Source organism: Sulfurimonas sp. HSL3-7 (assembly GCF_039645985.1).
GTDB lineage: Bacteria > Campylobacterota > Campylobacteria > Campylobacterales > Sulfurimonadaceae > Sulfonitrofixus > Sulfonitrofixus jiaomeiensis.
The window spans coordinates 2,525,799-2,638,878 of the sequence record NZ_CP147919.1 but is presented as its reverse complement, the minus strand read 5'-3'; the positions used below and the strand labels follow the sequence as shown (position 1 = coordinate 2,638,878).

The window sequence follows — 113,080 nt, the reverse complement described above, 5'->3', positions numbered from 1 at the left end:
TGGAGCGTCGAACAGTCGCTCAAAAACCTCCAGCTTGAGACGATAGACGTCTTTTTTCTGCACAACCCCGAAATGCAGCTGGGCTACGTGGAGTACAAGACCCTGAAAAAGCGGATCAAAAAAGCGTTTGAACTCTTTGAAAAACTGGTCGAAGAGGGGAAGATCCGTCACTACGGCATCGCCAGCTGGAACGGCTTTCTGTACGACGAGAGCCATACGGAGTACCTGAGTCTGAAAGACATGGTCGCCATTGCCGAAGAGGTAGGCGGCAAAGGGCACCATTTCAAGTATATTCAGTCGCCGTACAACATCGCCAAGACGGAGGCCCGCAGCTACAGCAATCAAAAAGGGCCGGACGGCCGCTATTACACCCTGATGCAGGCGGCGCACGGCTACGGTCTGAAAATGATGGGGTCGTCATCGCTGCTGCAGACCAACATCTTTAAAAGCAGGTTTGATCCCAAAGTCGGAGAGTTGCTGGGGACAAGCGATTTGAACGACCTTGCGAGCGCCCTGCAGTTCGCGCGTATGGGCCACGTCGTGAGTGCCCTTTTCGGAGCAGTCGACCCGCAGCACGTCGAAGACAACCTGATGCTGGCCTATCTGCCGAATTCGAAACCTGATAATGTAGCAAAGCTGTTCGGGACCAATGATGCTGTATGACGTCATCGTCGTCGGCAGCGGCATCTCCGGGCTCTATGCGGCGCTCTATGCCAAAAAGGCGGGGTTCAACGTTGCTGTCCTGACCAAAAGCAACCCCTTCCGTTCCAATTCGGCGGTCGCTTCGGGGGGTATCAATGCGGTCATCAATATGGCCGAGTATGACTCTGTCGCACGCCATATCAGTGATACGGTCGGCGGTTCCGACGGTCTTTCCCATCGTCAGAACATCGAGAAGATGTGTCTGGAAGCGCCGAATATCGTCGCTGAACTGCGGAAGATGGGGGTCGGTTTTGACGAAGATGCCGAGGGCAATCTGCAGCAGCGTCCTTTCGGCGGTGCCAGTGCGAACCGTACCTGTTATATCGCCGACCGTACGGGGGCATCTATTGTGCAGACGCTTCTGATGGAATGCCGCAATGCCGGGGTACATATTCTTTCGAACCACATGTTCCTTAATATTGCCCAGTATGATGGGAAGCTATCCGGCGTGACGGTGCTGCGCCGGCGCGACACGCAGGTGATTGCTCTTGCCTGCAAGGCACTGGTCCTCGCCGGGGGTGGGTATGCCGGCATATTCCGCGGGCACAGCACGAACTCTCAGGAGAGTTCGGGTGACGTTGTTGCGGCGGCCCTGCGTGCGGGGATGCGGCTGAGCAATATGGAGTTTGTGCAGTTCCATCCGACCACCCTTGCGGGTACCGGCGCCCTGATCAGCGAGGCGGCGCGTGGGGAGGGGGCCTACCTGGTCGATGAGATGGGCAAACGTTTTACCGACGAGCTTCAGACCCGGGACAAGCTCTCCCGCGAGATCACCTCGCATATATTGAGAGGGCACAAGGTCTACCTCGATTTCCGTCATCTCGACGTCAAGACGATTGAGGAGAAACTTCCTTCCGCGCAAAAGATGGCACTGAACGCTGCCGGGGTAGACATCACAAAAGAGCTGCTGGAGATCACGCCATCGGCCCACTACTCCATCGGCGGCATCTGGACCAGAGAAGACACCTCGACCGATATCCCCTACATCTTCGCCTGCGGCGAATGTGCGGTGACCGGGGTGCACGGTGCCAACCGTCTCGGAGGAAACTCCCTGCTTGAGGGAGCCTATTTCGGGCGTCTTGCCGGCAGGGAAGCGGGCCGGGTGGCAGGCAAGCGAGATTTCCAGCCTATCGATTATGCCGACGTCGACCGTGAGATGCGTCGCGTCGAACTGATCATAGAGGGCGAAAGCCTCTTCAACATCAACGCGATGCGCAAAAATCTGGGGGAGTCGCTCTTTCGCAATGCGGGTGTCTACCGCAGCGAAGGCTCCCTCTCGACGGCGCTGGAATACATTCACTACCTGATGAAACGCAACTACGGCCTTCACTGCGTCAACAAGGAGCGTCATAACAATGTGGAGCTTCCCTCCATACTGGAGTTTCAGAATGCACTCTACATCGCCGAAGCGATGGTCGTGGCCGCGATGCAGCGCAAGGAGAGCAGGGGGGTCCATTTCCGCGAAGACTACCCGACGCGCGACGATAAGCTTTTTGATTCGGCGTCATATATCGAGCAGCTGCGGCACAACTACATGAAAGTGACCTTCGAAAACGCTTCGCCGATCAACATATGGCATAACGTCAAAAAAGCGTTGGGCATGGTATAGCGATGCGGTTGCGGCAAGTTTCAGCGCTACAGCGGCTTCGGGTTTCTTTAGCGTGTTCTGCCCCGAAAGGGGGGCAAGCTTCAGTGCCACAGCGGCCAGCGAAGCTAAAGGGGCTCTGCTCCTTTAGCGTGTTCTGCCCCGAAAGGGGCAAGCTTCAGTGCCACAGCGGCCAGCGAAGCTAAAGGGGCTCTGCTCCTTTAGCGTGTTCTGCCCCGAAAGGGGCAAGCTTCAGTGCCACAGCGGCCAGCGAAGCTAAAGGGGCTCTGCTCCTTTAGCGTGTTCTGCCCCGAAAGGGGCAAGCTTCAGTGCCACAGCGGCCAGCGAAGCTAAAGGGGCTCTGCTCCTTTAGCGTGTTCTGCCCCGAAAGGGGCAAGCTTCAGTGCCACAGCGGCCAGCGAAGCTAAAGGGGCTCTGCTCCTTTAGCGTGTTCTGCCCCGAAAGGGGCAAGCTTCAGTGCCACAGCGGCCAGCGAAGCTAAAGGGGCTCTGCTCCTTTAGCGTGTAAATAAATAAAAAAGGATAAACAATGGCAAAAGTAATGTTACGCGTGAATGACGAGGGTAAGACCCTTTTTTACATCGCAAAGAGAGATATGGAAGAGATCATTTCGGATCTTGAGTTCGACACGGATGAAAAGTGGGGCGGCAATGTGACCCTGACCAACGGAGATGTCTGGTTTATCGCCCCCGGTGCGAAGAAGCTTCCAAACGAGGTCAATGCGAAGATCATCAGCCGCGGTGACGACTAAAGGCCCTGCAGACCCGGATCCCATGCTCTGAAGCTGATGCCCGCGAATCGATACAAGATCCGTGTTCAACGCCGCTTCTTTATCGTTTTCATGATCTATACATAATCGAAATCCGGGTGTAAAACGGCGTGAAGTGAGAGCGGAAAATTGCTGTATTTTAGCGTCTTTACGGCTTTTAACTGTTTAGTTGTCGCAGAGGGCTTTCAATTAAAAGCACGCTCTGTTTTTAGCTCTGAACTGTGCTGCGGTCTAAACATGCAGCGGGGGAAGATATTCACGATCGAACCGGCGCGACGGCAGTGGGTCGCTAGAGTCCGTAGAAGAGTGCGGCAGGTCTCTCGTAATAGGCGAGAGGCGCACCCAGGGTGCAGCAGTGAAAATCCGCTTTCAGGTTTGTATCCGGTTTGGTGTAGTAAAAAAGTGACATGGTCTGCTCCTCTTGTTTTTCAAAGAGTGTGCAAACGTTGTTCTAGAGTTCGATATTGTACTTTCGTATCTTGTAGCCGATCTGGCGTGCCGTCATGCCGAGCTGGGCCGCCGCTTTGGTCTGGATGCCGCGGTTGTCGATCAGCGCCTGGATGATGGACTCTTTCTCCATCTCCTTGAGGCTGGCCTTGGTCATCATCGGGGCCGGTTGTTCGGCCGCCTGCGGTGCCGCGGGCGGCGGAGTCGGTTCGGCCGCTGCCGGTGCCTGAGGTGCCGCCTGCTGCGGCATGGACATCTTCTGATAATTGAACGGTAGGACATGGTTTAGCATCTCCGGCATGATCTCCCCTTCGGGACAGATCAGGACGATGCGCTCCATGGTGTTTTGCAGCTCACGGATATTTCCCGGCCAAGGGTAGTCAAGCAGCAGCTCCAAAGCCGGTTTGGAGAGGCTCATCTGTTTGCGGTGCTCTTTCATGAACTTGCGCAGGTAGTGTTCGACGAGCAGTTTGACATCTTCATAACGTTCGCGCAGCGGCGGAAGGTTGATAGGGATGACGTTGAGACGGTAGAAAAGATCCTCGCGGAACTCCCCTTTTTTGACCATCTCTTCGAGGTTGCGGTTGGTCGCGGCGACCAGGCGGACATTGGTCTTGATGGTCTTGGTCCCGCCGACGCGTTCGAACTCCTGCTCCTGTAGGATACGCAGCAGCTTGACCTGGAGAGCCGGTGTGATATCGCCGATCTCGTCGAGAAAGAGTGTTCCGCCGTCGGCGAGCTCAAACCGCCCCTTGCGGGTCTCTTTGGCATCGGTAAAGGCCCCTTTCTCGTGTCCGAAAAGCTCGCTTTCGAGCAGGGTCTCGCTGATGGCGGCACAGTTGAGCTTGATGAAGGGGCCGTTTTTGCGCTGGCTGAGGTTGTGGACCGCCGTCGCGATCAGCTCCTTACCGGTTCCGGTCTCTCCGCGAACAAGAATGGTCGCATCGCTCGGGGCGACGGTCTCGAGCATGCTGAAGACCTGCTGCATCTTGGTGCTTCTACCGATGATGTTCTCGAACTTGTGATCGCTGAGCAGTTCGTCGCGGTAGTAGGTCTTGAGCTCGGTCAGCTCCTCCTTCTCTTTGGCGAAACGGCGCTGGGTGGCCAGTGTGCCGGCAAAGAGGGAACCGACGATGGTCAGCATGCGGACGATATCGTCGAAATTGAGCGGCGCATTGGCCCCGATGTTGGCCGAGATGACCCCGATGACGCCGTCGTCCTGAAGCAGGGGTACCGCGATGTAGGAGACTGAGGTGGTGTTGATACTGCCCATTTTGTTCAGGTAGTTGATGTTGTTGTGGATATTCTCAATCACCACCGGTTCGGCGCTCTGCGCGGCGAGGCCCGTCGCCCCTTCCCCCAGTTTATAGACAGCCATCATCCGCTGCTGCTGGGAGAGGTCGATGGAAGCGAAAAGCTCCAGTGCGGTTTTGTCGTCGTTTAGAATGAAGAGGGCGCAGCGGTCAAGGTAACCGTGGCGTTTCAGCAGGCGCATCCCCTGTTCGATTGTCCCCTCGATGTCTGTCGTACTGGCCAGTTCCACTGCGATCTCATAAAGGAGTTCGATCTCTTTATAGGCAAAGGTGAGCGAGCAGGTTTGACACTCCGGATTGTCGGGAATATTGATTCTATTCATCATGCGGTCTCCCATTAATATCCTGAAAGTATATACCTGTGTGGTATATTTTGGCGCTGGAAAGTGTATAAAAAATAGCCAATATCACCCACACTGTCAGGTACGGTTTATGCATATCGGTATGTAAATATTATGATAACGAGGTAATTATGCAGATAACAGTACACGGAACGCCGACGCCCCTGTTGGGCAAAGAGGTGAAGATAGGTTCGGAGGCTCCGGCAGCACGTATTACAAAACTTGACGGTACAAAAAACGTGATCGGCATGATCGCGCCGACGACACAACTGTTGATCGCGATACCGTCGCTCAAGACAGAGGTCTGTTCCCTCGGGGCGAAAAAGTTTAATGATCTGGTCAAAAAGTATAAGAAACTTTCGACGGTGATGATCACGACGGACGATATCGACTTTGTCAAAGAGTACGCTGCGACCGAGGGAATTGACGGTGCGGAGTTGGTGGTGGATACGGACCGTAACTTTGCCAAAAAATACGGTCTTCTTATATCGGAAGGCAAACTCAAAGACAGGCTTGCCCGTGCGGTCTACGTTATCGACCGTGACGGTCTGGTAGCGTACAAAGAGCTGGTACCGGAGGTTGTTGATGAAGTCGATTACGAGGCGTGTATCGAGGTGGTTGACAAGCTTATCAGTGAAAAGAAGACTGGCCACACCCACGAAGAGTGGATGTCTGTTTAATAAGGAGTCTCTTATGGTTGACAGATCCAACAGTTGGTTGAAAGAGCGCGGTTTCGCGGTCGACGATATCGAATCGCGCGGTTTTAACGGCAATACCCCATTGCTGCAGGCGGCACTCGAGGGCGACGAAAAGATGGTTGCCCTCTTCATTGCCGCCGGCGTCGATCTCTATGCGGTCAACAACGATTACAATGGGGTACTGTTCAACGCCTGCTATGCGGACAACCCTGCTATTATCAGGATGCTTGTCGAGGCGGGCGCCGACATTGACGATGTCAATGAAGAGGGGGAGACGGCTCTGATGTATGCGGTCTCAGCCTCTAAGCTCAACAGCGTGAAAATGCTGATCGCCCTCGGTGCGAACAAAAGCCTAGAGAACGTCGACGGCTTCTCTGCCATCGATTATGCGGTCAACCGTACTGTCTTCAGACAGCTGCGGCATGCATGAGGCCTACGACGCCACGGCGCTGACGCCTATGCGGGTAGCACGCCTCAGCGGCTACATCGACTGGGCGTCCCAGCCCTCCGTTTTTAAACACTATCCCGAGTTTCTCTTCCGTTATCCTTTCGGTACCAATCCGGCGTTGCGCAGGGCGGAACTATCGCGCATGGTCACCTTTGAGGGTGTTGTCGGCAGCAAGCCTTATCTCCGGCTCAACACCCCCTCTGCCGGGAATCTCCATCCCGTTGAGCTCTATGTCCAGATTCGCGGTGTCAAAGGGGTTCTGAGCGGTATCTATCATGTCGATGCCGGTGCTAACGCCATGGTACTGATACGCGAGATCGAACGCGACGGTCTGGAACCGGCGCTCGGTATGCAGAAGAGGTTTGAGGGGATGCTCTTTGTCGTCAGTGTTGTCCCGTTTCGTTCGGAGTGGAAATACGGCGACCGGGCACTGCGTTACTGCTATATGGATGCCGGGCACCAGGTGGGTGCCGTCTGTGCCTCGGCAGCCGTCGGCGGACACACCGCGACAATATTGTCGGGTTTCGACGCCGATTGTCTTAACCGCACGATGGGGTTCGGCGGGCAGGAGTTTGCTGCCGCGGCGGTCGCGATCGGCCAAGAGACGGAGCGGGACGCCGAAGCGATGAAGGGGGGACTGATGGAGGTCGCCCCGACGGATTATTGCGATACGAAAGGGACGATAGCGCTGCAGATAGCAGAGGAACCTCCCTTTGCGAGCCGCAGTGACATCACGATGCCGGTCGTTGATGAAACGAGCATCATAAAGCGGCGTTCGGCCCGCCTTTTCTCACCGGAACCACTTGAAACAGCGCAGTTTGAACACTTTATGCATTGTCTGATGCAACCGCCAAAGCCGCTGGAGAGTTTCGCCGTCGTGCTGCAAAGCAAGAGCCTTAATAAAGGGGTCTACAAAGAGGGCGAATTGCTCAAAGAGGGCGATTTCGCCGATCGTGCGGCGGCACTGCTGGTCGATCAGCGTTTTGTCAAAGATGGCGCGGTCATCATGGTGTTTACGGCCGAAACCTTCGGCTCGGGCGAATTGATCTCTGCGGGGCTGTTCGCGCAGCGCCTCTATCTCGAGGCCGCCGCCATGGATGCCGGTTTTACCGGGATAGGGGCTTTTTACGACAAGAAGCTGCAGACCTTCCTGGGTACGCAGCAGGCTATTGTCTATGTGGGTGTATTAGGAGTCGAAAGAACATAAGGAGTTGTTTTCGTGAATGTTAAAATGAAAAAAGATGAGAATAAAGAGGCCCTGAAAATATTGAATATCTACCGTTTTTTTCAGAAAGACGGTAACCTTTATCTGGGTGATGATGTGGAGAGTCTCGACACGCTGTTCGATGCGGTGGTCGATGCGATCAACAATTGCGGTACGCTTAAGGCAGAACTGCCCTATAACGAGTTTGTCCGTCCGAGCCGGAAGGTCCTCGAGGGTGATGCCGGCTGGGTAGGCCATTTCGAAGAGCGGGACAACCGGAGGTTTTTCCTGAGCGATATTCATGACTACCTCCGTCTGATGTACGGGCGGAGAAGCTGATTCGTTACGACACTTGTGACGAACTATAAACTTTTACACAAAACAAGAGTACCGTTCCCGAAGGGATGTTTCTCTGAAAATTCTGAGTCGTAAAACTGATAACACTACTATCAAAAAACATTCAAAAGAAGTTGGTAACTTAGATATATTGTGACGACGATGTCAAAAGTCATGAGCTTTATCGACCATACTTTTTCTTTTTTTTTCCGCAAAAAAAGAAACAAAAAAGCTCTCGAAAAGGCTTTACCTGAGGGCATTTCCTTTGGTCACGGCCCGACAGGCTACCGGGTACCTTCCTTACACTCTCTTTTTCACTAAAAATCCCTAACTCGCTACGCTCAGACAAAGTGATTTTCTTAACGTGAAAAAGAGAGTTCCAGTCAGTTCTGCAGATTTTTCGAAAAAGAGCCAGGGGGTGACGCATCTATTTGAGACTAAAAGCTTACGCTTTTACAATTCGGCTACGCCTCATTGCACGTAACATCAGATTTTCTACACAATATAGAATGTCAGAGAAGTTGATGTTGTGATGCGTCAGAGCATTAATTCCGGCAGAAGTGACATAACCTCTATTCAAAAACATTCAAAAGAAGTTGGGCTAACAAAAGAATAAAACACTAAAGTGTAATGCAGGGCGGTACTTAAGTGCCAACAGCACAATACAGAGAGTCACCAAAATGAGTATAACGCTCAGCTTGCTGACATTTCTGTGAAAACAAGGGTACCGCTCGCATAGCGATGTTTCTCCGAAAATGACGAATCGTAAAAAGTGACATAACCTCTATTCAAAAACATTCAAAAAAAGTTGAACAGTCAAAATTACAAGTGAGCAAGGACTCTTTATCATCAAATATCGTAAAAATCATCCCCACAAGCATAAAAAACTGCTAATAGAACAAAAAATGCATTCATATCTGCATAACGAGGATGTCTTTAATGGTTACGGTTTTTTTAAAAAATGACAACATCAAGGTCAAAGTTCCTCTTGGGACAACCATGCGTCAGGTGGCACTGAAGTCCGGCGCAGCGATGGAGTTCGGATGCCGGGTCGGTGACTGCGGAACCTGCATCGCCCATGTGACATCGGGGATGGACAAATTGAATACGAAAAGCGATAAAGAGCTGCATATACTCGGGATTCTCGGCGGCAATGTCAGAGAGCTGCGCCTTATGTGCCAATGCGAAGTACGCTGCGAAGAGGGCGAGATCGAGATCTCGTACGGGCTATGAAGATAGGGGCTATTACGGAGATCGCACCCAGCGTCCATTTTATCGGGGCCTTCGATCCGAGGATCCGGACCTTTGATATCATCATGAAAACGGCCAACGGCAGCTCCTACAACGCCTATCTGGTCCGCGGCAGCGAAGGCGTCGCCGTGATGGATACCGTCAAAAAAGAGTTCTCCGAGGTGTTCTTCAAGCGGCTTGAACTGCTCTGCGACTATGAGGAGATCAAGTATATCGTGCTGCACCACCTCGAGCCGGACCATTCCGGCGCGCTGCTGGAGCTGATGGAACGCGCGCCGGAAGCGAAACTCATCATTTCGGGACGCGCGGTGATGATGCTCAAGGGTCTGATCAAAAAAGAGATCCCCTTTGAAGTGGCCAATACAGGCAGAACCATCTCGCTGGGTGACAGGACCATCGAGTTTTTAAGTACCCCGTTTTTACACTGGCCCGACACCATGAGCTCCTACCTGCACGAAGAGAAGATCCTGTTCAGCGGGGATGTCTTCGGCAGCCACTATTATGATGAGCGTCTTTTTGATGACAAGGTGGGCGATTTCAGCTACGCCTTCAAATACTATTACGACCATATCATGCGCCCTTTCAAGCAGTATGTCCTGCAGGCACTCAAGCTCTACCAGCAGTTTGATATTGCGACTATTGCACCGCTGCACGGCCCTGTTTTACGTACCAATCCGGAGTTCTACATCAATGAATATGCCCAGTGGAGCAGTGAAGCCAAGTTCAGAAAACATGAGTTCGGCAAAAAGATGCTCTCGGTCTTTTACATGTCCAGCTATGAGAATACCCACATGATGGCCGAGAAGATCATGGAGGGGGCGGACTCCATTGAGGGGATCGTCCCGAGCATGTATGATCTTGCCTCCCTGGACGAACAGAACATGATCGACCTGCTCGAAGAGTCCGACGCCGTCATGGTCGGCTCGCCCACCATCAACGGCGATGCGGTCAAACCGGCCTGGGACCTGCTTGCCTGTATGGCCTATCTTGAGAGCAGCGGCAAGGTGGGGGCGACATTCGGCTCCTACGGCTGGACAGGAGAGGCGCCGGAGATGCTGCATGACCGGATGCGCTGGCTGAAGTTCAGGCTGCCGGTCGAACCGTTGAAGATCAAACTGATCCCGACGGAGGAGGAGCTTAAAGCGTGTTATGCCTTCGGCGTGGAAGTCGCCGAGATCACAATGGGAAAAATGGTGGAGATGGAACTATGAAAAGAGAACATGAAATAATGTATGAAGATGTCAGGATGCTGCTTGCTTCGCATGCGGTCAACGGTTTTGCAGCGGTCGTACTGGCTCCGCTGGTGGCGCGCACCTCGCTTGAGATGAACCATCTCTACGAAGACCTCGGCTTTAAGAGCCGCACAGAGATGGGCCGTTTCATGAAGCGGAACTTTCCGGTTCTGGCGATGGAGAAACCGAAAGAAAAGCTCTGGAAGAAATACCTCTACGACTGTATCGGCGCTGTCGCGCCTGCCTGCGCAACCTGCGACGACCAGGCCACCTGTTTTAAATGCATCATGCAGGAGTTAAGCGCATGAGTCCGGCAGCCGCCGGCACAATACCATACCGGAGTTTTATGCTATGACCACACCCTCTATCTCGACAACCGAGCTCTACACTTATCTCGATACGCTGATCGACAGCGACACGCCTGTTTTTATCCACGGAAGTCCGGGTATCGGGAAATCGTACATCGTGGCGGATATCGCCGAAAAGAACAACCTGGAGCTGGTCGATGTCCGCCTTTCGCAGATGGACCCGGTCGATCTGCGCGGGGTCCCGTCCATCAAAGGTGAGCAGACCGTCTGGATGCCGCCGGTCTTTTTTCCGAAAGATCCCAACTCATCCGGGATACTCTTTCTCGATGAACTTAACTCGGCGCCCCCTTCCGTTCAGGCGGCCATCTACCAGCTGGTACTGAACCGGAAGATGGGGGAGTATGAGCTGCCGAAAAACTGGCGTATCCTCTGTGCCGGTAACCGTGTCAGCGACCGGGGCGTCGTCTTCAGGCTGCCGACCCCGCTGGCGAACCGTATGGTCCACCTGCATGTGCAGGCCCGTTTCGAGGACTTCAAGCTCTTTGCCATCAAAAGCGATCTGCATCCCTTTATCATCGGTTTTCTAGGGTTCAGGCCGGACCTTCTTTCGACCGAGCCGGTCGTCGAAGATGACGCCAATCCGGCTTTTGCGACGCCGAGAAGTTACCATATGCTCTCGAACATCCTTAAAAAGAGCCGCGACATCAACAAGATTGCCCCGATCATCTACGGTACGATCGGCTACAGTGCCGGTATCGAGTTCACTTCCTACGTCAAGGTCTATGAGGAGCTGCCGGATGTGGCGGCGATCTACGAAGGAAACTACCCGGTTATCGACAAGCAGCCGGCGCTTCTTTACGCGCTTGTCTCGGCACTGGTCGAGTATTTTAACGGTTCGGAGCTCCATAAAGAGCACCTCTTCGCCTTCAGCGAGACTCTGCCGACGGAGTTTGGTGTGATGCTTGTCAAAGATGTCATCGTCAAGGACGAATCGCTGGCAACGCACAGTGCGTTTGACGGCTGGCTGGAGAAGTATGGCGACTACATTATCTAACCGTCTCGAAAAGGTACGGGTCCAGTTCCTCTTTGATCATCCTTTTCTGAGCGTTCTCGCCCTCTCGCTGCCGATGCATTTTCAGGCAAACCCGCATGAGGCGTTCGAGACCGACGGTACGGCGATCTATGTAGATGAGACCATGGCCGCGACGCTCAATGAAGCCCATCTAAAATACAGTTACGCCCACATCCTGCTGCATATCCTGCTTAAGCACCCCTTCCGCATGGCCGGCCGCGACCGCAAGGTGTGGAACCGCAGCAGCGATATTGTTATCAACCTGCTGCTGAGCGATTTTGAACGCGTCGGCGAGCGTCCCGAAGAGGAGGTCATGCTCGAGAAGTTCCGGGACAAAAGTGTTGAAGAGGTCTACAATACGCTCTACCAGGAGAATAAGGAGGGCGAGGGGACCCCTGACGAGGAGAACCCGAAAGAGCAGAAACAGGACATCATCGAAAACGAGGGGGATACCGAAGCGGCACAGGAAGAGCTCGATACGCTGATCGTCCAGGCCCTGGGCGCGGCACAAAAACAGGGCAATGTTCCTGCCTCTTTTCTGGAGGTGATCCGCGAGGTGACCCGTCCTAAGATCGATCTTGAGACCCTGCTCCACACCTACCTCTCCGAGAGCTTTTTTGACAAGGTAAGCGACTTTTCTAACCCCAACCGCCGCTTCATACACCAGGGGCTCTACCTGCCCGGGTATAAACGCGAGCGGAACCGTCTCGATCTCTACATCGCACTGGACCGTTCCATGAGTATCAGCCCCGATGTCTTCTCCAAGTTCCTGGGCATCATAGACGGCGTACTGCGCATGAGCGGTGATTTCAGTGTCTGTGTCGTCCCTTTTGACGACAGGGTGGATGAGAGTGCCGTCGTGCGTTACGATGCCCAGGCCGCCAAGCCGCCGAAGATCGCATTCGCGAAAGGTAACGGCGGCACGGAGTTTGCGGCGGTCGATGCCTACCTGAGAGAGAAGAACACGCAGGAGAGTACCTTGATGGTGCTGAGCGACGGTTTTTTCAAGATCGATGGCCCGTGTGCGATGGAGACCCTCTTTCTGATCAGCGAAAAGAAAAACATGAAAAGGTTGGAAAGCTATGGAAACGTCTTTTACTTTGACCTATAAAGAGGAGATCGAAGCGCTGCAGGAGAAAGAAGAGGGCAATTTCGAAGCAAAAGGCGATGCACTCTACATGCATCATGAGGACGACGAAGCCCGTCTGGAGTGGGCATTTTACCGCCCATCGGGTTCACATCCCGACCAGGTATGCGACAAAAATGTCATGGTTGCCATCATGGCCTTTAACCATTCCCGTCTGGGTGCGCTGGAGCGTTTTACCCTGGTCAATGAAGAGGTGGTCAACAACGACAGGCTGCGCGTCAAGATACGTAACCGTAGCCGCATGCTGTTCCGTGCCATGGTCGATGACGATTTTAAAGAGCTTGTGGCGGTACTGGAGCTTTATCCCGTCTTTTTGGACCTTGCCTGCGATCAGATGATCAACGGGCGTATCTGGAACGAGACCTTTGCCGATCCCGTCGCGGCGTCGAAGTTTTTGGCGATTGTCGGCGAAGGGGCCGATGCCAAACTGCTCGAAGGGCTTGCACGCCGTCTGCAGCCTGTCAAGAACCTCAGTGTCGATGAGGCCAAGGCCTATCTGCAACAGCTGACCGATCAGGCACAGAACTTGCATTTATATGTAAAAGCACATTTTGTCAAGGCGTTTGAAAAATGGATGGAACGCACGAGTTTGCATCCGCTGCAGAAGATCGTCTGGCAGAAACAGATTAATGAACTCAAGGAGACAACATGAGTGTCACGCCGGCTATTATAAAAAGCGTTATGAAAGGTATCTACAACCTTTGCGACGAAGACAACTACAATGTCTATGATGCCTATGATCTTGCCGAATACCTCGGGCTTGAAATTTCGGTGATAGACGCAACGATAGAGACCCTTTCCGATGCGGGGTGCATCAGCGAGTGTATGAACCTCCATGATGACGGTATTCAGACCTACTGCCTGACAGACAAGGCGATCGATATGGTGGAGCTGGGATGAAGATCGTCATCTTCTACGAAAAACCGGGCTGCGCGACCAATGCAAAACAGAAAAAAAGTCTGCGCGACGCCGGCTGTATGGTGATAGAACGCAACCTGCTTGAGCACGGTCTGACGATGAATGAGCTCCATGCTTTTTTGCAGGAGAAGCCGCATACCCAGTGGTTTAATCAAAGCGCCCCCGATATCAAGAACGGCGTGATCGAACCGGCTCTGATGAGCCCGGCTGCCGCACTGCAGACGCTTATGCGAGATCCCATTCTTATTAAAAGACCTCTGATGGTTGTCGGCGGTAAAAAACTGTGCGGATTTGAACAGAAAAAGATCGAGGCACTGATAGAAAGGCCGTTGGATCAGAAAATCACGACCGCTTGTTCCGCCGAGCATACTCCCTGCGAAAGTATCAAATTCAAATTGTAAAGAAGGAGACAACATGAAAGCATTGATAAATTACTACAGAAGAAAGATCAACTTTATGGCGTTGATCTATGTCGTATTAATCGCTATTGCAGTTTACATGAAACAACAGTGACAGAAAAAAAGCACAACTAATATAGCTGAACTTCGCAGAAGAGTTGAAAAAAAGGTGTTTGTTTTTTATAAATGATATCTGCTGTTTAGGGCATACATCGCTTCGGATGACTTGTACGAAAATATATAGAAACAGTTTATTTTAAAAAAGTGTTGAAACGTTTTGTTTTAGGGGGTTTTTGATGGTGGTCCGTACAAGACTTGAACTTGTGACATCTACCTTGTCGAGGTAGCGCTCTACCAACTGAGCTAACGGACCGTTGAAAAGAGATGAGAATATTACACTACACTTGCTTAAACTGATTTTAGAAGTGCAGCAAATTCTCGAAAAAATGTTATTTTTCTTTGTCGGCCTTGCAAAACCTGGGTTTGAGGTTTAAAAACAGCAGCCAGGCAACCGCAAAATCGATCATCACATCGGCAAAGTTGAAGATCGCAAAATCAAATCCGCAGTGCCAAAAGATATAATCGACGACGCCGCCATGAATAAAACGGTCATAAATGTTTGAGAGCCCGGCACCGATCAGGATCCCGGACGGAAGCATATAACAGAGTTTTTTCAGGCTGATCACATAAGCCAAGACGCCGGAGATCAACAGGAGCTGCAGCCATTTCAGATACTCATCCAGAAAGGAGAGCATCGAAAAGGCGACCCCCTGGTTGAAGACGAGACGGAGATTGATACAAGTTGTCTCATAGATGTCCAGCGCACGTGGGTAGAGGGCTTCTTGCGGCAAGGCGTAGATATCTATGGCTTTAAGAATCATGTACTCTTTGATAGCCTGATCGGCAATAAAGATACCGACCAGTGCAAGAATCAGAACAAGAAGCGACTTAACCATTGAGCGCTTTCTTGAAAAAATCTATCAGATCATTCATGGCCTTTTCCATCGCCTTGGCATCTTTGCCTTCCAGCAGGACACGCAGTTTGTTCTCTGTTCCCGAGTAGCGTACAAGATGGCGGATGCGGGCTTTGTCCAGTGCCGCATATTTTTCAGATAAGCCCTCGATGCTTTCAAGCTTTTTTTTCTCATGCACATGGAGATTGACAAGTTTTTGCGGATAGAGGCTGAACGGACGGAGGGCTTTGCTGACCGGCTGGTCGCTGCTGAGAACCAGTGCGAGCGTCTGCAGTGCCGTGAGCAGTCCGTCGCCCGTCTTTGCATAATCCTGTACAATGACATGCCCGCTCTGTTCGCCGCCGAAGTTGATCCCCTCTTTGTTCATGATCTCCAAAACATGTTTGTCGCCGACGTTGGAGCGGTAAAGCTTGAGGCCGTGCTCATGTAAAAAATCTTCAAGCCCCTGGTTGCTCATGACGGTGGTGACGATACCGTCGCCTTTTAGTCGGCCGATCTGCTGGAGGTAAAGGCCTATCGCACCGATCAGCTGATCGCCGTCGACGACCTCGCCCTTCTCATCGATGACAACGATACGGTCAGCGTCACCGTCGAGGGCAAATCCGATGTCGGCACGGTACTCGATGACCGCTTTTTGGACATCTTTGGGATAGAGTGCGCCGCAATCTTCGTTGATGTTAAAGCCGTCGGGTTTATCATGCAGGACAATGACTTCGGCACCGAGCTCTTCGAGTACGGTCGGCCCGACCCGGTACCCTGCACCATTGGCCGTATCCAACACGATGCGCATTCCCTGAAGCGTATGCTCCTGGCAGAAAGAGTTTTTGAGCTGGACAATATAGCGCCCGATGACATCGTCGATACGTTTTGCCTTGCCGATGTTCTTGTTGGTGGCCGCTGCATCGTTCAGTTTTTCCTCATCCTGAACAAGTTTTTCGATCTCTGCTTCGATCTCTTCGGAAAGTTTGTCGCCGCGTGCATCAAAAAATTTGATACCGTTGTCGCCGAAATGGTTGTGGCTTGCAGAGATCATGATACCCGCATCACAGCGCATGTTCTCTGTCAAAAAAGCGATAGCGGGCGTGGGCATCGGTCCGATCTGTATGACATCGTAACCCACGGCAGTCAGCCCGCTGACGATCGCGTTTTCAATCATATAGCCGCTGCGTCGCGTGTCTTTCCCGACGAGAATCTTGTTCGTCTTTGCACTGTCTTTAAAGTAGACACCTGCCGCCATGGCAACTTTCATGGCGAGTGAAGCCGTTAAAAAACTTCCCGCCTCGCCACGTACGCCATCTGTTCCAAATAATTTCATCTGTACACCTTATTTACATTTCAACATAATGTTTAACTTAATTTTAATTATCTTTAAGGTAACATTCTACCTCAAATTATATTATGACAAGGATAATGCAATGGCAAACCATAAGTCAGCATTGAAGAGAATCCGCCAGACTGAAAAACGTACTGAGCGTAACAGATTCTATCGTACACGTTTAAAAAACATTGTTAAGGCAGTTCGTACTGCTATTGATGCAGGTAACAAAGAGGAAGCTGCTGAGTCATTGAAAGTTGCTAACAAGCAGATCCATAAATTTGTAAGCAAAGGTCTTTTGAAAAAAGAGACTGCTGCTCGTAAAGTAAGCCGCCTTCACCAAGCTGTTAACGCACTGTAAGGGTAAGTACTACCCCGAATGTTAGCAGATAAACTAACCCCATTTCTTGAACGCTACGACGAGTTGAGTGAGCTGCTTAGCTCACCCGATGTAGCCTCCGATATCAAACGTATGACGGCGCTATCAAAAGAGCAGTCAGGTTTGCTGCCGCTTGTAGAAAAGACCAAAGAGTACAAAACCCTTCTTGCCGATATTGACGATAACAAGTCGATGATCTATGATCCGGAACTTGGCGAACTTGCCAAAGAAGAGCTCAAAGAGCTTGAACCGAAAGTCGCTGTTATCGAAGATGAGATCAAGAAGCTTCTTATTCCCAAGGATCCGAATGATGATCGAAATATCATCGTGGAACTCCGGGCCGGTACCGGCGGGGATGAAGCAGCACTCTTTGTCGGCGACCTCTTTGCTGCCTATACCCGTTATGCGGAAGTCAAAGGGTGGAAGATAGAGCTGATGAGCACGAGCCCATCCGATGCAGGCGGGTATAAAGAGCTGATCGCCCTTATCAAAGGGGACCAGGTTTTCAGCCGTCTGAAATATGAGGGTGGTACCCATCGTGTCCAGCGTGTTCCGGCAACGGAATCCCAGGGACGTGTTCACACCTCTGCGATCACGGTCGCGGTGATGCCGGAAGTCGAAGACGTCGAAGTCGATATCGACCCGGGTGACCTGAAGATCGATGTGATGCGTGCTTCTGGCAACGGCGGCCAGTCGGTCAATACGACGGACTCCGCAGTCCGCATTACCCACCTTCCGACAGGGTTGGTTGTCACCAACCAGGATCAGAAGTCGCAGCACAAAAACAAAGACAAAGCGATGAAGGTACTCAAAGCGCGTCTTTATGACCTTGAGTTGCAGGAGGCACAGAAAAAAGACAGTGCCGCCCGTAACGAACAGGTCGGTACAGGTGACCGTAGCGGGCGTATCCGTACCTATAACTACCCGCAGAACCGTATTTCGGATCACCGTATCAACCTGACGTTGTACCGTCTTAACGAGATCATGACCGGCGGTCTGTTTGATGAGATCATCGATCCGTTGATCACGGACAGCCAAGTCAAAAGCATGGAAGCGGCCGGCCTCTCTTAAAAGTTCCAGCTGGGTCTGCCCCCTTGGGTATCGGCGCGATTTGCACCGGGGTTCACCTCTCAACGCACAGCAGCACGACTCACGATTTAGTCGTTCGCTGTAGTGAACTGTTGGTTCTTCTGCGCTTTCGGGTTCACACCCGGCACAACTCACACCAAAACAAGGGTACCGCTCGCGTAGCGATGTTTCCTCGAAATCTGAAACTTTATATAAATTTTTTGATTTTTCAAGTATGAGAGCTTCGGTGTCTTTTTTGACATCCAAAAATTTATTTGCAAGTTTAGATTGCTTTTAGATGAACAACGTCATCTTTCTTAGCACTTAGCACTTAGCACTTAGCACTTAGCACTTAGCACTTAGCACTTAGCACTTAGCAGGTTTTTACATCAATCCCCGCATCATCAGGTACCAATACATCGGTTTAAGCATGTAGAGGTCAAATGCCCACCAGATCCAGCGCGGTTTTCCGATGTCCAGAGGAAATGACGGTGCCGGACCGTCATAGTTGAACTCGGCCAGGATGATTTTGCCGTACTGTGTCTTCAGCGGGCAGACCGTGTAGCCGTCAAATTTCTCTTGTAACGCCTTGCTCTCCATCTGTGCGATCAGGTTGCCTACGACAACAGGCGCCTGGTGACGTGCGCTTCCCCCCGTTTTACCCAGTGGAATCCCGCAGATATCACCGATACCGAATACATTGGCATAACGACGGTGCTGGAGTGTTTCGCGATCAACCTCGAGCCACCCTTTTGCGCTCCCTTTCTGCCAACCCAGCGGTGAGTTTACCACAGCATCCGGTGCGCTCATCGGCGGGACGATGTGGATAAAGTCGTATTCCATCTCTACCAGCTCTTTTTTGGCGATCATTTCGTACTCTTCGAGATCTTCGTCATAGCTGCCCTGAACCTCATAGTTGTGTTCAAAGGTGGCAACCTTGTTCTGCACATCGATAGAGACCAGGTTGTGTTTGAATTTATTGGTGATATTTCCGTAACGCGGCTGCACTTCGTTATTGAGCGTTGCATCGACTGCCGGTACGGCACCGAAGAGCTTGCCGCCGTTCGTGGCAAAGGTGAAGTCGGCGGTGAGCCCGTCACGCTTTAGATAGTCATCACTCAGGTAGAGGATCTTCTGTGGTGCACCGCCGCACTTTATAGGGGTTCCGGGTTGCGTACAGATGACTTTCGGATTCCCGTCTTTGGCTGCTTCATGGAGATCTTTAAACCACTGGTGGGTGATACTGCCGCCCTCTGCGGTACCTTTCTCAAGGTTGTTCAGATAGACGCTGGAGATACCGTTTTTACCGATATCGTCAACGCTGAGACCTTGAATCCATTCGTAGTGGTACTGAAGACCCGTGGCAACAATCAGGTAATCATAATCGATCGTCTCGCCGCCGCGTGTTATGACCTTGTTGTTGTCCGGATCAAAGGTTTTGACTTCGTCCTTGATCCAGGTGACACCATCCGGCACAAGGTCTGCATTGTCTTTGGAGATATCGTCAAAAGTGTATTCACCTGCGGCCATAAAGATTTGGCCCGGTTGATAAAGATGGACCTCATTGGGTGCGATGAGGGTGATGTCCGGGTTGGAGAGCGCTCTGTTCAGACGTGCAGCCGCCATAATACCGCCGGCACCGGCACCGACGATAACGACTTTGCCTGTTGCATCTGATGCTTCAGCCGATGCGATGGAGCTGGATGATGTTGAGGCGAGAACGCCTGCCGCAATCGGTGAAATTCCCATCAGTTTCAATGCATCGCGGCGCGAAAGCATCTCAGCGTTTTTACTCTTTTTTAGGAGAGATTTAAGATCTTTTGTATCCATGATTGTTTACCTTCTATTGATGATTGTTCCTATTTTAGCGCATGTCTATTAAAAATGGTGATTAAAGTGTATGAATTATGCGCGTGTTTGCCGATAACCTGATGAGATCGCCCGATAAAACTGAGATAGAGCGGTGAAAAAGGTCTTTGCGCTCTTCTTTCAATCTAAACAAGGCGACTTTTAGCTAAAATCACGCAAATAAAATATCTTCAAGATGCTCTGCCTATTGTTGTGGTGGGCTCTTTGAAAGAGGATGAACAATTATGAGCGCAATTGCGATTAAACACAACGACGAAGTTATCGACCTGCTGACAGCGCAAGCGAACGGAATTACAGGTGAAGAGATCGAGCTTGACAACTCCCCGGAAGCCCTGGAAGTTCTCCGCCACTCAACGGCACACCTGATGGCACAGGCGATCAAATCGCTTTACCCGGATGCCGAGTTTTTTGTCGGACCGGTTGTCAAAGAGGGATTCTACTACGACTTCAAAGTGAGTGAAGAGATCGGTGAGGGTGACCTTAAAAAGATCGAAAAGACGATGCTCTCTTTTGCCAAGAAAAAGTACCCGATCGAGCGCTATGAGATCTCCATGGATGAGGCGAAAGCGAAGTTTGCCGACGACCATCTCAAGCTGGAGGTGATGAAGCGCATTCCGAGTGATACGGTCTCTATCTACAAGCAGGGTGATTTCGAAGATCTCTGCCGCGGACCGCACCTGCCGGATATCGGTCAGATCCGTTACTTCAAGCTGACAAAGATCTCGGGTGCCTACCTGGGCGGTGACTCCAAGAACGAGATGCTGACACGTATCTACGGGATCGCTTTTGCCGACAAGGAGTCGCTCAAAGCGCATCTTGAGATGATCGCCGAAGCGGAAAAGCGCGACCACCGCAAGATCGGTGCCCAGATGAAGCTATTCACTTTCCGTGAAGAGGTCGGCGCCGGTTTCCCTATCTGGCTTCCTGCCGGCGGACGCCTTCGTGCACGTCTGGAGTCTCTCCTTTTCAAAGCACACCGTAAACGCGGCTATGAGCCGGTGCGCGGGCCTGAGATGCTGCGTTCTGACCTCTGGATGACGTCGGGCCACTACCAGAACTATGGCGAGAACATGTACTTCACCAATATTGACGATGTGGAGTTCGGCGTCAAGCCGATGAACTGTGTCGGTCACATCAAGGCGTATGAAGATGAGCCGCACTCCTATCGTGACCTGCCGCTTAAGTACTTTGAGTACGGGGTGGTGCACCGCCATGAGATGACAGGGGCACTGCACGGTCTTTTCCGCGTACGCGAATTTACGCAGGATGATGCGCATATCTTCTGTACTGCGGACCAGATCGAAGAGCAGATCATCGAGGTCGTCGACTTTGTCGACAAGATCATGACGACCTTCAACTTTGATTACAAGATGATGATCTCGACGAAGCCGGAAAAAGCGGTCGGTGATGACGAGGTTTGGGAAATTTCGACCAACGCGTTGAAAACGGCAATGGACAAAAACAACCTTGTCTATGAGATCGATGAAGGGGGCGGTGCCTTCTACGGACCGAAGATCGACATCAAGATCACCGATGCGATCGGACGCGAGTGGCAGTGCGGAACGATCCAGCTGGACTTCAACCTTCCGGAGCGTTTTGAGCTCGAATACAGCGGGGATGAGAACAACAAAATCCAACCGGTTATGATTCACAGAGCAATTTTAGGTTCGTTTGAACGATTTATTGGTATATTGACAGAACATTATGCGGGTGAGTTCCCAATGTTCGTTGCACCGACCCAGGTCGCCATCGTTCCTATCGCGGAGCCTCATAACGCATATGCCAAGGAGTTGGCAGATAAACTGATCGATTTAGGTGCGGACAGCGAGATCTTCTCGAAAAACGAGAGCCTGAACAAACGTATCAGAACTGCCGAAAAAGGGCGTGTCCCGATGATCATCGTTTTAGGTGATGATGAGGTCGAGAACAAAACGATCGCAGTGCGTGACAGACGTGAGCGTGAACAATATAATCTTAGCGAAGCAGAGTTCTTGGCTATGATTCAACAAAAAATAAATGAGGTAAATTTTTGAACCGAAAAAAAGACACTACTATAATGAACGAAGATATCCGGGTCCCGGAGGTTCGTTGTAACGTCGATGGCGGTGAGTCATTAGGAATTATCCCGACAAAAGAAGCATTGGCAAAAGCTGATGAAATGGGCTTAGACCTGGTGCTCATCGCGCCAAATGCCAAGCCGCCGGTAGCGAAGATTATGGACTATGGCAAGTTCAAATACCAAGAAGAGAAGAAGAAAAAAGAGCAGCGCAAAAACCAGATCAAGATCGAAGTCAAAGAGATCAAGCTCTCCGTCAAGATCGCAGATAACGACATTAACTACAAAGTCAAACATGCCCGCGAATTTTTAGAAGAAGGCAAGCACGTTAAATTCAGAGTATTCCTCCGCGGTCGTGAGATGGCGCACCCCGAAGCGGGCAGAGAGGTTCTTCTGCGTGTCTGGCCGATGGTTGAAGATATCGGTGTTATGGACAAACCGCCTCGTTTTGAAGGGCGTTACTACAATATGCTTGTTCTTCCGAAAAAAGAGGACAAGAAAAAGTAAAAGTTCCAGCTGGGTCTGCCCCTTCGGGTATCGGCGCAATTTGCACCGGAGTTCACCGCTCGACGCACAGCAGCACGACTCACGATTTAGTCGTTCGCTGTAGTGAACTGTTGGTTCTTCTGCGTCTCCTGGTTCACATCCGGCACAACTTACACCAAAACAAGGGTACCGCTCGCATGGCGATGTTTCCTCGAAATCTGAAGCTTTTTCAAAGTTCAGGTTGTGTGAAGATGAGCTTCGCCACCTTTTCATACTAGATTCACCATTCACCATTCACCATTCACCATTCACCATTCACCATTCACCATTCACCATTCACCATTCACCATTCACCATTCACCATTCACCATTCACCATTCACCATTCACCATTCACCATTCACCATTCACCATTCACCATTCACCATTCACTAACCCTACTTTTTAAAGAGTACCTCCATGATCTCTTCATCACTTTTATCTTGCGCCTTTTCCGAGAGGAACATCAAATAGGTGTGCCCGTACTGTTTGCAGACAAGCTCCATATCATCGAGAAGCATCAGATAGGGGGCGATCAGGTTTTGATGGAGGCGGCTGTTTTCATCTAAAATATAGAGCAGTTCGATGAGCTGCGAACCGGACAGCTTTAGATTGAGGGCAAAGTTGTAGAGTGTGATCATCGCTATTGCGTGCAATTTGATCTCATAATCATCATCTTTATTTTTCAGACACTGCTCTTCAAGGTATTTAAACTCCTCTTCGGCCTGTCTGAGCATATTTTGCAAATCTGTATCTGACATGATTTAGTATAACCAAATATAGTGACAAAACAGGACGGGGCCGCTGTCTGTTAATTAATCACAATGGTGCAAAGTGAATTTCAATGCGTTTGAAAACCTGCAATGGAATTTTAATCTTGATTTGGCTATAATTTCAGACTTATTTTACGCAACTATGTAAAATAGTAAAATTAGAGAGGAGTCACTATGCCTAAGATGAAATCTGTAAAAGGCGCTGTAAAGCGTTTCAAAGTGAAGAAAAACGGCACTGTTAAACGCGGTACAGCGTTTCGTAGCCATATCTTGACTAAGCAAGATGCTGGAACACGTCGTAAACAAAACACGCCGAAAACCGTTGCAGCAGTCGATGCTAAAAATATTAAGGCGATGATCGCGTAATCACGCTTTCATTCAACTATTCTCCAGTTCAACTGGGCAAGTCCACCATTGAAGTGGCACCTATGTATCGAAAAGGTCATAGAGTCAAGTAAAGGAAAAAAATGCCAAGAGTAAAAACAGGTGTTGTAAGACGCCGTCGTCATAAAAAAGTATTAAAACTTGCAAGAGGTTTCTTTCAAGGTCGTCACAAGCACTTCCGTAAAGCGAAAGAGCAACTTGAACACAGTATGTATTATGCATTCCGTGACCGTAAACAGAAAAAACGTGAGTTCCGCAAACTGTGGATCATCCGTATCAATGCTGCATGCCGCCTAAATGACATCAGCTATTCTCGTTTCATCAACGGATTGAAAAAAGCGAACATCGAACTGGATCGTAAGATCCTTGCCGATATGGCAATGAACGATGCAGCAGCATTCAGCGCTGTAGTGACTCAAGCAAAAGCTGCACTCTAATTTAACAGATCAGGGCCTTTGGCCTTGATTCTTCTACACTTTTCTCCTCCCCATTAAACCCTTACCAAAACAGCAATTAGCCAATACCCTTTTATAGGTAGACCTTTCTATGTCAACAATTCAGCCGGAGACAGAACTCTGCGCCGACAGCACTTTCAGAAAACAAGATGATCTGATTTCTGTAAAAGACTATGAAGCCGATGTACTATTGGTCTCTTGTCCGATTGCGGTGTTTAGATGGCGTATCTTAAGCAGATTGTCCTGGCCACCGAAGTTGAGGTGGAGTAAAAAATGGGTACTGTTTTTATAGAGTCTGAACTTCTGCACCTCACCGAAATCATCAATAAGCACGTTAAGGTTACGCTCAAAAGGATAGCTCAGCTTTGCCGCCGATTCAATACGATAGAGATGCTTCTTTTTTACAAGGTATGCAACGTACGGCATCACATGCGTGTGAACAACATGCCGGGTCTGGATGAGAACGATATCTTCATTTTTATTGACATTGATGATCTCGTCGACATTGGATTGGGAGAGGGCGAGATCAAGATAGAGGGTTTTAAACAGAGACTGTTCGGTTGATATTGTCTGCAGTTTCTCGCCGTAAAAGCGGTTGGATTTATCCAGTGAAGCCATGGATTGGTAAAGAAATATCATGACGACGGAGAAGAGGGTGATGGCGATCATCATCTCTATGAGGGTAAAAGCGTTGCGTCTCATTGCAGTTTGACCCGTAAGAAAGAGCTGGACTGATCGTTGACCTTCATGGTCGTACGACCGACCTCCAAGGCGGTTACGGCCTCTGACGCCTCTTGTATCAGGGTGTCGTCCCCGTTTTCACCGCTGCCTATATCGGCAATACTTTCAGCGGCCTCTCCAAAATCAATGCTCGTGACCTCGTTGTAGATGATCTCGACCTTGACATTTTTAAGCTGACGTCTGAGATCATCATCGATGTTAAAATCCTTGACCAGTTCAGCGAGGTCGGTTTTCGCTTTTTCATACCCATAGATCTCATTGCCCAAAAGCACGCTTGTTGTATTGGTGTGCAAGATCTTCTGACGTACGGATTTGAAGGTGTAGGAGTTGTTGGCAAAGAGTTCTATCAGTGATCCGATAACAACGGCGATGATCATGACGGCAACAAGAACCTCGAGGAGGGTGAAGCCGCGAGACATTTTAGGCATGAGACAGACCGATGCGTATCGCTTCATCCAGGGAAGTCTCTCCTCTGAGCAGCATCTTGCGAAGCTGCATAGAGATCGTAACAAGGTGTTCTGCTTCCAGCGCTTTGGAGATGGTGTGCTCATCCGTGGTCTCTTTCAGCAGATCCTTGATCATATCGTCCATGACCAGAAGTTCACCGATCGACTGGCGGCCGCTAAAACCGCTGTAGTTGCACGCCTTGCAGCCGACAGGCTTGTAGATCTTGGCATCAGGGGCAAGATTGTATTCGGTGGCGAAATCCTCCGCAATAGTGTCTTCCACCTTGCAGGCATCGCAGAGACGGCGGACAAGCCGCTGTGCCATGATGCCCAGGACAGAAGAGGAGATCAGAAAAGGCTCTATGCCCATATCGGCCAGACGCGAGATGGTCGCCGCGGCGGAGTTCGTATGCAGGGTGGAGAAGACAAGGTGCCCTGTCAGCGCCGCGCGGACCGCGATATGCGCCGTCTCTTCATCACGGATCTCACCGATCATAATGATGTCCGGATCCTGGCGCAGTATAGAGCGCAGAGCAGAAGCGAAGGTGAGCCCCACCTTTTCGTTGACCTGTATCTGGGAGATCGTCTCCGATTTGTACTCGACCGGGTCTTCGACCGTGATGAGATTGAGTTCAGGCGATTCGACTTCCTGCAGGAAAGCGTGCAGCGAGGTGGTCTTCCCTGACCCTGTCGGACCGGTGACAAGGATGATGCCGTGGGAGTTGCGCAGCAGGTTTTTGATGTCGTGGATCGTCTCATCCGAAAAGCCAAGTTCATGGATATGGGGTACGGAACCGCTCTGCATCAAAAGACGCATAACGACACGTTCGCCGTAAAAGGTCGGCAGGATAGAGACACGGATATCGAGGGTCTCCCCGGCGATCTTGATCTGGGTACGGCCGTCTTGGGGGATGCGGTTCTCCGAGATATCGAGATTGGAGATGACCTTGATACGGCTTATGATGAGCGCGATGACCTTTTTCTCCAGGTCGGCATTTTTGGTGAGGACCCCGTCGATACGGAAACGGACTTCACCCCTCTTTTCATGCACTTCGATGTGAATATCGGAGGCTTTGCGCTTGACGGCCTGATAGAAGAGGGCATTGACAAATTTGATGATAGGTGCAGACTCTTCAGAGGTGAGGATGTCCGATGAGGTCCGTAAAAACTCTGTCAGCGAAAGCTCTTCATCCTCTTCCTCTGCCTTCTCACCTTTTTCCTGCATGGTCTCGATCTGTCTGTCGGTGCGAAGTTCCAAAAAACGGTTGAAGAGGCGTTCGAAAGACTCTTCGTCGAGGATGACAAAAGGGTACTGCTCGTCAAGTTTACTGTAGAAGTTGCTCGCTTCGACCAGGTACTCCTCGGAAGTGACCGCTACGATCTCCTCTTCGATGTGCGTAAGCAGAAGATAGTTTTTGACTAGTAGCTCTGTCTCAATCCCTTCGACTTCGATCGCTTCGAGGCTGAGATCATGGTGCAGTTGAGGCGAAAGCATTACTTATTCTCCTCTTTGCTCTTTTCCTCGATTTGGGAGAAAACTTCCTTGTTGTATTCTCTCTGAAGCCGGCTCAGCTCGCCAAGTTCACGTTGAAGCTGGGAAAGTTTTTCACTCTTTTCGATGATATAGGGTGTCAAAATAACGATCAGGTTGTCCTGCTGGTCGGATGTATCGTTGTGGGTGAAGAGCAGTCCGAGTATCGGAATGTAACCCAATATCGGTACTTTCGATTCGGTTGTAGAGGTGTAGTTCTTAACCAGGCCGCCGATGATGATTGTCTCGCCATGACGCAGGATCGCCTGTGTGAGTACATTTTGTTTTGTCGTCACCGGCTGATTGTTTGTATCTACGGTTGCAAGTACATTTTCCAGGATCGCCTCGACATCCAACGTTACCTTGTCTTTTGATGAAACACGGGGCTTGATCTTGAGGGTCAGACCTACATCCTCGCGTTTATAACTGCTGGTTGTTCCGAGGGTGCCGGCCGTATTACTTCCTGTCTGAAAGGAGAGCGTTTTACCGACGTAGATCGATGACTCCTGGTTGTTCACACAGAGGATTGACGGGCTCGAGACCGTTTTGGACGCGCCTTTCGTCTGAAGAAAATCAAGTGAAGCCCCTATGGCGAGTCCGGTTGTACCGGCATCTTCCGGTATGGCCACACCCAACGATTGAATAATGGAGGCCGCCGATGAGCCGCCGAAGTTGCCGCTAAAGGCCAAAAGTCCGGAGGAACTGACATCGAGGGCGCCAAGGGAGTACTTGAGCCCGATCTGTTCCGCATCGTTTTTGTTGATCTCGACGATTCTGGCCTGTACATAGACCTGGTACTTCTCTTTATCAAGCGTTTCGATGATCTTGACAAGCCCTTTAAGCAGGGAAGGGTTGCCCACAAGGATAATGGCATTGATCTCTTCGTTGGCGGAAACGTTGGGCTTGAGACTCGGATCGGTAAAGGTCTGTTTGGTGATGATCTCGTTGAGTGTGGCCAGAACATTTTTGGCCTCGGAGTTTTTCAGCGGGAGGATCTGCACCACTTCATTGAGGTTCTGTTCGGTGTCGAGGGTCTTTATGATTTTGGCAAGCTCTTTGACCTGATCGGGATTACCGACCAGGACCAGGCCGTTGACATCATTGTTGAGCAGGACTTTAACGCTCTGTGTCGCTACCTTCTCGTTAAAGATCGACTTGGCGATGTCTGTGACCTGCGTGTGCAGTTGTTTGAGTTCGGCATGCTCCACCGGAATGATCTTGATGATCTTTTTGTTTTTTGTGTCAATATCGCTGATAATACGTTTGATGGTCTGTATGTTGGCCGGATAGTCGGTAAGAAGAAGCGTATTCGACTCTTTCATCGTCATCAGCTTGGCGGTCTTGGAGATGAGGTAGCGGACTTTGGCGGCAACGATATCGACATTTTCACCTTTGACCTTGATGGCTTGCGTGACCATGGTATGGCCGCGTGCAATGTTGCCTGAACGCACGACCGGGACATTGTGCTTTGCCGCTTCGGTCGAACGGACAACCTCATAATATGAGCCCTTTTGAACAAGGGTAAACCCTTTTGATTCCAGGACCGAGACCAGAATACCCATCACTTCGTCATCATAGATAGGGGCTGTCGTGACCAGATCGACCGTGCCGTTGATCTTGTTGGTCACCAGGATGTTCTTTTTGCTGATCTCTGCAACAAGTTTGATGAACTTTTCGATCTGCAGGTTGTCAAACTTGACCTTGACCTGTTCTCTGGCAGCGAGAGTGGTGCCGATTAAAAGAGTAAAAAGCAATAGATGTTTAATATATTTCATAGACGATCTCCGTTTCTTGATTATTACGTAGAACGATAAGTTCAAGTGCTTGAAGTTTATCGATCCCTTGATAGATGGCGAGGGCATCTTTATACGATGTCATCGGCTTATTATTGGCTTTAATGATTATATCGCCTTGGCGTAAACCGAGGTTGGCAAAGGGGGTGTTGGCTTTGATGCGCGTGACTTTGAAACCGGTGATCTTGCCGTTTTTCTTCTCTTCGACAATACCGATATCCTTCCAGATCTGATCAACGTTTTTGGCATAGTAGCTAATATCGGATTTGGCGACCTGCTTCATCGTCTCCTCATCGCTCTCCGGCGCACCCGCTCTTTGGGTATAGCGTTCGCCCTGTTTGTCTTCTGAGAAGTAGAGGCTGTAGCTTTGGCCGCCTTTGTCGAAAAGTGCCCCGTTTTCGAGTATTTTTTTCAGGGTATAGCCTTCAAAACTCTCTCCGATACCGAGCACTTCGGCATTATCGGGTTTTGCCTTGAGTGCGATAATGACATATCCGCCGCTTTTGCTCTTAAAGAGCCCGCTTAGTACCATATTGGAGATATTGGGTCCGTAGGCCGTCAGCTCGCCGAGCTCCTGCGAGCCGCTTTCAAGGTCGGGTCTCTGTGCCGCTTTGATGATATTGTTGACACTGTAGCGTTTGTACTCGGGTGCCTTTGAACTGCTGGCGTGGTAGTTGACCCCTTCACTTGGAAAATACCACAGCATACCAAGCGAGATCGCCTTGGCGACCAGGATGGTGATGAGCAGATTGCGCAGGATCTTCATATAAGCGGGATTAAAATTTATATTCATAACTGTAATCCCCCTCTTTTGTTTTTTTCAGCTGTCTCAATGTACTTTTATAGCGCGTACGCATCAGTCTCGAGGGCTTTAAAAATAGTTGTACGGAACGTTCCAACAGATCAACACGCGCCTCTGCCTCACCGAAATCCCCGACCGCGTTGGCATTGATATGGAGCGGATCGATCAGGCTCTGGTGAAGCTCTGCACGCTGGATCAACGGCGGGAAGAAGGCCTCAAACGTCTTGTCAAGGAGGATGTCGGCAGCAGCGGCGCTGTTGTAGAACCCAAAAATGCCCAATGTCACCGATCCGATCTCGGCACTTTTTATTTTTTGCACATAGAGATCGATGTGGGTGAGTTCAAGTGTAAACCCGTGATCGACAGCCTCTTCATGCGCGAGGATGACACCAAGCGGTTTAAGCTGCCCTTCCGCAAAGTAGTAGACACTCTCTTTGGGGGTAAAAAAGAGCAGCGCGCCGAAAAAGAGAATGGTATAGAGGAGGTAAAGGGCTATCTTTTTCATGAGCTGACCTCCACGCTGAAACTGATCGACTCGTCATCAAGACGCTCGATATCAAAGCTTTTCAGGATATAGGTGCCGTTAAAGAGTTTGACGAAAAAGTAGTTCGCGGCTTTCAGATCAACTTTTTTTGATTTTAAAACGACAGAACCGCGTTTTTTGGTCTGTTGGATGTTGGCTGATTTGAGCTGGGGGGCTTTGATCAGTCTGTCAAGTGCACTGCGCGCTGTCTTGGGATTGTCCCAGGCGCGTTTAAGCGCATCGATCTCTTCCGCTATCGTCTCTATCTTCGCCAGGGAACTTTTGCTTTCGCGGAGCTCTGCTTTGGCGCTGCCGAGCTGGTAGATGACGAACAGCAGTGCTACGATCAGCAGCAGCGCGATATAGAGCGGATTGATCTTCATAGCACTATCTCCATTGTGTAGATCCCGTTCGCATAGCTCTCTTTCTCGGGTTTGAACTCTTTTGCAAGCGCGGAGAGGCTTCGTGCTCCGGCCTCCCGGGAAACGCTCTTGATCTCAATGATGACCTTCTGTTTCTCAAGGGCAATGCGCTGCATCTGCTCGTCTGGTTTGAGTTTGGCCGTCAGCGCAAGATTCAGAATGTCGCGTATGCGGATCTGACGCTCAAAGACCGTGTTGAGTTTGGCGTGGATCGCCTCATTTTGAAACGAGGTCGCAGGAAGTTTATGGCGGGCAAAGACTTCCGACTCTTTTTGCGCGATCACCGACACTTTGGCGCTGGTGATCAGCCACTCTGCACCGAACATGATGATCAGCGTACCCAGTATCGAGGCAAAGACGATTTGACTTTTTTTATCTGCGATCTGGTTGATGCGGGTGAGGTGGATCGAGTGTTTTGAAAAGAGGTGGCCGCTCAGATCAAGTTCAACGGCGTCCGGGTCCAGGGCGATCGGCAGCTTGACGACGACACCGTCCTGAAGGCTCAAAATGCTCTTGTCATCGATCCTGATCGACGCTTCGATCGTGTCAAATTCGCTCTGGGCGAGGTAGATATTGTCAATATTGGCTGAGGAGATCCCTTTGTCGGCGATCAGGTCAAGCACCTCTTTGTCGTTGTAGGCGAAGATCAAAAAGCTCTCGCCGTCTTTATAGGCACCGTAGCTGTATTTGCCCTCAGGCAGGTTCTCTTCAAAGAGAGAGGGGATCAGGCTTCTGACTTCACGCAGATATTTGACCGGGAGTTTGACACGCTTGACCCAGTACATCGAAGGCGAAAGGATGATGTTTACCGGCTGGTCAAGAGAACATGGCGGTGAATCGACATCGACAAAAAAGGCTTTCGCCTTTGATTTAAATCCCAAATTCAAAATGTTTCCCTTTTTTTGCAGTTAAATCATAGTCAAAGGCCACATTGGCACTGTTGTTGTTCTCTACGATCTCAATATCCAGATGCACCGTCGGCTGGTAGAAGCTGAGATTGAATGTCGCCAGACCCTCTTTCCTTTCAGGCGAAAGATCAATGTCTTCAAGTGAACTATAGGCCCCGCCGCCCGAAGAGAGCTCAATAGCGCGCTCCTCTTCCAGTCCGGGAATCAGCATCTGCCACAACGCCGGCGTGATGTAGTTGGCATCCAGCACCGTTGTATTGGCATCGTCAAAACGGAGCAGATCTTTCCACGGCAGTTTAGCGACGGCATTGTCATGACGTTCACGGATATAAAAATCCACAATCTTGTCGAAATGTCTTTTTGAGACAATACGTTCACGGTACAATTCCGGCATCTCATCGAATATACCCGTCTTATAGATATCTTGATATCCGCTCATGCAGTCGATCAAAAGATCACTCATAAAGAGGGCATCCTGAACATTAAAACGGTTCATATACGCTATTAACGTATCCTGAAAAGGTTTTGACGCCTTGAGGGCATTGATGTTGATATGTCCCATTGCACTAGTGATCTCTATTTTAACTAAAAGTTCTTTTAATTCCAGCGGGATGAACCCGGCAGTGAGTAAAAAAAGATTGAGACTCTCGGCATCGGTCACGGCACCGAGTTTGTCCGCCCCTCTCATCAGAGCGAGAACATCGTCCACGACGGCACCGCTTTGAAGCAGAAAACGTGCCTGATGGAGCTCTTCGCCGCTTTTGCGAAGGTTCATCAGACTTACCCCGACAGCGGCGGTTATCGCGATGATGAAAAAGAGTGTGATAAGCAGGGCGACGCCGCGGCGCTCAGATCTGTCTCTCATGACCGGATACTCACTGAAAAGATCGGCAGTCTATCATTGACTGTTTTCTGTTCAGACAACAGCGTCACCTTCACATCCATTGCACTAAAACTTTGGATTCCGTCAAGCGTTGCTACCGGTCCGGTCATCATTGGATACTCATTGAGAAGATCGGCAGCAGCATGGCCGCCACGATGAAGCCGATGGTTCCGCCGACAAAGAGCATCAGTGCAGGTTCAAGCAGGCTCAGCAGCACAGAGATCTTGTCGCGGTTGTCTTCGAAGTAGAGTTCCGAGATGTTGATAAGCACCGGTTCGATCTGAGAGGTCTCCTCGCCTACCGCGATGGCCTGAAGAAAAGATTGATCAAGATCGTAAGCCGATTCGTTGAGTGCGATTGAGAGCCGTTTGCCCTCGACCACTTTGGCAGACGCCTCCAAAAAAAGCGATTTCAAGACGCTGTTGTTTAAAATATTGGCGGCGAGATTAATGGTCTGTACGAAGGGGACGCCCGAACGTACGAGCAGGGAGCCGACGTATGCAAAACGTGCCAATTCGCTTTTGAGCGCGATCTCCCCGAAAAGAGGCATGCCGAGGACGAGACGGTGCACGGCGTATCGGTACTTCGGCGCGTAGTGCATCAGCAGCGAGTGGGCGGCGATAAAAAGTACGAAAAGTGCGAAAATGATCATGTAGTGATCGTTGAAAAAGTCACCCAAAGCGATGACGAAACGGGTGCTTGCCGGAAGTTCCTGCCCCATCCCTTCAAAGATCCCGGTGATCTGCGGTACAACAAAGGCAAGCATGAACCCGACCATAAAGAGTGAGATGACGATCATGAAGGTCGGGTAGGCAAAGGCCGATTTTATCTCTTTGGCGATACGGTCCTGCTCTTTCAGAAACCGCGAAAGCTCTAATAGTACCTGGTCAAGGATACCGCCGGATTCGCTCACCTTGATGGACTGTTTGAAAAATTCGGGCAGGATGACGATCTTCTGCTCTTCCAAAGCGGCATAAAAATTTTTACCCTCGTCAAGATAGGTGCTGACGGTTTTCAGGAAGAGGTAGATCTTTTTTTTGTGCATATACTGGTTCTGGATGATCTTGAGGGCACCGACGATGCTGATCCCTGAGCGGATATACATGGCGAGTTCGCGGCTGAGTTGTGAGAGCTCATTGGGCGAAATGCGATAACGGCGGGTGAAATGGATCCCGCTGAAGACAGAAGGCAACTCTTCTTTGATACTTTTGTAGATGATCTTCTGTGCTTTGAGTTTGCTTTTTGCCTCTTCAAGCGAAGCGGCCTCGAGTTTATCGCTGACTTTCTTGCCGGCAGCATCGATTCCTTTATAGGCGAAGATCATTGCAAGAGCTCCTGAATCTCTTCCTGACGGCTCTCTTCGAGAGCCTGAAGGGAGGAGTAGCGTGCCGGCGGTTTTAAAAGACCGCGATAATCATAACTATGTTTCTGTGTCTCGATGATCATTTCCGAACTGCTCCCGTCTTCAAAAATTTCATATTTAAAACAGACATCGAACTCCCTGTCATCTTCATCAAAGATCGGTGTGAAGCGGAGTTCCTGTGTTCCTGTATTGGTGTTGTAAGACCAAAAACGGAGAACACGCTCTTTTTCCATAAAAGGATCGATATCGTCTTTGACCTTTTCGCCGTCGACATAGAGGGCACAGGCCTTGCAGTTATCGGTGCAGATCAATGCGACGTGGTTGCGCTGATGAAATGTCTGCACAAACGATGGCAGGCTTTCAAATCCGAGAGCCGACTCTTTGTCGTTGATCTTTTGCATGGAATTGATCACAAGGCCATAGATGACACCGATGATCACGACAACAAGTAAAAGCTCCAGCAGTGTAAAAGCTCTTCTCTGCATCATTGACCGGTTAGAACTTACACTCGCTGAAACGGATATCGGCGGCATCGCCTTCGCCACCCTCTTTACGGTCGGCACCCAGAGAGATCAGGTCAAAATCAGTGCCGTTATTGATGTAGATAAACTCATTTTTCCAAGAGTCTTTCGGCAGGTTTTTGCCTTCAAAATAGGCATTCGGGGCATACGCAGGGTAGGCCTCTTCACTCGGGTTGGTGATAAGCGCCTGCAGCCCCTCCTCTGTCGTCGGGTAGACACCGTTGTCGAGTTTAAACATCTTGAGGGTCTCACCGATTCCTTTCATCTGAACGCAGACGAGTTTACGTTTGGCCTCTTCGCCTTTGCCCATAAGGTTCGGAAGTACCAAAGAGGCTAAAAGCCCCAGGATAATAATGACGATCATCAGCTCCATCAACGAGAAAGCCCTGCGGCTTGAGGTTCTTAAATGATTAGACATACGTTGAATCCTTATTTATAGTGTTAAATTGTTCTTTATTATACAGGGGAATATCTGTCAAACAGCTGTGGAAAATTACAATAGCTTTGTTGCAGTCAGGTTACAAGGGAAAATAGGACCTCTTTTTTGTAAAATGGTAGACATTTATTTTTAGAAGAAGAGTGATGCTGAATCTTATAATTTTTCGCATACGGACATTTTTTGCCCACTTGGTTATCGCTGTCGGATCGACACTGGTGCATCTGAACAGGGATAACATGGATCGAGTCAACCGGCTGCGTCTGTGGATCAGCCGAATGGTCCTGCGCTCCGCAGGATTGAAATATGAAGTCAAAGGGTATCTCGAGGATGATACGGATCTCATCATTGCGAACCACCAATCGATGATGGATATCTTTCTTTTGGAATCGCATGTGGGATCCGACATCCGTTTTGTCGGACGAAAGGGGATCATGGATGTCTGGCCCGTCGGTCTGGTCGTCAACGCTATCGGCCACATAACGATCGATCGTAACGACAGACGATCGGGTGTCAAACTCTTAAAAGAGGTCAAGGCAAAAAAAGGGAAGAAAGTGGTTATTTTCCCCGAAGGGACCCGCTCGATGACAGGAGAGATACAGGCGTTCGAAGCAGGGGCCAAGATCGTTGCGGAAAAACTTTCTCTTAAGGTGCAGCCGATCGTGATCAAAGATCTCAGCCGGTATTACAACGAAGGCAAAAAACTTTCTAAAAAAGGTACGGTCCATATCGAGATACTGCCGCCGGTCGAATTGACGGAAGGGTGGTTTGAACAAAGCCGAAGGGATATGATCGCCGTTGCAGACAAGATCTAGTATTACTATCGTTTGTTGCTTGTCTGAGTAACAGAAGTGCCGTTGACAAAAGGGTTACTCTTCGTCTCCCATCAGCGCAAAAGCAAGGCGCTCTTCGAGAGATTTGAGCGCTTTGGCCGCACAGGCAGCGTCAAGATCGCCGCCGGGTGCACCGCTGACACCGACGGCACCGAGCATGACATCGCCCGATTTCACCGCTAAAGCACCGCCCATCATGATCAGCCCGTCAATGTTGTTCAGTTCGTTTCGGATGTCGGCGCGGCCAGCGACAAAAGCGGCCGAATCGGTTCCCGCCATGATCACGGCATTGGCTTTTTGCTCTGCGATCTGCATCGTAAAGCGAGGTGCGTAGGTGTCTCGCATCGCCACCTGCACATTGGCGCTGCGGTCAACCACGACCGCACTTACCCAGTACCCCTGAGCACGACACGCCTCCACCGAGCGCTTGGCCACTTCTGTCGCCAGCTCCAGGCTCATGCGTTCGATCTTCACCACATCGCCTGCCATCAGAGCCGATGCCCCAAGCAGGAGTATTCCTGCGATCTTGATTATTTTCATAACGGTCTCCTCTTTTTTCTTCCACTATTATAGTCTATAAAAGGCAGAGGCGGTATTGATTATCAAATTGCATTTTTGAGCCTGATAAAGTGATAGAGGCGCCTTTCTAAGATTTTCATCATTTGATTGAGAAACGGCAAAACATTTTTTCGACTGCACATTTTCCGATGCCGTCCTCTTTGTTCAGATCCCCTTCTCTATCAACATGCCGCGCATTCCTATGCCTGCAACCGTTTGAAATCCTGCTGTAAATTTGTATAATGGTTCTATAGAAGATAAAAAAGGGAGGCGTGAGGATGATACCTTTCAACCATCTGGGATGGTTTTTCAAGTACCTCGGGCCTGTCGCCTATCCGAAAGGGGCGATTGAGGCGCTCTGCGACTTTCTGCGTCCTGTCGCGGCGAATGCCCCGCTTCTTGACCTCGGTTCGGGGACGGGTGTCCTGAGCGAATTTGCCTACAGCTGCCGGAAAGATTTTGCGTTCGTCGCCCTTGATCCTGCCGAGGGGATGCTGAAGTTCTCGCCCGAGTATGTCCGGACCCACACGGCCAGGGCCGAGGCACTCCCCTTTGAAGCATCGAGTTTCGAGGTGGTCCTCATCGGCGAGGCACTGCACCATTTTCAGTCGCCGGAACGTGCAATGGCAGAGATCGTACGGGTGCTCAGGCGCGGTGGAAGACTCTTCATCTACGAGTTCGACCCGAGCACTTTTATGGGAAGAAGCCTCTGCATAGCGGAGAAGCTGCTCGGCGAGCCGGGTCATTTTTTTGCGCCTGAGGTGCTGAAAGAGATGCTTGAAAAACACGGATTTTTTGTATCGGTCAACCGGTACGGCTGGCGCTATACCATCCATGCAGAGCTCAATTAAGAAGGGGAGTCTATGAAGATCATCAATTTCGGTTCGATCAACATCGACCATGTCTACGGCGTCGACCATTTCGTGCGCCCCGGCGAAACGCTCGAGAGTGGAAGCTACCGCATCTTTTCAGGCGGGAAGGGGGCGAACCAGTCCTTCGCCCTCGCACGGGCCGGGGCGGCGGTGATGCATGCGGGAAAGGTCGGGCCGGAGGGGGCCTGGCTGAAGGAGAAGCTGCAGGAGAACGGTGTGGATGTCTCTCTGGTCAAAGTCGTCGATGCCCCGACGGGCCATGCCATCATCCAGGTCAACAAAGAGGGGGAGAATGCCATCATCATCTACGGCGGGGCGAACCGTACCGTCAGCGATGCGGACATTGAAAAGGTGCTTGAGCAGGCCGAGGCAGGCGATTATCTACTGCTGCAAAACGAGATCAACGCGCTGGAGAGGGTGCTTCAAAAGGCAAAAGGAAAAGGGGTGACCGTCGTTTTTAATCCGGCCCCGATGACGAAGAGTGTTAAAAGTTATCCTTTGGAACTTGTCGACATCTTTATCGTCAACGAGATCGAAGGCGAAGCACTCAGCGCTGAAAACGACCCCGAGGCGATACTTGATGCGATGCTCAAGCGCTACCCGAAAAGCCGTACGGTTTTGACGCGGGGCAAGGCGGGCGTCATCTATGCCGATGAAAAGCAGCGCATCGAAGTGGCTGCCCTGAAAGTCAAAGCGGTCGACACCACGGGTGCCGGGGACACCTTCATCGGCTACTTTCTGGCGGAACTCTCCCGCGGCAGCGCCATCGAAAAATGCCTGCAGAGAGGTGTCAAAGCCTCGGCCATCTGTGTGACACGCAAAGGGGCGGCGGACTCGATTCCCAGGCTGGAGGAGCTTCTGTAAGAGAGTGGACCTCTTTTGTGTTAAGATAGTTGAAACGGAGGTGTGTTATGGCCTATGACGACAAGGTGTGGCTGAGACAGTATGACGAAGGTGTTTCCGCTGCTTTGGAATACCCGAAGATGCCTCTTTACGGCCTTCTGGAAGATTCGGCTGCGAAATACCCCCGCAAGAGGGCCCTCTCCTATCTCGGCAACGATATCGATTATGCGCAACTCGACATCTTGGTCAATAGAGCGGCCAATGCCTTTGCGCAGCTGGGGGTGCAGCCCGGCGACAGGGTGGCGCTCTATCTGGCCAATACCCCGCAGTTCGTCATTTCGCTGTATGGGGCCTTGAAGATCGGGGCGGTCGCCGTTCCCATCAACCCGCTCTACACCGCCGAAGAGGTGCTCTTTGAACTCAATGACGCGGGGGTGAAGACAGTCATCGTCATGAGCCGTTTCTACCCGCTTATTCAAGAGATACGCAAGCGAAGCGCGCTTGAAAATGTCATCGTGACAAACGTCAAAGCCTACTTTCCATGGCTGACACGGCTGCTTTTTACCCTGCTGAAAGAGAAAGAGGACCGTGTCAGGATCGAAAAGGCCGATTATGAGCTTGAAACGCTGATGGCACACAGCAGTTTTGAAAAGCCCGACGTCACCGTCGATCCCGGCGATACCGCACTGCTGCAGTACACCAGCGGAACGATAGGCACGCCGAAAGGGGTCATGCTCAGCCATTACAATCTTGTGGTGAATGCACTGCAGTGCCGCTACTGGGTTAGCGATACGGTCGAAGGCGAAGAGCGGGTGCTCGGCTGGCTTCCCTTCTTTCACAGTTTCGGTATGACCGCCTGTCTGGGTTTTACGCTCAGCTGTGCGGGGGCGCTGGTGCTGGTCCCCAACCCGAGAGACCTCGGTTCGATTCTCAAGACGATCGAAAAAGAGAAAATCACGATGCTGCCAGGCGTCCCGACGATGTATGCGGCCCTGGGCAGCTACAGGGGTATTGCCAAGTATGACCTGACCTCCATCCGCGCCTGTATCAGCGGCGGAGCACCGCTGATGGAGAAGATCAAAAAACGGTTCGTCGAGCTGACCGCTTCGAAACTGGTCGAGGGGTACGGCCTCTCCGAAGCGGCGCCGGTCACCCATGCCAACCCGATCAACGGCGTCAACAAGGAGGGCTCCATCGGCATCCCGATGCCGGACACGGCGTGCCGGGTCGTCGATCTCGAGACGGGGGAAAAAGAGGTCCCCGTCGGAGAAGAGGGCGAACTGATCGTCAGGGCGCCGCAGGTGATGAAAGGGTACTGGCACCGGCCGGAGCTGACCGAAGAGGCGCTGCGCGACGGATGGCTCTACACCGGCGATGTGGTGACGATGGACGAAGAGGGGTATTTCAGGGTCGTCGACCGCAAAAAAGATATCATCATCGTCAAGGGCTTCAACGTCTCGCCGACGGAGGTGGAGAAGGTGATCTTCCTTCATCCGAAGGTCGAAGATGCGGCGGTGGTCGGGACTCCCGACGAGTACAGCGGTGAGAAGATCAAGGCCTTTGTGGTGCTTAAAGAGGGAGAGAAGATGGAAAAAGCGGAACTGATCGGTTTTTTGAGAGAGAGGCTTGCCCGTTTCAAGCTCCCCCGTTCCGTCGAATTTGTCGATGAGCTTCCCAAAAACGTGATGGGCAAACTGCTGCGCCGCCTGCTGCTGGAAGAAGAGAAGAGAAAAAGCGAAGGGGTTTAGAACGGCCCTTTCCGATGGGATCCGCTTAGGAAAGGTCCGGTTCGCCGCAGTGGCGGAGTATAAAACCTCGGGCCCTGTCTCGCAGTGCGACGGCAATGTCCCATGCACTCTCTTTGCCGCTCTCCTGCGCTATCTTCGCCGGGTCGATCATCTCACCGATCGTCACGGTGATCGAACCGCGGTGGGGGAACCAGGAACCGTCACGTAAAATGGAGCGGGTACCGCGTACGGCAACGGGAACGACGGGAAGAGCCGCATCGGCGGCCGTTTTGAATGCCCCCATGTAAAAGGGCTGCAGGCCGGGAATACGGGTAAAGGTGCTTTCGGCAAAAAAGAGCAGGGGACTTCCGCCTTTAAGGGCGTCCAAAAGGCGCGCGGCGTCATCGACGCTTTTGCCGGTGTCGAACCGTTCGACAAACTCCCCCTGCAGCTTCTCAAGCGGCAGCCGGGTGATCAGCCGCCGGGAGAACTCCGCCTTGGCGACGAAACGAAAGGGCTCGGGGAGCGCCGCGGCCAGGACGAAACTGTCAAGATAGCTGGCGTGGTTGACCACGATGACGCAGGGGCCGGCAATACCGCGGAGGTGTTCCGAGCCGACCACTTTCAAAGGCGTGCGTGTCGCCCTGGCAAAGAGCTGTGCCACCGTGCGTATGGCCTTGAAACGCAGGCGGAAGTTCGGCATCAAGACTGCGCCGAGCCAGGCGAAAGGGACCAGCAGTACAAAGCAGGACCAGCTGTAAAGGGCGAAAACCGAGGCTTTGAGAAGTTCCGTTATACGGTGCCTCTGCACGGCGAGGCTGCTCACAAGAAGCCCGCCGATCTGCCATATGAGCGCGCGGCCTCTCTGCCCGATCTTTCCCTCCTCATACATCTGTCGGCTCGCACTGCGGCGTATCTTTCCGCTGGAGGTCTTGAGCACGCTGCCCGGCGGTGCCAGCAGGACCTCGTCGGGCGGTGTGCCGATGAGGTCGGTCGCCAGCGCGTTGACCTGCTGCTGCAGCCTGCGACGCTCCTGGGGCTCTTCACTGCGGGTCTCTGCCAGTACGATCAGGCGCTCCGTGGCGGTCTGCGGATCACCGGAACCGAAGATCGCGACACATCCTTTGCGAATCCCCTCTATGTCGCCGATCGCCTTTTCCAGCTCATCGGGATAGATATTGCGGCCGGCACGGATGATGATGTCTTTGATGCGGCCGGTGATGTAGAGCTCGCCTTCGGCGATATAGGCGAGGTCGCCGCTGTCAAGCCATTCGCCGTCGAAGAGGCGGCGCGTCTTTTCGGCGTCGCGGTAATAGCCGGAGGTCGCGGAGGGACCGCGAAACTCGAGCCGCCCCTCCCGGCGTTCGGGAAGTTCGTGTCCGGCCGCGTCGACGACCCTGATCTGGTGATCCGTGAGCGGAAGGCCGCTGGAGACGAAGTGGAGCACATGGGGCTCTTCCGCTTCCGCCGGAACGGCCTCGTGGCGCTGCATAAAGGTGTCGCGTTCGACCCTCTCTATAACCGCGCCGCGTCCGAGCAGCGGAAAGGTGACGCCGACGGAGGATTCGGCAAGGCCGTAGACCGGGGTCATCGCCCTCCTGTCGAAACCGTAGCGGGCAAAATGCTCGGCGAAGCGTTCGATCGTCGTCGGATTGACCGCTTCGGCCCCGTTGAAGGCGGCGCGGAGGGAGCCGAGGTCAATGCCGTCGAGCGCAAGATCCTCCAGGCGGTGGAGGCAGTATTCGTACCCGAAGTTCGGTGAGGCGGTGAGGGTCCCTTTGTGGCGTGTTATCGCCCTGAGCCAGCGCTCGGGCCTGGCGAGAAAGCTCAGCGGTGACATGACGACGAAAAGGGCGGCGTAGTAGAGGCTGCCCAGCCATGCGCCGATAAGCCCCATGTCGTGGTAGAGCGGCAGCCAGCTGACAAAGACATCTTCGGGGGAGGCGTCGACGGCTTTACCCATCGCCCGTATGTTGGCAAGCAGATTGGCATGGGTGAGCATGACCCCTTTCGGATTGCCCGTACTCCCCGAGGTATACTGCAGAAAGGCGATGTCATCGGGCCTGATCTCCACCGTAGTGCTTCGGCCTGTAAAAAGCCGCAACTCGGCTGCGGTGACGATCTGCCTGAGCGAAGGGGAGAGCCCCTTCAGAAGCTGTGCGGCGCGTTTGCCCTCCTCAAGGGTGACAAGGATCTCGGCCCGGCAGTTCTCCAGGATCCGCGCATGGCGGCGCATATGCTCTTCGATCTGGGAGGGGCGCGCCGGCGGGTAGATCGGAACAGGAATGCCCCCGGCCATCAGAATGCCGAAAAAGGTGAAGAAGTAGTCCGCACCTGTCGGCAGCATGATCACGACGGGCTGAGCCTTCTCCAGGCCGAGCTGCTGCAGGGCACCGGCGAAGTTCTGTGCGCCGGTTTTGAGCTGTTCGTAGGTGATCGTCCCGCCTCTGCCGTCATCCTGGTAGAGCTGTATATGGACACGCTCTCCATGGTGGCCTGCATGCCATTCGAGCATCTCGACAAGGGTACGGGCACGTTCAGGCAGGGTTGCTGTTTCGCTGCGCGGTCGGGCTTCGGCGGCGGATACAAGGTCGGCGAGGTGGGGTCTGAGTGTTGTGAGCACACGGAGCAGGTCCAGGCCGTTCTCTGCCTCCACAAAGGTGCTTTCGGGCAGAGCGAGACCGAAGGCTCTCTCGATGCGCGAGATCAGCTCGACGCGGGAGAGGCTGTCGAGCCCAAGCTCTTTCTCAAAGCTGCTCTCCAGGGTGATCTTTTCGAGGTCAAGCTCCGGACGTACCTCGGCGACAAGCGACCTAAGCAGCCCCAGGAGCTTTTGAGAACTGATTTGCGATGGATCTTGCTGCATAAGAAGTTCCTTACTATTGCACTGTCTTGCAGCCTCTTGGAACAGAGGGCCTTTAAAATAATCATACCAGATTGCGTATTAGATGCGCCCTGAGCCTCGGCTGTGTTACAATAGTTTCAGATACGCCACAAGGAGTGCGGAGATGCCAAGAAGCGACAGTGCAATACAGCGAGCCGCAAAATGAGTATAACGCTCAGCCTGCTGCCATTTCTACGAAAACAAGGGTACCGCTCGCAAGGCGATGTTTCTCCGAAAACAAGGGCACCGCTCGCAAAGCGATGTTTCTCCAAAATGCCGAGTCGTATCGGAACCAACAGCTCAATACAGGGAGGCACTAAATGCCGAGTCGTAAAAAGATAGCGATACTGATCGACGATATGTTCGAGGATTCGGAGTTTATCTACCCCTACTACCGCCTGCTCGAAGCGGGGATGGACGTTGATGTCGTCGGGCAGGAAAAGAGAGCCTACAGAGGCAAACACGGCACGACGGCAAAAGCAACACACCGTATCCATGCTATTGAGAGTGATAAGTATGACGCCCTTTATATTCCCGGCGGCTATGCCCCGGACCGTCTGCGCAGGGAACCGGCGATGGTCGCCTTGGTCAAATCCCTCTTTGAGGCGGGAAAGCCTCTCTGCGCCGTCTGCCACGGCCCCTCTCTGCTTATCTCGGCAGGCGTTCTCGAAGGTAAAAAGGTGACGGCCTATGCTTCGATAAAAGACGATATTGAGAATGCCGGGGCGGACTATACGGGCAGAAGTGTCGAGCAAGACGGCAGCCTCATCACCGCCCGCGATCCGCAGGCCCTGCCGGGGATGATGAAGCAGTTTTTATTGCTTCTTGAAGGGTAATTACTTTCCGATTCTTCTTGCATCTTCAAGGCAGTATCGGGTGTGCGGTTCGGCGCGGAGACGTTCGATGGGGATGGTATCGCCGCTCTCTTCGCAGATGCCGTAGGTACTGTCATCGAGTTTTTCCAGGGCATGGATGACTTCGGCAAGTTCATGGCGCTGCTGTTTGAGCAGTGCCGTATGGTGCATGCTGTCACTCTCCAGCGATGCCAGATCTTCCATATCATTGATATTGTCATCCGTGACGATAGCTTCCATCTCCTCTGTCAAACGTGCGATGCTGGACTCGAGCTCCACTTTCATCGCCTGCAGGCGCTCTTCAAACTCCTGATAATCTATCGCTGCCATCTCTTCTCCTTTTATAGGGGTGTCTCTTCTTTGACGCTGGACCACTCTCTCAGCGTGGCGGGAAATTTCTCAAGCTCGTTTTTGAAGCGGTCCCACTCGGGATAGTCGGTGTTGAAGTTCGCTACGTCCTGCGCTGCAAGTTCGGCACTGGCGTAATCGCCGAGCCGCTCCTCTTCCAGCCAAAGCTCATACTGCTCATGGCCGACCTCTCTAATCTCAAAAGTCCCGATATCCGAATTGTAGGTATATATTTTCATTTCAGATCTCCTTGTTTGTCGCATTTGAACTATCTTATCATATTACAGGTATAAAATAAATCCAATCTGTAACAGGCTTGCGGAAGAGAGGTATACAGGAATAGAGGAGGCAGCCGTATTTCTGACAAAATTTTTGGAAGAACGATTTTTAATACAACTTCACTCCATCTATGCTATTATCTTTACTATTACTGCCGCGGTATGGTTCTTATGGTAGTGCTTTGGCCCTCTTGGATGAAGCGTTTTTAACCTGAAAGAAAATAGTTTTAACAACAGAGAGAAAGGTATAACATGGCAATTATAGGTATAGATCTTGGAACGTCAAACTCTGCAGCGGCGGTGCTTCGCGGCGGCAAACCGGTTATTATCCCGAGTACCGAGGGCATCAGCATGAGCGGCAAGGCGTTTCCGAGTTACGTGGCAATTACGGCCGACGGCAGCAAGCTTGTAGGCGAGCCTGCCCGCAGACAGGCGGCGGAGAACCCGGAAGGGACGGCCAAGGCGTTTAAAAGAAGAATGGGAAGACGCGAGAGGGTCCGTCTGCGAGACAAAGAGTTCACCCCGGAACAGCTTTCGGCTTTTCTGCTTCAGAAGATAAAGAACGATGCCGAGGCCTATCTGGGCGAACCGGTCGAGAAGGCGGTCGTCACCGTACCGGCCTATTTTGACGACAACCAGCGAAGTGCGACAAAAGATGCCTGCAAGATCGCGGGTCTCGAGGTTGTCCGCCTTGTCAACGAGCCGACGGCTGCTGCGCTGGCCTACGGTCTTGACCGCAGCGGCGAGGATCTCAAGATCGCCGTTATCGATTTCGGCGGCGGAACGCTCGACGTCACCATCATGGAGTTCGGTAAGGGGGTTTTTGAGGTCAAATCCACAAGCGGCGATACACAGCTCGGCGGTACCGATATGAACGAGAAGATCTTTGATCACCTTGCTGAAAAGTTCAAGGAACAGAGCGGTTTCGATATCAAAGCGGACCGCAAAGCATCCGCGCGGTTGATCGAAGCGGCGGAGATGGCCAAGATCGAGCTGACGACGAGCACGACAACGCACATCTCTCTCCCCTATATCGCGGCCGACAAGCACCTTGAGCTCGATCTGACGCGCACCGAACTTGAACGGCTTGTGCGGCCTGTCGTCGAGCGTTGTAAAGGGCCGATAGAACAGGCGCTGAGCGATGCGGGAATAGGGGCCAAAGATGTCGACCGTATCGTCTTTGTCGGCGGGCCGACGAGGATGCCTGTCGTACGCGAATATTTTGAGGAACTTCTCGGAAGAAAGGCCGAAGGGGGCGTCGATCCGATGGAGTGTGTGGCCAGCGGTGCGGCGATTCAGGCGGGTGTCCTCTCCGGTGAAGTGGGCGATATCGTACTGGTTGACGTCACGCCGCTGAGTCTCGGCGTCGAGACGCTCGGGGGCGTCGTGAGCACGCTGATAGCCCGCAACTCCCCGATCCCGGTCAAGCATACGGAGACCTTTACGACGGCGGCGGACATGCAGACCGCTGTGACGGTCCACGTTGTCCAGGGCGAGCGGCCGATGGCCGCCGACAACACCTCGCTCGGGCAGTTCAACCTCGACGGTCTGGTCCCGGCGCCGCGTGGCATACCGAAGATCGACGTCACCTTCGATATCGATGCAAGCGGCATCCTGAACGTCACCGCCAAAGATGTCGCCACCGGCAAAAGCCAGTCCATCAAGATCACCGCATCGACGCGCCTCTCCAACGAACAGAAGGAGAGAATGGTCGAAGAGGCGGAGAAGTATGCCGAAGAGGACAAAAAGAGAAAAGAGGAGGCGGACAAGCTCAACACAGCCGATGCGGTCTGCTACGAGGCGGAACGGCTGCTGGCCGACTACGGCGACAAGCTTGAGACCGAGCTTCGCGCCAAGATAGAGGCCCAGCTCAAAATGACGAAAGAGGCGGTGCAGAACCGTGACGTCGCATCGGCAGGCGAACGTTCCGATGCGCTCAAAGAGCTTCTGAAAAAGGCGGGCAGTGCGGTCTATGCACAGTCGCAGGGAGAGGGTGCCAAAACCGCTCAGACGAGCTATCAGGGTACGGAAAGCAGCGGCGGCGAAGAGCCGTATGAACGCGTTGTGGATGCGGACTACCGCGAGACCACCTAAGGGGTAGGCCATAGAAACGGCAAACAAACGCGACTATTATGAAGTCCTCGGCGTCAAAAAAGATGCCGACCAGAAAGAGATCAAGGACAGCTTCCGGAAACTGGCGCTAAAGTACCATCCCGACCGGAACAAAGAGCCGGACGCCGAAGAGAAGTTCAAGGAGATCGCAGAGGCGTATGCGGTGCTCTCGGACCCAAAGAAGCGCAAAGAGTATGATAACAGGGGTTTCGCCGGTGTCTCCGGATTTTCGCAGGAAGATCTTTTCGGCGGTATCAATTTCGATGAGATCTTCGGCGGCGGCGGTTTCGGGTTTGACCTCGGCGGTTTCGGCGGCGGGATTTTTGACACCTTTTTCCAGCGGGGACACCGGGGCGGAATGCGGGGCGAAGATATCCGAATGGAGATCGTCGTTCCGCTTCGAAAGATCGTGACCGGCGGGGACGAAGAGGTACAGATCTCCCACCCGAGGGTCTGCCCGGTCTGCCACGGAACGGGTGCTGCTTCTGAAAAGGATATCCGTGTCTGTCAAACCTGCAAGGGGACAGGCAAGCTGATCAATACAAGGCAGGAGGGGAACGTCTCCTACCAGGAGATCAGGCCCTGCCCGGACTGCGGGGGAAGGGGCAGGTTCATCGACAAGCCCTGCCCCAAGTGCCACGGAAGCGGAAGGATCGATGAGCCCGAAAGATTGACGATAACGATACCTGTCGGTGCCGAAGAGGGGATGGTTCTGAGAGTCCCATCGCACGGAAGGCCGAGCTCCAAACCCGAAGGAAAGCCCGGCGACCTGCTGGTGATCGTCCGTACGGCCTATGACCCGGATTTCAAACGGGTCGGTGCCGATCTTTGGCATGCAGAGACGATCGAGCTGACCGATGCGGTTTTGGGTACGGAGCTTAAGGTCTCAACGCTGGAGGGGTCGGTGAGTGTCACGGTCCCGCAGGGAACCCAGCCGAACTCGGTGCTGCGTCTGGCTGACAAGGGGCTGCCGCATTTTGGGGATACGAAACGGGGCGATCTCTATCTTCGTCTCAATGTCCATATTCCGGACTATCTCAGTGATGAGGAGCGGGAGCTCTACACAAAACTGCGCAGGCTCCACGCAAAAGGGTGAGTCTTTTCGTGGCGCTCTCTATTTGACAGCGATCTTGCGAGAGGCTGTTTTCGCTTCTTTTAGTTTGGGGATGACGACCTCAAGTACGGCGTCTTCGGAGTTGGCAGAGATACTCTCCGCATCGGCATTCGAAGGCAGCGTGAAACTTCTGGAGAACTTGCCGTAGCTGCTTTCGCATTTGTAGTAGTCCTTTTCTTTTACCTCCTCTTTTGTCTTGCGCTCGCCCGATATGGTCAGCACATTGTCTTCACTGACATCAACATGGATATCCTCTTTTTTAACGCCGGGAAGATCGACCTCGATGTGGTAGGCAAATTCGCCCTCACGGGTATTGACAGAGGGTGAGAAAGCGGTAAGGGCACCTTCCGGCGGGGTGATCTTAAAAGCATCTTTGAAACGATCCTCAAAATCTTTCAACTCTTTGAACGGATCGTATTTTGTTAGAAACATGATAAACCTCCATTTTTTGATATTATCTATTGTACTGTATCTGTTGCTTAAAGACGTGTTAAGTATTGATTTTACTGTCAGCTCTGTTTTCAGATACTAACAGGGTTTGCATTGCAGCGTGAAAACGGTTAAGATAGTTCTATGGAAGAGTTTAGCTATTTTGACCACGACGCGGATATCGGTATCATCGGCAGGGGTGCGACACTTGAGTCCGCCTTCGAATCGGCGGCGAAAGCGATGTTCGCCATTATGGCCGAAACGCTCCCGGAACCTCTGGAGGTGGAACTCAACTTCGAGTTTGAAGAGGAGGATGTCGAATTTGCCCTGGTGCGCTGGCTCAACTACCTGATCGCTCATGCTCAGAGCCGTTCGGTCATACTGGGACGGTTTGAACTTCGTCGCGACGGATCGTTCTGGCGGGCAAAGGCGTGGGGTGTTCCCTGGAGCAAGGCGATCGTGCGCGGTGTCGAGGTCAAGGGGGCGACGCTGACGATGCTCTGCGTTGAAGAGAAGGCGGGCCTTTGGGAGGCGCGCTGCATTGTGGATGTTTGAAGGAATCTATTATGAATATTGCGCAACTTGAACAGATCGACAGTTATAGCTGGCGGCTCCCCCGTACCGCGGATGAGAAACGCTCGGAGGTGCTGCTCTACGGCTCAGAGACGCTTCTTGAGACGATGGACGAGAAGGTGCTTGAGCAGATCCGCAACGTCGCAAATCTGCCGGGGCTTGTCGGGCCGGCGATGGCGATGCCCGACGCCCACTGGGGCTACGGTTTTCCCATCGGCGGCGTCGCGGCTTTTGACGCGGAGCAGGGCGGCGTCATCTCGGCAGGCGGGGTCGGGTTTGACATCTCCTGCGGCATCCGCTGCCTCCGCACCGATCTGATGCTCCACGAGATAACGGGCGAGCTTGAAACGCTTGCCGATCTGCTTTATGCCCGGATCCCCGCAGGACTTGGTACCACCGGCCATCTGCATCTGACGGTGTCGCAGCTCGACGAGGTGCTTCGCAAAGGGGCGAAGTGGGCCGTACAAAAGGGGTACGGCCGCGAAGATGACCTCGCCTTTATCGAAGAGGGGGGCTGCATGGAGAATGCCGAGCCCGACTTCGTCTCCGAACTGGCCAAAAAACGGCAGCGCGGCGAGATGGGGACGCTGGGTTCGGGGAACCACTACCTCGAAGTGCAGGTGGTCGACACGATCTACGACGCCGAGGCCGCCCGCGCTTTCGGCATCAGCGAAGGGCAGCTGCTTGTCTCGATCCACTGCGGTTCGCGCGGGCTCGGCCACCAGATCGGCAGCGACTATATGGTCACCCTTGCGAAAGAGGCGGGACGCCTCGGCATCGCGCTGCCCGACCGGGAGCTTGCCTGCGCACCGATCCTCTCAAAAGAGGGGCAGCGTTACATCGGCGCGATGAACGCGGGGATCAACTGCGCCCTGGCCAACCGCCAGATACTGACGCACCTGACGCGGGAGGCGTTCGGCTCTCTTTTTGCCGGCAGCAGCGTCGAGACCCTCTACGATGTCTCGCATAACACCTGCAAGGAGGAGCGCCATGTCGTCGACGGCGAAGAGCGCACCCTGTGGGTGCACCGCAAAGGGGCGACCCGGGCTTTCGGTCCGGGACACAGCCAGCTTCCTTCAGCGTACCGGAAGGTCGGCCAGCCGGTCATCATCGGCGGCAGCATGGGAACGGGCTCCTATATTCTTGCCGGCAGCGACACCTCCGAAGCGCGCTCCTTCGCCTCGGCCAGCCACGGCGCGGGACGCTCCATGAGCCGCCACCAGGCGAAAAAACTGTGGCGGGGAACGGAGGTGCTTCGTAAGCTCGAAGGCGAGGGTATCCACATCCGTTCCGACTCGATGCGCGGTATCGCAGAGGAGGCCCCGGAGGCCTACAAGGATGTGCACGAAGTGGCGAAGGTGACAGAGAAGGCGGGGCTCGCCCGCCGCGTTGCCTTTTTGCGCCCGAAGGTCTGCATCAAAGGATAAAGTGCGCTGATACCGCTCAAACGGGGTTTTGCTATTCCATAGAAGGGTTATGGACAAGGAAGCAATTTTTTTTATGCTGATCTTCAAAAGAAATTTAAAGGATTTGGGAGTATGATAAATATTACCCTATAGTAACAATCAAAGGAGATACGATGAATTATAACGGACATATTGTGGTTGTGGGTGATCTTGGGCAGCTGAAAGCGTACCGGGTCTCAAATATAACAGGTGTTGACAGACAGGAAAGTATGCAGGTGAGTCATGCACAAAACCGCGGTACCGTTAAAGAGTCTACGGTACTCGAGCCTCTTCTTGACATCGACTATCTTGAGGCGCACGGCAGAATCTCCGAGCAGATGAGTGACAAAACGGGCAAAAAGGGCAACTCGACAGGCGAGCCGCACAACACGGGGCTTGCCAAAGAGGGCAGTATGCTAAAACAGATCAGCGACGATATCGCCTCGCTCATCGAAAAAGAGTCGCCGTCGATGTGGCACCTTGCCTTCCCGAAAGCGCTCAACAACAAACTCAACGAAAAACTGAACCAGCAGGTCAAAAAGACCCTGAAAAAGAATGTAGCCGCAGATCTGACCAAGATCGACAGAAACAAACTTCTTTCCCATTTTGAGTAATAGAGTCTAAACCCTGCAGAACCGCCACGCTCTCAGCAGGCGTGCCGGATTTCCCCTTACGACATTAGAAAATAGGATCCAGATAATTTTCAGTATGAAAGAGAGGGCGGCAGTGTTGCCGCCGGAGGCGGAGAGGCTGTTCGCTACTTTCCGACTTTTTTCGCATCGTCGACGCAGTAGCGGGTATGCGGTTCGGCGCGCAGGCGTTCGACTGAGATGAGGTCGCCGCTCTCTTCGCAGATGCCGTAGCTGCCGTCTTTGATCTTGCCGAGGGCATGGATGACTTCGGCTAGCTCGCTGCGCTGCTGTTGCAGCAGTGCATTATGGTGCATGCTGTCACTCTCCAGCGATGCGAGGTCCTCCATGTCGGTGCTGCTGTCATCGGTGACGATCGCCTCCATCTCCTCCGTCAAACGGGCAATGCTCTCTTCGAGCTCCTCTTTCATCTTCTCAAGTTTGAGTTCAAATTCCTGATAATCTATTGTTGCCATAGTAGTTCCTTTGATTCATATATGATTATTCTATCATATCGCAGAAGAGATTAATGCTTTGATTTCGGAGCGGTTTCGTAGAAGAGGCTCTCCTTGGGTAGGGCACAGATTTTATGGATCAAAACAGTGTGAAATGGTATGCTTAATGAAATCTGCATAATCTGTTGATAAAACAGTCTTCGAAAAGGAGAAGCCATGCCCATCTTTGTCGTCCAGAAACACAGCGCCTCGACGCTTCATTACGACTTCAGGCTGGAGATCGGCGGGGTCCTGAAGTCCTGGGCCCTTCCCAAAGGCCCCTCGCTCGATCCCCACGTCAAACGGCTCGCTGTCCCGACCGACGACCATCCGCTTGCCTATGGCGACTTCGAGGGGAGCATCAGCGAGGGGCACTACGGTGCCGGAGAGGTGATCATCTGGGACAGGGGGAATTTCGAGAACATCTCGCACAAAGACGAAACGCCTGTCTCTCTCGAAGAGGCCTACGAAGCGGGGCACATCAGTTTTGAGCTGAAGGGGCAGAAGCTCCGCGGAAAGTTCACGCTGCTGAAGACCCGCTACGACGGCAACTGGCTTTTGCTGAAACAGAAAGACGGGGAGGCCAGAGAAAACGGTGACATCACGAAAGAGCAGCCCTTTTCCGTGGGGCCGAAGAAGGGGGATTAGCTTTTGTGGTGCGGCGAAGCGGGCTGCGATTCGAAGTTGTAAGGCAGCATCGACTTTGCGGACTCCGCGACGATCTTCTCCTCCCATTCGAAAATGATCTCGATCTCTTTGCCGAACTCGTAGATGACCTGGCGGCAGGCGCCGCAGGGCGAAAAGTTCTTTCCGGTCGAGGCGATAGCGATCGCTTCAAAATCGCCGGGTTTGTAGCCCATGGAAACGGCTTTGTAGATCGCAACACGTTCGGCGCACATCGTCGAGCCGTAGGCCGCATTCTCCACATTGCAGCCGTCGATCATCTTTCCGTCTTTTGTAACGAGGGTCGCCCCCACTTTAAAGCCGGAGTAGGGGGCATGTGCGTTCTCCTTCGCCTTGTGCGCCTGCTGCAGTAACTGTTTGTGCTCCTCTTTCATTGCGATCCTTTGATTGGCTTCTTTTTCGCTGCATGGTGCGCCCGGGCCGGACTCTGATCCGGCCTCATTTCCATCGGGCCGGTCTTCTATGCAGCCGTATTGTTTACCCGATTGTGACTGATTTACTCTGAATCTCTTCATAAGGGAGCGGGCGTTTCACTGTTTTGAGCACTTTACATGGTAGAATGGTTATAAACGATAAGGTTAAGGTGTTTACATGAAGCAAGAGGAGCGATCAGGCAATTCTAACCATCATGCGCTGATGCTCTTGCTGCTCGGCTTCATTATCTCAACAGCCACCGGCTGGCTGCATGCGGAGGAGACTATGTCACTTACACTGAGCTCAACAGCGTTCGCCCACGGCGATGAAATTCCCTCAAAACATACCTGCGAAGCAGAAGACCTCTCCCCGCCGCTACACTGGGAAGGGGTGCCTGAGAAGGCCGAAAGTCTGGTGCTGATCGTCGACGATCCGGACGCGCCGGACCCGAAGGCGCCGAAGACGACATGGGTCCACTGGGTCCTCTACAACCTGCCCTCCGGCATCGACGGTCTCTCCGAAGGGACGACCTTCAGAGATCTTCCTAACGGGGCAAAAGAGGGGCTCAACGACTGGATAAGGAGCGGGTACGACGGCCCCTGCCCGCCTATCGGGCGCCACCGCTACTTCTTCAAGCTCTATGCCCTCGACAGATCGCTGGCCTTCAGGGACTATCCGACGAAGGCTGAGGTCGAAGCGGCGATGCAGGGGCATGTCATTGAGCGTTGCGAGCTGGTCGGGACGTACAAGAAAGCAAAACGATAGCCAGTCACCTCTGTTTGACACTTGCCGGTTGTCCTTTGATTGCGATGTGAATAAGTGAAAACGGGGAAAATGCAGAAGAGTGGATTGAAGATGCCGTCTCATGCGGCATCTGGGGAGCACGGTTGCTCCCTGCGGCGGTTTATGGTCGCAGGCGGCGTCTTAGACACCTTGTAAGATGGCGTAACCCGAAGCGGCATCCGGTCTCGCAGTTGTCGCAAGCCGTTAGTCGGTGCGACGTTTCAAGTTTATGAAATGGACCTGCCAATCCTCTTGTCTGAAAATCGGTGAAACGCACATGGTCTCATTATCGGTACATCACTCCCGGTGTGCACCATTGCAGTAGAGCTGCGTTGACCTGCCTTCATCTCTTTACAGAGGACATCTCACGTTTTTACCCGATCTCTCGCAGCGCATCTGCCCATACCCCAACTCTCTATTAGGGGCTGCATCTGTCAGCGGCTCAAGACCCAAAACCGTCATAAAACATTTGTGTTTCATCGGCTTCCTTTTAGGTACCTTGTCTCAAAGTATCGTACGTACTATAGGTAGTATAGATCGGGAAATCTGAATAAATGTTTAAATGGAAAAAATTTTCTATCTATAAGTGGTAATTTTGCGACAACTGACATCTGAGAAGCCATTTTGCGGCGGCGAAAGACCCGTTTTTCTGAAAAGGGCTGAGAAGAGGGAAAGGGAAGCTTTTCGCTTAAAGGCCGAAAAGAGCAGGGATAAGGGTGATCGGATTCGTCAGTACGAAAAAGCGGCCTCTCCCCGTTGGAATAAACGCAGAGCAGATGCCGATTCAGGGTATTTCGAGGTGTTCTATATTTTTTACTTATACGTTAAAATGTCACACAAGGAGTCCCATGTTCAATTTTGAAGAACTTTTTGGCCTGATCGATGTCGGGATCACTGTCTACGAACCGCTCGAAAAGGGCGATGACTTTAAAGTCGTCTACCTCAATGAAAAAGCAAAGGGCCTTTGCAACTTTGCCGAGGGAGAGTCTGTATCCGAAGCGTTGTCCACACTTTTCCCGGTCAATGCAACGAGGTCCCTGCTTGATCTGTTCAAAGAGGTCTACCGTACGGGAGAACCGCAGGAGATCACCCTGGTCCCCTGCGTCGGTTACGCCAGGCAGTGGCAGGAGGGCTACCTCTACAGACTCTCCGGCGGCCAGATCGTTTCACGCTGCACGGGGGTGCAGGAAGCGCGTGCAAGAGAGATCATGGCCCCGCATGAACGCCTCACCTTCCGGACGATCCTCGATACGGCGCCCATCGGCATCTGGTCACAGGATGCGTCCGGGAGACTTCAGTTTGTCAACAAGGCCTTCTGCGATGCCATCGGCATCAGAGAGGAGACCTTCCTCTCCGTCCCCCATTACGAACCGCTCTACCCTCCGGAAACCGCGCAAAGCTGCATGCGCTCGGATGAAGCGGCCCTGCAGCAGAGTGAACCTCACCTCTCGTATGAGAAGATCCCTTTTGTCGACGGCAAAGTGCACGAAGTCCTGATCGTAAAGACGCGGGTCGAAGACGAAGAGCACGGTGTCAGCGGTCTGGTCGGCCTCAGTCTCGATATGACGGAACAGCTCGAAGCGGAGAGGAAGCTCGAATCGATCAACAGGGAGCTCGAAGAGCGGATCTCAAAGGAGATCGAGGCGAGCCGCCAAAAGGACAATATGCTCTACCAGCAGAACAAGTTTGCGGCGATGGGAGAGATGATCAGCAACATCGCACACCAGTGGCGCCAGCCCCTTAACACCCTGGGGCTGCTGCTGACCGACATGACGGTCAAGATGATGATGGAAAAAAGCGGGGACCGTGCGCACGATTTTGAAGCATTTCAGGCCCACTGCAGCGAGATCATCCAGTACCTCTCCGACACGATCGACGATTTCCGCTTCTATTACCAGGAGGATGACGGGCACAACACGTTCTGCATGCGTGACATGGACAGATCACTGCAGATCCTCGTCAAAAGCTCTATCATGGGCAACCATATCCGTTACGAGACCGATCTGAAAAATGTACTGATCAGCGGTTATCTGAACAACCTCAAGCAGGCGCTGATCAACATCTATTCAAATGCGGCCAATGCCATCAAGAAGAACAGGGTCGAAGAGGGGGCCATCAAATGCCGGGGGTTCATCGAGGGATCGGACTATGTCATCGAGATCTGCGACAACGGCGGCGGCATCGACGAAGCGATCATCGATAAGGTATTCGACCCCTATTTTACGACCAAGCATAAAAGCCAGGGGACCGGGCTGGGGCTCTACATGACGAAGCAGATCATCGAGCAGAAGTTCAACGGATCGATCTCGGTGAAAAACGACAAAAGCGGTGCCCTCTTTACGATCCGCATTCCCTGCAGCGGGGAGGCGTGCTGACCGCCTGCCGCCATACGGGTGCCCTTTTATCGCAGAAGTTCGGAAAATCATCCGCTCCAAAGGGTTTGAGGTCAAACTTGGTCAGTAAGTAAAAACAGGGGAAAACGTGGAGAAGTGGATTGAAGATGCCGCTTCACGCGGCATCCCGGGAGCACTCATGCTCCCTGAGGCGGTTTATGGTCGCAGGCGGTGTTAACAACACTTGCCAGATGGCGGACCCGAAGGGGCATAGGGCCTCGCAGTTGTCGCAAGCCGCTCTTCGGTGCGACGTTTCTGATTAAGAAATGGGCCTGCCAGCCATCTTGTCTGTGAATGCCAAAGCGCATAAGGCCTCGTAACAGGTGCAACATTGTCGTGCGCACCCCGCAGTCAACCTGCATGGACCTGCCTTCAGCTCTTCACAGAGGCCATCTTACCTTTTCACCCGATCTTTCGTCGCTCTTTCTCTCAATCCCAACTCTCTGTTAGGGGTTGCTTCCATCAGCGTCTCCAGACCCAAAACCGTCAAAACGCGTTTTTGTATCATGGGCTTCCTTTTCAGGTACCTTTGTTCAAATAACCGTACGTACTTAATAACTAGTATAGAGCTATCTACATAAAAAAATTATTAATGAAAGTACTTAGCTTTTTCGAGAAGGTTTTCAAAGAAGATGAGGTAAAGCCATGCCGTGTTGAAAATCGCCGACAGCGTTAAGCATGAGCTGAATAGAGTTTTTAACAGTACTGCATTTATTAATGTTGAAAAATATTAATATATAATGTTTAAATGAAAACTATAAACGATCTCTACCGGCATGACAAACCCAGGGAAAAGCTGCTGGACCATGTGATCTTGAGTAAAGAGGGGATATTGTGAGTGACATTATCATGTATGATGATGGTTTGGTGGTTTTAGATGCAACGATGGAAGATGAAACCGTCTGGTTAAATCAAAAACAGATGGAAGAACTTTTTGGCAAGAGCAAAAAGACCATTTCGGAACATATCAATAATATATTTAAAGAGGGTGAATTGGAGAAAGATGCAGTTGTCCGGAATTTCCGGACAACTGCGAGCGATGGCAAATCGTATAATGTCAATAGTTATAATCTTGATGTCATTATCTCCGTTGGATATAGAGTGAAATCAAAGCAGGGTGTTCAGTTTCGTATCTGGGCGACAAGTGTATTGAAACAGCATCTTTTAAAAGGGTATACGTTAGATCAAAAACGCTTGGATGTGCTGGAAGAGAAACAGGTTTTGACCGACAAAAAGTTAGAACAGGTATTTAACGCGATGGAAAATCAATCCCTCAGACCAAAGCAGGGCATCTTCTACGACGGGCAGATCTTTGATGCCTATGTGTTCGTTTCCAATCTCATCAAAAGTGCTGAACGCTCCATCGTGCTCATCGACAACTATGTCGACGAATCGGTGCTGACCATGCTGGACAAACGCGCCAAGGGGTGCAGTGCCGTTATCTACACGAAAAGCGTCCCGAAAAAACTGGCGCTTGATCTGAAAAAGCACAATGCCCAGTATCCCGCTATAGAGATCCGGAAGTTTGCGGATGCGCATGACAGGTTTCTCATCATCGATGACGATGAGGTCTATCACATCGGCGCTTCACTGAAAGACTTGGGCAGGAAATGGTTTGCTTTTTCAAAGATGGAGAAGGACTCGCTGGCGCTAACGGAGCGGGTGAAGGAGATCTACAGCTGATCACCGCTTCGGTATACCGAAGCGCATTAATTCAAGTGGCAGAATGTCGTTAAGCGTGCCTTGAAAGCCGCTGCGGAGGCAAAAAGCCGGGAGCAGCGAGCGATTCGCGCAACGACGATTTTCTTTTGGTTCTTTTCTTACGAAAAAGAAAAGAATGAACAATCTGTTTCATCTACAGATGAATCTGCTTTTGTAAAGCAAATTGTTTTCTGCCACTTTTTTAAAAAAAGTAGCGTAAAAAGCGGCCTTTCGCGAAACGCTCATCCCTCCCGGCACTACTGCCTCCGGGATGGCTTACAAGGATCGCGCTCAAGACCCAAAGGTCCATTTTATTGATGCGTTTCGACGTGTCGAAGCTCTTAAACTCTAATTAGCTAGCGGATAAATCAATAGACAGAAGGTCGTTAAGCGTGCCTTGAAAGCCGCTGCGGAGGCAAAAAGCCGGGAGCAGCGAGCGATTCGCGCAACGACGATTTTCTTTTGGTTCTTTTCTTGTGAAAAAGAAAAGAATGAGAAACATAGTTTTCTTGCCACTTTTTTAGAAAAAGTAGCCTGTCCCCTTTTCCTCAGGCAACTGTCCTCTTTTTTCAATTTTCATAATATCTCTTATGATTTAATAATCAAGTTCATATCTTACTATGGGTTCGTTGGTTTTTTTACTTAAAATGTTATTATTTGCAAATGAATAGTAAAAAGAAATACTCTAGAGATGGTCGAGCTCCAATTCCTAAAAATGAACAAATTTCAAAAAACATGAGTGCGATTAAAGCAAAAAATACAAAGCCAGAGTTACTTTTAAGAAAAGCGCTTTGGCATAATGGAATAAGAGGATACAGACTACATTGGAAGAAGGCTCCGGGAAGACCTGATATTGCTTTTCCGGGGAAAAAAATTGCAATTTTTATTAATGGCTGTTTTTGGCATAGGTGTCCACATTGCAATCCGTCTATGCCGAAAGTACATATTGAATTCTGGGAAGATAAATTCAAAAAGAATGTAGAACGAGATAAAAAGAAGTTAGAACAGTTGGAAAAAGATGATTGGAGGACATTAGTTATTTGGGAATGTCAACTAAAACAAGATCCTATGATATTTGTCGCTAAAATACGAGAGATGTTAGATACTTCTAATAAATAGTTAAAGTAAATGGATTTAATAATTGAAAAAATATAAGGTAGCAGACTTTTTTTGTGGTGGAGGGGGCTTTTCAGAAGGCTTTAAATTAGCGGGCTTTGAGGTTGTATTTGCTGTGGATCGATGGCAACCAGCAGTGACAACGCATCATGCTAACCATCCAAATGCAAATACATATCTAGGTGATGTAATACAAATTTCTAACCTTCCTGATGATGAATTCCATCAACTTATTCCAGATACGGAAGTGATTATAGGCTCTCCGCCATGTACATCTTTCTCAAATTCTAATAGATCAGGTAAAGCTGACAAGTCGTTAGGTATACAATTAATTGAGGCTTATCTAAGAATTATTGCAAGAAAAAAGATGAAGAAAGACTCAATACTGAAGCATTGGGTTTTAGAAAATGTACCTAATGTTGTTTCATATATAAAAGATGAGTACACATACGAAGAATTAGGGATAGATAGTGAGGGCAAACTGAAGGTGAAATATCCATCATCAAAAGTTTATAATTCAAAATATTTTGGTGTTGCTTCAAATAGAAAAAGGTACTTTTGTGGTGACTTTCCGGAACCTGAACAAACCATAGTCAATGATGAAGATACAAGAACAGTAAATGATGTTTTGAAATTTCTAAAACCTCCTAAAAATAATTTAGAAGAAACAATACAAGATCCTAATTATAATGACTTCGACTTGGTATCTAAAGATATCACTGATCATCACTATGTAATGGAAGTTGCGGATTTTGAATGGAAAAAAGCAAAAAGGCTGAAACAAGATAAAGGGTATATGGGAAAGATGTCTTTTCCTGAAAATTTAGATAAGCCATCAAGAACTATTATGGCAACAATGTCTTCATGCGCTCGAGAGTCTATTATATACCCTTACATTCCAGAGGAAAATAGATATAGAGTACCGACAGTGAGAGAAATAGGTTGTATTATGAGCTATCCCTTAGATTACAGATTTTATGGGAAGAGTAAAAGTATTAAATACAAACTAGTAGGAAATTCCGTACCTCCAAAAATGTCATTTGCGATTGCGAAGTCCATTGCAGAATACAATTTGTGTGAAGTCCCGACAACTTATATTCCTATTAAATTTAATGATAAAGCTCTTGATGACTTTATGAACTTGAATTTAGATATTTTCCATTTGAATATAGAAAAGCCCAAAAAAATTACTGCAAAATTCAAATATCATATCCCCTATCTTATACGTAATGTGTTTCGAGTGGAGCTAACAAACTATAACTCTGACTTTGAAAATAGTAGCTTTAAATGGGAAGTTGAAATACATAGAAGTCAAGGTCCTAGAGCAAAAGTATATAGGCCTAAAATTGTATTAGAAATGTTTAATATTGAACATCAAAAAGTAATGCAAAGCTTTATTGAGTCCTTCAAATACAAATTGACGGATGCAACTCGTCTTCAAGAAAATCATTGTAAGACTGAGAAAGAAAGAAAAATAAATAACGATATTGGACCGTACGAATTGCTTAACTTGATACGTGAGTTTATTGATAATAATATTGTGGAAGAGGACTTTAATAAAAATATCTTTATAGATAATGAGTTGACAGGTCTTCCTTATGTTATTGCTGTAGGTTTTTATGTTTTAAATGAACTCAAGATAATTTATATAAACAGATGAAAACTATTTAGTTACAATACATATATTTACTAATAAATAGGGATGATAGATGGATGCAAAATTAAGAACACAAAAGATTCAGGAACTAATGGATAGAAAAAAGGACAATCCTTATTCAAGTAAAGAGATAAGATATATGGATAAAGTTCAAAAACTACCAGTTTTTGAGATTCCTGTTGAGCTATTGATATTTAATCAATATAATGGTCGAATAGGGACCTTTGTAAAAACATATGAAAAACAACATGGACCAATAGATGCCACAACGAAAAAGGGTGAAAAACTAATAGTTGATTTTTTATGGAACTCTAAAGTAAACAGGAACAAAGAGACCAAGAAAAATATTATTGAAAATGGTCAGCTTGAGTTCGGAATTGTTACTAAAGATGGGGTAGTTATAGATGGAAACCGACGATGTATGTTACTTAAAAAAATCGCTGAGGAAACAAAAAGCACACCAACCTACTTTAAAGCTATTGTCCTCGATGAAACATTACAATCCAATCCAAAAGAAATCAGAAAACTTGAGACGATGTATCAAATGGGGGTCGATGAAAAAGTAGACTACAATGCTATCGAACAATATTTAAAGTGTAGTGAACTTTCTCAGGACTTTTCAAATGAAGAGATTGCGAAGATGATGGGTAAAAAGCCTTCAGATATAAAGAATTACTTAGAGATTCTTGCACTTATGGAAGAATATTTAGAAGCATATGGTTACGGTGGTATGTATACTAGGTTAAATGAAGAAACTGTAGAAGGTCCTTTTGTGGATTTAAGAGGATATTTGGAAACACAGACAACTGGAAAGGGAATACGAGGAAGGGATTGGCAACCTGAAAAAGATGATATCGATGATCTCAAAAATATTTATTTTGATTATATTAGGGCAGGTTTTAGAACAGCTCACAATATAAGAGATATAGGTAATCCTGCGAAAGGACAAGGTTTTTTTAGCCATGAAAAAGTTTGGCGAGAATTTGTGAAAAGATACGATGAACGGATTGACCCAATAAATGATCAAGAAAAGTCTTTGGAAGAACTTAGGTCTGAAAGACCAGGTGAAGAAATAGAAGATATCATAAGAGGGAGAGATAGTGACTGGAAGTCAAAAGTCGAGCCTTCAATGAAAGAAAATATAGGTAGAACAAAAAGAGACCTTGATGATCAGAAAGAGGCAAATTCACCAATGGAATTACTAGAGAGAGCAAGACGGACTTTGCAATCAGTCAATACAGATATCGATGCTTTTAGAGGAAAAGAAATCAGGGAAATAAGTCATGAAATTAGAAAACTAGCAGAGGGATTTATTAAAATTGTCGATATAAGAGATTAAAAGAATGAATATACAAATTGATGTTCTCGATAATGCTTTTGTTTTAAAAGGTGATTTGGAAGCTATTAAGAATAAACGCAGAGCAAGGTCTAATTTTGAAAGTATTGGTGCTTCTTTTAATGATGTAAATCAAATAGTAATTCCTTTTAGTACAGAAAAATATCCAAACGAATATGATGATGAAGAGAAACAATATGCTGCAGTATTGAGGTTATTAGATAAATTTAGTATCCCTTATCAAAAGACAGACAAAGCTCAGGATCTTGTGCATGATATGGATCGGGAAAATGACAACTTTAACAAGTTTTCTATCAAAGCAAAAAGAATCCGAAACAACGAACATGGGGATGATGACTTTGAAAATTTCACCAATGTTATTGAAAGTAAGTTAAAACGTGAGCTATATGATCTACAGTTACTTTCAGGTTACCATTTAGCATACTCACAGAATGCTTGTAATTTTTCAGTCCCGGGTGCGGGAAAGACATCAATCGTCTATAGTGCATATGCTTACCTTAAAAGCCTTCCCATCACGAATAGTAAGCACGTTGATAGACTATTGATTATTTGTCCATTAGCGGCCTTTGCTCCTTGGAAAAATGAATACGTTGAGTGTTTTGGTAAAGGGACATCAGTACGTGAATTAGTTGGTGTAGCACCTTATGATAGAAAAGCACATTTTTATTCAGATGACTATACAGAGATAACATTAATATCATACCAGAGTGCATCAAGTGAATCAGATATTGAGAATATCAAAGCTTACTTGAACCGTAACAAGGTGATGGTAGTACTGGATGAAGCACATAAAATCAAAAATGTGACGGGTGGAAAGCAAGCAGAAGCTATTCTTTCTATTGCAAAGTATGCTACGGCTAGAGTTGTGTTGACAGGGACACCCGCACCTAATGGTTATCAAGACTTATATAATCTTTATAAGTTTATTTGGCCATCTAAAAATGTTATTGGTTTTCCCGTTAATTATTTACAGATGTTATCAGAGGAAAAGACACCTAAGGCATTGCAAGATATAAAAATATTGATAGAGAATATCTCTCCATTCTTTATTAGGGTAAAAAAGTCTGACCTTAATTTACCGGATCCAATTGAGAATGAACCGATTATGGTCTCAATGAGTAAAAGTCAAAAAGTGATATATGAATATATAGAAAAAAAGTATATTGATTATTTTGAGCAAGAGACAAGTACAGATAGTTTTATAAACAAATTACAAAAAGCTAAATTAGTTCGTTTGATGCAGTGTGTTACCAATCCAAAACTACTGAATAAGGCATTAGATAGTTATTTAGATGAAGAGGGATTGTCGAGTAATTTAAATGTTGATGACAAAGAAGTCATGAAGTTGATTAAATCATATAACCCGCAGGATGAGATACCTCCAAAGTTCCTAGCAATCAAAGAACTTCTAAATAAAATATTTTTAAAAGATGGTGCAGATGGAAAAGTGATAATTTGGACTATCTTTGTTCAGAACATTTTTGATTTAAAAGATTATCTGAAGGACCTAGGTATTGAATGTGAATTGCTCTTTGGGGGTACTCCGAATGAAAATGATGATACTCCAGAAGAGATATTGACACGTGAAAAGATTATTGAAAGGTTTCATAGGTCAGATTGTCCTTTTAAAGTAATTATTGCAAATCCATTTGCAGTAGGTGAGTCTATCTCTTTGCATAAGGCTTGTCACAATGCAATCTATTTAGAAAAAAACTTCAATGCATCTATGTATATGCAATCAAAAGATAGGGTCCATAGATATGGTCTTGATCAAGAAGATGTAGTCAACTATTATTATCTTCTTTCTACAGACACTGTTGATCAGACTATACATAGTAGGATATTAGAAAAAGAAAAAAGAATGTTAGAGCTGATTGAGGGTGAAGACATTCCATTGTTGAATTTGAATATGGAGGACTCAAGCGATGGTGATGAGGATGATATTAGAGCAATAATAAGGGACTATCATGATAGAAAAACTGCTAGATCAGGATAGACTAGGAACTAAAAGTCAGATATTATATATTATAGGACTTCTTTCAAATGGAGCAGCAAGTTATGAAGATTTACGTCATGCTTGTTCATCACAAGAATATTCCTTTAGCACTTCATTTAAAGGTGCAATTGTTTTACTGGAATATCTAGGAATCATTAAAAGAAACGGTGTGTTGTCTGTAGTTAAGCTTTTTGATTCAGATGATTTTGCAAAAGATTTCACCACATTATTATTCTCAAGGCTTTCACAAGATAAAGAACTACATAACTTTATTAACAATAACAATTTTGTTTATGACCAAAACTCTGAATTGATCTTCATTATGAATAATTTGATAAGACTCGAGTTTTCATCATTGAGAAACCTATTGATGAGTCTAGGAGTATTCTTTAGAGATGACTTGATCGAAAATCATCTTGTATTGCATAAGGACTTTATAGAATGGTTTTTTGAAGTTGCGATACCTCTTATTGAACAGTCTAAAATTAGGAATTGCTCATTAATAAATTTAGAAAATCTACAGAAAAAGCAAAAAATAATTGGGATAGAAGCTGAAGAGTTTGTATTAGAGTTTGAAAAGGTGCAGAGAAAAGAACATCCTAAACAAGAGAATATAAAAATCATATCTGAAGTTGATACAAGTGCTGGTTATGATATTTTATCTTATCAAACAGATACCTCTATATTTTTGGATAAATATATCGAGGTAAAATCGTATGATGGGAAGGAGTCTTTTTATTGGTCAAAAAATGAAATGGAAGTAGCTAAAATAAAAAAGGATGACTATTACTTATATTTAGTCAATAGATCTGAAATGAATAAAGAAGGGTATAAACCTATAATGATTCAAAATCCTTTTGATCAGGTATTGAACAATGATAAATGGGACAAAACAGTAGAAAAATATTTTATATCTATCTGAGTAGAAAGTTCGAAATGTTATTTCAGATTGAATTTTATGTTCATCATCCCCTTTCAAACATATTTCCGACACAAGTAATACTTAAATCTTCTGGGAAGATGATATTTATTCCAGATGGTTTGAAAAATAGAAAAATATAATAAAAGGTCACTTTTAAAAGTTAAAATTCATAGACAAAACTTTTTTCTACTTTCAATGCATCAAAACAGTCCTCTCCAAAAACCACTATCACCATTCATTTGCTATACTCACGCCATGAAAAATACAAAGTCACCATTAAAAGAAAAACTGCTACGCACTCCCGGACAATCACTAGACGAAGAGATAAACAAAATCATTGATGATCAAGCTTTGACGTATTTGCTAGCACCTATTTTTTTTATTATATTGGCGATAATGGAATGGTACAAGTGGTATATGGCTGTTCCTCCTTCTCCATGGACAATGACTATTATGGCTTTAATTGTTGCGGTATTTAGTGTCTACAAGATTGTCCCTTTGAGAAAAAAGCTTGTAGCATTACGCCAAGGAAGAGACGGCGAAAAAGCTGTGGCAGAGATGCTGAATTTTTATCGTGAAGCGAAGATGAAAGTTTTCCATGACATCGTCGGAGAAAATTTCAATATTGATCACGTCGTTGTCTCAACAAGAGGTGTTTTTCTGGTTGAAACAAAAACCTATTCTAAGCCTATGAAAGGCAAAACAGAAATTACTTTTAATGGGCAAACGATTATCAAAAATGGGTATAGATTCAATGATGACATTTTGATTCAGGTTAAAGGCTCATCGAAATGGCTTAGAGATCTCATCGAAGAGCTGACCGCGAAAGAAGTTGAGGTGCAGCCAGCCGTAGTTTTTCCAGGATGGTATGTGAGAATGACAAATGAGTACAAAAGTGATATCTGGATGCTCAATCCAAGGAATCTGGATAAGTTCATTATGGGGAAAAAAGAGATTCTAACCGATGAAGATGTGAAACTTATTTCAAATCATCTTTCGCGCTATATCCGTTCAACTCAAGAATAGCTAGCTTTTCATCTCTTTGAAAATTCCTTTCCCGTTTTAGCTACTTTTAACAACAACCAAATTATACTTGCGCTCCGATTTCAGATGCCGACATAGCTCAGTTGGCTAGAGCAGCTGATTTGTAATCAGCAGGCCCGGGGTTCAAATCCTCGTGTCGGCACCATCGATTTCGGATCTTTTTAACACAACAGACGGTGAGATAGTCAAGTGGCCAACGACGGCAGACTGTAAATCTGCTCCCTATGGGTTCCCAGGTTCGACTCCTGGTCTCACCACCATTTATGTGCGCGCTCGTAGCTCAGCTGGATAGAGCACTGGTTTGCGGTACCAGCGGTCGGGCGTTCGAATCGCTCCGGGCGCACCACTCTTTCAATAATTTTTCCCACACAATCTGATTTTACCAATGTTAAAACGATTCTCCAACTATTCAACAGATGCATTATTTGTCATACCGATCTTGATTTGGCTAAAGTAAGTTACTTCATAATGTTTTAGAAAATCAACGACTACTTTACAGCATCAGTGTACAGGGTACTGTTGCCCCATTTTTAATTCATATCCAGTACTAGGGCATATGGATAGATGAACTATTTTCTTGCGATTTTTCTTGTTGATTAATCTTCAAATTTTCAGTAGTGATTTTGGTATGCATAGATTTTAGTGAAAATTAACTATAATCCACTGTATATAAGGAGATGGTACATGAAATTACAATTTACATTGGCATTTGCTACGGCGATTATTTTAGGTTTTAGTGGTTGTGGGAGCAGTGATTCAGATTCGACATCAGATTCAGAAGTAGAGATTGATACTACAGCAATCAAAGTCAGCAAGGACGTTATCGCATTAAAAAGAATTTTTTACATTTGGACAAATACACCTGATAGTATTTTTTTAAATCAATATGACTCGAATGAATCTTGTTCAGAAGGTGGTTATAAGGAATTCGTCGAGCGTTCTGATGGTAATTATCATTGGGTCTATGATAATTGTTTAGCAGCAACAGGTAAAAAGATGACCGGAACAATATTTAATGCTAGTACATCTGTTGCTTCTGAATATGATTTCATAGACGAAATAGAAAATAGCTATAAAACTACTGTAGATTACAACACCACGACTACACAAATTATAGAAGAAGCTAAGAAAACGTATGATGGTTCCATTTATCGTGAAGATTATGGGACTCAAGATGGTGTTCAAGTAGTTTGGTCTGTAATGGGCATTGATTATAGTAATTTTGTTGTGACTAGTTTATATACACACATGGGAGATCATGGATATGTGACAGCGCTTGATGGACAAGTAGTATATGACATTCACGATAGACTAGGTAATGTTGATTGTCAAAGTGGAAGTTATGTGTACGAGACGATAGAAGATCTTCAACACGGAAGTACAGAAACCAATATCACTAAAGGTATCATTAAAGTGAATGATACGACTATAGAATTCAATAGCAATGATACATTCACTGTGATAACAGCTGAAGGTAATACAACGACATATTCCCAATTAGATACTTATAGTTGTGAATAGATACAGGTTGGTCAATAATAGAAACGAAGAGTGAGTCAATTCTATTTTATCACCACTTTTTATGAGTAATGGTACCAGCGGTCGGGCGTTCGAATCGCTCCGGGCGCACCACTCTTTCAATAATTTTTCCCACACATTTGATTCTTACAATTGTTAAAACGATTCTCCAAGTATTCAACAGATGCATTATTTGTCATACCGGCTTTGATCTGCCTACTGTACGTTGTTTCATAAAGCCAAAGAAAATCCGTATTGGCGTAACGTTGTTTTCGCAAGTGCGTTCACCTGAACGTCATTGGGGCATTTGCATCACTTCGGGTCCACCGTTTGCTTCCAGTAAACGTCCCTATGATAAAGCAGAGTATTTAACCGGGTATACCACCCGGTCGAACTTCTGCCTATTCGTAGGTGATTTCAAGTTTCGGCAGGTCGGCTCCCTCCTCCTTATTATAGAAATCTGTTGCTCTTAATGACGTATAGCCCGGGTCTAAGAAATTCTCTGGCATGAGGTAGAACCCATAGTTGGAAAAATAGTTACTCGCCCAATTCTGTACTATCTGGGTGACATCGACCTCTACCGGCAGGGTTGATATCGGTCGCGGGAAGGTCTTTGTGCCGGAAGCGTAATAGTTTGGCTGCGTGTTCCATGTTACATTTGCAAACCAGTTATCGTAGATTGCGGCTACCTTGTAATTGTAACTTTCAGAAAAATCACCGGCCAATATGACGGGATAGAGAGTCAGCGTTGCCTTGTGGATGGTTTTCCCGCTGATATCTGTACCGACATCGAAGTACATCAAACTCGCACCACAAAGATAGTCGGTGAAATAGAGTCCGTGTGACCAGTTACAGCCTACCGAGTTGTAGGCACTCGGGTAAGATGTATTCGCTGTGCTCGCGTCATTGCTCTGAACCATAATCAAATTGTCGGCAGCCACCAGATATGTTTTTGTGATCTGGGTCTGAGTAACCGTTACCGTGACAACGTTGCTGTAAGAAGTATAGCCCGATTGCGTCATAGCACGTACACGGTAGTAATAAGTGCCAGCTTGCCGGGAGAGAGTGTAGCTTTTCGGTGATTCGCGGTCCCCTGTAAATGTCGTATCATATATGGTCGTGTATCCGGTTGAAGAGGATGTAACGGACTCTTCAAGTTGGTACCCGTCGTTGCTTGAACCGAAGATCCCCCAAGTATACGTCCAGGTTAATGTGATGCTTCCGCTCACATTGGACGTAAGCTCAAGCGTGATGCTGGTAGGGGAAGCATCGGTGGTTGCTGAAGCGGTATTGGTATAGGCCGAAATGCCCACATCGTTGACCGCTGCGACCCGGTAATAGTACATCGTCGATGCATTGAGTGACGTGTCCGTGTAGGATGTGGTACCCACCGGCGCTGTTGCAATCGTGCTGAAACCACTACTTTCGGAGAGACTTCGCTCGACGACAAAACCTGTTTCATCCGAGGAGTTATCCGTCCAGTTCAAAGTGATCTGCGAACTGGAATCTGTACCGGCGTTCAAACCGGTTGGGGCCGAAGGGACTGTCGGGAGCGCGGCGGTAGTGGCGTTGGCGGTATTGGAATAGGAAGATTCGCCAGCGGGATTGATGGCCACCACACGGTAATAATAAGTTGCGGAGGCTTCGATACCGAAACCGTCGGTATAACTTGTGACGTTGGCTGCCGTATCAGCCACTTTGATAAAGCCGCTGAATTCCGAAGTACTTCGCTCAACACGGAAACCTGTCTCATTGGAGGCGTTGTCTGTCCAATTCAGAATGATCTGCGGGCTTCCGTCCGTATTGGCGGTTAGGCTGCTCGGCGCGCTGGGTACGGTCTGTTCTGCAGGATTTGTAGTCGCACATACTGATGAACTCTTTGCCGATTCATTGCCTGCGGCATCTAGTGCTGTCACTTCATAGCAGTATTGTGTACTTTCCGATAACCCGACATCAGAAGCGTAATTACTGCTGACTTGCTTTAGATAAGTGCCATCACGGTATATTTTATAGGCTGTGACGCCAACGTTATCAGATGCCTCAGACCAGTTGATATCGATTTGCGTACTCGTGACGGCGTTTGCAGTGAGATTGCTCACCTGTTCAGGTGCCGTTGTATCGCCTGTTTTATGCCCTGTAAAAGTACCGTGGTTGTCCTGATAAGGGTCAAACCATTCGCCGCTGATATTTCCTGACGCATCGACGGTGCCTCTGAAATAAGAGCCGTTGCCGGCTTCTCCGACTATCGCATTGATTTCACCGGTGCCGTCTATAGTCCCGCTAAGCGTATAGGTACCAATGGTGTTGGAATTAATAATACCGCTAAATGTACCGTTACTGTTGATCGTGCCACTCCAGGTCCCTGAATCGTCGCCGCTGAAGGTTCCTTCATATTCGCCGACATATTGGGCCAAATCTGTTGACGCAGTATCGGAGTCTCCGCCCCCGCCCCCGCTGCAGCCGGTGAAAAACAGCCCTAACACTAAAATGGGCAAGAAAAGCTTTGATAACTTCATGTTGTCACTCCTTCATGATCACAGATCATTCTTGATTTCCATGCAGTTGGAACATAAATACGATCAACCCGGCCATCCTGAAAACTGCAGAGCTTTTCGTTCAGAATGGCAAATACGCCGGCTTCTGTCGAGCTAATAGAAACAAATAGTAAACAGCTGTAACACACTTTAATTATGATAATAAAATGATTAAAAACAGATAATAATAGTTTCGGCAGCCGGAAACGATCGCGCCGCTTTGCGCAGGGGGAACACGGTCTGCCGCACCGGAAACCCTGTTGATGCAATCCTGTACAAGTTTGATAATCCATCGTTTTTACACTGCATCCGCTCAGATGAAAACAATCAGAAAACAGAGGTGTTTAATGATGTGAAAAGTTATTTTGCATTATAAATAAATAAAAGGAGTCTAAATGAAAAAACTGAAATGGTTCTTCTCTATGCTTGCTGTTACACTTGTACTGCTCGGATGTGGTGATGAGGGTGGGGGATCGTCACTCCCTATCGGTGTATATGAATCAAGTGAAAACTACATAGAACTCGATTCGGACGGCCATTTTACATTGATAAATTTCCCGAACACAATCGATGGGCGCAACTTCACCGTCAGCGGTACATTTACATATACCAAAGCGCCCGACAAGATGTACGACAACATATACGGCCAGATAGAATTCACTGTCGAATCGATCATACTCGAAGGGAGCAACGTCAATTTCTTTTATTTTGACGATGCGCAGCTAAATGCCAGTTTCACGGAAATAGGGGACAGGCTTGAAGGATGGTGGGCATATTCAAGTGAGTATACGAACGAAGCTGCTATGCGTGTTTATTTTAACTGGCCCGGCATTCCCCGTGGCGCCACCTATTACGAAGGACACAATGAAGTGTTCCATGGTGACAAAAGATAGTGGGATGTACTGTTAGAATCCATCGTCAACAGGGTTTCAAACAGATAAAAGGGGAGGCGCGGGATGATGCCTTCTACCCCTTGCGGCAGCCGACCTTGTTCCTCTCAGTATAAAGTTGTTCGCTGTTATAATCCAATTAAATCAGTTGTATGGTGCTATAATTAATGCATGAACGAACAACGGAGAAGTTTACAGCACGACTGTGTTATTGAGATCTATGTTGCAGAAGAGGTACGCCAGGCCTATGCACGGCTCGTTTTTCTGGTGCCGGCTTTGGCGAGCTACTTCTTTTTTTCCAGTCGACTCAACGCCGATTTCGGGCTGCTTGCGAGCCTGTTGGGCGGTTTCACTTTTGCGACATTATTTCACCTCTTCGCCATACAGCGCTTCCCCCAAAAGAACTTCATGCTCAGAAAAGTGGTCATCATCACCGTCGATATGGTCGTTGTGGGGGCTTTTTTTTATTACATGGAAGAGTTCGGCATCCTCTACAGCCCGATGTTCCTCTGGATCATCATCGGCAACGGCATGCTCTTCGGTCCGAAATACTTCTATATCTCGGTCGCTGTAGCGCTGGGGGTTATCGCTTCCGTCTTTTTCCTGAGCGGCTACTGGCATGCGAACTGGCAGACGGTCGCGGCGCTCTCCATGGCAATCATACTGCTGCCGTTGTATTACCTTGCGCTCTTAAACCGCATTAAGTACAAAAACGATGCCCTCGAGTGCCTGCTCCGCTCGACGCAGCACCAGTCAAGACATGACAGCCTGACCAGACTGCCGAACCGCTACTATTTTGAAAGCGAACTCGAACGTTTGGTCGAATGCAAAGCGCCGTTCGCCCTTCTTTTCATCGACCTCGACGGGTTTAAAAAGATCAACGACACCTACGGCCATGAAAGAGGGGACACCATTTTGCGCGAAGCCGCGCTGCGCCTGCAGGAGGTCACCGCTGCAGGGGACATGGCGGCACGTCTCGGCGGCGACGAGTTCGTGGTCATCGTAAAAAGGCCCGACGAGGCCAAGGCGCTCTCATACAGTATCATCGCACTGCTTTCGCAACCCTACCGCGACAACGGCACGACGGTCTCGATATCGGCGAGCATCGGTATCAGCTATTACCCCGAAGATGCGGAAGATGTCTTCTTTCTGAAAAAATATGCCGACATCGCCATGTACCGGGTCAAGATAAACGGCAAGCACAACGTCTTGGAGTACCGGGCTATCGGTTCAGATGGGATGCGTTGCTGCTGATCTTTGCGTGGCGGTTCGGGAGGAGATTGGAAGGGTGTCAAAAGTACAGGGTTTACAGCCCTGTATGGAGTTTATAGAGATTTTTGTAGAGCTCCATCTCTACTAGGAGCCCTTTTTTTCCGCTTTCTCCTTTTTTTTGTAGGACTTTACATCTTTTTTGATCTGCTGTCTAAGCTCTTTTTTGAGCAGGTTCTTGAGCTCTTTTTTAACGATCTTTTTTACTTTTTTCTTTTTCATTGTTGTACCTCTTTTTTTGGTCTATAGGCCGATGCCTACTGTTTATCATAGAGCAGGGAAGCTTAAAAGCCCTTTTCGGCTCTACAGAAAGCTGATGATCTCCGAAACCGTCGGATGGGCATGGATCATCGTTTTGAGTTCGTCGGCCGTCATTTTCTGCTCGACGGCCAGCAGCAGCTCATGGATGATCTCCGTCGCCTCCGCCCCGATGACCGAGGCGCCGAGGATCACGCCGCTCTCGGCCGAGACGACGATCTTGGCGAAGCCCGCATCGTCGCCGAGTATCTTCGCCCTGGCGTTGGCCTTGAAGTAGGCCTTCCTGACCTCCACGGCGACCCCTTTCGCCTGGGCCTCGCTCTCTTTGAGGCCGCAGCTCGCGACGGCCGGATGGGTGAAGATGGCGGAGGGGGAGAGGGCGGTGTTGGCCAGCGTCTTCCCGGCGGCGATGTTGCGGGCCGCGATCCTCGCTTCGGCGTAGGCGGTGTGGGCGTAGGCGGGGGTGTTGATACAGTCGCCGAGCGCGTAGATGTGCGGCTGGCTGGTCCGGAACGCGGCGTTGACCTCGACGAACCCTTTCGGGCCCAGTTCCACGCCCGCCTTCTCAAGCGAAAGCTCTCTTGTGTTGGGCGTGCGGCCGGCGGCGCAGAGCACCGTTTCGCAGGCGATTGTCTCCCGGCTCTCGCCTTCAAGAGTCACTTCTACGCCGTCTCCGCTCACCTCGGCTTGCTGTACGGTCGATGCGGTGATGACACGGATACCGCGCTTCTTGAAAGCGCGCAGCAGCACTTTGGAGAGCTCCTCGTCTTCGCCGGAGAGGAGACGCTTCCCCCGGGAGATCAGCGTCACGTCGACGCCGAAGGCGGCAAAGAAGTTCGCAAACTCGCAGCCGATGGGGCCGCCGCCGACGATGGCGAGCGAGGCCGGCAGTTTCGTCAGCTCGAACACCTCCCTGCTGGAGATGATACGCTCGCCGTCGATCGGCAGCTGCGCCACCTGCCGCAGCTGCGAGCCCGTCGCGATGATGCACTTTTCGAAAGCGATCGTCTCGCCGTCGACCTCGAGGGTGTGGGCGTCTTTGAAGAGGGCCGTGCCGTAGAGCAGCTCCACGCCGGCCTGGTCGAGCAGCCATGAGACCCCGGAGCGGAGCTCGTCGACCAGTTCAAAGGTCCGCTCCCTGAGCTTGCCGAGGTCGAGCCCAGTGTACTCCAGGCCGAGGCCGTTCTCCCTGAAATGGGAGACCCGCAGCGCGCAGCCGGCGCTCTCTATGTAGTTCTTCGCGGGGGTGCACCCCTCGTTAAGGCAGGTGCCGCCGAGGCGCGCTTTGCTCTTCTCGATCAGCAGGGTCTCGACGCCCGCTTTGGCGAGCCCGATCGCCGCCTCGTAGCCGCCGGGACCGCCGCCGATCACCACCGTGTTATAGCTTTTCATCTTCAGGCCTCCTTGTTGTCACTGCGCTTGCGATACTCGTGCGCCATGTAGCTGCTGCGGGTATAGGGTGAGCTCTTGATGTAGTCAAAGCCCATCTCCATGCCGGCGCTGCGGAAAAACTCGAACCGCTCCGGCGGCAGGTACTCCACCACTTCGGCATACCCGCTAGCGGGGGCAAGGTACTGGCCGATGCTCAGATACCGGCAGCCGACATCCAGAAGATCCCGCATCAGGGCGAGCACCTCCTCTTCGCGTTCGCCCAAACCGAGCATGATGCCGCTCTTTGTCGCGACGGCGGGGTTGGTATCGGAAAGCATCTTCAGTACCCGCAGCGAGCGTTCGTAGTCGGCCCCTTTGCGCACGTGGTAGAGGCGCGGCACCGTCTCCACGTTGTGGCCGATGATCTCGGCGCCGCTTCGGGCGACGGCTTCGAGCGCGGCTTGGTTCTCTTTGAGGTCGGGGATCAGCAGCTCCACAACGATGCTTTCGTCAAGGGCCTTGACCGCGCGCACCGTCTCGCAGAAGTGGGCGGCACCGCCGTCATTCAGGTCGTCGCGGGTCACGCTGGTGATCACCACGTGCCTGAGCCCGAGCCGCCGGACCGCCTGCGCCACATTTTCGGGCTCCTGCGCATCGGGCGCCGCGGGTCTTCCCTTGCTGACGGCACAGAAGGTGCAGGCGCGGGTGCAGAGGGCGCCCAAAATCATGAAGGTCGCCACCTTCTGGCGGAAACATTCGCTGATATTGGGGCAGATCGCCTCCTCGCAGACCGTGTGGAGATGCCGTTCGCCCATCAGGGCCTCCATCGCTTTGTGGGAACTCGGGGTGATCTTCTTGCGAAGCCACTCCGGTTTACGTCTGATCGTGTTCTGCATGGAGATTCCACCTCTCTTGGCTGTATTTCTGCGCCAGAAGCTCTCCGGCACGCTGCGCTTCCGACACCCTCAGGGCGCCGCTGACGAAACGGACCCCGAAGCTTTCGCAGAAGCTCTCCTTGAGCAGTTCTGAGAGCGCATCGATGCTCACTTCGATACCGAGCCTCTCCAGCGTTGCCGCAGTTGAGAGCCCCGACTCCTCCAGGAAAAGCGGGCCGAAACGCTCCTCATCCAGCGAGATGGGAATGGTGCCGTGCTGAAAGAGCGCCCCGGAGGTGTGGCGCTGGGCGTTGCCGCCCATCTTTCTGCCGCCGATCAGAAGGTCATAGGGCTCATTGCCTGCCAAACAGACATTGGTGCTTTCCCTCTCGAGCTGAAGCTCCTGCGCAAAAGAGGCCTTCTGCCCCAGTTTCTCGTAAAGATTGACGAGAAATCCGCAGAGGTAGCGGTAGCTCTCCTTTACCCCTCTGTGCCTCAGAAGGTTGCGCGGAAGGATCAGCGAGTAGGAGAGGTCGCCGCCGTGGACCAGGATGCCGCCGCCGCTGATGCGGCGTACGCAGGCAATTCCCTGGGCTTCAGTACTTTCAAGGTCGACGCTTCTGCCGGCACCGGAAAAGCGGCCGAGCGTGAGGGCGGGTTCCCATCCGTAGAGACGGAGAATGGGCATGTCACCCTCTTTGAAACTCTCCAGAAGCGCTTCGTCGACCGCCATGTTCCATGCGGCGGAACCCTCTCCGCTCTCGATGAGCCGCCATCTTTTTGCTGTGATCATATTTACCCTTTGGGTCATTGTTTCATAAGCAATCTAAAATATACTTTATCTTATGATGGTTTATACGCGTGTCGAACCTGAAACATACTTTGTAAAAGGATGGGAAATGGAAGAGAAGTGGATCGAAAAAAAGAGTGAGGATTTTAAGGTCACCCCGAACCTGACGGACTATGAAGCGGCCTACGGGCGCTTCAGCTGGGAAGAGGTGGGCCAGGAATTTGACGGCCTTCCCTCCGGCGGGCTCAACATCGCCCATGAAGCGATCGACCGCCATGCTGACGGCCCGCTGGCAGAGAAGACCGCGCTGCTCTGGCTGGGCGAGAGCGGCGAAAAAAGGGCGTTCACCTTTGCGCAGATGAAAAGCGAGAGTGCCCGGTTCGCCAACGTGCTCAAAACCCTGGGATTTTCAAAAGGGGAGCGCATCTTCACCCTCTCCACGCGGCTGCCCGAACTCTATATCGGCGCCATCGGCATCCTCAAAAACCGCAGTGTCATCTGTCCCCTCTTTTCGCAGTTCGGTCCCGAACCCATCCTGCAGCGCATGCAGCGCGGCGATGCCCGGGCGCTGCTGACGACGAAAAGACTTTTTGACAAAAAGGTGCGTCCCCTTCTGGCGCAGCTTCCCGAGCTCCGGCATGTCCTGCTGATCGATGCCGAGGAGGACGAGAGCGATCGGGTCCGCTCGCTTCCGCGGCTGATGGCGCAGGCCTCCGACACTTTCGAGATAGAGCCGACCGACCCCGAAGATATGTCCGTACTCCATTTTACCAGCGGCACCACCGGGATGCCCAAAGGGGTGGTGCATGTGCATAAGGCCGTCTACGCCCACTGGCTGAGCGGGGCCTATGTCCTTGATCTGCACAGGGATGACAACTACTGGTGTACCGCCGATCCCGGCTGGGTCACCGGTACCTCCTACGGCATCATCGCGCCCTGGGTCCACGGTGTCACCAACATCGTCGACGAGGCGGAGTTCAATGCCGAGCGGTGGTACGGTATTTTGCAGGAGGAGAAGGTGAGCGTCTGGTACACCGCTCCGACAGCGATACGGCGCCTGATGCGCATCGACAACGAGCCGACGGAGGCGTATGACCTCTCCGCCCTGCGCCTGGTACAGAGCGTCGGCGAACCGCTCAATCCCGAAGCGGTGCTCTGGGGCGTAGAGAAGCTGAAGATGCCCATACACGACAACTGGTGGCAGACGGAGACGGGCGCGATCATGATCGCCAACCTGATCTCGCAGACGGTGCGGCCCGGCTCGATGGGCAGGCCTCTGCCGGGCATCGAAGCGGGGATCGTGCATCAAAACGACGACGGCAGCGTCACGGAGGTCACCGAGCCCCGCAAAGAGGGAGACCTTGCTCTCCGGCCCGGCTGGCCCTCGATGTTCCGCGGCTACCTCCACAACGAAGAGAAGTACAGGAAAAGTTTTGCCGGAGGATGGTACCTCTCGGGCGACCTCGCCTACAGAGACGAAGACGGCTATTTCTGGTTCGTCGGCCGCGCGGATGACATCATCAAGACCTCCGGTCACATGGTGGGCCCTTTCGAGGTCGAAAGCGCTTTGATGGAGCACCCCGCGGTGGCGGAAGCGGGCGTCATCGGCAAGCCCGACCCGCTGATCGGGCAGCTGGTCAAGGCCTTTGTATCACTCAAAAGCGGCTTTGAGGCGGGCGAGGAGCTCAAACGCGAACTGATCGGTTTTGCCCGCAAGCGACTGGGTGCGGCCGTGGCGCCCAAGGAGCTGGAGTTCACGGAGAACCTCCCCAAGACCCGAAGCGGCAAGATCATGCGCAGGCTGCTGAAGGCCCGGGAGATGGGACTGCCCGAGGGCGACACCTCGACACTGGAGGCGTAGACGGCGCCTTTTACCGAGAGGCAAAGTTTCAGAGACTGTGAGATTGATCGGTGCCAACAGCACCTCTTGCCGACAGGCAAAGCTTTAGTGACTGAACAGTCTCTGGACTTGTTCAGAGACTGTGAGATTGATCGGTGCCAACAGCACCTCTTGCCGACAGGCAAAGCTTTAGTGACTGAACAGTCTCTGGACTTGTTCAGAGACTGTGAGATTGATCGGTGCTAACAGCACCTCTTGCCGACAGGCAAAGCTTTAGTGACTGAACAGTCTCTGGACTTGTTCAGAGACTGTGAGATTAATATAAAAAGAGGAGTCAGACATGGAATTGGACATCACCCTGGCCAGGGAATTTTACCGCCAGATGCTGCTGATCCGGCGCTTTGAAGAGAAGTGCGTGGAGCTCTACAGCAATCAGAAGATCCGCGGCTTTCTGCATCTCTATATCGGCGAAGAGGCGATAGCGACGGGGGTCATGCAGGCATTGGGGGCGGACGATTCGGTGCTCTCTACCTACCGCGAGCACGGCCATGCCCTTGCCCGCGGCATCCCGGCAAAGCGCATCATGGCCGAGATGTACGGAAAGGTTGAGGGGTGTTCCCGCGGGCGGGGCGGCTCCATGCACCTTTTTGACGCCGAAACACGCTTTTACGGCGGCAGTGCCATTGTCGGCGGCGGTCTGCCGCTGGCTATCGGTATGGCGCTTGCGGACAAGATGATGAAACGCGACCGCGTGACGGTCGCTTTTTTCGGCGACGGCGCCGTGGCCGAAGGGGCGTTCCACGAATCGATGAACCTTGCTGCCCTCTGGCAGCTGCCGGTGCTCTTCGTCTGCGAAAACAACCGCTACGCGATGGGCACCGCACTGGAGTTGACCGAATCGGAGACAAACCTTGCCAACAAGGCGGCGGCCTACAAGATTGTCTCAAGGCAGGTCGACGGCATGGATGTTGTGGCGGTGGCCGAAGCTGCCGAAGAGGCAATCGCCGAGGTACGGGCCGCAAAAAGGCCGCTTTTTCTGGAGTGCCTCACCTACCGTTTCCGCGCCCACTCGATGTTCGATGCGGAGCTCTACCGCGAAAAGACGGAGGTGGCGGAGTGGAAGCAGAAAGACCCTTTGGCTGTTTTGAAAATGCGGGCCGAAACGGCGGGGCTCTGGGCGCAGCTCAATGCGGATGAACTCGAAGAGGAGGTCTCGGCAATCGTCGACGAGGCGGTCGCATTTGCGGAGAACGGGACACTTGAATCTCTCAGTGATCTTGAAAAATTCGTCTATTCAGAGGAGGCGGCACAATGAGCGAGAAGATGACCTACCGCGAAGCGGTACGCCTGGGGATCAGCGAGGCGATGGAAAAGGATGAACGGGTCTTTATGATGGGCGAGGACGTCGGCCGTTACGGCGGCTGTTACGCCGTCAGTATGGGGCTGCAGGAGCAGTTCGGCCCTCAGCGCATCATCGACACGCCGCTGAGCGAATCGGCCTTTACCGGTGCGGGGGTCGGGGCCGCTCTCAACGGCATGCGCCCCATCGTGGAGATCATGACCGTGAACTTCAGTCTGCTGGCGCTTGACCAGATCATGAACAACGCCGCGACCCTGCTGCACATGTCGGGCGGCCAGTTCAACGTCCCGCTTGTCATCCGTATGGCGACCGGCGGCGGCAAGCAGCTCGCCGCCCAGCATTCGCACTCTCTGGAGGGGTGGTTTGCCCATATTCCGGGGCTCAAAGTGCTGACCCCCGCGACGGTGCAGGACGCCCGCGACATGATCGGCCTGGCGTTGGCCGACCCGGACCCGGTGCTGATCTTCGAGAATGCGCTGCTCTACAATGCCAAGGGGGAGCTCGACACAGCGGCAGCGCCGCTGCCAATCGGCAAAGCGTTGGTGCACCGGGAGGGGAAGGATCTGACGATCCTGGCCTACGGCATCAACCTCTTCAAGGCGCTGGAGGCTGCCGAAACGCTCTCGAAAGAGGGGATCGAGGCCGAAGTGATCGACCTGCGCTCGCTGCGGCCGCTTGACGATGCGGCCATCATGGCCTCGCTGAGAAAAACGCATAGGGTGATGGTCGTCGACGAAGGGTGGAAGTCGGGCAGCATCTCCGCCGAGATCATGGCGCGTATCAACGAGCAGGCTTTCTTTGAGCTGGACGCCCCGATGGGAAGGGTCTGCAGCATGGAAGTACCGATCCCTTACGCCAAGCATCTCGAAGATGCGGTTATTCCGCAGCCCGACAAGATCGTCGCGATGGCGCGCCGGTTGATGGAGGCGATATGAGCGAATTCAAGATGCCGAGTCTCGGCGCCGACATGGAGTCGGCCGTACTGATGGAGTGGAAGGTCAAAGAGGGCGATCATGTGACGAAGGGGCAGGTGATCGCCGAGGTGGAGACCAGCAAAGGGGTGATCGAGATCGAGGTCTTCGAAACGGGCGTCGTGGAGAAGATCCTTGTCGAAGAGGAGACCGAGTGCGCCGTAGGGACGCCGCTGGCCCTGATCGCTTCGGAGGGTGAAGGCAGGGAAGAGGCGGTTGCCGAAGCTGCGGCAGAACCCGAAAAAGTTCCGCCGCAGCCCGAGCCGCCTTCAAAAGAGGAGCCTCTCAAGCCGGAACCTCAGGAAGAAGAGCGCCCCGCAGCAGAGCCTGCAGAGCGCGTCAAAGCTTCGCCGGCGGCACGGCGAAAGGCCCGGGAACTGGGTGTCGACCTGGCGGCGCTCGCAGCCGGATCGGACAGAGGGATACAGCTCGATGCGGTGGAGGCTGCGGCCGAAACGGCGGCCAAAGCCCCCGAGGCCGACGGGATGCGTCAGGCCATTGCCAGGGCGATGAGCCGCTCCAATGCGGAGATCCCCCACTACTACCTCTCTACTTCGGTCAATATGACGCCGGCACTGGCGTGGCTCGCAGCACTGAATGCCAAACGGAGCATAAAAGAGCGTATTTTGCCGGCTGCGCTGCTGATACGCGCCGTCGTCAAAGCCCTGGAGGCAGTGCCCGAACTCAACGGATTCTGGCAGGAGGAGCGCCACAGCATAAGCAAAACGGTCAATCCGGGTATCGCCATAGCGCTTCGCAAGGGAGGGCTCATCACCCCGGCACTGCTCAGTGCAGAGACGATGAACCTTGACGAGACGATGCATTCGCTCGACGACCTGATCACCCGTACCCGCAGCGGCAGACTGCGCGGCAGCGAGATGACGCAGCAGACCGTTACCATCACCAACCTGGGTGATCTCGGCGTTGAGCGTGTCTACGGCGTCATCTACCCGCCGCAGGTGGCCATAGTCGGGCTGGGCCGCATTATCGACGCACCATGGGCGGAGGGCGATGCGCTGAGCGTGCGCAAGGTGATGCAGGCGACGATAGCCGGCGATCACCGTGCGACCGACGGCAGAACGGGCGCACTCTTTCTGGAGCGGCTGGACCATTTTCTGCAAAACCCGCAGGAGCTGCTCTGAAACGGCGTTGTTTCGCCTGCCGCAGCGTCAACTGTATCGGGACGCTTTTTTGAGACGAAGAGAATTTATCAGAAGGAATTTTTATGACGAAAGAAGAGATCAAACAGACGATTATTGAACAGATAGTGATGGTCGCTCCGGATATCGAGGAAGAGGAGATCGAGCCGAGTGCAAACCTGCAGCGCTCGCTGGAGATCGACTCGTTCGATTTTTTGAAAGTGCTGACGGCATTGAATGAAAAGCTTGGGGTGGATGTCCCCGAAACCGATTATGCCCAGGTGGATACGCTTGAGCATATGACGGACTATTTTGAAGCCCGCCTGTAGGAAAAGGCTGCTGTAAAAGAGCGGTAGAAGTTTTAGCCCGTAAAGGCCGTCGGGAAGTTTACGAGAAAAGTTTTTTCATCGCGGAAAAGAAGGCCTTGAAAAGGCCTTTGTTGCCGACAAGGTCATTAACGAACTCGTCATAGGTCATTCCCTTCTCTTCAAAGAGGCCTTTGAAGTGCTTTTCGGATGCCTCTACGCCTCCTTCCTCTTCGATCTCGAGAAGTTTCTTATAGATGGGGGCAATGGTATCGACGGCTTTTTTCGGCGCAGCCTTACGGAATGCCGTATAGCCTGTTATTTCGTTGGTGAGCGCATCGACTTTGGGTTCAAACTCGGTAAATACCCAATAGTAGCGCCCGTCTTTGGCCATGTTTTTCACGATAGCCACAAAATTGTCGCCTTTTGAGATATGTTCCCACATCAGTTTGAAGGCCACTTTCGGCATGTCCGGGTGACGTACAATGTTATGGGGCTTGCCTATCAATTCACTCTCTTTGTAGCCGCTTATCTCAACAAAGTAGTCGTTGCCGTACTCAATGATTCCCTTGGCGTCTGTCTTGCTGACAATATAACGTTTCGGATCAAGTTTGATCTCTTGGTCTACAGGTGTTGGCATGGTCTTCCTAATGTAAAATAATTGCAATTATATTATTGTTTTCATATAAATAATATTTATCAGCTTAATATCAAAAAAAGCGAACAATCCAAACAAGGTTGTAGCGCTTTTTCTATATAATACGTCAAATAAGGAGCGGTTCCATGACAAAAGAGGATATGCAAAAGAAAATCAAAAGTGCGCGCCAGTCACATAACTACCAGATACAAAAAATCAAATTTTTGGTAGAAGGGGTACCGCTGAAAGAGGATCCGACGCCTGTCAGTTACAAAGCGTGCGGTTTCGGCAGCTGGATATATGGGGATGAAGAGCAGCTGCGCAAACTGATCGGATCAAAAAGCTTCGAAGAGATCGAACAGCAGCATATCATTTGGCATACCGCCTACCAAAAGATCTACGAGATCTATTACGGTCAAGCCAAAAAGGGGCTGTTTGCAAGGTTTACCGGCGGCAAGCCGAAAGTCGATACACTGCAGCAGGACAAAGCGAAAGCCTATTTTAACGATCTTCAAAAGATAACGTATGAGCTGCTGCAGAAGCTTGACACTCTTGAGAAACGTGTCAGTGCTATGTCTGAGCGTCAATTCTCCAAGGAGTAGCACTTTTGGCTATCTACTTAATTCCCGTCTTTGCCTCCCTGATAGGGAGTGGACTCTCCTCTCATAAAGAAGTTCTCAGTAGATAAGCGGTACGAAACGAAAGCCGTAGAAATCTCTTCTGTCGAAGCTGCCGTCTTCGCCTTTATTGATCACTGCGACCTCGTTTTGGATGGGGATCACCATGATGCCGCCGGGATTGAGTTGGCGGACCAGTTCAAGAGGAAGCTCTTCTGCGGCGGCAGAGACAAGGATCTTGTCGAAAGTCTCCTCCGGAATGCCGAGTGTTTTGCCGGCGATCTTCAGTCTGATGTTGGCAAAGTGATATTTTTTGAGATTGCTTCGGGCAAGATCCAGAAGCTGGGGAATGCGTTCAATACCTGTCACAAAACCTGATCCGGCCGTCTGGGCAAGAAGTGCCGTCGTCCATCCCGAACCGCAGCCGATGTCCAGGATAGTGTCACTCTCTTTAAGCTCCAGGAGCTCAAGCATAAAAGCGACGGTGTAGGGCTGGGAGATCGTCTGGCCTGCACCGATGAAGAGCGGATAGTCTTCATAGGCCTCATCTTGCATGCTTGGGGGGACAAAATCTTTTCGGTCAATGGTATTGAAGCTCTCGATCAGCAGAGGTGAGACAAGCACCCCGCGTCGTTGCAGATAGACAGAGAGCTCATGATGACTGTTCATACTTTTTTCCTGTGTAGAGGTACCCTTTAATTATAGCCGACTGTAGAAGAAAGTTTCAATGATGGTAGTGTTATAGATTTTCGTAGAGGGGGTTTATAAAAAATAGAGTGGATGTTAAGTTGGGGTTGAAAAATAAAAGGGAGCGATCAGAATACAGGCCGAAGCCTGTATGGGGTAGAACTTACAGTGGTGTAACGTTCTCTGCTTGTGGGCCTTTTTGACCTTCACCGATCTCGAAAGTTACTTTTTGACCTTCTGCCAGTGTAACACGGCCGTGACCAGTGTTGTTTACTTGACGGAAGTGAACAAATACATCTGCTCCGCCATTATCTTGTTGGATAAATCCATAACCTTTTTCATCGTTGAACCATTTTACAGATCCGTTTAGCAATTCTGCCATTGTAATACCTCTTAGGGAAAAATACACTTCTTAATGAAGCGGAATCAAAATCGGGGGAGTCTTCAGGTCTAGCAGAATTACTTCGTTACACACTAAAGATGAACTCGAGCCTCATCTTTCATCAAGCGTAGTATACCTGTTTTTTATTACAATACAACCACAAAATTAAATTTTATGATATTTCGACCATAAAAGTGGTCTCTTTGTCTTGTTCTTTACCGTATCGGCAACGTTGACGGTTGGAAGGAATCACTATTATGACGGCATAACACGCTTGCAGGCATTTTTGTCATGTCATGAGATCAGGATAGTATGTTTTCTGCTTAAGTGAGTACTGTAATGTATTTGGGAGTTTTTTGATGGTGGACGGCTAGGGATTCGAACCCTAGATAGGTTGCCCTATACCCGCGTTCCAGGCGAGCGCCTTCGACCACTCGGCCAGCCGTCCATGTTTAGAGAACGAAAGTATAGTCGACTCTTCGTTATAGTGTGCTTAATGCAAGAGCGATAATGGCACCAATTCCAAGAAGAAAGAGCACGAAGCGGTCGATCTTCTCTCGCATGGCCAAGGCTTTGCGTACATCTTCTTTAGTGATACTTTCGCTGCCGCTGCCGAAAGCGGCCTTTTTTTTCAGTACGCCGAAGTAGCGGGTGTCGCCGCCGAGCGTGAGGCCGAGGGCGAGGGCCATGGCGGTGATGGGGTGGCCGGCGTTGGGGCTATCGTGCAGGCGGCCGTTTTGATAGAAGCCCAGCAGCGGTCTTGTCTGGCTGAGGAACATGATCAGCAGCGCCGTCAGTCGGGCCGGGATATAGTTGAGCAGGTCGTCGAGCTTCGCGCTTGCTTTGCCGAACTTTTCGTAGCGTTCCGTTCGGTAGCCGACCATCGAGTCGAGGGTGTTGACGCTCTTGTAGAGGATGATGCCGGGGAGCCCGAAGAGCAGCAGGTAAAAGAGCGGGGCGATCACCCCGTCGCTGAGGTTCTCGGCGTAGGTCTCGACAGCAGCCTTGTTGATCTCGCTTTCGCTCAGCGTCTCGGTGTCGCGGCTCACCAGCATACGGAGCGCCGCTGTGGGCTCTTCGCTCTCGATGACGGCCAGCACAGTGTCATAGAGCATGCGGTGGGCCAGAAACATTGAGGCGATGAGGGCGGAGGCGGCGAGGTTGAGCAGCAGGGGAAGATAGGCAAGAAAGCGGCTCAGGGCAAAGGCGAAGATGCCCACGACGGTGAGGGTGAAGAGCAGCAGCAGCCCCCCGCGCCATACGCTCTCCTTGTAAAACTTCTCTTCGAACCAGCTGATCAGTTCGCCGATGACGATGACAGGGTGCTTGATGTAGGCGAACTCCCCGAAACGCCGGTCGATCAGGTAGGCGAGAAAGGCGACGAGAAGGTTACTCATGCAGGGCCCCGATGACGGCCTCAAGGTCGAGACTGCTGCCGACATGCCTGGCGAAATCGGCGATCTTTTTGGCCTTGTAGGCGGCAAAGTTGTAGCCGCGGTATGCCGGGTCGATGCCTCTGAAGAGCTTCTCCCGAAAGGCATCGCTGTCGAAGAGGCCGTGGACGAAGGTGCCGAAGAAACGCGCCTCTTCCGCAGCGATCGCGTCGCACTTGCCGTGGTGGATCTCGTACCCTTCGATCTCCAATCCGAAGAGTTCATAGCATCCCTTGGCCGCCCGTTTCTCTTTTTCGAAGACGATATCGCCCTTCAGCCGTCCGAACCCTTTGACTTCAGTGCCCGCCTCCGATTCGATGCCGTCGGGGTCGAGGATGCACCCGAACATCATCTCATACCCGCCGCAGACGGCGACGAGGGTCCCCTTGAAATCGTTCAGGGCCTCTTCGAAGCCGTGTTCTCTGAGCCATTGTAGGTCGGAGACGGTGCGCTTGGTGCCGGGGAGGATGACCAGGTCGTAGGCCTGAAGCGCCGCGGCGGAGTGGGCAAAGTCCAGATGCACCTCGTTGTCGGCGATCAGCGGTTCGAAATCGGTGTAGTTGCTGATATGCGGCAGCCGTATCACCGCGGCACGGATCGCGCCGTGCTGCGAGCTTTGCACGTAGTTCTCCAGCGACTGGCTGTCCTCGAAACCGAGGTTGAACGGTTTGTAGGGGATGACCCCCAGAACGCGGATGCCGAACTGCTCCTCGATGATTTTCCGCCCGTCATCGAAGAGGGTGATGTCCCCGCGGAACTTGTTGATGATGACCCCGATGACATTGCGTCGCAGCTTTTCGGGCAGTAGGTTGTAGACGCCCCATACGGAGGCGAAGACCCCGCCGCGCTCGATATCGGCGACGAGGATGATCTTCGTATCGAAGGTGTCGGCGATGGTGATGTTGGAGAGGTCCTTGTCCATCAGGTTCAGCTCCACCGGGCTGCCCGCCCCTTCGGCGACGATCACGTCGAAACGCTTCTGCAGCCGTCTGAAGGCGTCGGTGACGACGGGCTTCAGCGAGCCGATGCCGCCGTAGTACTCCCGCACGTCCTGTTCGCCGGCCGGCCGGCCGTTGATGATCAGCGAGGCGCTGCTGCCGCGGCCGGACTTGAGCAGCACCGGGTTGAAGTCGCTCTCGATGGGGAGGCCGATCGACTCCGCGGCGAAATACTGCGACTGGGCGATCTCCCCGCCGTCGTCGCAGACGCGGGCGTTGTTGGAGACGTTCTGCGCCTTGAAAGGGGCGACACGGATGCCGCGGCGGTGCAGCAGGTAGGTGATGGCGAAAGCGAGGGTCGATTTGCCGGCGTCGGAGCTTGTGCCGAGGATACTAAGCGAGTGCATGGAGGCCCTTTTTCAAAAGTTTGTGGGCAGTTTTGCCCTTGACGGCGAAGCGGAGGTAGCGGCGGTCGAGGCCGTCGAAGTTGGCGCAGTCGCGTACCAGTATCTTTGCTTTGAAGAGCGCTTCATAGATAAGAGGCGCCCTGTCGGAGCGGGTCAAAATGAAGTTGGCGTCGCTTTTGTAGACCTTCTCGAAGAGCCCGGAGCCCTTGAGTATGGAACGCAGCTCCCGGTACTGTTCCTTCTGGGTTTTAAGTGAAAGGCTCCGGTGGTCGGGATCGCTGAGCAGCGCCGTGACGTAGGCGGCGTCAAAAGAGGAGATGTTCCAGGCAGGCAATGCGAGGGCGTCGATGTTTTCGGGGCTTGAAAAGAGGGCGCCGACCCTCAGCCCCGCGCAGGCGTAGAACTTGGTGAAGGAGTGGACGATATAGAGCTTCTTGTACTCCCTGATCATCTTCCTGACCGAGGGTTTCTTGCTGAACTCCAGAAAGGATTCGTCTATGATGACGGTGCATCGGGCCTCTCTCCAGATCGCAAAGAGGCGTTCGAGGTCATAATGGCGGCCGTCGGGCGTGGAGGGGTTGACGAAGACGACGGTCGAGCCTTTTTTCGGTCTCTTGTAGAGTTCTGTGAAACGGTCGAATAGCCGGGTCTTCCGGCTGTAGAGCTCGGACGCTTTGACATATTCGCCGTAGATCGGGGTGTAGAGGCAGGTCCGTTTCGGTCGCAGAGAGCGAAAGAGCTCCATAATGGCGCTCGATGCCCCGTTGAAAAGGGCGATCTCCTCTGTCTCAAGAGCGTAGCGTCGGGCGATAGTGCTGCGAAGCAGACTGTATCGCGGGTCGCCGTAGCTGGTTATAAGCGCAGGGGTCAGCTCGAGTTTGACCGCCGGTGCGACGATGTTGATGTTGGAGGAGAAGTCGGTGATCTCCTCGGCGCGGCAGCCGAGTCTTTCGGCGGCGGCGTAGATGTCGCCGCCGTGGTCAGGGCGTTTCAGCATGGGTGGCTCCACTCCAGATGTCTCGTTCTTTTCAGCAGCGCTTTCTGGTGGGCTGCGGAGCGCACCTTCTTGTCGATGCGGCTGAGCGTGTAGAAGGCGGCGGCGTTCTTTATCTCCCCTATCAGCTTGTGGAGGGCGATCTTGCGGGGCGCGTGCTGGTTGTAGGCGCGCAGAAAGCGTCTGAGGTAGCCGAGGTTTCTGCCGCGCAGTGCCCAGTCGAGGGCCGCTACGCCGAGATCGAAGGCGAAGCTCCCTTCGCCCGCATCGATAAAGTCGATGACGCCGATACGGCCTCCGTCAAAGAGGGCGTTGTCCGTAAAGAGGTCCCCGTGGATGACCCCCTCCCTCTTTGGGCGGTAGTCGCGGAGACGGTGCAGCCGGACGTAGCTGCTGTACTCCTTAGCCCGGAGACGGCGAAGCTGCAGGGCGGTCTCTTCCGGGTCGAAAATCGGGCGGTGACCGCTGTGCGTGCATCGGTGCATTCTGGCGAGCGTGCGCGCCACGCTTTGAAGGTGGAGGTGGTTTACCTGTGTCACTTTCCGGCCTTTGAGGCAGCTGTAGAGGTGCCACTCGCCGCTGCTTGCAAGGTGGCTCGGCACTGTGATACCGCAGCGCGAAAACCGCTCAAGAAGAGCGCGCTCCGCTTCGATTCTCTCCCTGCCGGCCTCCTCGTACTTCTTGAGAATGTAGGCCGTTGCTCCGCTGCGAGCGATATAAGTCGTGTCGATGATGCCGTCCGTTGTCGCTTCGAGCCTCTCGAAACGACGGCCTTCGAAAAGGCGGTTGGCCTCCTCGAGTGAAAGTGCGCTCTTCACCCCCATCTAGAGACGGCACGCTTTCATGATCTTTTTCCACTCCGTGTCAAAATGCTTTCGGACATAGCTGACGTGGTGCGGGACGGTGCAATGGGAGCAGTCCTGGTGGATCTTGTCGCCGTAGACCCCCTGGCGCCCCTCTTTGGAGTCGATGGCGCAGAAGCTGTAGACGGTCTTGCCCTCTCTCTCCTCGACCCCCTCGTCTTTGAAGCGGAAGTTGGGGCAGGCGCAGAGGTAGCAGTTGAGATGTTCCATGTCGTGGCACTTTTTGCCGATACCCCCGTCTTCGTTCTCCTCTTTGTAGAGCGGACAGAAGTCGGGCTCGTTTTTGACCATGTTCTCAAAGTCGAAATAGGAAATGATCGCCTCTTTGTCCAGCCCTTCGGCCAGCAGTTTCTGCACCACCTTTTTGTGTTTTGCGGCGTGGTCTTCGAACCATTTGATGTAACTCAAGATAGATCCTTTTTTGTAGACAAAGCGCGGCAAGGCTGCGCGTGAACCCGCTGTTGACAAGCATCAACAATGCAGTGCATGTGAGGCACTAAATGCCGAGTCGTAAGCGAACTTAGCGTTAGCGTAGGCAAAGGGGCTTTGCTCCTTTGGCGTACACAATGATAATTACTCATGAGCGTCCTTTGATGATAAGGTAGATAAAGAAGGGGCCGCCGATAAAGGCGGTGACGATCCCGATGGGCAGCTCGCTCTGGAGCTGGGGCAGGCGCGACAGGGTGTCGCAGGCGGCCAGGAAGAGGCCGCCGTAGAGAGCGACGGGGACGATGAGCCGGTGGTTGGCCCTGTGGTAGAGCTTGCGGACCATGTGCGGGACGATGAGCCCGACAAAGCCGATGGGGCCGGTCACGGAGATGGCGACGCCGATGACCAGCGAACTGAGCACCAGCAGTATGACGGTGAGGCGGCGGGTATCGATCCCCTTGAGCCTGGCGTGCTCCTCGTTGACGCCGAGGATGGCGAGCTCGAAACGTTTCGCATAGAGAAAGAGCAGCAGTACCAGGGAGCTCAGGGCGACGGCGGTTGCCTCCGCGTAGCCCATGGTCGAGAGCGAGCCCATGGTGTAGAGCAGTATGGCGTGGCTCTGCATTGCCGAGGCGACAGCAAAGAGAACCATCAGCGCGGCGGAGAAGAAGAAGGAGAGGGCGATCCCAAGCAGTAGAAGGGAATTGCCCTCTTTGTCGGGGATATAGCGCGAGAGCCAGAGCAGCAGCATCACCGAAGAGAGGGCGCCCGCAAAGCCGAAGAAGGCGCCGAAGCTGATTCCGACAACAAGGGTGTTGAGCCCCAGCACCGTGGCGATCCCCGTTCCCAGCACCGCACCGCCGGAGATGCCGAGCGTGTAGGGGGTCATCAGGCCGTTGCGAAAAAGGGTCTGGAAGAGCCAGCCGCTCAAGGCCAGCAGCGCCCCGCTGAAAAAGGCGAGCAGCAGCCGCGGCAGCCGCAGTTCGAAAAAAATCTGGTGGCCGACGGTCCCGGTGTCGGCGAGGCTGCCGAGATCGATGGCGACGCTGCCGACGAAGGGGGAGGCCAGCGTGAGCAGAAGCAGCAGGGCAAGAAGAAGCCGTTTAATCATAGGCCACCTCCGGGCTCTCCGCATCCGGCCGGAACGCGACGCCGTAGCAGGACTCGAGGTTCTCGGGGGTGAAGAACGCCTTGGGCTCCCTGTAGAGGCGCAGACCCTCTTCATGCAGGAACAAGAGAGGGTAGCCCAGCGCTTTGGCAAAGTGAAGATCGTGGGTGATGACGACTTTCTGCGTCTGCCGAGGGAGCTTTTTGAGGGCCCGGTAGAAGTCATGGGCGTGTTTCGGGTCAAGATTGGCCGTCGGTTCGTCGAAGAGGATGATGCTGCTCTCCTGCAGCAGGGCCTGGGCGATCAGCAGCAGCTGTTGCTGGCCGGAACTGAGCGCCGTGACGGCGTGCCCGGGCTCAAGCCCCGACTCTCTCAGCAGCGCGGCGACCCTCTGTCTGTCCTCTTCCGTGTAGCCGCTGAGCGCCGGTTTGTGGGGGTAGCGCCCCATCAGGACGAACTCCTCGACGGTGATATAGGCGTCGAAACTCGTCAGTTTGGGCGGGATGTAGGTGATGGTCTTGGCCCGTTCGCCGGAGCTGTACGTTTCGAGGGGCCTGCCGTTGATCAGGATCTCGCCCTCGTAGGGGAGAAGGCCGCAGAGCGCCTTGGCCAGGGTGCTTTTGCCGATGCCGTTGGGGCCGAGGACAGCGAGGTTCTCCCCGCAGGAGAAGCTGAGCGCGTTCAAAACGGTCTTGTCGTAGCCGCAGGAGAGGTTGCTGACGCTGATCATCGGATCGCCTCGCAGATGGTTTTGATGCTTTTGGCGACGCGGTGGCTCGGGATGAGGAGGTAGTCGCTTTGGATGATCTTGATGCTTCCGCTTCTGACCGCCTTGAGCGGCAGCCGCTGCCAGGAGCGCATCACGGCATCGGCGTCGAAGCGGTCAAGCGGCCCGAAGAGCAGCAGCACGGTGTCGGGATCGGTGGCGATCAGCCCTTCCGCCTTGAGAACGGGCTGGGCGTTGAAGCTCTCTTTGTAGGCGTTCTCTGCCCCGCAGAGGTGGAGGATCTCCTCGAAATAGAGGTTGTGCCCCGCCACATAGACCCCCTTGTCGATGCCGCTGGCGTTGGCAAAGACGATCAGCACGCTCTTCTTCTTTTCGAGTTTCGGTGCGGTTCTTTGGTTCTTTTCTATTGCATCAACGAGTTGGCGGCCGCGCTCTTCTTTCCGGAGTGTTTCGGCGATGACGGAAATGGAACGCTTGATCTCGCCGATCTTCCCGAGCTCCACCTGCAGGGTCTTTATGTGAAAGGCTTGAAGCTTTTCGAGCGTCTCCTGCTGGTGGGGGAGGCCGATCACAAGGGTGGGGTTGAGGGAAATGATCCTCTCGAGGGAGAGGGAGAAGTAGCCGCCGATCTTGGGACGTTCCCGCAGGGATTGGGGGTAGTAGGTGTACTCGCTCACTCCGACGATCTCATCCAGGGCACCGAGGTCGGCCGTGATCTCCGCGATGGCCGGGCTGAGGGTGACGATACGCTCGGCGCCGAAGAGCGACAGTGACAAAAGAAGCAGCCAGATCAGACGCATTGCACGGCTCCGAATTCCCAGGTGGATGTGTTTAGAGTAGTATAGGCACTGTAAGGAAAATCGACGCTAAAAGCCGCTTCGAGAGCGATCCCCTGCAGCAGATGCATCAGGACACGGATCACCCCGGCATGGGTGACGACAAGCACCTTCTCACACGGTGTCCGTGGCAGATCGCGGGTGAAAAACGTCTCGATGCGCGCGATGTAGGCGTCGTAGGGCTCGCCGTCGAGCGCCCTGATCCACTGCAGGAAATCTTCATATTCCAGCCCCTCCTGCTCTGTGATGGCATCGAAGCTCATCCCCTCGTGTCTTCCCCAGGACTTCTCGCGCAGCTGCGGGGTGTAGACTATATCGCCGGTCTGCAGGCGTGTATCTTCGATAATGGGTTCGAGGGTCTCTCTGCAGCGCTTGAGGTCGGAGCAGTAGACGGCATCGAAGGTCTCTCCTTCGAGACGGCGGGCCAGCTCTTTTGCCTGCGCTCTCCCCTTCGGCGAGAGACCGATGTAGTTATGGCCGTTATAGCAGTGCCGGTAGGCGGTTTCGACTTCGCCGTGGCGAACGAGGGTGATCAGCATACCGAGGCCTTGAAGAGGAGAACGTTGAGCAGCAGCAGCTCCGTCACCTCGATCGTAAAGCCGTAGATATCGCCGCTGAAACCGCCGAGCCGCCGGACAAAGAAGCCCTTGATCAACAGCAGTGCCAGAAGCGAGAAGAGCAGCAGAAGCCAGCCGCCGCTCAGGGCGACGACGGCGAGGACCGTTAGTGCCGCCGCAGCAAGCTGGCTGCGCGTGAACTCCTCTTTGGCCAGGGTGCTCATCCCCGCTTTGCGGATGTAGGGGAAGAAGTAGATGGCCAATACGGCGTTGAAACGCGAGAGCATCAGCAGAAGCGGCAGCAGCCAGAGCGATTCCAGGAACCAGAGCGAAGAGGCCTTCAGCAGCAGAAAAACTGCGGTGAAGATCATCCCCATCCCGCCGACATGCGGATCCTTCATCACGGCTTCGGCCCTCTCAGTCGGGACGAAGAGGCCGTCGACGGTGTCGGAGAAGCCGTCGAGGTGAAGGGCCCCGGTCAGCAGGACCCAGAGGGCGAAGAGGATAATATGCAGATGCGCCTCGGGAAAATAGGGTGCCAAAAGTATGTAGACAAGCCAGAGTATGCCGCCGAGAAGCGCGCCGACAAGGGGGTAGCTCATCACGGCGTAGCCGTTGATCCCCCTGAAGAAATCGTGTATTTTGAAAAAGGGGAGGATGGTGAGCATGTTGATGGCGAGAGCGAAACCCTTCGCTGCGCGGGGAAATGGTGAATCGGGAATGGGAAAAGTAGTAGACTTTGAGTCCGGTTCAGAGTGACGGATATTTTGTGTCTTATTTTTTTTACCACTATTTACCATTTACGATTTTCCATTCACTTACTTGATTTTTGTCGCAATGCCGGCTATGCAGTGGTAGACCTCGTCGCACCGGCTTGCGATCAGCTGCGAAACCGCGCCGCTGATGTCGACATACTGGCGGGCAAGGGGATTGTCGGGGATGATGCCGCTGCCGACGTCGTTGTGGACAAAGACGAGGTCATTTGGCAAGGCAAGCACTTTCTCTATGTGTTCAACAATCTGCTCATTGGTACGGCCGTGGTAGAGCATATTGTTGATCCACATCGTGGTGCACTCGATCAGCACGGGGCTCTCTGTTGTTTTGAGCGTGCCGTAGAGCTCAAGCGGCGCCTCGAGTGTGATGAATTCCCCGCCGCGCTGCCGGCGGTGGAGGGAGATGCGCTCGTTCATCTCATCGTCGAGCAGTTCGGTGGTGGCGAGATAGTGCGGTTTTTGGTCGGAGCCGAGCGCAAGGGTATACTGCTCGGCGCTGTAGGACTTGCCGCTTTTGATGCCGCCGATGAATAAGGTCTTCATACTGAAGACCTTTGCGTCAATGGTGAATGGTAAATAGTGAAAAGAGCAGAAGCGCCGGTTAAAACCTTGTATTCCATTCTCCATTTTCTATTCGCCATTTTCCATTCACCATTCATCATTTACATCTCCCCTCTCATCAGCGCTTCGACGCGTTCAGTGATCTCCGGCTGTCTCAGCCCCTGCATATAGCCGTAGGCGACCGCGGCGCCGGCACCGACCCCCTCTTTGGCCTCGCCTTCGTCATAGAGTTTCAATACAGGTATCCTGGCATCGGCATACAGAAAGTCGGCATAGACGGCTTTCGGACGGAAATCGAGCTGATCAAGCAGTGCCGTGATATTCGACGCGCCGTCCTGTGCGATCCACCGCGTGGTGCAGAGGGTGATCTTGCGCGGGTCCATCGGGAGGCCGTCGCGGCCGCTGATCTTGTTGGCGATAAGCAGTGCCGCGGCCATCTGGGTACCGCCGCCGAGTACGACAGGGTAGCGGCGGCAGGCTTCGAGGACGTAGCCGGCGACAAACATCAGGGTGTTGTCGGCCGTATGGCCGAGCTTTTCAAAGAGTCCCATATTGTTCTCCAGTTTTGCCAGGGCTTTGCCGATCACCTGTTGCTTGATGGCAATCGGCGACTCTTTGAATGATGAGGCAAACAGGCCGTCATTGTCAAACCCCATTGCCGCGACCGCCGCCTGGGCCGTCGTCGTGCCCGAAGGGGTGCTCTCGCCGACGATAACGTAGTCGCCCTGCGGACGGTAGCGCCGCCCGAACTGCCGCCCCTGTTCGAAGACGGCTTTGGCGTCGAAAGGCGTTTCGTCGGTGATGCTCGGAGACGGCGGAATGCCGAACGATTCGAGTTCACACCCTTGCGGTTTGACCGTCAGTCCGAGATCGAGAATCTTTACGGCAGCGAAAGGTCTGAGTGTCTGTACCGCACGGGTCAGCAGGCCGGGCGTCGGGATGCCCGTCGCCGTCTCGGCCAGGTTCTCGAGGCTGAAGACCTGGCCCGTGGCCAGAAACTCGGCGTCGAGCGTCGGCGTCAGCGGGATCTTGCCCGGGATGCCGGCCTGGGTGATCCCTTCTATTTCGCAGGTATGCGTGACCGAGGCGGCCAGCATAAAGTCTGCTCTGCCCTCGGGCAGCGATGTCTTTGTATGGTCGGTGAGGTTATAGATAGGCATCATCTTCCTAATATCTGGCATTCAGGCCGAGGTAGAGGCTGCGCCCTGCGGTGGCGTACCCGTCGACGGTCTGATAATATCTGTCTGTAATATTATCGACTTTACCATAAACGGAGAGGTAGTCGTTGACCTTGATGTTGTAGACAAAGTTGACAAGAGCGTATTTCCCGGTCTGCGCGCCTTCTTTGTCGCTTCTGTCGTAGCGCTCGCCGATATACTGGCCGTTGAGACCGAGATCGAAGTTCTCCGTCGCGTAGTAGACGACAGAGGCGTCGAGCTGGTGCTTGGGACGGCGCGCAAGGTCTTTGCTGTCGGCATCTTTGGCATTGAGATAGGTGTAGTTTGCCGTGATACCTAGCGTATCGGCAAAATAGTCTTTATAGCCGACTTCCACCCCTTTTAATACGGAAGTTCCCTTGATATTGGTATAACGATACGTCGTCATATCGAAATCGATGAGATTATTGATCTTATTGTAAAACCCGGTGATCCAGAGAGATTCTGTTCCAAGGGTCACATCGTAGGTCTGCGTCTTCTCGGGCTCAAGGCCGATATCGCCGTATGTCGCGTCATAGAGTTGGAACGAACTGGGAATATTGTAGCCGGTTCCTGCATTGGCACTGGCATACAGACTGCCGGTAATATACTGCTTTATGCCAAATTTCCCCGTTAACGAGTTGTCGAAATCGCTGTATCTGTCATAGCGAATGGATTCGGTAAGAATAGTATTGACGCCGGTAAAATGGTTATAGTTGGTAACGAAGGCCGATGTCGCATCGTACGCTTTGTTGATGGTGACATTGGCTTTATCGTTTTTGAATTTTTGGTAAGAAGCGCCAACGAGGAGAAACGCATTCTCCGTATAGGTGATTTTATCATCGAGTTTCACCTCACTTACAGATCCAGTGAAGTCACCGTTTCCGCTTCTGTCAAAGGTTGAAAGGTTATATTGAACGTTGATATCGTTGGTCGTGCCACTGTGTTTAAACGCGAGGCGGTAGAAGCGATCTTGACTGTTGGTGTAATAGGGGTTGCCGTAATAATCGAGATCGCTGTTGGTTTTGTCCGCACCTGAACCGTCAAACATGACATAGCCGTTAATCGATTGTACCGAAGCTTCGATACGGTCCTTTTCCGTGACGTTGTACCCCAGTTTGGCATTGAGCGATTTATTTTCGTATCGGTCTTTTTCCAGCCCCAGTTCATCATAGCGCTTTCCGTAGTCCGGGTCTGTTTTCTTTGGCTCATAGGCTGAAAAACCGTCCGTGTCGTAATCGACACCGCCTATCACTGCATCAAACTTGTCGGCCGCATAGGTAGCCTGAAGAGAAGCGGTCTTTGTGTCGAACGATCCGTATTCGACATTAGCTGTCCCGTGGAGACCCTTTTTTGCTTTCGATGTGACGATGTTGATGACACCGGCACTTGCATCAGCCCCCCAAATTCCCGATTGGGCGCCTTTGATAATCTCGATCTGTTCGACATTGTAAAGCATCAGTTGCGCATAATTCGCGCCGTTTGAGCTGGTCACATTGTTATATCTTGCTCCATCAATGAGGACAAGTGTCCGCTGCGTGCTCATACCCCGTATAAACATTGAGGTTGTTTTACCTGGACCGCCGTTGTTTGCCATTGCGATATTTCCAAGCTTGTTGAGCGCCTCTGCAAGGGTGGTGACGCGGGCCTCTTCGATCGCCTCTTTGGTGATGACCGTGACGCTGTCAGGGACCTCCTCTTTGTTGAGCTCGGTGTTCTGGGCAGCGGTGACACTGATGCTCTCGAGCGTGTACTGGTTGGCCGCCTGCAGTGATGAAGCAATCGCGACGACAGCTGCGAGTGAAAGAAATCTTTTTTCCATTTTATATCCTGTGGTGTAATTTTTTGTCTCTTAGGCCGAATATAAAAAAAGGCGGCGATGCGACTGAATTGGAGTAGATGTAGGGCTGGATATGGAGTCGGGGTCTGGGGTTCTGGCGGATGCGGTTGCGGGTTATGCGTTTGTAGAAACAGTTGCAATGGCCGGCATGGGAGGGCAGTGAAAACACGGAGGAGCAGAGCAGCTCCTCGAGCTCTTCGTCTTCGCTCTCTTCCTGCTCCCAGTCGGTGCGGATGAGGTGCGAAGCGTGTACGCGTACGGAGGTGGCGCTGAGGTGGTGCTGGACTACGGTCGCCTGAATGGCGGCAAGGGTGAAGTAGTTTTTACCGAAACCTTTGGGTGCGCGCATCGCCTCTCCTTGACATTTTGCGAATTATAGCAAAACTGCCTGCTATGTTGGTCGTGCCAGCTGACTATTTTGTCTTTTCTTTAAACTCTTCGGTCGTTTCGCTGAAAGACTTTTTGGTCTTTTTCCAGGTGCTTTTAAGCCCTTCATTCACATTGTGCAGGTTCTGTTTCGTCTCATGTTTGGTGCATCCCGAGAGCAGAAGCAGACCTCCCGCGAGGGCAATAAGAAAGAGTTGTTTCATTATGATTCCTCAATGTTTTTGTCGGGCAAAGTATAACAAAACAGTACGAATAGAGAGCCTACGCTATAATTGCGGTGACGGAATCTTCGAGTCTGTCATCTCCCGAAATCCAGCCAGCAGCTCCAAGGATGCGCATGAAGCTTTCCCATCTCCGTCAGATCGTTGACCATATGCAGGATGTCCGGCATATCAATGCGATACACCGCATCGGCGACAGTGTCATCAAGATCGTCTTTGACCGCGACAACATCTTCTACTTCAATATGCAGAAGGGCGACGCCTATATATCCAAATGCACCAAGGAGATCCGGCGATCCAAGGTCTACAACGCCCCTTTCGATGTCATTCTCTCCAAGCGCTTCAACCGCGCCCAGGTGGAGAGCATCGAACTCTACCAGGGCGACAAGATCATCCGCATCAAGGCCTCTGTCAGCGGGGCCTACAAGTCGCAGAGCACGGTCCTGCAGCTGGAGTTTACCGGAAAGACCACCAATGTCATCATCCTTGACGAGGATGAGGTCGTCCTGGAGGCGCTGCGCCATGTCGACGCCTACAGTTCGTACCGCATCGTCAAGGTGGGGCAGGAGCTGGTTCCGCCGCCGCCGCTCCCTTTTGCACCCAAAGAGTACCCGCTGGAGGATGTGGAGGCTTTCCTCTACGAGACTTGCGACAAAGAGCAGCAGCAGCGGCTCAACAGCCTGAAAAAGCAGAAGTCCGCCTTCATAGAGAAGAAACTCCGCAAACTCGAGCATCTTTACGCCGGGCTGGATGATGAGAAGGTCCTCAGGCAGGAGGTCGAGGCCGATCAGCACTACGGCAACCTGGTGCTGAGCAATCTGCACAATATCAAGCCCTACCAGAAGGTGCTGCAGCTGACGGATTATGACGGCAGCGTGATCGAGGTCGAGGTGGACGGCACCGTTGCCGCCCCTTCGCACTACTCGGACTACTTTTTCAAGCGGGCCAAAAAAGCGAAGCAGAAAGCGAAAAATCTTCACATCGAACGCGAGAGTCTTGATGGGAAGATCAAACACCTGAAACACTTTTTGAATATCATCGAAAATGCCAAAGATGTTGCCGCGATCAATCTGCTGTTTCCGCCGAGACAGCAGATGAAAAAAGAGAAGCCCAATGAATCGTACGAAGTCTTCTGGGTCGAAGGCTACAAGGTGCTGCTGGGAAAAAGCGAAAAGGGGAACATCGCACTGCTGGAGCAGGCGAGGGCGAAGGATATCTGGTTCCATATGCGCGACCGCCCTTCCGCCCATGTTATCGTGGTGACCGACAAAAAGAACATCCCCGAAAGCGTCATCCACGAAGCGGCCGGCCTCTGCGTGGACTTCACTATGTTCGAAAACGGCACCTACCTGGTGGATTACACCCAGCGCCGCAATGTGAAGATACAAGACGGCGCCAACGTCCACTACACCGATTACAAAACGGTGGACATCGAGAAATACTGACGAATGCAAAGTGCTGAAAACACCTTTTTCCTGTTTTTACCTTTCTTCCCGCTCTTCTAATCCAGAAGATCATTAAAGCAATCAAGCTTTTTCCCTATCTACTGCTTTGCCACCATTAAGTGAGTTTTTACAGTTGTTATGAAAATATTTGATAACAAAAGGAAACTTAATATGTTTAAATTTCTACTTTCGAGTCTGCTCTTATTTAATACTGCGGCAGATGCAGACCAGGGGACAACCCAGAAACATCTGCTGCATGTAACCCCTTCAGCTTCCAGCACCGACGTCGATCCAAATACATCTGTGCAGATAGTTTTTGATGGTGAGATCGATGCGCGAACATTCTCAGCTGATCTCTTCAAATTAAAACATGATGGCCTCATTATAAAAGGTGCAACACACCTTGGCAGTGATAAAAAAAGCATAACATTTACGCCTGATACTGCTTTGGAGACGGGAGAACATCTTGTTGGCGTTGCAAGTTTACGTTTACAAGGCAGTGAGCAAAAACCGTGCAGGGATTTATGGAACAGTTTAAACGTGCAGTTGTGTGAAAGTTTCTCTTGGAGATGTGACGATCTCTGCTATAAGGAAGTTTCCAAAAGGACAGAGCCCGTAAGTTACAGCTTCAGCGTTGCAGAAAATGCAATAAAAGTTACGTCACTGAATATTACGACAAAAACGACGGACTTGAATGAAAGCGAGACTGTCCCTGTTACTGTTACGGCATTTTTTGATGACAATACAACAGAAGATGTCACTGACAAAGCAAGCTGGGAGAGCTCAGACAGCTCGGTCGCAACAGTAGAAACAGGCAAACTTTTTGCCCGGCAAGAGGGTACGGCTCTTCTTAGCGCTATCTACAATAACACGATTTCGACCGAAGTGACAATTAATGTCTATAAAGTCGTTGACAACCACCGTCTGCCGCCTGAACCGGACGAGGCACTCAACAACGTGACACTGTTAGGTATCGATGTGAATAACAACGGTGTACGAGACGATGTGGAAAGATGGATCTATCTGGAGATGGAGATACTTAACGGGTATCCGGAAATCGAGAGGGCTATCGGTATGCAGAAAGCTAAAGCAAACCAAATGGCATTGAGTGATCCTTTCAATAAGGATGATAAAGTGCAAGAGGCGATAACCGCTGCGCATGACTGCTGGATTTGGTATGACTATTTAAAAAAGTCTCATGTTTACGGGGCACATGGAAAGTTTAGTCGACTAATCAAAGATAAAGTGTTTAATACACAAGAGCGTTTAAAAACATATATGCAATATGATGCTACGTTAGTTGGAAGAGTTTTTACATCAACACCTGGCCTGCAATTAGAAAGCCAGTGTGAAACCAAAATAGACGAATTGTAGGAGCTGGAATCATGAAAAAAATAGTGCTGATACTGCTTTTTAATTTAACACTGTCTGCCAGTACAAACCCTTGTATGCTTGATGTTTACTTTGGAAACGGAGTCTGGAATGATGTCCAAGAAGTGCAAATTTCTAGAGATGAATTAGATGTTTTTATGCAAAAACACAATGTACAACGTTTTGCATTAATGGACAGAGGTTTAACATACAATTTTAAATATGCACACAACAAGACGTATGGAACACTAACCGATCTCATAGAGAGCTACTGGCAACTCTTTGAAAGCGGTCAGATCAGTGAAGGCTACTTCACATTTGTCGCCCGTCTTTTGGACGGCAGTCTTACCGAAGACGGTTTTTTAGATGATCTTAAAACGATCATTTCGCAGTCTGACGGCGATACCAATGCTAGGTATGAATAGTATTAAAAAGTTTTCCCTCCTTTCTTCAATGAACATATTATGCCACCTTTAAGTTGTATATTATAATTTTTCTGCAAACATACAATAATATTTTATAACAAAAGGAAACTAAAGTGTTGAAATTCTTCTTTTCAGGTCTGCTCCTTTTCGCTGTATCACTGTTTGCAGGCCAAGGTGCCGTCCAAGAACACCTTGTAAAGGTAAGCCCGTCTGTCTCTGCAACGGAGGTGAGCCCGAAGGTCCAAATTCTGATAATGTTTGACAGAGAGATAGCTGAATACAAGCTCAAAAAAAATACATTTGTCGTTAGCAATAACAACAAAAGAGTAGAAGGTGAAGCGACATTAAGTACAGATAGACAGAGTATAGTGTTTACTCCATACTCTTCTCTGCTGGCAGGTTTGCATAGCGTTAAGCTTCTGCCTCTGAAACTTGAAGGCAGTGAAAAACAACCTTGTAATAGTATATGGAACTATTCAAAATTGTTTATGCATAAACAATTTGGCTGGTTTGATCAGCACATATGTTATGAAGATGTTCCCCTGGTTAGCAAACGCATAAAATACAGTTTCAGCGTTGCAGAAAATGCAATAAAAGTTACGTCACTGAATATTACGACAAAAACGACGGACTTGAATGAAAGCGAGACTGTCCCTGTTACTGTTACGGCATTCTTTGATGATAACACAACAGAAGATGTCACTGACAAAGTAAGCTGGGAGAGCTCAGACAGCTCGGTAGCCAAAGTTGAAGACAACATGATTGTAGCGCAGAGCGAAGGAAGCGCTCAGCTTACTGCTGCATACAATAGTGCTGTTGCCGAAACGCTCAACATTAACGTCTATAAAGTCGTTGACAACCACCGTCTGCCGCCTGAACCGGACGAGGCACTCAACAACGTGACACTGTTAGGTATCGACGTGAATAACAACGGTGTACGAGACGATGTGGAGCGGTGGATCTATCTGGAGATGGAGATACTTAACGGGTATCCGAAAATCGAGAGGGCTATCGGTATGCAAACTGCTAAAGCAAATCAAATGGCATTGAGTGATCCTTCCAACAAGGATGATAAAGTGCAAAAGATGATGACTGCATCATTAGACTGTTGGACTTGGTATGGGTACTCCAAAAAGCTGCCTTTTCAAGATGGTATGGGCACATTTTTTAGTATGTTACAAGATAAAGTATTTAACACGAGAATGCGTTTGAAAACTTACTATCAATACGATTTCACATTAGCGGGACGAGTTTTCACTTCGACCGCAACACTGCAGACAAAAAGCCAGTGTGAAACCAACATAGATGAATTGTAGGAGCTGGAATCATGAGAAAAATAGTGCTGATACTGCTTTTTAATTTAACACTGTTTGCAAGTACAAACTCTTGTCTGCTTGACGTCTATTTTGGAAATGGGGTTTGGAACTCTTTAACTCAAGCACAAATTTCAAGAGATAAATTAAAAAAGTTCATGCAAGACCGGAACCCAGACAAGTTTACACTAGCAGATGAAAAAGTGACTTACGATTTCAAATATGCACATAACAAGACGCACGGAGCACTAACCGATCTCATAGAGAGCTACTGGCAACTCTTTGAAAGCGGTCAGATCAGTGAAGGCTACTTCACGTTTGTCGCCCGTCTTTTGGACGGCAGTCTTACTGAAGACGGTTTTTTAGATGATCTTAAAATGATCATTTCGCAGTCTGACGGTGATACCGATGCTATGTATGAAAAATATCAGACAGAGAGCTTCAACCAAAAACACAACGTATTGCTGGTCTCCCACTCCCAAGGAAACCTCTTTGCCAATAAGATATATGCCCTCTTAAGCGATGACGAGAGACAACACTTCAGAAATGTTGCCGTTGCTACGCCGGCAGATAATATTGCAAGCGGCGGCGAGTATACGACTCTTTTCAATGACTTCGTTATCAATACTGTACCCGGAAGTCTACCCGGGAACGCAGAGGGGTTTGGGCATACGTTTGTAAACTCCTACTTGAATAATCCTTATGATGCAACGGTTGATAAGATTAGTCTTGGTCTTAAAAATGCCGTGAATGCATTAGATGAAAATAGTTGCAGTGCGTATTTACATTTTCGCTGGATCGGATTTATCTGCCCTCAAGAGAGTGACACGGATCTGCGTGTGGAGATTTATGGGTCAAAGAAAGACGGTAGTTTCAACATAGAAGAATTTATTATGACAGACGCTAGGAATCGTGTGGAAAAAGTTTATAATGAACAGACAAAAAAACTTGAATGTCCTATCAGTGGTTGGGACCTTCGAACAACTACGCCGCATTATAATAGAAATGGATGTACGGCTTATACATTCGATGATACATCCGGAGGCTATCATTCTTTAGAATATATAGCAAGTCAAACATATGGAAACGTGGCTACCTGTACACAGTATAATATGAGTACAGCAGTCTTTGAAATACTGAAAAAGTTAGAATAATAGCTGACCTCGTTATGCTTTGACCCTCAGTCCATGTCCTTCTCGTTACCGACAAAAAGAACACCCCTGAAAGCGTCATCCACGAAGCGTCAGGGATCTGCGTGGACTTTACCATGTTCGAAAACGGCACCTGTCTGGTGGACTACACCCAGCGTCGAAATGTGAAGATACAAGACGGCGCCAACGTCCATTACACCGACTACAAGACAGTAGACATTGAGAAGTACTGAAGTACGGAAACAAGGAAGGCTGCTGATGTCTAAAAATTTAGAAGAGAATTTTTGTATGTCATAACACTAATTCCAGCAGAAATGACGGAATGCTACCGGGAGAAGGTGAAAGTAATGACAGTGACTTTTGGCCGGAGGGTATCGTCTTCTCTGTTCTTCCTCAAGGTTTTTCCTCAAGGTTCTTTCTCTGGACGAGCAGAGTATAAAACACTAAAGTGTAATGCAGGGCGACACTAAATGCCACATCGTAAAAAAGTTGAATACCAGCTATCAAAAAATATTCAAAAGAAGAAAATAGGTATAGAATATTGTTGTGTAGATGTTAGAAGTAACAAATTGTACTGACTAGTCCCCTTACTTTTTTACACCGCAAAAAAAGTAAGCAAAAAAGCTCTCGAAACGGCTTCGAGCCCGACAGGCTATCGGGTACCTTCCTTTCACTCGTTCCCTTCCTAAAAACCCCTAACTCGCTTCGCTCAGACAAAGTGTTTTTTTTAACGTATTTCCTCTTATTTCAGTCAGCTCTGCATATGTTTCGAAAAGAGCCAAGCGGTGACGCATTGATTTGACTTTAAAAGCTGACGCTTTTCAATTCGGCTAGGCCTCATTGCACGGAAAACAAAACGTTCAACACGGTTCAAAATGTCTTAATACGCGGGGGTGTATCGTTTGTTAGTCGGAAGTATTAGGTTGACCGGACGAAGGTCCGGCAACGGGCGGAGTCAGCCAAGTGTAAAGTTCAGGCAGGTTCACTTGGCTTTTCTTCTTTTTCGTTAGCTTTTCTTCTTGCGCTAGCAAGAAGATAAAACACTAAAGTGTAATGCAGGGCGACACTAAATGTCGCATCGTAAAAAGTGACAATATATCTATCAAGTTTTATATAAAGACAATACCTAGGCATCGGCTACTGAACTTAGCAAGCCTCCGGGGACAAAAAAGTTGCGAAGCAATGTTTTGCTATAATCGCAATATAGTAAAATTTAATCAAAACACGGGGTCACCATGGCGCTCACAAACCTCTACACCGATCATAAACAACGTATTGATACTGCGGTTCTTCTGTTGGCGGCGATCATCCTGATCGGCATCTTCAACAACTTTTTTGTCATCTGGTTGACGCTTGGTATCATCTACATCACGGCTTTCAAGGAGGCGAACGCTCTTTTCGGCGTGGAGAACAAAGACCTCTATCTTTTGGCAGGTGTGCTGTGGATGGCGGCTGCCTTCTACCCGAAAGCGGACGATCTTTTTCTGCTCTCGGCGCTGATAGGCGCTTCCTACTACGCCTATAACCCGAAGACGGACTGGAAAAACATTTTGGGCTTTCTCTACCCGACGGCCGGGATGCTCTTTATGCTGACCCTCTATGTCAATCACGGCATCTATGCGATCTTCTGGATGCTGATGATCGTTGCGGGTGCCGATGTCGGCGCCTACGTCGTGGGCAAAAGTTTCGGCAAGACCAAGTTCTCTGATACCTCCCCGAACAAAACCATGGAAGGGGTTGCCGGGGGTATCGGTATCGCTACGGTGCTGGGCTACTTTGTCGGGATGGGAATGGTGGACGGCTACACTGCCGTGATGGTCTCCGTGACGGTGGCGGTGAGCGCTGTCTTCGGCGACCTGTTCGAGAGTTTCCTGAAGCGCAGAGCCGGCGTCAAAGACAGCGGAACCTTTCTGCCGGGGCACGGCGGTGCGCTTGACCGCATCGACGGTTATCTTTTCGGTTCCGTCGTGATGGTGGTCTTGCTGCGGGGCATGATCTAAAGTGATTGTCCTCGCTGATATTCATTTTACACGCCAAAGCAACAAAGTCACTTTGGCTGCGCTAACGCTGTGTTCTCTTCAGCAGAGGGCTCATAGCACCTTGTGCTTCTTGTCTTTTGAGGTCGCAAAAACTTATGGAGTGGAAAATTGATCGTTCTCGGCTCAACCGGTTCCATCGGGGTCAACACGCTTGAGATCGCAAAAAAGTTTGATCTCAATGTCGATGTCCTGGTTGCCGGCAACAATATTTCCCTCCTAAACCGCCAGATCGAAACGCATCGCCCCTCGGTGGTCGTGATCGGTGAAAATTCTGATGTGTCCTTGGTCAATCATCCCCACGTTCTGCAGGGCGAAGCGGCCATTCTGGAGGTGATCGAAGATTCGCAAAGCGAGCTGGTCGTCAATGCGCTGGTCGGTTTTCTGGGGCTGCGTCCGACGCTCAAGGCGATCGAGACGGGCAAGCGGGTCGCTCTTGCCAACAAAGAGTCCCTTGTGGCCGGCGGGGCCTTTATCGACACCTCAATGATACAGCCGATCGACAGCGAGCATTTCGGGCTATGGTATCTGCACACTACGGAGCGTCCGGTCGAGCGGATGCTTATCACGGCCAGCGGCGGCGCTTTTCGCGACTGGCCGATAGAAAAGATCAAAAATGCGACCCTGCAAGACGCGCTCAACCACCCCAACTGGGCGATGGGACAGAAGATTACGATCGACAGCGCGTCGATGATGAACAAGATGTTCGAACTCCTGGAGGCGCGCTGGCTCTTCGGCGAAGGGGAGTACGATGCCGTCATCGAGACAAAGTCGCTGATCCATGCGCTTATCGACTACCAGGACGGTTCGACGACCGCGCATTTTGCAAAAGCCAATATGCAACTGCCTATCGCCTACGCCGTAATGGGGCGCTCCGATGCGGAGATCCTGAAACCGGTCAATCTGCTTGAAGTCGGTTCGCTGGAGTTCCGTGAGATCACGACGGAGCGCTACCCTATCTGGCAGATCCGTAAAGAGCTGCTGGCACATCCCAAACGCGGTGTGGTGATCAATGCGGCCAATGAAGCGGCGATCGAGCTTTATGTGGAGGGCAAGATCGGCTTTCTGGATATCTCCAAACGGGTGATCCATGCGTTCGAGCACTTTACACGGGAGCCGGAGAACATTGAGGAGGTCTTCCTCATCGATGCCGAAGTGCGCCGCTACATCAAGGCGATGGGATGAGAGAGAAGGTCCTACTGCTGCACGGCTGGGGCGGGAGTGACTACCCGCACTGGCAGGCCTGGCTCGCCGGAGAGATCGCAAAAAATTACGGCACGGTCGCTTTTCCACTGCTCGACCATCCCCACTTTCCGACAAAGAACCGCTGGATGAAACAGGTCAAAGCTCTTTTGAAAGAGTTCAGACCCGATGTCGTTATCTGCCACTCGCTCGCCAATACCCTCTGGTTCCATCTCTGCAATGAGGGTGAGATTGAGACGGTAAAACGGCTGCTGCTGGTGGCACCGCCGCGTCTTGATCTGGAGCTTGACACCATTAAAAGCTTTTTCCAGGTCGAACCGCCCAAAGAGCTTTTTGCCAAAGAGGCGATGCTGGTCACCTCTGATAATGACCCTTACATGACAGCGGCAGAAGCGGTTGAGCTTCAAAAAGCTCTGGGTGTCGAGATGAAGGTGCTTGAGAATGCAGGCCATATCAATGCCGAGAGCGGTTTCGGTGAATGGCCGTGGGTTATCAAATGGGTAAAGGGTGAAGCGTGAAGAGAAACGAGGTACAGGAATGATCCTATCGATCGAATCATCTTGCGATGACAGTTCTATCGCCATTACCGATATTGCTACCAAAAAGCTGATCTTTCACAAAAAGATCTCCCAGGAGCTGGAACATGCGGTGTATGGCGGGGTGGTTCCCGAGCTGGCGTCGCGTCTGCATGCCGAGGCTTTGCCCCGGATTCTGGAAGAGTGCAAACCTTATTTCAGGCAGCTAAAAGCAATCGCGGTGACCAACGCCCCGGGTCTTGCCGTGACCTTGATGGAGGGTATCACGATGGCGAAAGCGCTCAGCGTGACGCTCGATCTTCCGCTCATCGCCGTGAACCATCTTAAAGGTCATATCTACTCGCTTTTTGTCGACAAAGAGGCGGTATTCCCGCAAACTGTTCTGCTGGTCTCCGGCGGGCACACCCAGGTGGTGGAGGTGAAGTCACTCAATGAGATGAAGACGGTGGCAAGCACGATGGATGACAGTTTCGGCGAGAGCTTTGACAAGGTCGCCAAGATGATGGGACTGGCTTATCCCGGCGGTCCGGTCATCGAGAAACTGGCGAAAGAGGGCGACCCGAAACGTTACGGTTTCACGATCCCGCTTCAGCAGAAAAAAGATTTCGCCTTCTCCTACTCCGGCATCAAGAATGCGGTGCGCCTGGCGGTCGAAGAGGGAAGCGAAACGGATTATGCCGATATCGCAGCCTCTTTTCAGGAGGTGGCGACAGAGCATCTGATCCGCAAGATCAAAAAGTATCTGGTCGATCATCCGCCGAAGAACTTTGCTATTGTCGGCGGCGCAAGCGCCAACCTCTATCTGAGGAACAAAGTGGAGGCGATGATCGCTCCTTACGGCGCATCGCTCTATCTGGCAGAACTCAAATACTGCTCGGACAATGCGGCGATGATCGGTCGTGTTGCCGTTGAGATGTATCTCGAAAAAGCATTCACTTCACTTCACCAACTACAGGCAACACCAAGAGCACCACTCTAAATAGGATAATTTTTATCCTATTCTTAAATGCAACTTAGCTAAACCGAACCTTAAAGTCGTTAAGATAAAGATTACATATATTCGTGTAGTATTTCGGCATAAACTAAAAAACAGGAGCCCAATATGGCAACTACAATGTTAAAAGGTAATACAGTTAACCTAGCTGGAAATGAAGTAAATGTTGGTGATAAAGCACCAGAAGTAACAGTAGTAAACTCTGAAGGTCTTGCTGACGTAAAAGTCGGTGGTGCTCAAGGTGTTAAACAACTTATCATCGTTGTTCCTTCACTCGACACTGCAGTATGTGCTACTGAGACACGTAACTTCAACAAACGTGCATCTGAGCTTGAAGGTGTAAAAACAACTGTTGTTTCTATGGACCTTCCATTTGCTTCAGGCCGTTTTTGTTCAGCTGAAGGTATTGACAACCTAACTGTTGCTTCTGACTTCCGTAACAAAGATTTCGCGAACGCTTACGGTGTTCTTATCGCTGACGGTGCACTTGCGGGTGTAACTTGCCGTGCGATCTTCGCTATCGATGAAAACGGTGTTGTAACATACAAAGAGATCGTTCCAGAAATCACTGCAGAGCCTGACTACGATTCTGCACTTAACGCTGTAAAATAATTACACGTTAAACAAGAAGAGCCCTTCTTCTTGTAGCATATGCTCTCCGTTAAGGAGAGTATCTTCAATCTTACTTTCCAATTTTCTTTCTTTTTAACTTTACTCTGATAAACTCCGGATATCAAATTTATATCACATTTTTAGATGTGGATATTTAAGGAAACAGAATGAAGAAACTACTCTCGATCGCAGCGACATCAGCGCTGCTGGCAACGGCTGCAAACGCAGATTTTATGCGTGTTGAAGGTGCCGTCGGTGCCTGGCAGACATCACCTGAAGGTACGATCAAATATGCTGGAAACTCATCGTTTGATGTTGTCGACAATGCCGGTTTTGATGCATCGACAAACATGTACGTGTGGGTCTATCTGAAACATCCGGTTCCGATTCTGCCGAACCTGCGTCTGGAATATGCCGATACTGGTTTTGACGGAAAAGTGACAGACTTGACCTGGGATGGTGAAAATTATGCCAATGTTAATAACACGCTCTCTCTGAAGCAGTATGACGCTGTCCTTTACTACAACATCCTGGACAACACCTTCTGGTCGACGATCGATCTCGGTCTGGATGTGAAGTTTATTGACGGAAATTACAATCTAAAAGAGAGTTCGGCGACAGCAATAGCTGTAGACGAAGACTTTGACATCGTGATGCCGATGGCCTACCTGCGTGGACGCGTGCAGATCCCGGTGACCAACATCGGTATCGAAGCGATCGCAAGAGGGGTATCTTACAGTGACAATACGGTGGTCGATGCTCAGATCAAGCTCGACTATACGATGGACTTCATTCCGGTGGTTCAGCCTGGCCTGGAGATAGGTTACCGCTACCAGCAGATTAAACTGGATGCGGGAAGTATCGGTATGGACGCGGATCTTGACACGACATTCTCGGGTGTCTACGGCGGTCTGATGGTGCGTTTTTAACACCTGTATAACACTGTTTATGCGTGAACATTTCTGTTCACGTTTCTCTTGCAAACATTCTTCCTTTCTATTATTATAAATAAAAGTATTAATACAGATAATTGATGATTATATTTTTGGGGCAAAGGTATAATTCGTGTCCTATAAAAAGGGGTGCTGATGCGACATCTGTTCAAAATATTGTCTATGTTTCTGTTCGTCTCTCTACCGGCTGCGGCAGAGTTCTGGCGTTTTGATGCAGCTGTCGGTTCATGGAACAGTGCCGCCCGTGGGACGATTACGGAGACGTTTAATGAGACGCTGCTGCTCAGAGACAACATCGGCAGCCATAAAGACAAAACAGCACCCTATCTCTATATCGTTGTCCGGCACCCGTTGCCGATCCTCCCGAATCTACGTCTGGAGTATGTCGATCTGAAAAGCAGCGGCACCAGCGTCGATGTCGAAAGCCTCTCTACCACCTTCCCTTTCGACACAATAAATACGACTGTCACAGGGGTAGAGAGCGAACTCCTCCTGCAGCAGTACGATGCTATCCTTTTTTACAACCTGCTTGACAGGGCGTTCTGGCTGACGCTTGATCTGGGTGCGGATCTGAAATACGTGATATCCCGATACACGGTCGATGCTGCGGGCTACAAAGAGATCGAGCTGGACGAGGGTTCGGGCTCTTTGATCCCGATGCTCTATGTGAGAGGGCGTGCCGATCTTCCGCTAAAAGGTCTAGGTGTGGAGGCGGACGGGAAATTCATTACGGACGGCAGCTCAACCGTGTATGATATCCGTCTCAAAGCGGATTACACGCTGGACCTCTTTGCGCTTTTTAAACCCGGTCTGGAGCTGGGCTACCGCATCGAGCGGATCAAGGTCGTGGGGAATCAGAGCGATATCATCGCCCCGATCATCTCGGGCAAGACGGAGAGCGACGTGACCTTCTCCGGTCTCTACGGCGGCGTTACAGTCCGCTTCTAGGAGGCTTCGAGGGATCGTTGTCGCCCATAAAGCGGCTGTCGATGATGGCCACCTCGTTCTCAAGCCAGAGGCCGAAGTGTTCATAGACCTTTTGTTGGGCCAGCTGCATCAGCGCAATCGCCTCATCAAATGTACCGCCGCCGAGGTTGACCATAAAATTGGCATGCATCTCACTGAAGGCCATGTTGCCGATCTTATGCCCTTTGAGCCCGACCGCTTCGATCAGGCGCCCGGCATGATCCCCCGGCGGGTTTTTAAAGAAACTGCCGGCACTTGGATCGTGGGGCTGGTTGGAGCGCATTTGTCTGAACATCTCGATCTTTGATATGTCAAAGCCCTCCGCTATTTCGAAGACCCCTTCGAAAGCGACTTCATCGATATCGGTTTTTCTGTAGCCGTATTTGATCTCATCGCGCAGACGGTATCCCTCTTTGAAACGGATGCTGTGGAGGTGGTTGAAGATCTCATATTCTTTGAGCCCGGCATTCATCTGCAGCATTCCGCCAAGCGTGCCTGGAAGGTGGGCGATGAACTCGAAATTGGCGATGTTGTGCTTCCTGCAGAATGAGACGATCTTTCCTCCGGGGGTGGCCGCGCCGATGCAGAGTTTGCCGTCTTTGATTTTGATGTAGTCAAAGGCTTTGGAAAGCTTCATCAACAGCGGGTGCTGGGGGCCGACCAGCAGGTTGTTGGCGGAACCTATGAGGTAGGCATCTTCGGGGTAATCGAAACTGTCGATCATATAGACGTCGGCAAGAGGTCCGACACGGATAGAGCTGAATTTGGAAAAGTCGATACGCTTGAAAGAGGCTCTCTTTTCGTTATGCACCATTTTGGAGGGTTCCATATGCAGATCAGCTGTGGCGCAGCTGGCTGTATTCGCGGGGGATCAGATAGTCTTCGGCTTTGACGAGGGTGTCGTAGAAACCGTGTTGGAAGCCCAGTTCAAACAGCTTGTCGATCGCTTTGAGTTGAAGTTGACTGAGCTCGACCGAATCGTCGTTGGCATAGAGTTCCAGATACTTGTCCAGGGTCGCCCCTTCAATGCGGACAAGCTTCTCTTTGACCAGCCGGTCGCAGAGCTCCTCTTTTCTTTCCCGGGCCACTTTGACGGCTTCGGTCAGGGTCTCTTCAAAAGCGATCGCCTTGGTCAGCGGAAGAGAACGGCGTATCGCCATACCGCCGAGCGGCAGCGGCAGATCGGTACCGGCAAGTTCCTGCCAGATGTCCCAGATTTCGCGTTCGACCTCGAGTTCGTCGCCGAAGGTGAGGATGCTCTCGTGGATCAGCACTCCGGCATCGACCTTGCCGCTGCGAACGGCCTCTTCGATCTCCAAAAAGTCCATGTAGACTGGGCGTGCATTCGGGTAGGCAATGCGAAAGAGCATCGCATTGGTCGTATATTTTCCGCTCAGGGCAACTTTGAAATTGCGTTTGAGCGTTTTATCTTTACGTTTGATCAGTTTTGGCCCGTAACCCTCGCCGAAGCTGACAGCAGTTCGAAGCAGGGCATAGTCATCTCTGATATGCGGGTAAAGGGCGAAACTGATGGCGGAGATATCGTAGGTCCCTTTGAGCGCTTCAACATTCAGGGTCTCAATATCGAGGGGGATATTGTCAAATTCGACATCCTCCTGGGTCACCCAGCCGAACTTGATCGCATAATACATAAAGATGTCGTCGGCGTCGGGTGAGTGGGCAATTAACATTTTCTTCAAAAAGTATCCTGATCTGTGTAAATATGGGTTAATAGTAATGTTGATTTTAACCAAAGAACGCTAAAATTACACACTATTGTGATTTGAGCAGTTTAGTTTAGTTGCAGAAATATGTCAAAATGCAATTAATGTAAAATATTATTGCATTTTGACATAGAATATAAGTAAATATATTTGAGACAGTAGAAGCTGTCTCATTAGAGGATTATTAATGGACGCAAATAAACAAAAATCACTTGACCTTGCAATGAAGCAGATCGACAAAGCCTTTGGAAAAGGGGCGTTGATGCGCCTTGGTGACAAAGAGGTAGAGAAGATCGAATCGATCAGTACCGGTTCTTTGGGGCTTGATCTTGCTTTGGGCATAGGCGGTGTGCCGAAAGGCCGGGTGATTGAGATCTATGGTCCAGAGAGTTCGGGTAAAACGACATTGACCCTGCAGATCACGGCCGAGTGTCAGAAGCAGGGCGGTGTCTGTGCTTTTATTGATGCCGAACATGCACTTGATGTGAACTATGCCAAGAATCTGGGTGTAGATGTTGACAATCTTTTGGTCTCTCAACCAGATTATGGCGAGCAGGCGTTAGACATCGTAGAGACGATTGCACGTTCCGGTGCTGTCGATCTGATCATTATCGACTCGGTGGCGGCATTGACACCGAAAGTAGAGATAGAAGGCGAGATGAACGATCAGCAGGTGGGTGTCCAAGCACGTCTGATGTCAAAAGCCCTGCGCAAGCTGACGGCAGTCCTGCACAAGATGAACTGTACGGTTATCTTTATCAACCAGATCCGTATGAAGATCGGTATGATGGGGTATGGCTCACCTGAAACAACGACCGGCGGAAATGCGCTGAAATTCTATTCATCTGTCCGCATCGATATCCGCCGTATCGCAACACTTAAGCAGGCAGAAGCCTCTATCGGTAACCGTACAAAAGCAAAGATCGTTAAAAATAAAGTGGCGCCGCCTTTTAAACAAGCAGAATTTGATATTATGTTTGGTGAAGGCATCTCGAAAGAGGGCGAGCTTGTCGATTACGGTGTGAAACTGGACATCATTGACAAAAGCGGTGCATGGTTCTCGTACGGGGATAAAAAACTCGGACAGGGACGAGAAAAGGTCAAAGAGGCGTTCAAAGAAGATCCTGCGCTGGCAGCGGAGATAGAAGAAAAAATTAAAACAGCCATGGGGCTAAGCAGTGTCATGGACATTGAACAATCAGAATTGGAGGATGTAGATATATGATTTTTATCGATAATGTAAGTGCAATGGAAGTAATGGATTCTCGCGGGAATCCGACAGTAAAGGCAACCGTAGCTTTAAGTGACGGTACAGTTGAGAGTGCGATCGTACCTTCGGGCGCTAGTACCGGTAAGCGCGAAGCGCTGGAGTTGCGTGACGGCGGCAAACGCTATATGGGCAAAGGGGTACTTCAGGCAGTCAACAATGTCAATGGTGAGATTGCAGATGCATTAATCGGCCTCAGCCCGTTTAACCAGGCGATCGTCGATGCGACGATGAAAGAGATTGACGGGACGGAGAACTACTCCAATCTTGGCGCTAATGCCGTGCTCGGTGTCTCTATGGCAGTTGCAAGAGCCGCGGCGAAAAGCTTGAACATGCCGCTTTACCGCTACCTAGGTGGTGCGAATGCTATGGTCAACCCTACTCCAATGCTTAACATTATCAACGGTGGTTCACACGCAGACAACTCGGTTGATTTTCAAGAATATATGATCATGCCGGTCGGTTTTGAAGATTTTGCTTCTGCGCTGCAAGCATCTGCCGAAGTCTATCACAACCTTAAAAAGGTCTTGAAAGACACCAACCATAATACCGCTCTTGGGGATGAAGGTGGTTTCGCTCCGGATCTAAGTTCGAATGAAGAGCCTATTCAAGTGATTATTCAGGCGATCGAAAAAGCGGGTTACAAAGCGGGTGAACAGATCGCGATCGCTCTCGATGTCGCAGCCAGTGAACTTGTTGTCGACGGCGGTTACCGTCTTGAGTCTGAAAACAGAACAGTCTCTTCTGAAGAGCTTGTTGCCTATTATGAAGAGCTGTGTGCAAAATACCCGATCGTCTCAATCGAAGACGGTCTGAGCGAAGATGACTGGGACGGTTGGAAGATCCTGACAGAGAAACTTGCTGATAAAGTGCAGCTGGTAGGCGACGATCTTTTTGTAACGAACGCCAATATCCTGGCTGAGGGCATTTCGAAAGGTATCGCGAACTCGATTCTGATCAAGCCGAACCAGATCGGCTCTGTGTCTGAAACGATGCTGACAGTCCGCCTGGCACAACGCAACGGCTATAAGTGTGTGATGAGCCACCGCTCTGGTGAGAGTGAAGATGCTTTCATCGCAGATTTCGCGGTAGCGCTTAACTGCGGCGAGATCAAAACAGGTTCAACAGCACGTGGTGAACGTACTGCAAAATATAACCGTCTCTTGGAGATAGAAACCGAGATCGCCTACGGTGAATATTTAGGTAATGCACTTTTCAAATAATAGACACAGGCTTTGAACTATGTCTGAAACAGGTGCTTTACAAGAATCAGAACATAATGAAGAGCTCTACATTACTCCTTCAGAGGGAGTTACCGAGCGTTATCTCGGACTCTCTCTTCCCAAGTTCTTAACCGCACTTATTATTATCATCGTATTGGCGATCTATCTTGGTATATTGCTTTTTGGTGATAACTCGCTAGAGGTACTGCTGCAGCTCGAAGAGTATGAAGATTATCTACAGCATGAGATAAACAGCTATAAGTCACAAAATGCAGCTTTGCAAAAAGAGTATTTCGAACTCAAAGAGCTGGAACCGGATAAGTAGGTATAATAAGCAGAAAGGATTCTGATGCGTCTACTTTTTTTATCTCTTTTGCTATTGCCGATTCTACTTGGAGCGCGGGAGAATCCTTTCGTCCCAGCCGAGGTCACACCGGCAGAGGCAGCCACTCAACACGATACGGTGCCAGCGCCAGAAAAAGAGAAGAGGGCAGTGCCAACGATCCATCCTCAGCGCATATCGAATAAGAAAACGGTGGTCAATTATGCCAAAGCGCGCTTTGTCTTCAGAGAGAACAGTGCTTACATAGAGACCAAAGACGACATCATCAAGCACTTTTCAATTGCAACGCCTCCAAGTATCGTCATCGACTTTAGATCCCCGTCAGACTTTCCCTCAAAACGAAAAGAACTCGACATCAGACCATTTGTGAAACTCGAAATGGGTGCACAT

118 protein-coding genes and 5 tRNA genes (2 of these 123 only partly in view) are annotated in these 113,080 nt (G+C 50.8%); 71 read left to right on the top strand and 52 right to left on the bottom strand.

The annotated features are described in order from the left end of the window. The 3 genes from WCY20_RS13060 to nifT form a co-directional block, all read left to right on the top strand. Positions 1-663: the 3' portion of an aldo/keto reductase gene (locus WCY20_RS13060; RefSeq protein WP_345975758.1), read on the top strand. It extends 462 nt beyond the left edge of the window; only the last 663 of its 1,125 coding nucleotides appear in the window; the start codon falls outside the window, past its left edge; it ends in the stop codon at positions 661-663. Continuing rightward, entirely contained in the window at positions 650-2,311 is a 1,662-nt protein-coding gene (locus tag WCY20_RS13055; RefSeq protein WP_345975757.1) for an FAD-dependent oxidoreductase, read from the top strand. The genes WCY20_RS13060 and WCY20_RS13055 overlap by 14 nt, the downstream gene beginning before the upstream one ends. Positions 2,312-2,836: 525 nt before the next feature. After that, a complete protein-coding gene (gene nifT / locus WCY20_RS13050; protein ID WP_345975755.1) occupies positions 2,837-3,058 on the top strand; it encodes a putative nitrogen fixation protein NifT in 222 nt (73 codons plus the stop codon). 469 nt (positions 3,059-3,527) lie between these two features. Here the strand turns inward: nifT and nifA are convergent, their stop codons facing one another. Next, positions 3,528-5,162 carry a nif-specific transcriptional activator NifA gene (nifA, locus tag WCY20_RS13045; protein ID WP_345975753.1) on the bottom strand — a complete coding sequence of 545 codons (1,635 nt, stop codon included), beginning with the start codon at positions 5,160-5,162 and terminating at the stop codon, positions 3,528-3,530. Between the two features lie 146 nt (positions 5,163-5,308). Between nifA and WCY20_RS13040 the strand changes: the two genes are divergently transcribed. The 12 genes from WCY20_RS13040 (at position 5,309) to WCY20_RS12985 (ending at position 14,192) form a co-directional block, all read left to right on the top strand. After that, complete coding sequence (locus WCY20_RS13040; RefSeq protein WP_345975752.1) at positions 5,309-5,857, top strand: redoxin family protein; 549 nt, start codon at positions 5,309-5,311, stop codon at positions 5,855-5,857. 13 nt (positions 5,858-5,870) lie between these two features. After that, a complete protein-coding gene (locus WCY20_RS13035; RefSeq protein WP_345975750.1) occupies positions 5,871-6,305 on the top strand; it encodes an ankyrin repeat domain-containing protein in 435 nt (144 codons plus the stop codon). Beyond that, positions 6,298-7,530, top strand: a complete 1,233-nt coding sequence (locus tag WCY20_RS13030) for a nitroreductase family protein (RefSeq protein WP_345975748.1) — start codon at positions 6,298-6,300, stop codon at positions 7,528-7,530. Before WCY20_RS13035 ends, WCY20_RS13030 begins: the two co-directional genes overlap by 8 nt. A 12-nt stretch (positions 7,531-7,542) precedes the next feature. Further along, a complete protein-coding gene (locus WCY20_RS13025) occupies positions 7,543-7,866 on the top strand; it encodes a hypothetical protein (protein WP_345975746.1) in 324 nt (107 codons plus the stop codon). Positions 7,867-8,802: 936 nt separating this feature from the next. Continuing rightward, entirely contained in the window at positions 8,803-9,096 is a 294-nt protein-coding gene (locus WCY20_RS13020; RefSeq protein WP_345975745.1) for a 2Fe-2S iron-sulfur cluster-binding protein, read from the top strand. Further along, on the top strand, positions 9,093-10,325 hold the full coding sequence (locus tag WCY20_RS13015) for an FprA family A-type flavoprotein (RefSeq protein WP_345975744.1): 1,233 nt from the start codon (positions 9,093-9,095) through the stop codon (positions 10,323-10,325). The genes WCY20_RS13020 and WCY20_RS13015 overlap by 4 nt, the downstream gene beginning before the upstream one ends. After that, positions 10,322-10,654: a nitrogen fixation protein NifQ gene (locus tag WCY20_RS13010; protein ID WP_345975743.1), complete on the top strand. Its 333-nt coding sequence runs from the start codon at positions 10,322-10,324 to the stop codon at positions 10,652-10,654. Before WCY20_RS13015 ends, WCY20_RS13010 begins: the two co-directional genes overlap by 4 nt. Before the next feature lie 43 nt (positions 10,655-10,697). Continuing rightward, positions 10,698-11,708 (top strand): MoxR family ATPase, encoded by a 1,011-nt coding sequence (locus WCY20_RS13005; RefSeq protein WP_345975742.1) that lies wholly within the window; start codon positions 10,698-10,700, stop codon positions 11,706-11,708. Further along, positions 11,689-12,837, top strand: a complete 1,149-nt coding sequence (locus tag WCY20_RS13000) for a VWA-like domain-containing protein (RefSeq protein WP_345975740.1) — start codon at positions 11,689-11,691, stop codon at positions 12,835-12,837. The genes WCY20_RS13005 and WCY20_RS13000 overlap by 20 nt, the downstream gene beginning before the upstream one ends. Continuing rightward, entirely contained in the window at positions 12,809-13,525 is a 717-nt protein-coding gene (locus tag WCY20_RS12995) for a hypothetical protein (protein ID WP_345975738.1), read from the top strand. The genes WCY20_RS13000 and WCY20_RS12995 overlap by 29 nt, the downstream gene beginning before the upstream one ends. Beyond that, positions 13,522-13,773, top strand: coding sequence for a MarR family winged helix-turn-helix transcriptional regulator (locus WCY20_RS12990; RefSeq protein ID WP_345975737.1), 252 nt, complete (start codon positions 13,522-13,524; stop codon positions 13,771-13,773). The genes WCY20_RS12995 and WCY20_RS12990 overlap by 4 nt, the downstream gene beginning before the upstream one ends. After that, complete coding sequence (locus WCY20_RS12985; protein WP_345975735.1) at positions 13,770-14,192, top strand: ArsC/Spx/MgsR family protein; 423 nt, start codon at positions 13,770-13,772, stop codon at positions 14,190-14,192. Before WCY20_RS12990 ends, WCY20_RS12985 begins: the two co-directional genes overlap by 4 nt. Before the next feature lie 294 nt (positions 14,193-14,486). On the opposite strand, the gene WCY20_RS12980 is transcribed toward WCY20_RS12985, so the two are convergent. The 3 genes from WCY20_RS12980 to glmM form a co-directional block, all read right to left on the bottom strand. Continuing rightward, a tRNA-Val gene (locus tag WCY20_RS12980) sits at positions 14,487-14,562 on the bottom strand. A gap of 76 nt (positions 14,563-14,638) precedes the next feature. Then, positions 14,639-15,145 carry a signal peptidase II gene (gene lspA / locus WCY20_RS12975; RefSeq protein ID WP_345975734.1) on the bottom strand — a complete coding sequence of 169 codons (507 nt, stop codon included), beginning with the start codon at positions 15,143-15,145 and terminating at the stop codon, positions 14,639-14,641. Further along, the gene (gene glmM / locus WCY20_RS12970) at positions 15,138-16,478 is read right to left on the bottom strand and encodes a phosphoglucosamine mutase (RefSeq protein ID WP_345975732.1); all 1,341 of its coding nucleotides are present in this window, start codon (positions 16,476-16,478) and stop codon (positions 15,138-15,140) included. The genes lspA and glmM overlap by 8 nt, the downstream gene beginning before the upstream one ends. 100 nt (positions 16,479-16,578) lie before the next feature. On the opposite strand from glmM, the gene rpsT reads away from it, so the two are divergent. Continuing rightward, a complete protein-coding gene (rpsT, locus tag WCY20_RS12965) occupies positions 16,579-16,839 on the top strand; it encodes a 30S ribosomal protein S20 (RefSeq protein WP_345975730.1) in 261 nt (86 codons plus the stop codon). An 18-nt stretch (positions 16,840-16,857) separates the two neighbouring features. Continuing rightward, a complete protein-coding gene (gene prfA / locus WCY20_RS12960) occupies positions 16,858-17,928 on the top strand; it encodes a peptide chain release factor 1 (RefSeq protein WP_345975729.1) in 1,071 nt (356 codons plus the stop codon). 381 nt (positions 17,929-18,309) lie between these two features. Here the strand turns inward: prfA and WCY20_RS12955 are convergent, their stop codons facing one another. Continuing rightward, complete coding sequence (locus WCY20_RS12955; RefSeq protein ID WP_345975728.1) at positions 18,310-19,755, bottom strand: FAD/NAD(P)-binding oxidoreductase; 1,446 nt, start codon at positions 19,753-19,755, stop codon at positions 18,310-18,312. A 263-nt stretch (positions 19,756-20,018) separates the two neighbouring features. Here WCY20_RS12955 and thrS point away from each other — a divergent pair, with 263 nt between their 5' ends. Together thrS and infC are read left to right on the top strand one after the other, a co-directional pair. Continuing rightward, complete coding sequence (gene thrS / locus WCY20_RS12950; protein ID WP_345975727.1) at positions 20,019-21,827, top strand: threonine--tRNA ligase; 1,809 nt, start codon at positions 20,019-20,021, stop codon at positions 21,825-21,827. A gap of 23 nt (positions 21,828-21,850) precedes the next feature. Next, complete coding sequence (gene infC, locus WCY20_RS12945) at positions 21,851-22,357, top strand: translation initiation factor IF-3 (RefSeq protein ID WP_345975726.1); 507 nt, start codon at positions 21,851-21,853, stop codon at positions 22,355-22,357. Positions 22,358-22,772: 415 nt separating this feature from the next. Here infC and WCY20_RS12940 read toward each other — a convergent pair whose 3' ends face one another. After that, on the bottom strand, positions 22,773-23,135 hold the full coding sequence (locus tag WCY20_RS12940; RefSeq protein WP_345975724.1) for a hypothetical protein: 363 nt from the start codon (positions 23,133-23,135) through the stop codon (positions 22,773-22,775). A 186-nt stretch (positions 23,136-23,321) separates the two neighbouring features. On the opposite strand from WCY20_RS12940, the gene rpmI reads away from it, so the two are divergent. Both rpmI and rplT read left to right on the top strand, forming a co-directional pair. Next, positions 23,322-23,513, top strand: a complete 192-nt coding sequence (rpmI, locus tag WCY20_RS12935) for a 50S ribosomal protein L35 (protein WP_345975722.1) — start codon at positions 23,322-23,324, stop codon at positions 23,511-23,513. Between the two features lie 101 nt (positions 23,514-23,614). After that, on the top strand, positions 23,615-23,968 hold the full coding sequence (gene rplT / locus WCY20_RS12930) for a 50S ribosomal protein L20 (protein ID WP_345975720.1): 354 nt from the start codon (positions 23,615-23,617) through the stop codon (positions 23,966-23,968). 189 nt (positions 23,969-24,157) lie between these two features. Here the strand turns inward: rplT and WCY20_RS12925 are convergent, their stop codons facing one another. The 12 genes from WCY20_RS12925 to gspG all read right to left on the bottom strand — a co-directional run bounded on the left by WCY20_RS12925 (position 24,158) and on the right by gspG (position 34,337). Then, the gene (locus WCY20_RS12925) at positions 24,158-24,688 is read right to left on the bottom strand and encodes a prepilin-type N-terminal cleavage/methylation domain-containing protein (RefSeq protein WP_345975718.1); all 531 of its coding nucleotides are present in this window, start codon (positions 24,686-24,688) and stop codon (positions 24,158-24,160) included. After that, positions 24,685-25,182 carry a type II secretion system protein gene (locus tag WCY20_RS12920; protein WP_345975716.1) on the bottom strand — a complete coding sequence of 166 codons (498 nt, stop codon included), beginning with the start codon at positions 25,180-25,182 and terminating at the stop codon, positions 24,685-24,687. Before WCY20_RS12920 ends, WCY20_RS12925 begins: the two co-directional genes overlap by 4 nt. Next, entirely contained in the window at positions 25,148-26,668 is a 1,521-nt protein-coding gene (locus WCY20_RS12915; RefSeq protein WP_345975715.1) for a GspE/PulE family protein, read from the bottom strand. The genes WCY20_RS12920 and WCY20_RS12915 overlap by 35 nt, the downstream gene beginning before the upstream one ends. Next, a complete protein-coding gene (locus WCY20_RS12910) occupies positions 26,668-28,479 on the bottom strand; it encodes a secretin N-terminal domain-containing protein (RefSeq protein WP_345975713.1) in 1,812 nt (603 codons plus the stop codon). The genes WCY20_RS12915 and WCY20_RS12910 overlap by 1 nt, the downstream gene beginning before the upstream one ends. Next, positions 28,466-29,290, bottom strand: a complete 825-nt coding sequence (locus WCY20_RS12905; RefSeq protein ID WP_345975712.1) for a PDZ domain-containing protein — start codon at positions 29,288-29,290, stop codon at positions 28,466-28,468. The genes WCY20_RS12910 and WCY20_RS12905 overlap by 14 nt, the downstream gene beginning before the upstream one ends. Next, positions 29,274-29,804: a hypothetical protein gene (locus WCY20_RS12900; RefSeq protein ID WP_345975710.1), complete on the bottom strand. Its 531-nt coding sequence runs from the start codon at positions 29,802-29,804 to the stop codon at positions 29,274-29,276. Before WCY20_RS12900 ends, WCY20_RS12905 begins: the two co-directional genes overlap by 17 nt. Further along, positions 29,801-30,205: a hypothetical protein gene (locus WCY20_RS12895; protein WP_345975709.1), complete on the bottom strand. Its 405-nt coding sequence runs from the start codon at positions 30,203-30,205 to the stop codon at positions 29,801-29,803. The genes WCY20_RS12900 and WCY20_RS12895 overlap by 4 nt, the downstream gene beginning before the upstream one ends. Continuing rightward, complete coding sequence (locus WCY20_RS12890; protein ID WP_345975707.1) at positions 30,202-31,131, bottom strand: hypothetical protein; 930 nt, start codon at positions 31,129-31,131, stop codon at positions 30,202-30,204. Before WCY20_RS12890 ends, WCY20_RS12895 begins: the two co-directional genes overlap by 4 nt. After that, positions 31,115-32,017, bottom strand: coding sequence for a hypothetical protein (locus tag WCY20_RS12885; protein ID WP_345975706.1), 903 nt, complete (start codon positions 32,015-32,017; stop codon positions 31,115-31,117). The genes WCY20_RS12890 and WCY20_RS12885 overlap by 17 nt, the downstream gene beginning before the upstream one ends. Positions 32,018-32,144: 127 nt before the next feature. Continuing rightward, positions 32,145-33,359 (bottom strand): type II secretion system F family protein, encoded by a 1,215-nt coding sequence (locus WCY20_RS12880; RefSeq protein WP_345975705.1) that lies wholly within the window; start codon positions 33,357-33,359, stop codon positions 32,145-32,147. Beyond that, positions 33,356-33,886, bottom strand: a complete 531-nt coding sequence (locus WCY20_RS12875; protein WP_345975703.1) for a prepilin-type N-terminal cleavage/methylation domain-containing protein — start codon at positions 33,884-33,886, stop codon at positions 33,356-33,358. The genes WCY20_RS12880 and WCY20_RS12875 overlap by 4 nt, the downstream gene beginning before the upstream one ends. Positions 33,887-33,893: 7 nt before the next feature. Further along, complete coding sequence (gene gspG, locus WCY20_RS12870) at positions 33,894-34,337, bottom strand: type II secretion system major pseudopilin GspG (protein ID WP_345975702.1); 444 nt, start codon at positions 34,335-34,337, stop codon at positions 33,894-33,896. Between the two features lie 164 nt (positions 34,338-34,501). Between gspG and WCY20_RS12865 the strand changes: the two genes are divergently transcribed. Then, positions 34,502-35,170 carry a lysophospholipid acyltransferase family protein gene (locus tag WCY20_RS12865; protein ID WP_345975701.1) on the top strand — a complete coding sequence of 223 codons (669 nt, stop codon included), beginning with the start codon at positions 34,502-34,504 and terminating at the stop codon, positions 35,168-35,170. 54 nt (positions 35,171-35,224) lie between these two features. Here WCY20_RS12865 and WCY20_RS12860 read toward each other — a convergent pair whose 3' ends face one another. Next, a complete protein-coding gene (locus tag WCY20_RS12860; protein WP_345975699.1) occupies positions 35,225-35,728 on the bottom strand; it encodes a heme-binding protein in 504 nt (167 codons plus the stop codon). Between the two features lie 296 nt (positions 35,729-36,024). On the opposite strand from WCY20_RS12860, the gene WCY20_RS12855 reads away from it, so the two are divergent. Genes WCY20_RS12855 through WCY20_RS12845 form a run of 3 tightly spaced genes read left to right on the top strand, consistent with a single transcriptional unit; the run spans position 36,025 to position 39,209 of the window. After that, a complete protein-coding gene (locus tag WCY20_RS12855) occupies positions 36,025-36,597 on the top strand; it encodes a class I SAM-dependent methyltransferase (protein ID WP_345975697.1) in 573 nt (190 codons plus the stop codon). 12 nt (positions 36,598-36,609) lie between these two features. Beyond that, positions 36,610-37,482, top strand: coding sequence for a ribokinase (locus tag WCY20_RS12850; protein ID WP_345975695.1), 873 nt, complete (start codon positions 36,610-36,612; stop codon positions 37,480-37,482). A 47-nt stretch (positions 37,483-37,529) separates the two neighbouring features. Next, positions 37,530-39,209 (top strand): long-chain fatty acid--CoA ligase, encoded by a 1,680-nt coding sequence (locus tag WCY20_RS12845; protein WP_345975694.1) that lies wholly within the window; start codon positions 37,530-37,532, stop codon positions 39,207-39,209. 25 nt (positions 39,210-39,234) lie between these two features. On the opposite strand, the gene WCY20_RS12840 is transcribed toward WCY20_RS12845, so the two are convergent. Next, a complete protein-coding gene (locus WCY20_RS12840; protein WP_345975692.1) occupies positions 39,235-42,054 on the bottom strand; it encodes an AMP-binding protein in 2,820 nt (939 codons plus the stop codon). Between the two features lie 338 nt (positions 42,055-42,392). Here WCY20_RS12840 and WCY20_RS12835 point away from each other — a divergent pair, with 338 nt between their 5' ends. Continuing rightward, positions 42,393-42,908 carry a type 1 glutamine amidotransferase domain-containing protein gene (locus WCY20_RS12835; protein ID WP_345975690.1) on the top strand — a complete coding sequence of 172 codons (516 nt, stop codon included), beginning with the start codon at positions 42,393-42,395 and terminating at the stop codon, positions 42,906-42,908. On the opposite strand, the gene WCY20_RS12830 is transcribed toward WCY20_RS12835, so the two are convergent. Together WCY20_RS12830 and WCY20_RS12825 are read right to left on the bottom strand one after the other, a co-directional pair. Next, positions 42,909-43,256: a TraR/DksA C4-type zinc finger protein gene (locus tag WCY20_RS12830; RefSeq protein WP_345975688.1), complete on the bottom strand. Its 348-nt coding sequence runs from the start codon at positions 43,254-43,256 to the stop codon at positions 42,909-42,911. It lies immediately after the preceding gene. A gap of 11 nt (positions 43,257-43,267) precedes the next feature. Continuing rightward, a complete protein-coding gene (locus WCY20_RS12825) occupies positions 43,268-43,513 on the bottom strand; it encodes a hypothetical protein (protein ID WP_345975687.1) in 246 nt (81 codons plus the stop codon). Positions 43,514-43,804: 291 nt separating this feature from the next. On the opposite strand from WCY20_RS12825, the gene dnaK reads away from it, so the two are divergent. Beyond that, complete coding sequence (dnaK, locus tag WCY20_RS12820; RefSeq protein WP_345975685.1) at positions 43,805-45,646, top strand: molecular chaperone DnaK; 1,842 nt, start codon at positions 43,805-43,807, stop codon at positions 45,644-45,646. Positions 45,647-45,656: 10 nt separating this feature from the next. Then, complete coding sequence (locus tag WCY20_RS12815) at positions 45,657-46,760, top strand: DnaJ C-terminal domain-containing protein (RefSeq protein ID WP_345978272.1); 1,104 nt, start codon at positions 45,657-45,659, stop codon at positions 46,758-46,760. An 18-nt stretch (positions 46,761-46,778) separates the two neighbouring features. On the opposite strand, the gene WCY20_RS12810 is transcribed toward WCY20_RS12815, so the two are convergent. Next, the gene (locus WCY20_RS12810) at positions 46,779-47,210 is read right to left on the bottom strand and encodes an Hsp20/alpha crystallin family protein (RefSeq protein WP_345975683.1); all 432 of its coding nucleotides are present in this window, start codon (positions 47,208-47,210) and stop codon (positions 46,779-46,781) included. 141 nt (positions 47,211-47,351) lie between these two features. Here WCY20_RS12810 and WCY20_RS12805 point away from each other — a divergent pair, with 141 nt between their 5' ends. From WCY20_RS12805 to WCY20_RS12795, 3 genes are all read left to right on the top strand, one after another. Further along, on the top strand, positions 47,352-47,762 hold the full coding sequence (locus WCY20_RS12805; protein ID WP_345975681.1) for an archease: 411 nt from the start codon (positions 47,352-47,354) through the stop codon (positions 47,760-47,762). Between the two features lie 11 nt (positions 47,763-47,773). Next, a complete protein-coding gene (locus tag WCY20_RS12800) occupies positions 47,774-49,207 on the top strand; it encodes an RtcB family protein (RefSeq protein ID WP_345975679.1) in 1,434 nt (477 codons plus the stop codon). Positions 49,208-49,359: 152 nt separating this feature from the next. Beyond that, positions 49,360-49,839, top strand: a complete 480-nt coding sequence (locus tag WCY20_RS12795; protein WP_345975678.1) for a host attachment protein — start codon at positions 49,360-49,362, stop codon at positions 49,837-49,839. Positions 49,840-49,982: 143 nt separating this feature from the next. Here WCY20_RS12795 and WCY20_RS12790 read toward each other — a convergent pair whose 3' ends face one another. Continuing rightward, complete coding sequence (locus WCY20_RS12790) at positions 49,983-50,330, bottom strand: TraR/DksA C4-type zinc finger protein (RefSeq protein WP_345975676.1); 348 nt, start codon at positions 50,328-50,330, stop codon at positions 49,983-49,985. Between the two features lie 195 nt (positions 50,331-50,525). On the opposite strand from WCY20_RS12790, the gene WCY20_RS12785 reads away from it, so the two are divergent. Then, positions 50,526-50,996, top strand: coding sequence for a DNA polymerase ligase N-terminal domain-containing protein (locus WCY20_RS12785; protein ID WP_345975674.1), 471 nt, complete (start codon positions 50,526-50,528; stop codon positions 50,994-50,996). Here the strand turns inward: WCY20_RS12785 and cdd are convergent. After that, positions 50,993-51,406: a cytidine deaminase gene (gene cdd, locus WCY20_RS12780; protein ID WP_345975672.1), complete on the bottom strand. Its 414-nt coding sequence runs from the start codon at positions 51,404-51,406 to the stop codon at positions 50,993-50,995. The genes WCY20_RS12785 and cdd overlap by 4 nt on opposite strands. A gap of 217 nt (positions 51,407-51,623) precedes the next feature. Here cdd and WCY20_RS12775 point away from each other — a divergent pair, with 217 nt between their 5' ends. After that, positions 51,624-52,211 carry a YbhB/YbcL family Raf kinase inhibitor-like protein gene (locus WCY20_RS12775; protein ID WP_345975670.1) on the top strand — a complete coding sequence of 196 codons (588 nt, stop codon included), beginning with the start codon at positions 51,624-51,626 and terminating at the stop codon, positions 52,209-52,211. Between the two features lie 369 nt (positions 52,212-52,580). Here WCY20_RS12775 and WCY20_RS12770 read toward each other — a convergent pair whose 3' ends face one another. Further along, positions 52,581-52,709 carry a hypothetical protein gene (locus WCY20_RS12770; RefSeq protein WP_345975669.1) on the bottom strand — a complete coding sequence of 43 codons (129 nt, stop codon included), beginning with the start codon at positions 52,707-52,709 and terminating at the stop codon, positions 52,581-52,583. 368 nt (positions 52,710-53,077) lie between these two features. Here WCY20_RS12770 and WCY20_RS12765 point away from each other — a divergent pair, with 368 nt between their 5' ends. The 13 genes from WCY20_RS12765 to WCY20_RS12705 all read left to right on the top strand — a co-directional run bounded on the left by WCY20_RS12765 (position 53,078) and on the right by WCY20_RS12705 (position 65,936). After that, positions 53,078-54,604, top strand: a complete 1,527-nt coding sequence (locus WCY20_RS12765) for a PAS domain-containing sensor histidine kinase (RefSeq protein ID WP_345975667.1) — start codon at positions 53,078-53,080, stop codon at positions 54,602-54,604. 852 nt (positions 54,605-55,456) lie between these two features. Continuing rightward, the gene (gene rhuM / locus WCY20_RS12760; RefSeq protein WP_345975666.1) at positions 55,457-56,305 is read left to right on the top strand and encodes a RhuM family protein; all 849 of its coding nucleotides are present in this window, start codon (positions 55,457-55,459) and stop codon (positions 56,303-56,305) included. 60 nt (positions 56,306-56,365) lie between these two features. After that, on the top strand, positions 56,366-56,641 hold the full coding sequence (locus tag WCY20_RS12755; protein WP_345975664.1) for a hypothetical protein: 276 nt from the start codon (positions 56,366-56,368) through the stop codon (positions 56,639-56,641). Positions 56,642-56,986: 345 nt separating this feature from the next. Continuing rightward, a complete protein-coding gene (locus WCY20_RS12750) occupies positions 56,987-57,442 on the top strand; it encodes a very short patch repair endonuclease (protein WP_345975662.1) in 456 nt (151 codons plus the stop codon). Positions 57,443-57,464: 22 nt separating this feature from the next. Then, complete coding sequence (locus tag WCY20_RS12745) at positions 57,465-59,099, top strand: DNA cytosine methyltransferase (RefSeq protein WP_345975661.1); 1,635 nt, start codon at positions 57,465-57,467, stop codon at positions 59,097-59,099. 49 nt (positions 59,100-59,148) lie between these two features. Next, complete coding sequence (locus WCY20_RS12740; RefSeq protein WP_345975660.1) at positions 59,149-60,435, top strand: hypothetical protein; 1,287 nt, start codon at positions 59,149-59,151, stop codon at positions 60,433-60,435. Positions 60,436-60,439: 4 nt separating this feature from the next. Beyond that, positions 60,440-62,449, top strand: coding sequence for a DEAD/DEAH box helicase (locus WCY20_RS12735; protein ID WP_345975659.1), 2,010 nt, complete (start codon positions 60,440-60,442; stop codon positions 62,447-62,449). Continuing rightward, on the top strand, positions 62,421-63,371 hold the full coding sequence (locus tag WCY20_RS12730) for a DUF3883 domain-containing protein (protein ID WP_345975658.1): 951 nt from the start codon (positions 62,421-62,423) through the stop codon (positions 63,369-63,371). The genes WCY20_RS12735 and WCY20_RS12730 overlap by 29 nt, the downstream gene beginning before the upstream one ends. A gap of 255 nt (positions 63,372-63,626) precedes the next feature. After that, a complete protein-coding gene (locus WCY20_RS12725) occupies positions 63,627-64,397 on the top strand; it encodes a nuclease-related domain-containing protein (protein ID WP_345975657.1) in 771 nt (256 codons plus the stop codon). Positions 64,398-64,483: 86 nt separating this feature from the next. Continuing rightward, positions 64,484-64,560: transfer RNA gene (locus WCY20_RS12720), tRNA-Thr, on the top strand. Positions 64,561-64,590: 30 nt separating this feature from the next. Next, a tRNA-Tyr gene (locus tag WCY20_RS12715) sits at positions 64,591-64,675 on the top strand. A gap of 9 nt (positions 64,676-64,684) precedes the next feature. Continuing rightward, a tRNA-Arg gene (locus WCY20_RS12710) sits at positions 64,685-64,761 on the top strand. Between the two features lie 338 nt (positions 64,762-65,099). Beyond that, positions 65,100-65,936 carry a hypothetical protein gene (locus tag WCY20_RS12705; protein WP_345975656.1) on the top strand — a complete coding sequence of 279 codons (837 nt, stop codon included), beginning with the start codon at positions 65,100-65,102 and terminating at the stop codon, positions 65,934-65,936. Positions 65,937-66,334: 398 nt separating this feature from the next. On the opposite strand, the gene WCY20_RS12700 is transcribed toward WCY20_RS12705, so the two are convergent. Continuing rightward, positions 66,335-68,449, bottom strand: coding sequence for a DNRLRE domain-containing protein (locus WCY20_RS12700; RefSeq protein ID WP_345975654.1), 2,115 nt, complete (start codon positions 68,447-68,449; stop codon positions 66,335-66,337). A 413-nt stretch (positions 68,450-68,862) separates the two neighbouring features. Between WCY20_RS12700 and WCY20_RS12695 the strand changes: the two genes are divergently transcribed. Continuing rightward, the gene (locus tag WCY20_RS12695) at positions 68,863-69,360 is read left to right on the top strand and encodes a hypothetical protein (protein WP_345975652.1); all 498 of its coding nucleotides are present in this window, start codon (positions 68,863-68,865) and stop codon (positions 69,358-69,360) included. Positions 69,361-69,528: 168 nt separating this feature from the next. Next, positions 69,529-70,611 (top strand): GGDEF domain-containing protein, encoded by a 1,083-nt coding sequence (locus WCY20_RS12690; RefSeq protein WP_345975651.1) that lies wholly within the window; start codon positions 69,529-69,531, stop codon positions 70,609-70,611. 102 nt (positions 70,612-70,713) lie between these two features. Here the strand turns inward: WCY20_RS12690 and WCY20_RS12685 are convergent, their stop codons facing one another. From WCY20_RS12685 to WCY20_RS12670, 4 genes are all read right to left on the bottom strand, one after another. After that, positions 70,714-70,848, bottom strand: coding sequence for a hypothetical protein (locus WCY20_RS12685; RefSeq protein ID WP_345975649.1), 135 nt, complete (start codon positions 70,846-70,848; stop codon positions 70,714-70,716). A gap of 81 nt (positions 70,849-70,929) precedes the next feature. Then, a complete protein-coding gene (gene lpdA / locus WCY20_RS12680) occupies positions 70,930-72,276 on the bottom strand; it encodes a dihydrolipoyl dehydrogenase (RefSeq protein WP_345975648.1) in 1,347 nt (448 codons plus the stop codon). A gap of 2 nt (positions 72,277-72,278) precedes the next feature. Then, positions 72,279-73,151 carry a lipoyl synthase gene (gene lipA, locus WCY20_RS12675; RefSeq protein ID WP_345975646.1) on the bottom strand — a complete coding sequence of 291 codons (873 nt, stop codon included), beginning with the start codon at positions 73,149-73,151 and terminating at the stop codon, positions 72,279-72,281. Beyond that, a complete protein-coding gene (locus tag WCY20_RS12670; RefSeq protein ID WP_345975644.1) occupies positions 73,129-73,923 on the bottom strand; it encodes a lipoate--protein ligase family protein in 795 nt (264 codons plus the stop codon). Before WCY20_RS12670 ends, lipA begins: the two co-directional genes overlap by 23 nt. A 52-nt stretch (positions 73,924-73,975) precedes the next feature. Here WCY20_RS12670 and acsA point away from each other — a divergent pair, with 52 nt between their 5' ends. From acsA to WCY20_RS12645, 5 genes are all read left to right on the top strand, one after another. Next, complete coding sequence (gene acsA, locus WCY20_RS12665) at positions 73,976-75,781, top strand: acetate--CoA ligase (protein WP_345975642.1); 1,806 nt, start codon at positions 73,976-73,978, stop codon at positions 75,779-75,781. A gap of 319 nt (positions 75,782-76,100) precedes the next feature. Then, positions 76,101-77,075 carry a pyruvate dehydrogenase (acetyl-transferring) E1 component subunit alpha gene (pdhA, locus tag WCY20_RS12660; protein ID WP_345975641.1) on the top strand — a complete coding sequence of 325 codons (975 nt, stop codon included), beginning with the start codon at positions 76,101-76,103 and terminating at the stop codon, positions 77,073-77,075. Next, a complete protein-coding gene (locus WCY20_RS12655; protein ID WP_345975640.1) occupies positions 77,072-78,055 on the top strand; it encodes an alpha-ketoacid dehydrogenase subunit beta in 984 nt (327 codons plus the stop codon). Before pdhA ends, WCY20_RS12655 begins: the two co-directional genes overlap by 4 nt. Then, positions 78,052-79,233 carry a dihydrolipoamide acetyltransferase family protein gene (locus tag WCY20_RS12650; RefSeq protein ID WP_345975638.1) on the top strand — a complete coding sequence of 394 codons (1,182 nt, stop codon included), beginning with the start codon at positions 78,052-78,054 and terminating at the stop codon, positions 79,231-79,233. Before WCY20_RS12655 ends, WCY20_RS12650 begins: the two co-directional genes overlap by 4 nt. A gap of 83 nt (positions 79,234-79,316) precedes the next feature. Beyond that, positions 79,317-79,559: an acyl carrier protein gene (locus WCY20_RS12645; protein ID WP_345975636.1), complete on the top strand. Its 243-nt coding sequence runs from the start codon at positions 79,317-79,319 to the stop codon at positions 79,557-79,559. Between the two features lie 58 nt (positions 79,560-79,617). Here WCY20_RS12645 and WCY20_RS12640 read toward each other — a convergent pair whose 3' ends face one another. Continuing rightward, positions 79,618-80,175 carry a PAS domain-containing protein gene (locus WCY20_RS12640; protein WP_345975635.1) on the bottom strand — a complete coding sequence of 186 codons (558 nt, stop codon included), beginning with the start codon at positions 80,173-80,175 and terminating at the stop codon, positions 79,618-79,620. Between the two features lie 143 nt (positions 80,176-80,318). On the opposite strand from WCY20_RS12640, the gene WCY20_RS12635 reads away from it, so the two are divergent. Further along, a complete protein-coding gene (locus WCY20_RS12635) occupies positions 80,319-80,774 on the top strand; it encodes a CZB domain-containing protein (RefSeq protein WP_345975633.1) in 456 nt (151 codons plus the stop codon). A gap of 75 nt (positions 80,775-80,849) precedes the next feature. Here the strand turns inward: WCY20_RS12635 and pcm are convergent, their stop codons facing one another. The 18 genes from pcm to WCY20_RS12545 form a co-directional block, all read right to left on the bottom strand. After that, on the bottom strand, positions 80,850-81,458 hold the full coding sequence (pcm, locus tag WCY20_RS12630; protein ID WP_345975631.1) for a protein-L-isoaspartate O-methyltransferase: 609 nt from the start codon (positions 81,456-81,458) through the stop codon (positions 80,850-80,852). Between the two features lie 181 nt (positions 81,459-81,639). Next, positions 81,640-81,858, bottom strand: a complete 219-nt coding sequence (locus tag WCY20_RS12625; protein ID WP_345975629.1) for a cold-shock protein — start codon at positions 81,856-81,858, stop codon at positions 81,640-81,642. Positions 81,859-82,218: 360 nt separating this feature from the next. Continuing rightward, positions 82,219-82,306 (bottom strand) — tRNA-Ser (locus WCY20_RS12620). A 34-nt stretch (positions 82,307-82,340) separates the two neighbouring features. Then, positions 82,341-83,255: an adenosylcobinamide-phosphate synthase CbiB gene (gene cbiB / locus WCY20_RS12615; RefSeq protein ID WP_345975627.1), complete on the bottom strand. Its 915-nt coding sequence runs from the start codon at positions 83,253-83,255 to the stop codon at positions 82,341-82,343. Further along, on the bottom strand, positions 83,248-84,636 hold the full coding sequence (locus WCY20_RS12610) for a cobyric acid synthase (RefSeq protein ID WP_345975626.1): 1,389 nt from the start codon (positions 84,634-84,636) through the stop codon (positions 83,248-83,250). Before WCY20_RS12610 ends, cbiB begins: the two co-directional genes overlap by 8 nt. Next, positions 84,623-85,633, bottom strand: a complete 1,011-nt coding sequence (locus WCY20_RS12605) for an aminotransferase class I/II-fold pyridoxal phosphate-dependent enzyme (protein WP_345975624.1) — start codon at positions 85,631-85,633, stop codon at positions 84,623-84,625. Before WCY20_RS12605 ends, WCY20_RS12610 begins: the two co-directional genes overlap by 14 nt. After that, entirely contained in the window at positions 85,627-86,454 is an 828-nt protein-coding gene (locus WCY20_RS12600) for a phosphotransferase (RefSeq protein ID WP_345975622.1), read from the bottom strand. The genes WCY20_RS12605 and WCY20_RS12600 overlap by 7 nt, the downstream gene beginning before the upstream one ends. Continuing rightward, a complete protein-coding gene (locus WCY20_RS12595; protein WP_345975621.1) occupies positions 86,455-86,901 on the bottom strand; it encodes a hypothetical protein in 447 nt (148 codons plus the stop codon). Positions 86,902-87,070: 169 nt separating this feature from the next. Next, positions 87,071-88,033, bottom strand: a complete 963-nt coding sequence (locus WCY20_RS12590) for an iron ABC transporter permease (RefSeq protein ID WP_345975619.1) — start codon at positions 88,031-88,033, stop codon at positions 87,071-87,073. Next, entirely contained in the window at positions 88,026-88,760 is a 735-nt protein-coding gene (locus WCY20_RS12585) for an ABC transporter ATP-binding protein (protein ID WP_345975617.1), read from the bottom strand. The genes WCY20_RS12590 and WCY20_RS12585 overlap by 8 nt, the downstream gene beginning before the upstream one ends. After that, a complete protein-coding gene (locus WCY20_RS12580; RefSeq protein WP_345975615.1) occupies positions 88,757-89,557 on the bottom strand; it encodes a helical backbone metal receptor in 801 nt (266 codons plus the stop codon). The genes WCY20_RS12585 and WCY20_RS12580 overlap by 4 nt, the downstream gene beginning before the upstream one ends. Next, positions 89,548-90,132, bottom strand: coding sequence for an alpha-ribazole phosphatase family protein (gene cobC, locus WCY20_RS12575; RefSeq protein WP_345975613.1), 585 nt, complete (start codon positions 90,130-90,132; stop codon positions 89,548-89,550). The genes WCY20_RS12580 and cobC overlap by 10 nt, the downstream gene beginning before the upstream one ends. Continuing rightward, positions 90,126-90,950 carry an adenosylcobinamide-GDP ribazoletransferase gene (locus tag WCY20_RS12570; protein WP_345975611.1) on the bottom strand — a complete coding sequence of 275 codons (825 nt, stop codon included), beginning with the start codon at positions 90,948-90,950 and terminating at the stop codon, positions 90,126-90,128. Before WCY20_RS12570 ends, cobC begins: the two co-directional genes overlap by 7 nt. A gap of 18 nt (positions 90,951-90,968) precedes the next feature. Further along, the gene (locus WCY20_RS12565) at positions 90,969-91,466 is read right to left on the bottom strand and encodes a bifunctional adenosylcobinamide kinase/adenosylcobinamide-phosphate guanylyltransferase (RefSeq protein ID WP_345975610.1); all 498 of its coding nucleotides are present in this window, start codon (positions 91,464-91,466) and stop codon (positions 90,969-90,971) included. Positions 91,467-91,585: 119 nt separating this feature from the next. Then, on the bottom strand, positions 91,586-92,647 hold the full coding sequence (locus WCY20_RS12560; protein ID WP_345975608.1) for a nicotinate-nucleotide--dimethylbenzimidazole phosphoribosyltransferase: 1,062 nt from the start codon (positions 92,645-92,647) through the stop codon (positions 91,586-91,588). A gap of 4 nt (positions 92,648-92,651) precedes the next feature. Beyond that, positions 92,652-94,502, bottom strand: a complete 1,851-nt coding sequence (locus WCY20_RS12555) for a TonB-dependent receptor (RefSeq protein ID WP_345975606.1) — start codon at positions 94,500-94,502, stop codon at positions 92,652-92,654. Position 94,503: 1 nt separating this feature from the next. Further along, complete coding sequence (locus WCY20_RS12550; RefSeq protein WP_345975604.1) at positions 94,504-94,869, bottom strand: hypothetical protein; 366 nt, start codon at positions 94,867-94,869, stop codon at positions 94,504-94,506. A gap of 64 nt (positions 94,870-94,933) precedes the next feature. Beyond that, positions 94,934-95,110 (bottom strand): hypothetical protein, encoded by a 177-nt coding sequence (locus WCY20_RS12545; RefSeq protein ID WP_345975603.1) that lies wholly within the window; start codon positions 95,108-95,110, stop codon positions 94,934-94,936. A 134-nt stretch (positions 95,111-95,244) separates the two neighbouring features. On the opposite strand from WCY20_RS12545, the gene WCY20_RS12540 reads away from it, so the two are divergent. From WCY20_RS12540 to WCY20_RS12480, 13 genes are all read left to right on the top strand, one after another. After that, complete coding sequence (locus WCY20_RS12540; protein ID WP_345975601.1) at positions 95,245-96,573, top strand: NFACT RNA binding domain-containing protein; 1,329 nt, start codon at positions 95,245-95,247, stop codon at positions 96,571-96,573. A gap of 171 nt (positions 96,574-96,744) precedes the next feature. Beyond that, on the top strand, positions 96,745-97,947 hold the full coding sequence (locus WCY20_RS12535; protein WP_345975599.1) for an Ig-like domain-containing protein: 1,203 nt from the start codon (positions 96,745-96,747) through the stop codon (positions 97,945-97,947). 188 nt (positions 97,948-98,135) lie between these two features. Beyond that, complete coding sequence (locus WCY20_RS12530; RefSeq protein WP_345975598.1) at positions 98,136-98,369, top strand: hypothetical protein; 234 nt, start codon at positions 98,136-98,138, stop codon at positions 98,367-98,369. A 113-nt stretch (positions 98,370-98,482) separates the two neighbouring features. Continuing rightward, on the top strand, positions 98,483-99,685 hold the full coding sequence (locus WCY20_RS12525) for an Ig-like domain-containing protein (RefSeq protein WP_345975596.1): 1,203 nt from the start codon (positions 98,483-98,485) through the stop codon (positions 99,683-99,685). 11 nt (positions 99,686-99,696) lie between these two features. Next, the gene (locus WCY20_RS12520; RefSeq protein ID WP_345975594.1) at positions 99,697-100,836 is read left to right on the top strand and encodes a hypothetical protein; all 1,140 of its coding nucleotides are present in this window, start codon (positions 99,697-99,699) and stop codon (positions 100,834-100,836) included. A 101-nt stretch (positions 100,837-100,937) separates the two neighbouring features. Further along, positions 100,938-101,066 carry a hypothetical protein gene (locus WCY20_RS12515; protein WP_345975592.1) on the top strand — a complete coding sequence of 43 codons (129 nt, stop codon included), beginning with the start codon at positions 100,938-100,940 and terminating at the stop codon, positions 101,064-101,066. A 1,002-nt stretch (positions 101,067-102,068) separates the two neighbouring features. Continuing rightward, the gene (locus WCY20_RS12510; protein WP_345975590.1) at positions 102,069-102,833 is read left to right on the top strand and encodes a phosphatidate cytidylyltransferase; all 765 of its coding nucleotides are present in this window, start codon (positions 102,069-102,071) and stop codon (positions 102,831-102,833) included. Between the two features lie 147 nt (positions 102,834-102,980). Beyond that, positions 102,981-104,054 (top strand): 1-deoxy-D-xylulose-5-phosphate reductoisomerase, encoded by a 1,074-nt coding sequence (gene dxr, locus WCY20_RS12505; protein ID WP_345975588.1) that lies wholly within the window; start codon positions 102,981-102,983, stop codon positions 104,052-104,054. Continuing rightward, positions 104,051-104,590: an alpha/beta hydrolase gene (locus tag WCY20_RS12500; protein WP_345975586.1), complete on the top strand. Its 540-nt coding sequence runs from the start codon at positions 104,051-104,053 to the stop codon at positions 104,588-104,590. Before dxr ends, WCY20_RS12500 begins: the two co-directional genes overlap by 4 nt. 19 nt (positions 104,591-104,609) lie before the next feature. After that, on the top strand, positions 104,610-105,587 hold the full coding sequence (gene tsaD / locus WCY20_RS12495; protein ID WP_345975584.1) for a tRNA (adenosine(37)-N6)-threonylcarbamoyltransferase complex transferase subunit TsaD: 978 nt from the start codon (positions 104,610-104,612) through the stop codon (positions 105,585-105,587). Positions 105,588-105,710: 123 nt separating this feature from the next. Then, positions 105,711-106,214 (top strand): thiol peroxidase, encoded by a 504-nt coding sequence (tpx, locus tag WCY20_RS12490; RefSeq protein ID WP_345975583.1) that lies wholly within the window; start codon positions 105,711-105,713, stop codon positions 106,212-106,214. A 167-nt stretch (positions 106,215-106,381) separates the two neighbouring features. Beyond that, a complete protein-coding gene (locus WCY20_RS12485) occupies positions 106,382-107,143 on the top strand; it encodes a TIGR04219 family outer membrane beta-barrel protein (protein WP_345975582.1) in 762 nt (253 codons plus the stop codon). Positions 107,144-107,302: 159 nt separating this feature from the next. Next, positions 107,303-108,115, top strand: coding sequence for a TIGR04219 family outer membrane beta-barrel protein (locus WCY20_RS12480; protein ID WP_345975580.1), 813 nt, complete (start codon positions 107,303-107,305; stop codon positions 108,113-108,115). Here the strand turns inward: WCY20_RS12480 and WCY20_RS12475 are convergent. Both WCY20_RS12475 and WCY20_RS12470 read right to left on the bottom strand, forming a co-directional pair. Then, complete coding sequence (locus WCY20_RS12475) at positions 108,099-108,962, bottom strand: UDP-N-acetylmuramate dehydrogenase (protein WP_345975578.1); 864 nt, start codon at positions 108,960-108,962, stop codon at positions 108,099-108,101. The genes WCY20_RS12480 and WCY20_RS12475 overlap by 17 nt on opposite strands. A gap of 7 nt (positions 108,963-108,969) precedes the next feature. After that, complete coding sequence (locus tag WCY20_RS12470) at positions 108,970-109,833, bottom strand: MqnA/MqnD/SBP family protein (RefSeq protein ID WP_345975576.1); 864 nt, start codon at positions 109,831-109,833, stop codon at positions 108,970-108,972. A gap of 211 nt (positions 109,834-110,044) precedes the next feature. Between WCY20_RS12470 and recA the strand changes: the two genes are divergently transcribed. The 4 genes in view from recA to WCY20_RS12450 are tightly spaced (at most 24 nt apart) and all read left to right on the top strand, a layout consistent with a single transcriptional unit that may run on beyond the window. Next, on the top strand, positions 110,045-111,082 hold the full coding sequence (recA, locus tag WCY20_RS12465) for a recombinase RecA (RefSeq protein ID WP_345975574.1): 1,038 nt from the start codon (positions 110,045-110,047) through the stop codon (positions 111,080-111,082). Next, complete coding sequence (gene eno / locus WCY20_RS12460; protein WP_345975572.1) at positions 111,079-112,347, top strand: phosphopyruvate hydratase; 1,269 nt, start codon at positions 111,079-111,081, stop codon at positions 112,345-112,347. Before recA ends, eno begins: the two co-directional genes overlap by 4 nt. 19 nt (positions 112,348-112,366) lie before the next feature. Next, positions 112,367-112,672 (top strand): hypothetical protein, encoded by a 306-nt coding sequence (locus WCY20_RS12455; RefSeq protein ID WP_345975570.1) that lies wholly within the window; start codon positions 112,367-112,369, stop codon positions 112,670-112,672. 24 nt (positions 112,673-112,696) lie between these two features. Beyond that, positions 112,697-113,080, top strand: partial view of an AMIN domain-containing protein gene (locus tag WCY20_RS12450; RefSeq protein WP_345975569.1) — the 5' portion only. 96 nt of this gene lie beyond the right edge of the window; only the first 384 of its 480 coding nucleotides appear in the window; the start codon lies at positions 112,697-112,699; its stop codon lies off the right edge, out of view.

Bases quoted from the DNA above. Each gene is read 5' to 3' on its own strand.
- WCY20_RS13055 (WP_345975757.1), top strand. From the start codon at position 650: ATGATGCTGTATGACGTCATCGTCGTCGGCAGCGGCATCTCCGGGCTC.
- nifT (WP_345975755.1), top strand. From the start codon at position 2,837: ATGGCAAAAGTAATGTTACGCGTGAATGACGAGGGTAAGACCCTTTTT.
- nifA (WP_345975753.1), bottom strand. From the start codon at position 5,162: ATGATGAATAGAATCAATATTCCCGACAATCCGGAGTGTCAAACCTGC.
- WCY20_RS13040 (WP_345975752.1), top strand. From the start codon at position 5,309: ATGCAGATAACAGTACACGGAACGCCGACGCCCCTGTTGGGCAAAGAG.
- WCY20_RS13035 (WP_345975750.1), top strand. From the start codon at position 5,871: ATGGTTGACAGATCCAACAGTTGGTTGAAAGAGCGCGGTTTCGCGGTC.
- WCY20_RS13030 (WP_345975748.1), top strand. From the start codon at position 6,298: ATGCATGAGGCCTACGACGCCACGGCGCTGACGCCTATGCGGGTAGCA.
- WCY20_RS13020 (WP_345975745.1), top strand. From the start codon at position 8,803: ATGGTTACGGTTTTTTTAAAAAATGACAACATCAAGGTCAAAGTTCCT.
- WCY20_RS13015 (WP_345975744.1), top strand. From the start codon at position 9,093: ATGAAGATAGGGGCTATTACGGAGATCGCACCCAGCGTCCATTTTATC.
- WCY20_RS13010 (WP_345975743.1), top strand. From the start codon at position 10,322: ATGAAAAGAGAACATGAAATAATGTATGAAGATGTCAGGATGCTGCTT.
- WCY20_RS13005 (WP_345975742.1), top strand. From the start codon at position 10,698: ATGACCACACCCTCTATCTCGACAACCGAGCTCTACACTTATCTCGAT.
- WCY20_RS13000 (WP_345975740.1), top strand. From the start codon at position 11,689: ATGGCGACTACATTATCTAACCGTCTCGAAAAGGTACGGGTCCAGTTC.
- WCY20_RS12995 (WP_345975738.1), top strand. From the start codon at position 12,809: ATGGAAACGTCTTTTACTTTGACCTATAAAGAGGAGATCGAAGCGCTG.
- WCY20_RS12990 (WP_345975737.1), top strand. From the start codon at position 13,522: ATGAGTGTCACGCCGGCTATTATAAAAAGCGTTATGAAAGGTATCTAC.
- WCY20_RS12985 (WP_345975735.1), top strand. From the start codon at position 13,770: ATGAAGATCGTCATCTTCTACGAAAAACCGGGCTGCGCGACCAATGCA.
- lspA (WP_345975734.1), bottom strand. From the start codon at position 15,145: ATGGTTAAGTCGCTTCTTGTTCTGATTCTTGCACTGGTCGGTATCTTT.
- glmM (WP_345975732.1), bottom strand. From the start codon at position 16,478: ATGAAATTATTTGGAACAGATGGCGTACGTGGCGAGGCGGGAAGTTTT.
- rpsT (WP_345975730.1), top strand. From the start codon at position 16,579: ATGGCAAACCATAAGTCAGCATTGAAGAGAATCCGCCAGACTGAAAAA.
- prfA (WP_345975729.1), top strand. From the start codon at position 16,858: ATGTTAGCAGATAAACTAACCCCATTTCTTGAACGCTACGACGAGTTG.
- WCY20_RS12955 (WP_345975728.1), bottom strand. From the start codon at position 19,755: ATGGATACAAAAGATCTTAAATCTCTCCTAAAAAAGAGTAAAAACGCT.
- thrS (WP_345975727.1), top strand. From the start codon at position 20,019: ATGAGCGCAATTGCGATTAAACACAACGACGAAGTTATCGACCTGCTG.
- infC (WP_345975726.1), top strand. From the start codon at position 21,851: ATGAACGAAGATATCCGGGTCCCGGAGGTTCGTTGTAACGTCGATGGC.
- WCY20_RS12940 (WP_345975724.1), bottom strand. From the start codon at position 23,135: ATGTCAGATACAGATTTGCAAAATATGCTCAGACAGGCCGAAGAGGAG.
- rpmI (WP_345975722.1), top strand. From the start codon at position 23,322: ATGCCTAAGATGAAATCTGTAAAAGGCGCTGTAAAGCGTTTCAAAGTG.
- rplT (WP_345975720.1), top strand. From the start codon at position 23,615: ATGCCAAGAGTAAAAACAGGTGTTGTAAGACGCCGTCGTCATAAAAAA.
- WCY20_RS12925 (WP_345975718.1), bottom strand. From the start codon at position 24,688: ATGAGACGCAACGCTTTTACCCTCATAGAGATGATGATCGCCATCACC.
- WCY20_RS12920 (WP_345975716.1), bottom strand. From the start codon at position 25,182: ATGAAGCGATACGCATCGGTCTGTCTCATGCCTAAAATGTCTCGCGGC.
- WCY20_RS12915 (WP_345975715.1), bottom strand. From the start codon at position 26,668: ATGCTTTCGCCTCAACTGCACCATGATCTCAGCCTCGAAGCGATCGAA.
- WCY20_RS12910 (WP_345975713.1), bottom strand. From the start codon at position 28,479: ATGAAATATATTAAACATCTATTGCTTTTTACTCTTTTAATCGGCACC.
- WCY20_RS12905 (WP_345975712.1), bottom strand. From the start codon at position 29,290: ATGAATATAAATTTTAATCCCGCTTATATGAAGATCCTGCGCAATCTG.
- WCY20_RS12900 (WP_345975710.1), bottom strand. From the start codon at position 29,804: ATGAAAAAGATAGCCCTTTACCTCCTCTATACCATTCTCTTTTTCGGC.
- WCY20_RS12895 (WP_345975709.1), bottom strand. From the start codon at position 30,205: ATGAAGATCAATCCGCTCTATATCGCGCTGCTGCTGATCGTAGCACTG.
- WCY20_RS12885 (WP_345975706.1), bottom strand. From the start codon at position 32,017: ATGAGAGACAGATCTGAGCGCCGCGGCGTCGCCCTGCTTATCACACTC.
- WCY20_RS12880 (WP_345975705.1), bottom strand. From the start codon at position 33,359: ATGATCTTCGCCTATAAAGGAATCGATGCTGCCGGCAAGAAAGTCAGC.
- WCY20_RS12875 (WP_345975703.1), bottom strand. From the start codon at position 33,886: ATGATGCAGAGAAGAGCTTTTACACTGCTGGAGCTTTTACTTGTTGTC.
- gspG (WP_345975702.1), bottom strand. From the start codon at position 34,337: ATGTCTAATCATTTAAGAACCTCAAGCCGCAGGGCTTTCTCGTTGATG.
- WCY20_RS12865 (WP_345975701.1), top strand. From the start codon at position 34,502: ATGCTGAATCTTATAATTTTTCGCATACGGACATTTTTTGCCCACTTG.
- WCY20_RS12860 (WP_345975699.1), bottom strand. From the start codon at position 35,728: ATGAAAATAATCAAGATCGCAGGAATACTCCTGCTTGGGGCATCGGCT.
- WCY20_RS12855 (WP_345975697.1), top strand. From the start codon at position 36,025: ATGATACCTTTCAACCATCTGGGATGGTTTTTCAAGTACCTCGGGCCT.
- WCY20_RS12850 (WP_345975695.1), top strand. From the start codon at position 36,610: ATGAAGATCATCAATTTCGGTTCGATCAACATCGACCATGTCTACGGC.
- WCY20_RS12845 (WP_345975694.1), top strand. From the start codon at position 37,530: ATGGCCTATGACGACAAGGTGTGGCTGAGACAGTATGACGAAGGTGTT.
- WCY20_RS12840 (WP_345975692.1), bottom strand. From the start codon at position 42,054: ATGCAGCAAGATCCATCGCAAATCAGTTCTCAAAAGCTCCTGGGGCTG.
- WCY20_RS12835 (WP_345975690.1), top strand. From the start codon at position 42,393: ATGCCGAGTCGTAAAAAGATAGCGATACTGATCGACGATATGTTCGAG.
- WCY20_RS12830 (WP_345975688.1), bottom strand. From the start codon at position 43,256: ATGGCAGCGATAGATTATCAGGAGTTTGAAGAGCGCCTGCAGGCGATG.
- WCY20_RS12825 (WP_345975687.1), bottom strand. From the start codon at position 43,513: ATGAAAATATATACCTACAATTCGGATATCGGGACTTTTGAGATTAGA.
- dnaK (WP_345975685.1), top strand. From the start codon at position 43,805: ATGGCAATTATAGGTATAGATCTTGGAACGTCAAACTCTGCAGCGGCG.
- WCY20_RS12810 (WP_345975683.1), bottom strand. From the start codon at position 47,210: ATGTTTCTAACAAAATACGATCCGTTCAAAGAGTTGAAAGATTTTGAG.
- WCY20_RS12805 (WP_345975681.1), top strand. From the start codon at position 47,352: ATGGAAGAGTTTAGCTATTTTGACCACGACGCGGATATCGGTATCATC.
- WCY20_RS12800 (WP_345975679.1), top strand. From the start codon at position 47,774: ATGAATATTGCGCAACTTGAACAGATCGACAGTTATAGCTGGCGGCTC.
- WCY20_RS12795 (WP_345975678.1), top strand. From the start codon at position 49,360: ATGAATTATAACGGACATATTGTGGTTGTGGGTGATCTTGGGCAGCTG.
- WCY20_RS12790 (WP_345975676.1), bottom strand. From the start codon at position 50,330: ATGGCAACAATAGATTATCAGGAATTTGAACTCAAACTTGAGAAGATG.
- WCY20_RS12785 (WP_345975674.1), top strand. From the start codon at position 50,526: ATGCCCATCTTTGTCGTCCAGAAACACAGCGCCTCGACGCTTCATTAC.
- cdd (WP_345975672.1), bottom strand. From the start codon at position 51,406: ATGAAAGAGGAGCACAAACAGTTACTGCAGCAGGCGCACAAGGCGAAG.
- WCY20_RS12775 (WP_345975670.1), top strand. From the start codon at position 51,624: ATGAAGCAAGAGGAGCGATCAGGCAATTCTAACCATCATGCGCTGATG.
- WCY20_RS12770 (WP_345975669.1), bottom strand. From the start codon at position 52,709: ATGAAACACAAATGTTTTATGACGGTTTTGGGTCTTGAGCCGCTGACA.
- WCY20_RS12765 (WP_345975667.1), top strand. From the start codon at position 53,078: ATGTTCAATTTTGAAGAACTTTTTGGCCTGATCGATGTCGGGATCACT.
- WCY20_RS12750 (WP_345975662.1), top strand. From the start codon at position 56,987: ATGAATAGTAAAAAGAAATACTCTAGAGATGGTCGAGCTCCAATTCCT.
- WCY20_RS12740 (WP_345975660.1), top strand. From the start codon at position 59,149: ATGGATGCAAAATTAAGAACACAAAAGATTCAGGAACTAATGGATAGA.
- WCY20_RS12735 (WP_345975659.1), top strand. From the start codon at position 60,440: ATGAATATACAAATTGATGTTCTCGATAATGCTTTTGTTTTAAAAGGT.
- WCY20_RS12730 (WP_345975658.1), top strand. From the start codon at position 62,421: ATGATAGAAAAACTGCTAGATCAGGATAGACTAGGAACTAAAAGTCAG.
- WCY20_RS12725 (WP_345975657.1), top strand. From the start codon at position 63,627: ATGAAAAATACAAAGTCACCATTAAAAGAAAAACTGCTACGCACTCCC.
- WCY20_RS12705 (WP_345975656.1), top strand. From the start codon at position 65,100: ATGAAATTACAATTTACATTGGCATTTGCTACGGCGATTATTTTAGGT.
- WCY20_RS12700 (WP_345975654.1), bottom strand. From the start codon at position 68,449: ATGAAGTTATCAAAGCTTTTCTTGCCCATTTTAGTGTTAGGGCTGTTT.
- WCY20_RS12695 (WP_345975652.1), top strand. From the start codon at position 68,863: ATGAAAAAACTGAAATGGTTCTTCTCTATGCTTGCTGTTACACTTGTA.
- WCY20_RS12690 (WP_345975651.1), top strand. From the start codon at position 69,529: ATGAACGAACAACGGAGAAGTTTACAGCACGACTGTGTTATTGAGATC.
- WCY20_RS12685 (WP_345975649.1), bottom strand. From the start codon at position 70,848: ATGAAAAAGAAAAAAGTAAAAAAGATCGTTAAAAAAGAGCTCAAGAAC.
- lpdA (WP_345975648.1), bottom strand. From the start codon at position 72,276: ATGAAAAGCTATAACACGGTGGTGATCGGCGGCGGTCCCGGCGGCTAC.
- lipA (WP_345975646.1), bottom strand. From the start codon at position 73,151: ATGCAGAACACGATCAGACGTAAACCGGAGTGGCTTCGCAAGAAGATC.
- WCY20_RS12670 (WP_345975644.1), bottom strand. From the start codon at position 73,923: ATGATCACAGCAAAAAGATGGCGGCTCATCGAGAGCGGAGAGGGTTCC.
- acsA (WP_345975642.1), top strand. From the start codon at position 73,976: ATGATGGTTTATACGCGTGTCGAACCTGAAACATACTTTGTAAAAGGA.
- pdhA (WP_345975641.1), top strand. From the start codon at position 76,101: ATGGAATTGGACATCACCCTGGCCAGGGAATTTTACCGCCAGATGCTG.
- WCY20_RS12655 (WP_345975640.1), top strand. From the start codon at position 77,072: ATGAGCGAGAAGATGACCTACCGCGAAGCGGTACGCCTGGGGATCAGC.
- WCY20_RS12650 (WP_345975638.1), top strand. From the start codon at position 78,052: ATGAGCGAATTCAAGATGCCGAGTCTCGGCGCCGACATGGAGTCGGCC.
- WCY20_RS12645 (WP_345975636.1), top strand. From the start codon at position 79,317: ATGACGAAAGAAGAGATCAAACAGACGATTATTGAACAGATAGTGATG.
- WCY20_RS12640 (WP_345975635.1), bottom strand. From the start codon at position 80,175: ATGCCAACACCTGTAGACCAAGAGATCAAACTTGATCCGAAACGTTAT.
- WCY20_RS12635 (WP_345975633.1), top strand. From the start codon at position 80,319: ATGACAAAAGAGGATATGCAAAAGAAAATCAAAAGTGCGCGCCAGTCA.
- pcm (WP_345975631.1), bottom strand. From the start codon at position 81,458: ATGAACAGTCATCATGAGCTCTCTGTCTATCTGCAACGACGCGGGGTG.
- WCY20_RS12625 (WP_345975629.1), bottom strand. From the start codon at position 81,858: ATGGCAGAATTGCTAAACGGATCTGTAAAATGGTTCAACGATGAAAAA.
- cbiB (WP_345975627.1), bottom strand. From the start codon at position 83,255: ATGAGTAACCTTCTCGTCGCCTTTCTCGCCTACCTGATCGACCGGCGT.
- WCY20_RS12610 (WP_345975626.1), bottom strand. From the start codon at position 84,636: ATGCACTCGCTTAGTATCCTCGGCACAAGCTCCGACGCCGGCAAATCG.
- WCY20_RS12605 (WP_345975624.1), bottom strand. From the start codon at position 85,633: ATGCTGAAACGCCCTGACCACGGCGGCGACATCTACGCCGCCGCCGAA.
- WCY20_RS12600 (WP_345975622.1), bottom strand. From the start codon at position 86,454: ATGGGGGTGAAGAGCGCACTTTCACTCGAGGAGGCCAACCGCCTTTTC.
- WCY20_RS12590 (WP_345975619.1), bottom strand. From the start codon at position 88,033: ATGATTAAACGGCTTCTTCTTGCCCTGCTGCTTCTGCTCACGCTGGCC.
- WCY20_RS12585 (WP_345975617.1), bottom strand. From the start codon at position 88,760: ATGATCAGCGTCAGCAACCTCTCCTGCGGCTACGACAAGACCGTTTTG.
- WCY20_RS12580 (WP_345975615.1), bottom strand. From the start codon at position 89,557: ATGCGTCTGATCTGGCTGCTTCTTTTGTCACTGTCGCTCTTCGGCGCC.
- cobC (WP_345975613.1), bottom strand. From the start codon at position 90,132: ATGCTGATCACCCTCGTTCGCCACGGCGAAGTCGAAACCGCCTACCGG.
- WCY20_RS12570 (WP_345975611.1), bottom strand. From the start codon at position 90,950: ATGGTAAATAGTGGTAAAAAAAATAAGACACAAAATATCCGTCACTCT.
- WCY20_RS12565 (WP_345975610.1), bottom strand. From the start codon at position 91,466: ATGAAGACCTTATTCATCGGCGGCATCAAAAGCGGCAAGTCCTACAGC.
- WCY20_RS12560 (WP_345975608.1), bottom strand. From the start codon at position 92,647: ATGATGCCTATCTATAACCTCACCGACCATACAAAGACATCGCTGCCC.
- WCY20_RS12555 (WP_345975606.1), bottom strand. From the start codon at position 94,502: ATGGAAAAAAGATTTCTTTCACTCGCAGCTGTCGTCGCGATTGCTTCA.
- WCY20_RS12550 (WP_345975604.1), bottom strand. From the start codon at position 94,869: ATGCGCGCACCCAAAGGTTTCGGTAAAAACTACTTCACCCTTGCCGCC.
- WCY20_RS12545 (WP_345975603.1), bottom strand. From the start codon at position 95,110: ATGAAACAACTCTTTCTTATTGCCCTCGCGGGAGGTCTGCTTCTGCTC.
- WCY20_RS12540 (WP_345975601.1), top strand. From the start codon at position 95,245: ATGAAGCTTTCCCATCTCCGTCAGATCGTTGACCATATGCAGGATGTC.
- WCY20_RS12535 (WP_345975599.1), top strand. From the start codon at position 96,745: ATGTTTAAATTTCTACTTTCGAGTCTGCTCTTATTTAATACTGCGGCA.
- WCY20_RS12530 (WP_345975598.1), top strand. From the start codon at position 98,136: ATGGACAGAGGTTTAACATACAATTTTAAATATGCACACAACAAGACG.
- WCY20_RS12520 (WP_345975594.1), top strand. From the start codon at position 99,697: ATGAGAAAAATAGTGCTGATACTGCTTTTTAATTTAACACTGTTTGCA.
- WCY20_RS12510 (WP_345975590.1), top strand. From the start codon at position 102,069: ATGGCGCTCACAAACCTCTACACCGATCATAAACAACGTATTGATACT.
- WCY20_RS12500 (WP_345975586.1), top strand. From the start codon at position 104,051: ATGAGAGAGAAGGTCCTACTGCTGCACGGCTGGGGCGGGAGTGACTAC.
- tsaD (WP_345975584.1), top strand. From the start codon at position 104,610: ATGATCCTATCGATCGAATCATCTTGCGATGACAGTTCTATCGCCATT.
- tpx (WP_345975583.1), top strand. From the start codon at position 105,711: ATGGCAACTACAATGTTAAAAGGTAATACAGTTAACCTAGCTGGAAAT.
- WCY20_RS12485 (WP_345975582.1), top strand. From the start codon at position 106,382: ATGAAGAAACTACTCTCGATCGCAGCGACATCAGCGCTGCTGGCAACG.
- WCY20_RS12480 (WP_345975580.1), top strand. From the start codon at position 107,303: ATGCGACATCTGTTCAAAATATTGTCTATGTTTCTGTTCGTCTCTCTA.
- WCY20_RS12475 (WP_345975578.1), bottom strand. From the start codon at position 108,962: ATGGAACCCTCCAAAATGGTGCATAACGAAAAGAGAGCCTCTTTCAAG.
- recA (WP_345975574.1), top strand. From the start codon at position 110,045: ATGGACGCAAATAAACAAAAATCACTTGACCTTGCAATGAAGCAGATC.
- eno (WP_345975572.1), top strand. From the start codon at position 111,079: ATGATTTTTATCGATAATGTAAGTGCAATGGAAGTAATGGATTCTCGC.
- WCY20_RS12455 (WP_345975570.1), top strand. From the start codon at position 112,367: ATGTCTGAAACAGGTGCTTTACAAGAATCAGAACATAATGAAGAGCTC.